Raw genomic sequence first — 114,858 nt, 5'->3', positions numbered from 1 at the left:
CCTCGAGGTGTGCCGGCGCCTGCGCCGGCTGCACCCGGACCTGCCGGTCGTCATGCTCACGGCGCGCGGCGAGGAGCACGACCGCATCGCCGGCCTCGAGCTCGGCGCGGACGACTACGTCACGAAACCGTTCAGCCCGCGTGAGCTCGTGCTGCGGGTGCAGTCCATCTTGCGCCGTGCCCGAGCGGCGGCGGGGCCTGCGGCCGGCGGGCCCGGAACCGACCCGGACGGCCTCGGCGGGCCGCCCCCAAGGGAGGTGCTCGTCGACGGCGACCTCGCCGTGGACGTGGCCGGGCGTCGCGTTCACCTCGGCGGCGTGGAGGCGGCCCTGACGACGAGGGAGTTCGACCTGCTGACGTGGTTCGTGGCACACCCGGGACGGGTGTTCACCCGCACCGACCTCATGCGGTCGGTCTGGGGCTGGGAGTTCGGCGACGAGTCCACGGTGACCGTCCACGTCCGACGCGTGCGCGAGAAGGTCGAAGCCGACCCGGGCGCGCCCCGCCGCCTCGTCACCGTCTTCGGCGTGGGCTACCGCTGGGACTCCACGTCGCCCGACGCGCCGGCGGCCTCGTGATGGACGGCGCCGGGGTCCAGGCCGTCCTCGTCTCCGCGGGCGTCGCGACGGTCGTCGGGGTCGTGGGGGTTCTCCTCGTCCGGTTCGCCACCCGCCGTCCGACGGTGCGCGCGGCGGTCGTGGCGGCGGTGGGCGCCCCGCTCGTCGTCGTCCTCGCGGTGGGTGCCGGCATCTACACGAGCTCCCGCGCGATGCTGCTCTCGGAGCACGACTCCTGGCTTGTGCTCATCAGCCTGCTCGCGACCGTCCCCGTCGCCGTCGCCGCCGGCTGGGCCATCGCCCGGCACGTGCAGCACCTCGGCCGGGCCGTGTCGCGGGCCGAGGAGGCCCGGCTGCGCGACCAGTCGGTCGAGGAGCGCCGGCGCGAGCTCGTCGCCTGGGTGTCGCATGACCTGCGCAGCCCGCTCGCCGCGATCCAGGCACTGACCGATGCCCTCGAGGACGGCGTCGCCCCCGACCCGGCCCGGGCCTTCGCCCAGCTGCGACGCGAGATCGGGCGGCTCGACGCGATGGTCGGTGACCTGCTCGACCTGTCACGCATCAGCGCCGGCGGCGTCGCCCGCGAACGCACCGTGGTCGACCTGTCCGACCTCGTGTCGGACGTCGTCGCGGCGGCACGCCCGGTGGCGGCACGCGTCGGGGTGTCGGTGGTGGGCGCCACGTCAGGCGCGCCGACGGCGACCCTCGACGCCCGAGACCTGACCCGGGTCGTCGACAACCTGGTCGCCAACGCCGTGCGGCACACCGCCCCCGGCACCACGGTGCGGGTCGACCTGTCGGTCGAGGGCACGGACGCCGTCCTCGCGGTGACGGACGCGTGCGGAGGCATCGCCGACGACGTGCTGCCACGCGTGTTCGAGGCCGGCTTCCGCGGGTCGCCGGCCCGGACCCCCACCGGGACCGCGGGCGCCGGGCTGGGGTTGGCGATCGTCAGCGCCGTCGTCGGCGCCTACGGCGGTAGCGTGGCCGTCGCGAACGTCGACTCCGGCGGCGGCGTCGTCGACGCGGCCGACGCGAGCAGGCCTGATGCCCGCCCCGGACCCGCGCCACCGGTGGGCTGCCGGTTCGAGGTGCGCCTGCCGGTGGACGTCCCGCACCAGACGCCGCGACCGACGAGGACCAGGGCCCGGGGCGTCGACATCTCCTCGCGCGATCTGACCCGCTGACGCCACCGCACGCGTCCCTGTGCGGGGTGACCCTCAGTCGGACCCGTGGCCGTCGTCGCCGCCCGAGCCGGGTTCGCCTGCGCCGTCGTCGGATCCGGCATCCGAGCCTTCGCCGGAGCCGGCGTCGGAGCCCGACCGGTCCCGCGTCGTCGACGGCTGGCTGCTCGACCCCGAGGCGTGCTCGGCCTCCGGCTCTTCGCCGTCCCCGACGCGGCCGCCCGAGTGCTCGGTGTCGGTGGGTCGTCCGGCGTCGGACGACTCCGACGCGTCGTGCCCAGCGGTGCTCCCGCTGGTGCCCCCGCCTGTCCGCGTCCGGCCGGCGTCCCCGGCGTCCGCGCCGTCGACGCGAGAGCCGGCACGCCTGCCGTCGCGCGAGCCCGGTCCCGACGTGCGTGGGCCGCCGGATGCGGCACTGCCGGTCACGCCCGCGGCACGAGCGGAGCCACGGACGGCCGCGACGGAGGCGGTCGTGGGGCCGGCGCCAGCACCCCCGAGAGGCTCCACGACACCGGCGGGCGCCTCGAGCCGGTGACGGGCAACGGCCAGGGCGTCGGCGACGCCCGCCATCCGGGCGCGGACGGCGTCGACGCCGAGCGTGCCGCCGACGGGGTCGCGCACCCCGTCGAGGACGCCGGCGGCCTCCGCGAGCAACGACTCGGCACGGTCCAGGCCCCCCGTCGTCGGTTCCGCGTCGGGCGGCGAGACGAGCCCTTGGGCCTCCGCGACGAGGGCCTGCGCCCGGACCAGCGCCACGGGCGCAGCAGGCAGAACGGACGACGGCAGCGGCGGCGGCGTGTCGTGCGCGGCGGGGACGATCCCGAGCGCGACCGATGCCGCGGCGGCGACGAGGAGGCGCGAGCCGATGACCGCATGACGCTGCCTCCGCGCCGTGGCAGAAGGGCCCGGCGCACCTCCCGCGAGCACCCTTGGGCCCGAGTCGGTTCCGGTCGACGGGCTGGACGTTGCGTCCGCGTTGCCCGCGGCGTCGTCGGCCGCCCTGGCCAGGCGCAGGAGCGCCTCAGCCGCACGGTCCTTCGATGCGGTCTCGGGGTCCCGCCGTGCGGCGAGGCTGTCGAGAAGGAGGTCGTCGGCGTGGACCGAGGCGAACGGCTCGGGAAAGGTCATGACGCGTCCTCCTCGAGCCGTCGGCGCAGGGCGCGCAGGGCGCGGTGCTGCGCCACCCGCACGGCGGTGGACGTCATCCCGAGAAGGCTCGCCACCTCGTCGGCGGACAGGCCGTCGACGACCCGGAGCAGGAGGATCTCGCGCTGGCGCTCGGGTAGTCCACCGAGCGGTGCCAGCGCCCGCGACAGGTCATCGCCCGTGACGGCGCGCTGCTCCGGCGTCGGCTCGGCCGAGGCGGCGTCGGGCACCACGCCGGCGAACTCCCGGGCCCGGGCCAGCGAGCGTCGGGCCATCGAGACCTTGTTCGCAGCGATGCCGAAGACGAAGCTGCTGAACGGGACCCCGCGCTCCTCGTAGCCGGGCAGTGCGTGCGCCAGTGCGAGACAGGTCTCCTGGGTGACGTCCTCGGCGAGCTCGTCACCGAGGCGCGTGACGCAGTAGCGGTGGATGCGCGGCCGGAACTCGGCCAGCACGGACTCCACCGCGTCGGGATCGCCCGACCGGCCTCGTCGCACGGCGTCGCGCAGCAGTGGCTCGTCCATGTCCTGTCCGCGTGGTGGGGTCCGCGTGGGTGGTGGAACCGGACATTACTCGCGCATCAGGCGTAACGCTCGATGTTCGGGCGGCAATGTACGGGCGCACCCGGCCCCGGTCGGGCCTCCACCCACGGAAGGACCGAAACCCATGAAGCAGCGGCTCGTCCAGCGCAAGATCGTCCTCGGCGTCGGCGGCATCGTCATCGCTGCGGCGATGACCGGAGGCGGCATCGCGGCCGCCTCCGACCACACCCCGGCACCCACTCCCGTGGTCGCGACCACCCCGGCCGCCGACGAGACGCCGGAGGCGACCGAGACGTCCGAGGCTCCCGAGCCGGCGAAGACGGAAACGAGCGAGCCGGCGGAGACGGAGACTCCCGAGGCCACGGAGACGCCGGAGGCCCCGAAGACCTCCGAGCCGAAGACCCTTCCCGAGGCTGCGGCCCACGGGCAGGCGACGGCTGCGGCTGCGAGGAAGAAGGGCGTCGAGAAGCGCACGGCGCACCGGTCGGCTCGGGCCGCTGCGGTCTCGCACGCCGGGGGCACCGGCACGTCTGCGGCGGAGCCGCCCCGCAGCCACGACACGTCCGACGACCAGGGCGAGGACGCGAACGACGAGACCTCGACCGGCGACTCCCACGACTCGGGCGACGACGCGACCGAGCACTCGGGCGACCACCAGGGCGACCACCAGGGCGGCCACGACTCCGGCCACGACTCCGGCGACGCGGGTGACCACGGTGGCGACGACGGCGGGTCCGGCGGCTCGGACGACTGACCGCGACGCTCCTCCAGACCCTCCCACGGGGGGTCGCGTGGCCGCCTCCCGGCCGGCTGCGCGACCGCCCGGCCTGCCTCCTCAGCCGCCCGAGAACCGACGCGGCCGCTGCAGGAGGTAGGCCGGGTGCTCGGGGACGCGGCCGGTGGCTGCGAGCCGGAGCCCGAGGGCGAGCGCGCCCTGCAGGGCCCCACCCCGGGCCGGCGTGCGGGTGAGTCCTCGCGCGGCGAGCTCGGCGTCGAGCGCGCCGGCCACCTCGGGTGCCGCGAGCAGCCCGCCCGAGGCGACGAGCGTCGGGTCGGCGAGCCCGGCCGCGGCGGCGACGAGCGACTCGGCGAGCGAGCGACCGGCGTCGACGCACACCCGCCCCGCCACGGCGTCGGACCCGGCGGCCGCCGTCACGAGCGGTGCCACGGACGCGAGCCGTTCTGGGGCATCGGCCCCGGTCATGAGGAGTCGCGGCCACCCGGCAGGGTCGCCGAGCAGCGTGGTGGCCGCGTCGAGCAGCGCGGGCGAGCCCCCGGGCAGCCCGTCGAGCGCGCGCAGGGCCGCGCGCAGGCCCTCGAGCCCCACCCATGCGGCCGAGCCGGCATCGCCGAGCACGTGGCCCCACCCGTCGACGCGGTTCCAGTGCGCAGCGAAGTCGGTGCCGAAGGCGACCGCTCCCGTGCCGGCGGCGACGACGGCACCCGGCCGGACCCCGCCGAGCGCCCCGACGAGGTTGGCGACGGCGTCGCTGACGACGACGGTGTGCCGGGCCCGCAGCCCGGTCGCGACGGCGTCGAGGACGGCCTCGCGGTCGGCGAGGAAGAGCAGGCCACGCATCGACCACACGACGACGGCGTCGGACAGGTCAGCCCCGGTCGCATCCGCATCCGCATCGGACAGCAGCCCACGCGCTGACGCCACGAGCGCCGGTACGTCGATCCCGTTGGCGCCGAGGCGAACTCCATCGGCGGTGCGGATGGTCGGCGACGCGTCGACGGAGGCTGACGCGTCGACACTCGTGAGCCTCAACCCCGACCCACCGACGTCGACAGCCACGACGCGCCTCAGCACGACACTGCCCGGACCCCCGCTCGCACGCGCCACGCAGGCGAGCCGATCACTTCGCCATGCCGGCGGTCAAGCCCGCCACGATCTGCTTCGTGGCCACGAGGAACAGCAGGATGAGCGGGATGGTCGTGATGACGAGCCCGGCGAAGACGGCGGAGTAGTTCGTCGCGTTCTCGCCGAAGAAGCTCGTGAGCCCCACCGGCAGCGTGTACTTGTCCTCACGGCGCAGGAGCACGAGCGGGAAGAGGAAGTCGTTCCAGATCGGTACGAAGCGAAAGACCGCCACGGTGGCGACGGCCGGGCGCACGAGCGGCACCATGATCCGCCAGAAGGTCTGCCACTGGTTGGCGCCGTCGAGGGACGCCGCCTCCTCGAGGTCGGCGGGCAGCTGCCGGAAGAACGTCGTGAGCACGAAGATCGAGAACGGGACGCCAGAGGCGGCGTACATGAGGGACAGGCCGAAGCGCGAGTCGATGAGGCCGAGACCGTCGAAGAGGTAGAAGATCGGCAGGATCGCCAGGTGGATCGGCAGCATGAGGCCGGACAGGAAGAGCGACTCGAACCAGCGGAACACCCGCGAGCGTCCGCGGGCCAGCGCGTAGGCCGCCATCGTCGACACGGCCGTCGAGATGGCGACGGCGCCCACCGTGACGGCGAGGGAGTTGCCGAAGTACGTCGCGAAGTTGCCTGTGGTCCAGGCCTCGACGTAGCTGGCCGTTGTGGGCGGCGAGGGCAGCCCGAGGGGGTCGGTGATGAGGTCGGAGTTGGAGCGGAACGAGTTGCTCACCATGAGCAGGAGCGGCACGAGAGCCAGGGCGGCATAGCCCCAGAGCAGGATGCTCGCCCCGGCCCCGCCGACGGCCCGGCCGGGGCCTGACGGGCGACGCGGACCGGGGCGCCCGGCCGAACGCGGGAGCGCCTCGCGGGCCGCGACCTCGGACGACTCGGGGGTGACGACGGCCGTGGTCATGCGGTGATCCTCCGCTCGTGCCGGCGGAGCACGGCCGTGGCCGCGTACGCCCCGCCGAAGATGATGACGAACAGCACCGTGGCCAGGGCGGAGGAGCTGCCGATCGCGTCGGTGGCGCCCGAGTCGAAGGCGGTGCGGTAGAAGAGCAGCGACACGAAGTCGGTGGCGCCGGCCGGGTTCCCGGTGGAGCCACCGAACGCATACGGCAGCGCGAACGCCTCCATCGCGAAGATGAACGTCAGCACCGACACCGTGCCGATGGCGGGCACGAGCAGCGGCAGCGTGATGCGGAAGAACGTCTGGCGGTGCGAGGCCCCGTCGACGCGGGCGGCCTCGGTCAGCTCCTCGGGGACGCCGCCGAGCGCCGCGCCGTAGAGCAGGACCGGGAAGCCGATCCACTGCCAGACGCTGACGAGGATGACGACCCACAGGGCGGTCTTCGGGTCGCCGAGCCAGGGCAGGGCCCACGACTCGAGCCCGATGTTGGTCAGCAGGGTGTTGACCGGCCCGAACGTCGGCGACAGGAGCAGCGTCCAGAGGTAGCCGATGACGATCGGGCTCACGAGGTAGGGCATCGCGTACAGCGTCTGGAGCATCCGACGCGTGCGCGGCCGCGTGTGCAGCAGGTAGGCGACGCTGAGGCCGATCGTGTTCTGGATGAGCATCGTGCCGACGAAGAAGAGCACGTTGTGCAGCAGCGCCCGAGGCAGGTCGGTGGTGAACGGCGCCCGCGTGAACAGGGTGACGAAGTTGTTCACACCGGCGAAGGTGCCGCGCGCCGTGCCCTCCCAGTCGAAGAAGGCGTACGAGAACGCCGTGAGCATCGGGTAGAGCACGAACACCGCGAAGAGCGCGAGCGCGGGGGTGAGGAACAGCAGTCCGGTGCGACGCCTCATGAGGACCTCCTCGTGGGGGTCGGGACGGGGTGTGGCAGAGGGAGCCGTCGCGAGGGCGGCGGGTGGTGCACGAGGTACCGTCCGGCCGGCGGGTGGGGTGCCGGCCGGACGGTGGTGCGTGGCTGGCTCGGGTGATGCCGCGAGCGGGCGCTCAGGCGCTCGGCTTGAACCAGGTCTTGACGCCCGAGTCGAGCTCGGAGCTGACGGCCGTGGCGTCCTTGGAGCCGAGGAGCAGCTCCTGCAGGCCCTTGCCGAGCAGGTCGGTGCCCGACGGGGAGCCGTAGCGGAAGTCGGTGAGCAGCAGGTACGGCGAGCCGGAACTCGTGTAGTTGTCGCTCATCTGCTTGAGCAGCGGGTCGGACGGGTCGACGCCCGGGACCGCGGAGATCTGCTTGATGTCGTCGGCGACCATCTGCCCGAACTCCTTGGAGGTCATCCACTTGACGAGCTCCGTGGCCTCGTTCGGGTGCTTCGACTTGGCCGAGACCGCGAAGTTGCCATCGGCCCATCCTGCCGTCGTCGCCGCGGACCCGCTCGGCGAGCCGGGGGGCGGCGGCACCTGGAAGACGCCGATCTTGACGTTCGGGTTGGCCTTCTCGAGGACGCCGAGGTCGAAGGACCCACCCGGGATCATCGCGGCCTTCTCGGCCGAGAAGAGGGTCTGGGCGTCGGTGGCGGCGACGCCGGTGACGTTCTTGGGCATGTACTTGGCGAGGTCGCCGACGACCTTGACCGAGGCCACCCAGTCGGGGTCGGTGAAGGACTTCTGGCCGCTCTGGACCTCCTGCTGGAAGGCCTTGCCGCCGAAGCGGGGAGCGGCGAGCACCTCGTGGACGATCGGCAGCGTCCAGTCGTCCTTGGCGCCGACGGCGATCGGGGTGACGCCGGCGGCTGCGAGCTTGTCGTTGGCGGCGATGAACTCGTCCCACGTGGTCGGCGCCTTGAGGCCGTTCTTGTCGAACAGGCCCTGGTTGTAGAACATCTGGACCGTCTGGCGGGCGAGCGGGACGGAGTAGGTCTTGCCGTCCGCCTTGCCCTTGGCGCTCGCGACGACGTTCTCGTCCCAACCGGTGAGGTCGACCTTGCCGTCGAGGGGCAGCAGCGACTTGCTCGCGACCGTGGTCTGGAGCTGGCCGTAGGAGCGGACCTGCGGCACGTCCGGGCCGTCCGACCCCGCGAGGCCGGTGGCGAGGATCTTGTTGTACTCGGTCGCCTTGAACGCCTTGAAGTCGACGGTGACCCCCGGGTGGGCCTTCTCGTAGGCCGCGAAGATCTTCTTGTAGGCGGCCTCGTCCTCGACGCGCCACGACCACACGGTCAGCGTCACCTTGCCGCCGTCACCGCCGGCGCCCGAGCCGCTGGACGAGGGCGAGCACGCCCCGACGAGAAGGGCGCCGGAGACGGCGGCGAGCGCCAGGACGGTGCGGCGGCGGGACCGCGACGGGCCGGTGCGGGGGAGGGCGGGGGTCATGACTGCTCCTGTCGGGATGTCCCTGCGGGGTCGGGCGTGGGGTGGGGCGTGGGGTGGGGCGTGGGGTGGGGCGTGGGGTGGGGAGGTGCGGGGCTGGTGAGGGCCATGAGGGCGCGGGCGACCGAACCCTCGTGGTCCTCGAGGGCGTCGCGTGCCGTGGTGGCGTCGACCTCCGCGAGCATCGACAGCAGCGCCGGCTTGAGCTCACCGCCGGCGGCGTCGAGGGCGTCGCGGGCGGCGTCCTCGCCGGCGCCGGTGGCCTCCTGGAGGATGCGCACGACGCGTCCGCGCAGCTTGGCGTTCGTCGCGACGACGTCGACCATGAGGTTGGACCACGTGCGGCCCAGGCGGATCATCAGCGCGGTCGAGAACGAGTTGAGGACGAGCTTCTGGGCGGTGCCGGCCTTGAGGCGCGTGGACCCGGTGAGCGCCTCCGGCCCGGTGTCTGCGGCGAGCAGGTGGTCGGCGAGGTCGGCGAGCTCGGCCTGCGGGTTGGCCGTGACGAGCGCGGTGGTGGCCCCGATCTCGCGGGCGCGCTCGAGCGCACCGCGCACGAACGGCGTCCGGCCCGAGGCAGTCAGGCCGATGGCGACGTCGCCGGGGCGCAGGACGCCGGCCCCGGCGCGGCCGAGCTCGGCGTCGTCCTCGACGTTCTCGACGGCCCGGAGCAGTGCGGCAGGGCCGCCTGCGTGGTGGGCGACGACGAGACCCTCGGGGGCGTTGAAGGTGGGGCGCAGCTCGGCGGCGTCGAGGACGGCGAGGCGGCCCGAGGTGCCGGCGCCGAAGTAGTGGACGGAGCCACCCGCGCGCAGCGAGTCGACGGCACGGTCGACGAGGAGGGCGAGCTCGGGCAGGATCGCGGCGACGGCGCCGGGCACCGTGGCGTCCTCGGCGTTGAGGGCGCGCAGGATGCCGAGCGACGTGTGCGTGTCGATGGACCTCGTCCCCGGATGGCGCTCCTCGGTGGGGGCGTGCACGGTCACCTCGCTGCTCACGGTGGCGAGGTTAGTTTCCTACGCCACGAGCGTCAATGGTGTAAATGAGTCACATTCAGGTCACGACGGACGGGTCCGCCGGACGCAGCCCTCGGACGCCGGGACGCGTCAGTCGGGGAGGTGGTGGCCCGCGACGGCCTCGCGGGTCTCGGCCACGGCCTTGCGGGCCCTGCGCAGGTTGCGCTGGGCCACGGCGATGTACAGGCAGTCGACGACCGTGAGCGCCGCGATGCGGCTGGCCGTCGCGCCCGAGCGCAGGCTCGTCTCGCGTGCCGCCGTGGCGAGGATGATGTCGGCACCCTCGGCGAGCCGCGACACCGGGAAGTTGGTGATCGCGATCGTCGTGGCCCCGTTCGAGCGGGCGGCCGCCAGCGCCTCGATCGTCTCCGCCGTCGTCCCGGAGTGCGAGATGCCGACGGCGACGTCGCCCTTGCGCAGCAACGTCGCGCTCGTCAGGGCGATGTGCGGGTCGTTCCAGGCGAACGCGACGACACCGATGCGGTGCAGCTTCTGCTGCAGGTCGGTGCCGACGATCGCCGACGCGCCGATGCCGTAGACGTCGACGCGTCCGGCGCGCGCGATGGCCGCGGCCGCTGACGTCAGGGCGTCACGGTCCAGGCCCTGGGCCGTCTCCTCGACGGCGCTCGCGTCGGTGAAGGCCACCTTGGCGATGATGTCGTCGATCGTGTCGCTCGCGCTGATGTCGGTGTCGCCGCGCGACAGGCTGCGCGGGTGCGCCGACTCCTCGGCGAGCGCGAGCCGCAGCTGCGGGTAGCCCGGCAGCCCGAGCCGCCGGCAGAAGCGCAGCACGGTCGTCTCCGACGTGCTCGCGGCGCTCGCGAGCTCGCTGATCGTCAGCCCCGCGGCCCGACGCGCGTCGGCGAGCACGATCTCGGCGACGCGGTCCTCGGCGGGCGACAGCGACGGGCGGATGCCGCGAAGGCGGATGAGCAGGGGAGCGCCGGCGGGCCTTCCGGGCTGTGCCGGGCCGTCCGCGGCTCGGTCCTCGGCGCGGTCGTCAGTCCTCGGCATGGGCCTACGCTACGGTCTCGCGACCCTGGAGCGCCCACCCGTCGGGGGTCAACGCGCCGGGCGTCTTCTCGCCGTCGAGCAGGATGCCGCCCGGTCCGGAGACCTCGATGTCGTCGACGGCGACGCCGCGCCCGAGGTAGCCGCCGTCGGTGACGTGCCGCCACCGCACGAGCTGGGTGCCCGCCGGCAGGTCGGCCCGGGCCTGGGCCCACCGCCGGGTGCCCGAGCCGGACACGACGCCGTCGGCCGTCTCGGTCGTGCCGCGGTCGCGCAGCTCGAAGGCCACCGGTGTCCACGTCGCGCCACCGTCGGTCGACCGCTCGAGGTGGAGCAGGTCGGTCTCCTCGGGGTCGAGGAACAGCTCGAAGCCGAGGCGGGCCCCGGCGGCCGGCACGGGCAGCGGCTGTGTCGTCAGCGTCGAGGTCGTCGCGTTCTGCCCGCCGGTGAACCAGGCGGTGTCGCCGTGCCGGGGCCGGATGCCCATCGACGCGGCGAGCCCGTGCGCCCACTCGCGCCGGGCGCCGTTGACCGAGCCCCAGCTGCGCGACGGGTGGACCCGGTTGGTGAGTAGGATCGCGAACGAGCGACTCGTGAAGTCGATGACGATCGAGGTGCCGGTGTAGCCGGTGTGACCCGCGGTGCGCGGACCCGAGAGGGCGTCCATGTACCAGCGCTGGTTCAGCTCGAAGCCGAGGCCGTGGTCGTCGCCCGGGAAGTCGCCGTTGACGTTCGTGATGAGCGACTCGACGCTCTTGCGCGACAGGATGCGGTGACCCTCGTAGGTGCCGCCGTTGAGCAGCGCCTGCGAGAGGCGGGCCAGGTCGTCGACGGTCGAGAAGACGCCGGCGTGGCCCGCGACGCCGCCGAGCGACCACGCGTTCTCGTCGTGCACCGAACCCCACACCAGTCCCCGCGGCGGCGCCGACTGGTACTCGGTGGCGGCGGTGCGTTCCCTGTCGGTGGGGTTGTAGCCGGTGTCGGTCATGCCCAGAGGTGCGGTGATGCGGTCGTGGACGACCCGGTCGAGCGACTCTCCGCGCAGCTTCTCGACCATGACGCCGAGCGTGATGAGGTTGAGGTCGCTGTAGAGGTAGGTGGTGCCCGGAGGGTTGGTCAGCGGCTGGTCCATGACGGCCTTGATCCGCGACGCCTTGTCGGGGTACCTGCTCCAGAGCGGCAGCCACGACGTGAAGCCCGACGTGTGTGTCAGCAGCTGGCGCACGGTCACCGACTGCTTGCCGTTCGCCGCGAACTCGGGAAGGTAGGTGGCGACAGGCGCCTCGAGGGCGACCTTGCCCTCCTCGACGAGCTGGACGACCGCGAGCGAGGTGAACAGCTTCGACACCGACGCGAGGTCGAAGATCGTGTCGGTGCGCATCGGCACCCACTGCTCGCGGGGCAGCTCGGTCGTCGCGTTCGCGTACCGGAGGGCCCAGCCCGACGCGTCGCGCTCGACGATCTTCCCCTCGTGGCCCATGATCCCGACGGCGCCGGCGAAGAGCGGGTGCCCCGACGCGTCGGGCTGCTCGTGGGCGCGGATCTGGGCGACGGACTCGTCGATGGGCGCCGGGTCGAGCCCCAGGCTCTGCGGGGTGGCGTCGGCCAGGACGGTGTTCGGTGGGGCGAACCCGCGGTCGGGCTTGCTGAAGTCGTCGGCCGTGGCCGGGCTCGCGGTCACGAGCGTGCTCGCGAGGGCGACGGCGCCGAGGGCGGCGACGAGGGTGCGCAGGCGCATGTCACTCCTTGATTGTCCGGGGTCGTGTCGGTCGGACGCGGGTCAGGCCGTTGGGCCGCCGTAGATGAGGTACTGGCGGCGTCGGGCGTCGAAGGCCGCAAGCTCCTCGCGCCACGCACCGATGACCTCGTCGGCCGGCGCGCCGGCGTCGACCTGCGTGCGCAGCCGCGGCGAGCCGGTCAGCTTGTCGACCCAGTACGGCCGCTGGGGGTCGTAGGAGTCGTAGCGCCACGCGAAGTCGGGGTAGAGGGCCTTGAGCGCGACGAGCAGCTCGACCGTCGTGCGGATCGGGTCGAAGGTCGACGCGTCGGTGACGTGCAGCTGGATGCCGCCGCAGACCCCGCCGGTGTGCTTGCTGAACGTCGGGGTGAAGTACGCCTCCCGGACCCCGACGCCGGGCAGCCCGCGAGCAGCGATGCGCTCGGCCCAGCGGTGGTCGACGAACGGTGCGCCGAGCAGCTCGAACGGGCGCGTGGTGCCGCGCCCCTCCGAGAGGTTGGTGCCCTCGAAGAGGCACGTGCCCGGGTAGACGAGCGCGGTGTCGGGCGTCGGCATGTTGGGGCTCGGCATGACCCAGGGCAGGCCCGTGGCGGCGAACGGCACGTCGCGCCGCCATCCCTTGAGCTCGACGACGGTGAGGTCGCGCAGGCGGCCACCGGCGTCGGCCGGCAGGAACTCGGCGTCGAAAAAGCGGGCCAGCTCGCCGACCGTCATGCCGTGCGCCTGGACGATCTCCTTGGCCCCGACGCCCGAGGTGTACGCCGTCGTCATCATCGGGCCGCGGGCCGTGCCGCCGACCGGGTTGGGCCGGTCGAGCACGACGAAGCGGGCGTCGACCGCGACGGCCGCGCGCATCGCCGTGTACATCGTCCAGATGTAGGTGTAGAACCGCGCGCCGACGTCCTGGATGTCGAAGACGACGGTCTCGACGCCGGCGGTGCGGAACATCGAGGTGAGCTTCGTGACCGTGGCGCCGTACGCGTCGTACACGGTGATGCCGGTGCGGGGGTCGGTGTGGGTGCCCTCGGAGCTGCCGGCCTGCGCGGTGCCGCGGAAGCCGTGCTCCGGCCCGAAGACCCCGACAACGTCGACGGCGCCGGACTCGTGCATCTCGTCGACGATGGTGCGCAGGTTGGTCAGGATGCCGGTGGGGTTGGTGATGACGCCGACCTTCTGGCCGTTCAGCACCGACCAGCCGGACGCGGCGGCCCGGTCGGCGCCCGGCGTGACGGGGTTGGCGGGGTACTTGGTCGAGGAGGGCTGGGCCGCAAGCGAACCCGCTGCGGTGGCCGGGACGGCGATGGCGCCGAGCGCTCCGGCGGTGAGCAGCTGGCGACGGTTGAGACGGGTCATCGTGAGTTCTCCGATCCTTGGGGCAGGCGCACCGTGGCGACGACGGCGCGGTGGTCGCTCGCGGGGACGAGCGTGGGGTCGTGCTGGGTCGACGCGTCGATCACCTCGACGCCGCCGGAGACCGACACGACGTCGATGCGCTTGGTCGGGCCGATCGCCGGGTAGCTGAGGCCGGGCTCGCCGTCGCGGACCGGGGCCACGGCCCAGGCGTCGCGCAGCCGGGTCCAGAGCGGCGCGAGCTCGGGGGCCGACGCCTCGGCGTTGAGGTCGCCGAGGAGCACCTGTGTGGCGCCTTCGGGGTCCTCGTCGAGGATGCGCAGGGTGTCGGCCACCTGAAGGCGGCGCACCGACGGGTCGCCGCGGTAGTCGAGGTGGGTGACGTACACGTGGGTGCGCGCGCCGGCGGCCTGCACGACGGCCTCGAGGAAGCCCGGCGCCGGGGCCGGCACGGGGTTCGGGTCCTGCGTGGAGAGCCGCGTCAGGTCATGGTTCTGCACGGACACGAGCGGGAACCGCGAGAGCAGCGCGACACCGAACTCGCGGCGCGGCTGCCCGGGCGCGGCCGGGTCGAGGCTGTAGATCGGGGCGAAGGCGGTGCGCATCCCGAGGCGCCGGCCGAGCTCGGCGACGGTGTCCTCCCAGTGCGAGCGGTCGCCCCAGTGGACGTCGGCCTCCTCGAGCCCGACGACGTCGGCGTCGAGCGCGCGGATCGCCGCGGCGGTGCGGTCGAGGTCGTAGACGTTGTCGGTGCCGGCGCCCGCGTGGATGTTGTACGTGGCGACGCGCGCCGTGACCGGGGGTGCGGAGGAGGTCCCGCCACCCGTGTCGGTCGCGGTCGTCGTGGCGGCGCTCGAGGGCCCAGCCGCGAGGGCGGTGGCGGCGAGGGCCGCCACCGCCAGCGCGGTGCCGAGGGTCCGGTGGGTCCGGCGAGCCCGGAGGGTCGTGACGGTCGGCAGGGTGCGCACGTCAGTAGGTGAGGCCGTGGCCGAACGGGTAGAGCGGCGTCGACGGGTCGCCCTTGACCGGGATGTCGACGGGCAGCTTCGCCGTCGGCGAGACCTCGCCGGTGATGACCCGCGCCGCGGCCTCGATGGCGACCGGGCTGTAGGAGTAGGTCGCGAGGTAGGTCTGGGCCTCGGTGACGTAGGCGATGTCGTACGGGTCGCGCACCGCCACGACGACGACCGGGACGCCCGAGGCGACGAGCTGCCGGACGAGCTTCTGCTGCCCGCCGCGGGTGTCGGTGGTCGCGGTGTCCCAGGCCTTCATCGTCGTGACGACGACGAGGTCCTTTCCGCGGGCGGCGGCGACCGCCGAGGCCACCTTGGCGTCGGTCGGGGAGGTGCCGGTCTCGAGCGTCTGCACCGCGGCCCCCTTGTCGGACAGGCCCGCTGCGAGGGTGGCGGTCGTGGAGACGCCGTAGCCGGTGACGAGCACCTTCTTGCCCGAGGCAGCCACCGGCAGGACGCCGGCGTCGTTCCTCACCAGCGTCGTCGTGCGGTCGGTGACCTCGTCGGCGGCGGCGAGGTGGGCCGGCGTGCCGACGACCCCGGCCACGCCCGCCGGGTCGGCGTAGGGCTGGGTGACGACGCCGCGCCGGTACTTCAGCCGCAGGACGCGTCGCACCTTGGCATCGAGGTCGGACGGGTGGATGCGGTGGCTGCGCACGGCCGCGATGACCGCCGCGTACGCGTCGTCCATGGCCGGGCTCATGAGCAGCTGGTCGGCACCGGCGAGCAGGGCCCGCACCGGAACCTCGGCGTCGCCGTACTTGTCGCGCACGCCCTGCATGCCGAGGGAGTCGGTGACGATGACGCCGTCGTAGCCGAGCTCGTCGCGCAGCACGCCCGTGAGGATGGGGTGGCTCAGCGTCGCCGGGTCGCCGGAGTCGTCGAGCGCCGGGAAGGCGAGGTGGGCCGTCATGATCATGTCGATGCCCTCGCGGATCGCGGCCTTGAACGGCGGGGCGTCGATGCTCTCCCACTGGGCGCGAGTGTGCGTGATGATCGGGAAGGCGACGTGGCTGTCGGTCGCGGTGTCGCCGTGGCCCGGGAAGTGCTTGGCCGAGGACGAGATCCCGGCGTCGCGCTGGTAGCCGGCGACCTGCGCGGCGACGAGCTCGGCGGCGAGGTCGGGGTGCGAGGAGAACGAGCGGGTGCCGATGACCGGGTTGAGGGCGTTGACGTTGACGTCGCAGACCGGCGCGAAGTTGGTGTTGACGCCCATGGCCAGCAGCTCCTGGCCGGTGATGGCCGCGGCGGTGCGGGCATCGGGGGCGCTGCGGCCGGCGCCGAGGGCCATCGAGCCGGGGAACTGCGTGGCCGGGGGCCCGATGCGGGTGACGACGCCCTGCTCCTGGTCGATGGCGACCTGCAGCGGAACCTTGGCCTTGACCGGCGCGGTGAGGGCGGCCTTCTGCAGCCCGTTGGAGAGCCCGACGATCTGGTCGGGGTTCTGCACGCTGTCGGTCCAGGCGAAGTAGATGACGCCGCCGAGGTGGTACTTGCGCACGACCTCGGCCGGGCTCGCGACGCCGTAGAGCGGCACGTTGCGCTGGTCGGGGGTCGTGGCGTCCTTGCCGTAGACGTTCTGGATGAACAGCTGGCCGACCTTCTCCTCGAGGGTCATCCGGCTCAGCGTCGAAGTGATCCAGCCCTCCTCGCCGGCGGTGGCCGCGCGGGCCGCGCCCGGGGCGGTGGCGGCTCGGGCCTGGCCGGCGACCGTGCCGGCCGCGGCCACGGCGAGGCCACCGGCGAGGACGGTGCGGCGGGACAGCTCTGACATGGACATGGCGCCTCCGAAGGAATGTGAACAATTCACGCGTTCTGCTGTCAGAGCGGAACTTACCTACGGACTGTGAGGTCGGCAACAGATAGGGCGACGCCGTCCGGATGCTGTCCGGTCGGCGCCGCCCAGGTCCGGGTCGGTGGCGGTTGCGGACCGCCGGAGACGGAGGCCTAGTGCAGGTAGCCCCGTACATCCACGACGACGTTCAGGGGGCCGCCCGAGTGGTTGGTCACGACGACGGTGCCGTTCGCCGCGAGCCGGGTCACGGTGAAGCCGGGCGCGCTACGCCCGGCTGCGAACCAGACCGAGGCGGTCCGGGCGCCGGCTGCGGCATCGACGGTGACGTAGCCCGCCTTCTGCGGGAGGCTGACCGTGACCCCGAGAAGAGCGGCGCTCGCGCCCGCGGGGACCGGCGACCCGTTGAGGCCGGCCACCCGCACGGTGAGGCTCGCGCCGGCGGCCAGCGGGCTCCGCGCCGAGTTCGTGGCCGTGCCGTAGCGCGTGTCGACGAGGCGGACCGGTGCTCCGGTGACCCACTGGTTCGTCGTTCCGGTCGCCGCGAGGTAGCCCTGCACGTCGACGATGACGTGGACCGTGCTGCCCGAGTGGTTGACGATCGTCGCGGTGCCGCTCGAGGACAGCCGGGAGACCGTGAGGTTCGCGACCGTCTGGCCCGAGCCGAAGCTCGTCGTCGGGAACGCGCTGGAGCCGGCGTCGACGCTGACGAAGCCCGCCGCCCGGGAACCGGTGACGGTGACGTTCAGCGCGGCGGCCGTGGCCCCCGCCGGCACCGGCGAGCCCGACACCCCGGCCACGCGGACCGTGATGGCGCGGTTCGCCGCGATGGCGGTGCGCACCGCGTTGCTCGTGGTGCCGTACCGCGTGTCGACGAGGCGTGCCGGAGCCGGAGCGGCCCACTGCCGCAGCGTCCCGGCCGAGGACACGTACGCCTGGACGTCGGCGACCAGGTGCACCGTGCCGCGGGAGTGGTTGACGACACGCATCGTGCCGTCCGCGCCGAGACGGCTCACCACGAGCGTCGAACGGGTCTGTCCCGCGACGAAGTCGGAGGTCCAGGTGCCCCCCGCGGCCGAGTCGGCGCTGAGCCACCCGGCGGCCTTCGGACCCACCACCGTGAGGTTGACCGTCGCCGAGGTCGCGCCGACCGGGACAGGCGATCCGCTCACCCCCGCGACGCGCACCGTCACCGTGGCGTTGGCGGCGATGGCGGTGCGCATCGTGTTGGTCTTCGTGCCGTACCGCGTGTCGAGCAGGCGCGTCGGGGCGACGGTGACGAGGTGGCCGTGCGGCAGTGGCGTCACCGCCAGCGAGCGCGACGAAGCCGGACCGGTGCCGACCGCGTTCGTCGCGGTCACGGTGAACGTGTACGCCGTGCCGTTGGCCAGGCCCGTCACGACTGCGGAGCGTGCGGATCCGTTCGTGGTGACCTGCGCGCCGCCCGGGGCTGCCGTGATCGTGTAGGCGGTGACCGAGTTGCCGTTGTCCGTGGCCGCGGCCCATCGGACCGTCGCGTTGACGTCACCGGGCACGGCGGAGACCGAGCCCGGCGCCGCGGGCACCGTGGCGACGAGCCGGAAGGTCATGGCGTCGACGGCGACGCTCGCGGTGGTGGGACTGGGGGTCGGGCTGGTGTCGTTGTCGCCGAGGTGCACGCTCACGGAACGGCCGGCCACGGCGGAGTACGTGCCCAGCGCCAGCGTGCCGCCGGCGGCCGGCTGCGCCAGCGTCTGCGTGCGGGTGCCGTTGGCGTCGGTGACGGTGTAGGTGGAGCGCGCCGGCGACGTCCCCGAGGGGGCGGCGGGGACCGAGGCGCTGACCGCGTAGAAGCCCTGGCGCAGCACGGGCGACCACGTGGCCCCGTTCGACTCCTTCGGCCCGTTGGCATACGTGTAGTAGGCGCGCCCCTCGACGCCCTTCGGGGCCATCGGGTGCCAGTAGTCCATCCGCCCGGTGAAGACGAAGGCCGCGCTGCCGGGCCCGTACGTTCCCGTGCCGTAGTCGACCGGGACGGGGGTGCCGACGACGTGGCCGCCGACCCAGTTGGCATCGATGGAGAGGTTGACCCCGCCCCAGGTCTCGGAGAGGTTCTGGTACTGGTGGATCCGCTGGCCTGAGGCCCACAGCGAGTCCTTGAAATCCGGGTACTTCGTGGAGTCGGACAGGGTCTGCAGGCCGTTCCAGTTCGCGAACCACACGTCGTCGGGAGGCGTGAACCCGCTGGTGCCGGTGGCCTTCGACAGGTCGACCATGAGCGAGGACGTGCTGCCGTACGCGCCGGAGCGGTAGCCGAGGCGCTTGAGCTCGGTGGTCCACGCCGAGAGGAAGGTCAGGACGGTCTGGCGACAGGACGCGGCCGTCGACGCGTTGCTGGAGCCGTAGGCCTCCATGTCGTAGTAGATCGGCGTGCCCGACCCGAGGCCGAACACCTGAGCCCGGGCGACGGCGTCGTCGGCGCTCGACTTCCCCTGTGCCGCCGCCGTGGTCGGGTCGATCTTCGCCAGGCCGGGCTGGTTGACGCACGGGGCCTGGTCGCCGACATAGATCGGCATGAGACCCCAGCCCATGCCGGTCACCTGGCTGACGTACGACGCGGAGAGGTTGCCGTCGGGGCAGGCTCGCATCGAGCCGCCGATGTAGATGCCCATGCTTCGGTAGGGCGAGGTGTCATACCACTGCTGCATCGTCGTCAGGGCCGGCGCCTCGCACGTGTCGAAACCCATGCCGCGGAAGCCGTTCGTGGTGCCGGTGCCCGCCGCCGTCGTGCTCGCAGAGGTGCTCATCGCGCTCGTGGCGGAAAGGGCCGGACGCGTGTGCGCGCGGCTGACGCCCGGCGGACGGTCCGTCGTCGTGCTCGTTGTGCTCGTCGCGCTTGCCGACGTGCCGGCGGTACCCGCGGTGGACAGGACGTCGTCGACCGTGGCCTCGTCGCCCGACCAGGCGGCCTCGGCGGTGACGCCGGGCGTCGCGAACCGCACGAGCTTCGTCCGGTCCTCCGGGTTGCGCGCCGTGTGCGCCGACAGGGCGCCCACACGGGTCGACCGGGAGGACGTGGACCGGGTGTCCTGTGCGGCCGCGGGTCGCAGCCAGATGGTGTCGGACCGCCCGACGAGGTGGGCCGGGCAGTCCTGCTGCGCGGCCGGCTCACCGACGTAGACGGCGCGGACGTCGAGCCGGACGCACCGGGTGGGGTCGGCGTCGAGGTCGATGACCTGCCAGTCGGCGGGCACCCGCAGGTGCACCCCGCGGTAGGACACCGCGCGCGTGGCCGATGTGGCGACCGGACCGCGGGGGACCGACGCCGGGACGCCGGCCGTCGCCGCCGAACCTCCTGCCCCTGCCGGGCCTGCCCCTGTCGGTGCGACCGCCGCGGTCGCCGCGTCGGCGGCTCCTGCGGCACTGGTCGGAGCGAGGCCGAGCGTCAAGGCCAGACCTGTCGCGAGCAGCACGGACGTCGTCGGCCGCAGGCGGCCCACCCCTGGAGAACGCATGCCGGACCCTTCGCCGCCACGGGTCGTCGTGGTCCTGCCGCGCGCGCCGTGGATCTGTCATGGATGCAGGAGGCCCCGACCGCCTGCGCGCCCGAGGCTACCCGGGCAAGCTGCGCGAAAGGTGACAAAAGCGGCCCGCGTTGCACAGACCTGCAGCATCACCACCCAGCGAGCGAGCGCACCGTCTGCACGGTGTCGACCTCGTCGGGAGGCTTGTCGTCGCGGTAGCGCAGCACCCGCGCGAAGCGCAGGGCCATCCCGCCCGGGTAGCGGCTCGAGCGCTGGACGCCGTCGAAGGCGATCTCGACCACCTGCTCGGGCCGCAGGTGCACGACCCACTCGCCCGCGTCGGGGTCGTCGACCGCGAGCTCACGGAAGCGTTCGGTCTGCCAGGCGAGCATCTCGTCGGTCATGCCCTTGAACGTCTTGCCGAGCATGACGAGCTCGCCCGAGTCGGCGTCACGGGCGCCGAGGTGGATGTTGGAGAGCCAGCCGCGGCGCCGGCCGCTGCCCCACTCGACGGCGAGGACGACGAGGTCGAGGGTGTGCCGCGGCTTGACCTTGACCCAACCGGGCCCGCGCCGGCCGGCGGCGTACGGCAGGGCGGGGTCCTTGACGACGACGCCCTCGTGCCCGGCCGCGACGAGGTCGGCGAAGAAGCCCGACGCCGCGTCGGTGTCGTCGGTCGCGAGGCGCGGGACGAGCCAGGCCGGCGGCACGGTGGCCGCGAGCGACGACCAGCGCTCGCGGGCCGGCGCATCGAGCAGGTCGCGGCCGTCGAGGTGGAGCAGGTCGAAGAAGAACGGCGTCAGCGGCACCTCGGCACGGAGGCGCTCGACGTCGGCGGTGCTCGCGGTGCGCGCCCCGGTGACCTGGAACGGCTGGGGTCGTCCGCCGTCGCCGAGCGCGATGACCTCGCCGTCGAGCACCGCGGTCTCGACGTCGAGCCCGGCCAGGGCCTCGGTGATCTCGGGCATCCGGTCGGTGACCTCCTCGAGGGTGCGGGTGAAGAGGCGGACGGTGCCCGGCTCGGAGCGTCGGTCGACGTGGGCCTGCAGCCGGATGCCGTCGAGCTTCGTCTCGACGACGACCTCGCCGCCGAGGGTGGACAGGGCTGCGGCGACGTCGGGGGCCGAGCCGGCGAGCATCGGCCGCATGGGGCGCCCGACCTCCAGCGTGATCGCCTCCAGGGCTGCGACGCCGCCGTCGAGGGCGGCCCGCGCAACCGGGCCGGTGAACCCGGCGAGCATGACCGCTCGGCGCACCGCGGCGTCGGGCACGTCGGCCGCCTTCGCGACCGCCTGCAGCATGACACCGTCGCCCGCGCCCTGACGCGTCTCACCGGTGATGAGGCCGCGTAGCCAGCGCTGCTCGTCGGCGGTGGCGCGGGCGAAGAGCTCCTTGACGGCGGCCGAACGGCTTGCGGCAGAACCGGATCCGGCGAGTCCGGCCATGACCGTGGCGGCGGCGTCGACATCGGCGACCGTGAGCGTCGGCTCGTCGGCCGGCTCGGGCAGCGACCGGAGGCCGCGCCAGCTGACGCCGATGCGCCGCTGGGGCAGCACTCCGGACAGGTGTGCGGCCACCACCTCGACGGTGTCGGGGCCGTCGAGCGCGGCACGGGACAGGCACGCGGCCAGAGCCTCGACCTTGGCGGTGCGCGACGACGTGGCCGCGACCGCGCGCGAGGTGTCGACGACATCGGTCAGGAGCATGCCCCGATCCTGCCCCGAGCCGCCGACACCGGCCAGCGGCGCGCGGGCATGCCGGCGTCGGGCAGGTGACGCGTCAGGCGGTGACGCGGCGCAGGAACGCGACCGCGCGTTCGAGGGCGAGGCGACCGGCGTCGCCGTCGAGGTCGAACTGGTACTCGTGCGCGAGGCGTGGCTCGTGGTCCTCGGGGAAGAAGAGGGCGTCGACGTCCAGCCCGAGCCCCTCGAGCGTCGCGACGAGGCCGAGGGAGTGGGGCAGGAGCGGGTCGGCGTTGCCCGCCGACACGAAGACGGGCGGGAAGCCCGCCCCGACGTGCTGCGGCACCGACCCGAGCATGAACGAGGAGTCGGTGCGGGCGTCGCGGCGCCCCGAGTACGCCCACAGGGCGGTCCGCGCCAGCCAGGAGCCGAGCGGCGTCGAGCCCCGGGCGAGGTCGAAGTCGAAGGCGCCGCAGAAGAGCAGCAGGCCACGCAGCTGCTCCGCGGGCAGGGAGGTCCGGATGCCGACCGCGTCGGCGTACTCGGCATCGGTCGTGAGGCAGGCGACCTGGGCCACCACCTGCGAGCCGGCCGAGTCGCCGGCGAGCACGATCCTGGACGGGTCGACGCCGAGACGGTCGGACTCGCGCAGCACGTGGTCCAGGGCGGCGGCCGTCTGCAGCACCGGCGTCGGATAGCGCGCCTCCGGGGCGATCGAGTAGTCGACGCCGACGACCGTGAAGCCGTGCGCGGCAAGGACCCTCAGGTAGCTCGCGATGAGGTCCTTGCTGCCGGAGACGAACGCACCGCCGTGCACCCACACGACGGTCGGGAGGGGGCCGGTCGCGTCGGCCGGGCGGTGGACGTCGAGCCGGGCGTCGGGGTCGGCGTGCCGGTAGGGCTCGTCCCGCACCTCGGTGACGCCGGTCGGCGTGTGCGCCGCGAGAGCGGCGTCGGCCTTGCGGGCGCCCGCGTCGAAGAGTGCGCGGATGACGAGCACCGACGGCCACGGCGAGAGCCGGGCCGCGACCGCCACCGACCCGGCGACCGCGGCGGCCGTGCCGGCGACGAGCCCGACCGTGCCTCCCCTGCGTCCCGCGCGTCCGGCCATGGCCCCGAACGTACCCCGGGACGCCCGGCCCCGACGGACACTTGACGCGGACCCCGTCCACTGGCCAAGGTAAGCAAGCGCTTAGTTCATCGCGAGGAGCCGTCATGCCCGACACCGCAGTCGTCACCGGGGCCGCCCGGGGGATCGGTCGTGCCGTCGCGCAGCGGCTCGTCGACGAGGGCTGGCACGTCGTCGTCTCCGACCGCGACGCCGACGCCCTCGAGGACGTGGCCCGCGAGGTCGGCGGGTGCCCCCTCGTCGCCGACGTGTCGACCGACGCCGGCAACACGGCGCTCCTCGACGCCGCGTTCGGGCACCTCGGACGCGTCGACGTGTTCGTCGCCAACGCCGGCATCGGGACCGGCCTCGGGCTCGAGGCCCCCGACGAGGTGTGGGCGCGCGCGCTCGATGTCAACGTGCTCGCCCACGTACGCGCGGCGCGCGCGCTCGTGCCGCGGTGGCTCGCCGCCGGCGTGCCCGGCCGCTTCGTCGTCACAGCCTCGGCGGCCGGACTGCTGACGATGCTCGGCGACGCGCCCTACTCGGTGACCAAGCACGCCGCCGTCGCCTTCGCCGAGTGGCTCGACGCCACCTACCGGCACCGCGGCATCACCGTGCACGCCATCTGCCCCCAGGGCGTCGACACGCGGATGCTCGCCGACGCGGGGCCGCTGCGCGAGCTGCTGACCCGGGAGCGCGTCGTCACCCCGGCGCAGGTGGCCGATGCGCTCTGGGACGCCATGGCCACGGGCACCTTCCTCGTCCTCCCGCATCCGGAGGTCGCCGAGTACCACGTCCAGCGCGCGAGCCACCCCGACGCGTGGCTCACCGGGATGAACCGGCTCCAGCAGAAGCTCGAACGCCCCTCCGGGGCAGACCCCGAGACCACCAGCAACACCACCCCGACGCAGGAGAACGCATGACCGAGCAGCCCACCACCACGCGCACCGCCATCGTCACGGGCGCCGCCCGCGGCATCGGCGCCGCCGTCGCCAAGCGCCTCGCCGCCGACGGGTTCGCCGTCGCGGTCCTCGACCTGGACGAGGCCGCCTGTGCCACAGTGGTGTCCGAGATCGAGGCGGCTGGCGGGCGGGGTCTCGCGGTCGGCGTCGACGTGTCCGACGAGGCGGCGGTCGCCGCGGCCGTCGAGCGCGTCGCCACCGACCTGGGCGCGCCGACCGTGCTCGTCAACAACGCCGGCATCATCCGCGACAACATGCTCTTCAAGATGACCAGCGACGACTGGGACGCCGTCATGAACGTCCACCTGCGCGGCTCCTTCCTCATGACGCGCGCGGCACAGAAGCACATGATCGACGCCAAGTGGGGACGCGTCGTCAACCTCAGCTCGACGTCCGCCCTCGGCAACCGTGGCCAGGCCAACTACTCGGCCGCCAAGGCCGGGCTCCAGGGGTTCACGAAGACCCTCGCCATCGAGCTCGGCAAGTTCGGCGTCACCGCCAACGCCATCGCCCCGGGCTTCATCGCCACCGACATGACGCGCCAGACCGCCGAGCGCATGGGCATCACGTTCGAGCAGTTCCTCGAGGGCGCGGCCAAGGAGATCCCGGTTGCCCGGGTCGGGCAGCCCGAGGACATCGCTGCGACGGCGTCGTTCCTCGTCAGCGAGGGCGCCGGGTTCGTCTCCGGCCAGGTCATCTACGTGGCCGGCGGCCCGAAGGACTGACTCGTGACCGACGCCGCCCGCGCTCCCGGCGACGACGCCGGCGCGGAGCTCACCGACCCGCCGGGCCTGCCGCTCGGCGCGCTGCAGTCGTTCCTCGACCGTGACGCGCCCGGGCTCCTCTCCGGCCCGCTCAGCGGACGCGTCGTCGCGGGCGGCAAGTCCAACCTCACCTACGTCGTCGGTGACGGCACCCGCACCGTCGTGGTGCGCCGCCCGCCGCTCGGGCACGTGCTCGCGACGGCCCACGACATGGTGCGCGAGCACCGGGTCATCAGCGCGCTGCGCGACACCCCGGTGCCCGTGCCGGACACGTACGCGGTGTGCGCCACCGACGACGTCGTGGGGGCGCCGTTCTACGTCATGGAGCACGTCGGCGGCACGCCGTACCGGATGGCATCCCAGCTGGAACCCCTTGGCGCACAACGCACCCGGGCTGTCGCCGAGCGGATGGTCGACACCCTCGTCGACCTGCACGGCGTCGACCCCGGCGCCGTCGGGCTCGGCGACTTCGGCCGCCCCGAGGGCTTCCTCGAGCGGCAGGTGCGGCGGTGGAAGCAGCAGCTCGACGCATCCCGCAGCCGCGACCTGCCGGGTATCGACGACCTCCACGCCCGGCTGTCCGCGTCGGTCCCGTCCTCGGGGCCCCCCTCCGTCGTCCACGGCGACTTCCGGCTCGACAACCTCCTCGTCGACGACCGCGACGTGGTCACGGCGGTGCTCGACTGGGAGATGGCCACGCTCGGTGACCCGCTCACCGACGTCGCCCTGCTCGAGGCGTACCAGAGCCTGCCCGAGATCGTCGGCGGCAACGCCGTCAGCGACGTCTCGCGTGCGCCCGGGTTCCCCTCCGGCGCAGAGCTGTTGGAACGGTACGGCGACCGGAGCGGCCGTGACCTGTCGAGCCTGTCGTTCCACCTCGGGCTCGCCTACTTCAAGCTCGCCGTCATCCTCGAGGGCATTCACTACCGCTTCACGAAAGGCCAGACCGTGGGCGAGGGTTTCTCGCGCATCGGCGAGGCCACCGCACCGCTCGTGGCCGCCGGGCTGCTGGCCCTCGACGACGCCTGACCACCACTGAACCGGCTTGAGCCGCAGGAGGACCCATGGACTTCGCCCACGACGGCCGCACCGAGCAGCTGCTCGGCGACCTCCGCACGTTCCTCGACGACCGCGTCGTGCTCGCGCTGCCGGAGTTCGACGCGCAGCTGGCGGGCAGTGACGACCGCTGGGCGTGGAGCCGTGTGCCGGTGCTCGGCCAGCTGCGTGAGGAGGCGCGCGAACGAGGCCTGTGGAACCTCTTCCTGCCCGGAGAGCACGGCGCCGGCCTGACCAACCTCCAGTACGCGCCCCTCGCCGAGCTCACGGGCCGCTGCATCCGCCTCGCCCCCGCGGTGCTCAACTGCGCGGCACCCGACACCGGGAACATGGAGGTGCTCGCCCAGTTCGGCACCGACGCCCAGAAGGAGCAGTGGCTCGAGCCCCTGCTGCGCGGCGAGATCCGTTCGGCGTTCGCCATGACCGAGCCCGACGTCGCGAGCAGCGACGCGACGAACATCGAGCTGTCGATCCGACGGGACGGCGACGAGTACGTCATCAACGGCCGCAAGTGGTGGATCACCGGGGCGATGAACCCCGACTGCGAGATCTTCATCGTCATGGGCAAGACCGACCCCGGCGCCGAGCGGCACCGGCAGCAGTCGATGGTGCTCGTGCCGCGAGGCGCCCGCGGCCTCGAGGTGGTCCGAGGCATGGAGGTGTTCGGCTACGACGACCACGACCACGGCGGACACGCCGAGCTGCGGTTCACCGATGTGCGCGTCCCGGCCACGAACCTCATCGCGGGGGAGGGCGACGGCTTCGCCATCGCGCAGGCCCGCCTCGGCCCCGGCCGGATCCACCACTGCATGCGGTCGATCGGGCTCGCCGAGGTTGCCGTCGAGGCGATGTGCCGACGCGTCTCGGAGCGCGTCGCCTTCGGCCGACCCCTTGCCGAGCAGGGGGTCGTCCGCGACTGGATCGCCGAGTCGCGGGTGCGCATCGAGCAGCTGCGCCTGCTCGTGCTCAAGACCGCCTGGCTCATGGACACCGTCGGCAACAAGGGCGCGCACACCGAGATCCAGGCCATCAAGATCGCCACCCCGACGACCGTCGAGTGGATCCTCGACAAGGCGATCCAAGCCCACGGCGCGTCCGGCCTGAGCCAGGACACCGAGCTCGCCGCTGCCTTCGCCGGCATCCGCACGCTCCGCTTCGCCGACGGCCCCGACGAGGTGCACAAGAACGCCCTCGCCAAGGCCGAGCTGCGCCGCCACACCCGCTGAGCCACCCGACTGGAAGGACGCGCCATGGACTTCGACCTCTCCGGCGAGGAGCGCGAGATCCGCGACTGGGTCCGCACCTTCGTGCGCAAGGAGATCCTGCCGCTCGAACCGGAGGTGCTCGAGCGTGAGCGTCGGCACGAGCGCGGCCTCCCCACCGACGCGCTGAAGAGCCTGCAGGACAAGGCGCGAGCCGCCGGGTTCTTCGGCATCCAGACGCCCGAGGAGCACGGCGGCATGGGCCTCGGCGCCGTCGTCGCGGCACTCGTCGAGATCGAGCTGGGGCGCTCGTTCGTGCCCTTCCGGTTCGCCGGCGAGGCCGACAACATCCTCTTCAGCGCCACGCCGGAGCAGCAGGACCGCTACCTGCGCCCGACCATCGAGGGCACGCTCCGGTCGTGCTTCGCCATCACCGAGCCGGGCGCCGGCTCCGACGCGCGCGCCATCCGCACGAGTGCCCGCCGCGAGGGCGACGACTGGCTCATCAGCGGGGAGAAGACCTTCATCACCGGTGGGCACGAGGCCGACTTCGTCATGGTCTTCGCCGTCACCGACAGGGCGTTGGGCGCCGACGGCGGCGTCACGTGCTTCCTCGTCGACCGCGACCGCGGGTGGGAGAGCCGCCCCATCGACACCATGGGCGAGTGGGGCCCGGCCGCGCTCGTCTTCGACGACGTCCGCGTGCCGCACTCGGCGATCCTCGGTGAGGAGGGCAAGGGCTTCGAGCTGGCGATGCACTGGATCGGCAAGGGCCGCTACATGCTGCCCGCCCGGGCGCTCGGGGCCTGCGAGCGGCTCGTCGAGATGGGCATGGAGCACGCTCGCAACCGGGTCACCTTCGGCGAGCCGATCGCGAACCGGCAGGCCATCCAGTGGATGGTCGCCGACTCCGCGGTGGAGATCGAGGCGCTGCGGTGGCTCGTGCTCACCGCGGCCTGGCAGGTCGACCGCGGCCTGGACTCGCGCCAGAGCCAGTCGATGGCCAAGCTCTTCGGCGGCGTCAAGGCCAACGAGATCGTCGACCGCGTCCTGCAGATGCACGGCGGCATGGGCTACACCCGCGAGCTGCCGGTCGAGCGCTGGTACCGCGAGCTGCGGCTGCTGCGCATCTACGAGGGCACCGACGAGATCCAGCGCCGCACCATCGCCCGCAACCTGCTGCGCGGGCACGCGTCGGTGCGCGGACACCTCGGCTGACCTCGCCGCAGACCGAGGGGCCGCGCCCTCCCACGACTGGGCAAACACGCGCATGCTGGACAGGTGCCCGAACCACGTGCCGGCGTCAGGACGTTCAACCGTTTCGCCGTGCGCGCCGCGGGACACCGCCTCTTCCCGCTGTGGGCGGTGCTCCGGCACCGGGGTCGCCGCAGCGGTGCCGAGTACGCGGTACCGGTCGCCGTCCTCTCGACGCCGGACGCGTTCGTCATCGCGCTGCCGTGGGGGCGCGGCACCGACTGGGTGCGCAACACCCGCGCCGCCGGCGGCTGCACGGTCCGCTGGAAGGGCCGTGACTGGGCCTGCACCGACCCCACCTTCGTCGGCAAGGACGTCGCGCTCGCGGCTGCCGGCCCGGTGCTGCGTCGGGTGCTGGCGCGCCAGCACCCCGAGGGCGGTTTCCTGCACCTGACGCGTCGTCCTGCCTGACGCTGCCACCAGCGGCGCGGGCACCCGGGCGACACGCGGCGGCTGGGTCCGTTTTGCCCCGGTATCGCGACCTCGTGCGCAAGGATGGGGCGTGGCCCGCGCGACGACCCGAGACCTCCGCGTACCACCGTCCCTCGGTCGAGCGTCCGCCGAGCACTCGGGCGGTGCGACGCGGTGGTGACCACCTTCCTGTCGAGCCGTCGTGGCTGGGTCGCGACGGCCTTGGCGGTCCTGCTCGGCGTCGTGGTGCTCGGCGCCACGGCGGTGAAGTTCGCCCCACCGGGATCGTCCGTCGCCGTGTGGTGGCCCGCGGCGGGGCTCGCCGTCGCCTTCCTGCTCGTCACCGGGCCCGACCGGCGACGCGCCGCGGTGTTCGTGGCGGGCGTCCTCGTCGCGAGCGGCCTCGCCAACTACTACGGCGGCCGACCGCCGCTCGTCGCGGCCGCCTTCGGCGTCGCCAACGCCCTCGAGGCCTTCGTCGTCCACCGTCTCATGACGCGCGGCGGGCGACGGCCGCGGCTGGCCTCGATGGACGACCTCTTCCGGCTCCTCGCGGCCGCGCTCGCCGGCGCGCTGACCTTCGGGGTCCTCGCGGGCCTCGTCGTCACGGTGGGGCTGCACAGCACGTTCTTCCCGACGGCGTACACGGTGACCGCGTCGCACGCCGCCGCGATCCTCGTCATCGGCCCGCTCGGCATCGCCGTCGTCACGCCGCGGGTGCGGGCCTTCGGCCTCGAGGACGTCGCCCAGATGCTCCTCGTCCTCGGCGTGACGCTGTGGGTGTTCCGCCAGGGACAGGGGCTGCCGCTCGCCTTCCTGCCGCTGCCCACCCTCGCGTGGGCCGCCACCCGGCACGGCCTGCGGGCCGTGGCCGCCCAGCTCATCGCCGTCGGGGTCCTCGCGGTCTACGGCACGAGCACCGGGGGCGGGCCGTTCGCCTTCGCCGGCGCGCGCGACGACGTCCGCCCCGAGACCGTCGGCGCCCTGACCCAGGCCTTCCTCGTCACGGCGGCCATCACGACGCTGTCGCTGGCCGTCGCCTCGACGCAGCGGCGTCGGGCCATCGCCGAGCTGCGCACCGAGGCGCAGTTCACCGCGGTCGTCCTCGACACCGCGGCCACGGCGATCGTCGTCGTCGACACCGACGGTCGCATCGGGCGGCTCAACCGCACCGCCGCGTCGTGGATCGGCCGCCACGAGGACGAGCTCGTCGGGCTCGAGGCGGCCCAGACCTTCCCCGTCGCCAAGGGCCGCGACGGGCTGGTGCGCCGGTTCGCCGGCCTGCGCGACCACGACTTCCCCGAGACCGACGAGCAGGAGTGGGTCACCCCCGAGGGGCGCCGCCGCAACATCGTCTGGTCCAACCGGTGGCTCACCGACGAGCTCGGCCGCCGCAGCCACCTCGTCAAGACCGGCGTCGACGTCACGGAGTCCCGCGCCGCGCTCGAGCGCGAGCGGCGCGTCGTCGAGGAGCTGACCGCCCTCGACCAGACGAAGAACGACTTCGTGTCCTCGGTCAGCCACGAGCTGCGCACCCCGCTCGCGAGCGTGCTCGGCTACACCGAGATGCTCGAGGACGGTGCCGCCGGTGAGCTGACGAGCCGCCAGGGCGAGCTCGTGGCGCGCATCGACCGCAACGGCCGGCGCCTCCTCGAGCTGATCGAGGACCTCCTCGTCAACTCGCGCATCGAGTCCGGGCAGCTCGACCTCGAGCTGCGTCGCTGCGACTTCGCCGGCATCGTCGCGCACGCGTGGGACGGTCTCCGGCCGCTGAGCGAGCGCCGCGAGCTCGACCTGTCGATCGACGTCCACCCCGCGCCGCTGTGGGTCAAGGGCGATGCGGCCGCCCTCGAGCGGGTCACGATGAACCTGCTGTCCAACGCCGTGAAGTTCACGCCCGACGGCGGGTCGGTCGAGGTGTCGCTCGGCGGCGCCGCACCGGCGGACCTCGACCGGCCGTGCGCCCGGCTCGTCGTGCGTGACTCCGGCATCGGCATCCCGTCGGGCGACCTCGAGAAGGTCTTCCGACGCTTCTACCGCTCCAAGACGGCCACCGACCAGGCGATCCAGGGCACCGGCCTCGGCCTGTCCATCGTCCGGGCCATCGTCGAGGGCCACGGCGGCACCATCGAGGTCGTGTCGGCGCCCGGCGCCGGCGCCACGTTCACGGTGACCATCCCGGCGCTGCCCGTGGGGGCGGCGTCATGACGCGCGACGGCCCAGGGCGGAGGCACTCCGCCGAGGTGCCGACACGGAAGCCAGCAGGAGCAGCAGCGGCAACGGGGCCGCTGGACAGGGGAGCGCGGGGAGCGCGCAGGGGGAGCGTGGAACGGGTGCAGGACGAGACGTGGGAGGTCAAGGCCCTCCGTCATCTCACGGAGCTGATGAACCGGGTCAGTGCGCAGGACGACCTGGACAGCCTCTTCGAGATGGTCGTCGAGGGCGCGGCCGACGTCGTCGGGTTCACCGTCGCGGCGATCAGCCTCGTCGACGACGCGACGGGTGACCTCGTCGTCGTCGCCGTCGCCGGCGACGACAGCGCGAAGACGCAGCTGCTGGGCCGGCACACGCCGCGCGCAGCGATCGACCGCGAGTTCGCGGTGGCCGAGCGCTGGGGGAGCCTGCGGTTCGTGCCGGCCGACCGGCTGCCCGCCGAGTCGCAGGACGGCTGGGTGGCCACCGACTGGAGCCGCGACACCGACGACCCCGACGCGTGGGACCCCGAGGACACGCTCCTCGCGCCACTGCTGGACGCCGTCGGTGACCTGCTCGGTCACCTGTCGGTCGACCTTCCGCTGAGCGGACGACGCCCCGACCCGACGCAGCGTGCGGTCCTCGAGCTGTTCGCCAACCAGACCGCCATCGCCATCCAGGCGGCGCGCCAGCGTCACGCGCTGACCGAGCGGGTGCGTCTCGGCGAGGCCGTGAAGTCGGTGGCCCGCATCGCCCAGGACGACCTCGAGCCGGCCCAGGTCGTCGACGTCGCCGCGCCGCGGATCGCCGCCGGCCTCGCCTCCGAGACGCTCTGGCTGCGGCTCTTCGGCGTCCAGGGCGACGACGAGCGCGAGAGCGTGGCGGCCCGCAGCGGTCTCGCTGTCGTCGCGCCCTCGCTCATCGACCTCGCGCACCGCCTCAGCGCTCGCCTCTGGGCCGAGGGCGAGGTGGCGGTGGCTCGCCCGGGCCGGTGCGAGCCGGCGCGCGAGTGGTCGCCGGCCGATGTCGCGCTCGCCTCGGAGTTCCTCGCGGCGGCGGCGGCCGGGTCGCTGCTGCTCGCCCCGATCGGGTCCGGCTCCGCGTGCTACGGCTACCTCGCCGCCGTGCGCAGCGCCGGCGACGCGTCGTGGACCGACGCCGAGACCCAGGCCGCCCTCGAGATGGCGCGCGACCTCGGGCGCGCCGTGCGCAACGCGCGGCTCTACTCGGCCGAGCGGCGCGTCGCGGAAGAGCTGCGCGAGGCCGACCGCAGCCGCACCCAGCTGTTCTCGACCGTCTCGCACGAGCTGAAGAACCCGCTCGCCTCGATCGTCGGCCACGTCGAGCTGCTGCGCGGCGAGCCGGACGACCTCGCGTGGTCGCTCGGGGTCATCGGCCGCAACACCGAGCGGCTCCAGCTGCTCGTGGACGACCTGCTCACCCTGTCGCGGGTCAGCGACCCCGACCGGGCCATGCCGTTCACCGACGTCGACCTCGGTGAGCTGACCCGTGACGTCGTCGACATGTTCCGGCCGCGCGCCGACGGGCAGGAGGTCGGCCTCACCTTCGACGAGCCGACGGGCTTCCCGGCGGTGCGGGGCAGCGCGGACGACCTCGAGCGCGTCGTGCAGAACCTCGTGAGCAACGCCGTGAAGTTCACGCCGGCCGGCGGCGCCGTCAGTGTGTCGCTCGAGCGGCGCAGCGAGGGCCTGGCCCTGACCTGCGCCGACGATGGCATCGGCATCTCGGCCGACGACCAGGAGCGGCTCTTCACCGAGTTCTTCCGCGGCACCAACCCCGAGGGCCTCAAGGTGCCCGGCACGGGCCTGGGCCTGTCGATCGCGCACCGCGTCGTGGAGCGGCACGGCGGCCGGCTCGAGGTGGAGTCCCAGCTCGGCCGCGGCACGAGCGTCACCCTGCTGCTGCCCGTGGGCTGACCTCCGGGCGGCCCACCGCGTCACGCGGCGCGACGCGGGAGCGCCGGACGCTGACGCGGGTGATGACGCGAGAGCGCCGGACGCGGGCGAGGGCGGCGCGCCACAGCGCGGTCAGCGGACGCGTCCACACCCACCAGTAGGCGAGGCCGAGTGCCATCGAGCCGACGAACGCCGGCACCGGGTGGCCCCAGAGCAGCTCGAGCGCCTGCCAGTGGACGACGTAGACGTAGAGCGAGGCCGAGGCGAGCACCTGCACGACGGGCACGAGCCACGCAGGCACGCGCGTGACCGGTCGCCACAGCAGCAGCAGGACGAACGCCGCGGTCAGGCCGTCGCGGGCCGGGTTGAACGAGAACGTGCCGACCATGGCGACCGCCACGACCGTGGCGAGGCGTCGCTGGGCCGGCGACGCGGCCCGGGCCAGGGCCCAGCCGAGCAGGAACAGGTGCAGCACCACGAGTGCCGACCCGTGCATCCGCGGCACCGGCAGGGGCAGCACCGGGAGGCGGAAGAGGACGAAGGCCGCGGCGGACAGGGCCAGCGGGAGCCCGAACGGGTACCGCTGGTCGAGCGCAGCGACCCGTCGCGAGGCGGTCAGCGCCGCGACGACGACGAGCGCCACGACCATGGCCTCGACGAACCAGAAGCGCCACGGCGGCCCGAGCCGCTCCAGGCCGAACACCCAGTTGGCGAGGAACAGGTTGCGCGTCTCGTAGTCGCCGACGAGCACGTGCGCCGTGACGATGACGACGAGCGTCGGCACGGCGATGCGCGCCGCCGCACCGAGCACCCGCCGGGCGCGGCGCCGGCGGTCGGCGTCGGCGAGCTGGAAGCGGGCCAGCTGGTAGCCGGCGACGACGAGCAGGGCGTTGGCGGTGCCCTGCAGCGCGAAGAGGTCGGCGTGCGTGCCGACGATGAGGACGATGGCGAGGGCGCGCAGCCACACCCCGGTCTCGATGGTGCGCCACCGGAGCCGCCCGGTGTCACCGCGGGTCGCTCTGTGCCACGGGGGAGTCGACGTGTGTGCTGCGGACAGCGCGCGGTCGTCGGCACCGGGCGCCGTCGAGGAGCCCGCGGTGCGGCGCATTCGCTCGAGGTCGACGACGGGCGTGACGTGCCAGCTCTCCGGCAGGTGGCCGAGCAGCTGCTCGAGGCGGATCGACACCTCGACGTAGGAGAGCGAGTCGCCGCCGAGCGACACGAAGGTCGAGTCGTCGGTGACCTCCCGCTGGAGCAGCCGGCCGTACAGCGCGGCGACCGCCCGCTCGTGCGCGGAAGCGTCGGGACGGGCGTCGTGGCCGGCGTCGATGATCGCGTCGGGTCGGGCCGGGCAGTCGTCGCACGCGAGCGCGAGCACGGTGGGGTAGTCCGGCTTGCCCGACGCGAGCACCGGCTGGTCGGCCACCGGGACGACGCGCAGTGCCTCCCGTGGCACACCGCACGCGCGGATCGCTTTGCGCCGCAGGGTCTCCCGTGCTGGAGCGGCCACGGCGCCACAGGCCGCGACGGCGACGAGGCCGTCGCGCCCGGCACACCGCACGTCGTGGCCCTCGTCGCGCAGCCGGCCCTCGAGGGCGTCGAGGTCGACGCGGTGGCCGAGCACCTTGACGAACCGCGCGCGGCGGCCCGTGACGCGCACGAGGCCCTCAGGCGTCACCTCGCCGAGGTCGCCGGTGCGCAGCGCGTCGACGGTGCGACCCAGCGCGAGGTCGGCCGGGCCGTGCGCGTAGCCGAGCATGACGTTCGGTCCGCGGAAGACGATCTCGCCGTCCTCGACCTCGACCGACGCGCCGGGCACCGGGCGGCCCACCGTGTCGGGGTGGTCGACGGCGAGGTCGGGCGGCAGGTAGGTCATCCGGGCCGTTGCCTCGCACTGGCCGTACATCACGACGAGGTCGAAGCCGCGCTGCTGACCGAGCTCGGCGACGCGTCGGACGCGAGCGGGGTCCATGCGACCGCCGGCCTGCGTGACGTACCGCAGCGTCGGGAGGTCGCGCTGGGCGAAGCCGCTGCGCTCGAGCAGCTCGAAGGTGTGCGGCACGCCGGGAAACGTCGTCGCGCCCACGGCTCGGAAGCGCGTCCAGAAGCACTCGTCGACGACCGAGCGGTCGGTGAGCAGCACGGCCGCGCCGCGTGCGAGGTGGGTCGTCAGCACGGACAGGCCGTAGCAGTAGGTCAGCGGCAGCGTCAGGGCAGCGCAGTCGTCGGCACGCACGCCGAGCGCGGCGTCGATCTGGGCCGTGTTGGCGGCGAGGTTGTCGTGCGAGAGCCGGACGAGCTTGGCCGAGCCCGTCGAGCCGCTCGTGCTGAGCAGCAGGGCGAGGTCGGGGTGCAGCTCGTGCGCCGACTCCTCACGGCGCTCGTCGAGCCCGCCGGCCGCGTCGAGGACGACGTCGGGGTCGTACGCGGCGGCCAGGCGCTCCGCCGCCTCGCCGGGGGCCGTGAGGAGCACGACGTGCCCGGCGCGCAGGGCGGCGAGGTGGGCCACGACCGTCTCGACGGTGCTGCGGCCCTCGACGAGGACGAGCCGGCGCGGTCCGGAGAGGCGGTGCGCAAGGTCGTCGACGCGTCGGGTGAGGTCGGCGTAGGTGAGCGGACCGGCGTCGGTGTGCAGGGCCGTGCGGGCCCCGTGCGCGGCGAGCCCGTGCAGCCACGACCGCCACGACGGCGCCGGGGCGTCGTCGGTCTGCTCCACGGGGAGGGCGGTCGCGGTCACGGCCCGTAGTCAATAAGGTTAGGCATACCTAATGCAAACGTGACCCCCGGTTTCGGGACGTGCCCGAATGTCGGTTAGCCTGCAACAGGTCCTGCTTTAGGTCAGAAGGTCGTTGCGTAATTCGTGCGGCGGCCGGCCCGGCCCGCCAGAGATCCCGCCAGACCCCTGCCCAGCACCGTCGACCGCCACCAGGAGCCCCGTCGTGACGCGCCGCCGCCCCGCCATCGCCCTCGCCGCGACCGTCGTCGCCGCCCTCGGCCTGACCGCGTGCGGCAGCAGCCTCGAGGCGACCGGCGACCTCGACTCCTCGAAGCTGACGGTCTACAGCGCGCAGCACAAGAACCTCACCGAGGAGTGGGGCAAGGAGTTCCAGGACAAGACCGGCATCCAGGTGCAGGTCCGCTACGGCAACGACTCCTCGATGGGGGCGCAGATCGTCCAGGAGGGCGCGAGCTCGCCCGCAGACGTCTTCCTCACCGAGAACTCCCCGGCCATGACGACCGTCCAGAAGGCCGGCCTGCTCGCTCCGGTCGAGGCCGCGACGCTCGGCCAGGTCGGCCCGCAGTACGTGCCGTCGTCGAAGGACTGGGTCGGCATCGCCGCCCGCTCGACCGTGCTCGTCTACAACCCGAGCAAGGTCACCGAGTCGCAGCTGCCGGCCTCGCTCATGGACCTCGCCAAGCCGGAGTTCAACGGGAAGTGGGGCGCGGCCGCCGGCGGCGCCGACTTCCAGGCCATCGTGTCGGCGGTCCTCGCCACGCAGGGTGAGGCCAAGACCTCCGAGTGGCTCGCCGGCCTCAAGTCGGGCGCGAAGGTCTACCAGAACAACATCGCGACGATGAAGGCCGTCAACTCCGGCCAGTCGGCCATGGGCGTCATCTACCACTACTACTGGTACCGCGACCAGGCCCTCGACAAGGAGAGCAGCGGCAACACCAAGCTGCACTACTTCAAGAACGAGGACCCCGGCGCCTTCGTCAGCCTCTCCGGCGGCGGTGTCCTCAAGAGCAGCAAGCACGCGGCGGACGCCCAGAAGTTCCTCGCGTTCGTCACGAGCAAGGAGGGCCAGAAGGTCCTCGGCACGACCGACGCGAAGGAGTACGCGGTCGGCACCGGCGTCGAGTCCGACCCCGCGCTCCCGCCGCTCGACTCGCTCCAGGCGCCGAAGATCGACCCGTTCACGCTCAACGGCCCGAAGGTCATCGAGCTGATGACGAAGGCGGGGCTCCTCTAGGTGACGACCGCGCCCACGAGCCCCACGAGCCCGCGGCCGGCCGCCACCGGCCCGGCCGCGGACCCCGCAGCCCCGAAGCCCCCCAAGCGGGGGCGTCGGGGCGCCGGTGCGTCGTCGGCGCGAGGCTCGTGGCCGCTGCGCTCGGCGGCGCTGCTCGTCGCGCTGCTGTGCGCGCTGCCACTCGTCGTCGTCGTGGTCAAGGCGTTCGAGGCCGGTGCGGGTGACGCGTTCGCGCTCGTGTGGCGCCCCCGCGTCAGTGAGCTGCTCGGCAACACCGTGTCGCTCGTCGCGCTGACCGGCGTCGCCTCGACGGTGCTCGGCGTCGCGGCGGCGTGGCTCGTCGAGCGCACGTCGCTGCCCGGCGCCTCGTTCTGGCGGATCGCCTTCGTCGCGCCGCTCGCCGTGCCGGCCTTCGTCAACAGCTTCGCGTGGTCGACCCTCGTGCCCGGGCTCGAGGGCCTGGCCGGCGCCGTCATCGTCACGACGCTGTCCTACTTCCCGTTCGTCTTCCTGCCGGTCGCGGCGCTGCTCCGCACCGGTGACCGGGGGCTGGAGGAGGCGGCCCGGGCGCTCGGCCTCGGCCCGTGGCGCACCTTCCTGCGGGTGGGCCTGGCCCAGATGCGCCCTGCCCTGCTCGGTGGCGTGCTCCTCGTCGCGCTGCACCTGCTCGCCGAGTACGGCGCGCTCGAGATGCTGCGCTTCCCGACGTTCACCACGGCGATCCTCGACCAGTTCGAGGTGGCGTTCGACAGCCGCTCGGGCAGCGTGCTCGCGGTCGTCCTCATCGCGCTAGCCGTCACCGTCCTCACCGTCGAGCTGCTCGCCCGCGGTCGTACGCGCCACGCCCGCGTCGGGTCGGGCGCTGCGCGCCGGGCCGCTCCCGCCTCGCTGGGCCGCTGGACGCCGCTCGCGCTCGTCTTCGCCGCCGCCCTCACCGCCCTCGCGGTCGGGGTCCCGGCGTGGAGCCTCGGCACGTGGCTGCTGCGCTCCGACGAGGCGCTGGAGCCGACCCACCTCGGCCCGACCCTGTGGTCGACGCTCGCCCTCGCCCTGGCGGCGGCACTGGTCACGACGGTCGCGACGGTTCCGGCGGCGTGGCTCATCGCCCGGCACCGCACGTGGTTCGCCGTCCTCGTCGAGCGCGTCACCTACCTCGCCGCGTCGCTGCCCGGCGTGGTCGTCGCGCTCGCGCTCATCACGCTGACCATCGGCTTCGCCCGCCCGCTCTACCAGACGACGACCGTGCTGGTCCTGGCGTACGTCGTGCTCTTCATCCCGCGGGCCATGGTCGGCACGCGCGCGGCGATCGCGGCCGTCCCGCCCGAGCTCGGCGATGCCGCCCGGGCCCTGGGCGACAACCCCCTCCGGGCGTTCCTGCGGGTCCAGCTGCCGCTCATGCTCCGCGGCACGATGGCGGGCTTCGCCCTCGTGTTCATCGCCGTCAGCACCGAGCTCACGGCCACCCTTCTTCTCGCACCCACCGGCACGCAGACGCTTGCCACGGCATTCTGGGATGCGAGCGCGTCGCTCGACTACGCCGCCGCCGCGCCCTACGCCGCCGCGCTCGTGCTCCTGTCGGCGCCCCTGACCTACCTGTTGCTCCACGGCAAGAACGAGGAACCCCAGACGTGAAGACGCTCCAGCTCTCGGGCATCACCGCCTCGCACGCGGGCACCCCGGTGCTCCACGGCATCGACCTCACCGTGCCCTCCGGCACGACGACCGCCGTCCTCGGCCCGTCCGGCTGCGGCAAGACCACCCTGCTGCGCGTCGTCGCAGGCTTCCTGCGCCCCGACGCCGGCCAGGTGCGCCTCGGCGACGAGGTCGTGGCAGGCCCCGGCGCGTGGGTCGCACCCGAGCGTCGTGGCTTCGGTTACGTCGCCCAGGAGGGCAACCTCTTCCCGCACCTCGACGTCGCGGCCAACATCGCCTACGGCCTGCCGCGCCGCGAGCGCCGAGCCAGGGCGCGGGTCGCCGAGCTGCTCGAGCTCGTCGGCCTGCCGGGCGAGTTCGCCGCGCGCCGTCCCGACCAGCTCTCCGGTGGGCAGCAGCAGCGCGTCGCTCTCGCTCGGGCGCTGGCCCGACGCCCCCGCATCGTCCTGCTCGACGAGCCGTTCTCGGCCCTCGACCCCGAGCTGCGCGTCGCGACGCGCGACGCGGTCGCGGCCGCGCTCGCGCACGAGCAGGCCACCGTCGTCCTCGTGACCCACGACCAGGCCGAGGCGCTGTCGTTCGCCGACCAGGTGGCGATCATGCATGACGGACGCTTCAGCCAGGTGGGGGCGCCCGCCGAGGTGTACCGCGCCCCGTCCGACCGACGCTCCGCCGTGTCGCTCGGAGAGGCGTGCTTCCTGGCCGGGCAGCTCGGCGACGGCGCCGTGACGTGCGCCCTCGGCACGCTGCCGATGGCGTCCGCGCGCGGCACGGGGCCCTGTGAGGTGCTGATCCGGCCCGAGCAGCTGCGCCTCGACGACGCCGGCGCCGGTGGCGCTGCCAGCGCCGGTGGCGCGGTCGCCGAGGTCACGCGGTGCGCCTTCTACGGCCACGACGCCCTCGTCGAGCTGCGCCTCGACGACGCCTCGGGCGCGTCCACCCTCCTGTCCGCCCGCACCTTCGGTGGCCGGACGCCGAGCGTGGGCTCCCGCGTGCGGGTCAGCGTCGAGGGCGAGCCGCACCTCATCCGCGTCGACGGCGGCCTCGTCGACGCCTGAGCCCGTCGCGTCGCGCTCAGGCGCGAGCCGTCGGGCGCGAGCGCGTCAGCCGAGCAGGGTGCCCTCGGCCGAGCTGGACGGCTTGGGGTCGGGCAGCCGCAGCATCCGGAACGAGGTGACCAGCCCGAGCAAGGCGGCGAGGATCGGCACGAGCATCGCCACCTGCAGGGCCCGGGGCCTCGCCTCGGTGTTGATCCGGATGATCTCGGCCTGGATCTCCGGCGGCTGGCCGGCGATCTGCTGCTGGAGCGCGGTGTTGCTCATGACCTCGGCGTCCTGCTCGAGGGTCGCGGCGATCTGTTGCTGGTGCTCGGGCGGCAGCACGGTGCTCGACTCCGCCAGGTTCGTGAACGTGAACGACAGGGTGGCGAGCATGATCGCCCCGGCGAAGGCGAGCCCGAAGGACAGGCCGAAGGACCCGCCCGCCGAGTTGACCCCGGCTGCCTCGCTGACCCGCTCCTCGGTGATCGGCGACAGCGTGTAGTTGTTCAGCTGCGACACGAGCAGCCCGAGCCCCGAACCGGCGACGAGGAGCGGGAGCGTCAGGGCCCACCCCGACGTCGCTCGCGGCACGATCGGCACCACCGCCAGCATCCCCAGCAGGAGCAGCACGAACCCGACGCGGATGATCCCGGCCGGTCGTCGGTCGGCGGCGCGCTTGCCGGCCAGCATGGCCACGGCGAACATGCTCAGGGACAGCGGCGCGATCGACAGCCCCGACTCCAGGGCGTTGTACTCGAGCACCATCTGCAGGTAGATCGGCAGGGCGATCATCGTGCCGCCGAGGGAGATCTGCTGCATCATCTGCCCCGAGATGCCGAGCCGGAACGGCTTCGAGCCGAAGAGGTCCGGGTCGAGGAGGGTCGCCTTTCCCTGGCCCTTGCGCCGTCGCAGCCAGAACGCGAGGCCCGCCAGCGCTGCCCCGCCGAGCAGCAGCAGGACCAGCACGAACTCGCCGCCCTCCTGCCACACGAGGATCCCCAGCACGAGGCCGCCCATCCCGACGACGGACATCGCCGAGCCGACGAGGTCGATCCTGCGCTCCCCGGTGTACGGGACGTCCTTGACCAGCCCGATCCCGGACAGCACGACGGCGATGATGACGGCCTCGAGCAGGAAGCCGACGCGCCAGGACAGGAACGTCGTGATGAACCCGCCGAGCAGTGGCCCGACGGCGGCCGCGATCGCCGCGGCGGCGCCGACGAGGGCGTAGACGCGCTTCTGCGCGGCGCCCTCGAAGTTCCCGTGGATCAGCGACTGCATCGCCGGCAGCAGCAGGGATGCGCCGATGCCGCCGATCAGGGCCCAGAACACGATGATGGCCGTCAGTCCCTGCGCGAGCGTCATCGCGACGGCGCCGACGGCGTATCCGAGCAGGCCGAGGACGTAGGCCCGCTTGCGCCCGAAGAGGTCCCCGATCTTGCTGCCGATGAGGATGAACGCCGCGGACACCAGCGCCTCGAGCGCGATGGCCGACTGCACCCCGCTCACCGTGGTGTCGAGGTCGCGCACGACGGCGGAGATCGACACGTTCATCAGCGAGGTGTCGACGACGAGCACGAACATCGCCATCGCGAGCAGGATCGCGAGCCTGCCGTTGAAGGGCACCTCGGCTGGAGTGCCGCTGCCGGTCTGCGTCGCTTCTGCGTCCACCCACATCACCGCCCACACGTCGGGAGGCCCGGTCGTGGAACCTGGACGCCGTGGTGCGGCCGTTCGTGCCGACCTCGAGCCCATCATGACCGACCGGCCGCACCCGCCGTGGGCGTATCGCTGCACTCGTGCCGAGCGTCCGCAGCGAGCACGACGAGCTGGTGGGCGAGGCCGCTCATCCGGTCGGGGTGATGCCAGACGCGGTGCGACGCGGCTGTCATGGATGCTGGACCCTCCCACCGGGTCCCCGAACGAAAGGCAGAACCATGACGGAATCCGCCACGGAGGCACCGGTCCTCGACCTTCTGGCCCGGATGACGGCCGACTCGGTCGACACCTCCAGCCTCGACCCCGGGACCTTGATGCTCGTCCGTATCGCGGCGCTGGTCGCCGTCGATGCACCGCCCTTCTCGTACCTGACGAACCTGGCCGCTGCAAGCGATGCAGGACTCGACGTCGATGACGTGCGCGGCGTCCTGTCGGCCATCGCGCCGATCGTCGGGACCACCCGCGTCGTCGCGGCCACGGGCCGGATCGTGGAGGCGCTCGGCATCGCGCTCGAGGTCGCCGAGAGCGATGCGGCACTCGAGGAGGAAGGCGGCGAGGGTTAGGCAGAACGCCTGCGCCCGGCACGTCTCGGCGACGGCCGACGACCGACAGGTTCCTCGATCGTCCGAGCCCGCGGCCGAGCGACGAAACCGCAGGTCAGATGGTGCTGGCCTGCGGTTTCGGGGTGGTGGCCAGGGGCGGGGTCGAACCGCCGACCTTCCGATTTTCAGTCGGACGCTCGTACCAACTGAGCTACCTGGCCGGATCTGCGCAAACAGATACCCGGATCGCTCCGGGCGACGCCAACTATAGCGCACGACGCGAGGCGTCTCCGAACCGGTCGGGGGTCCCTCTCGGCGCCGACCCGGGGAGTCCCGGCCAGGGCCGGATTGGATTTCGGGGCCGTGGTGCGTCATCGTCGGTAGCGGGTACGACACCCGACACGTGCTCTACGGGGGTGGGCACGCACGGCATCTGAGCGGTGCAACATTCAATGAGATGAGTCGTGAGACACTGCCGCGACTCACCCTTCACGCCTGCAGGAGACAACCATGGAGAACGGTTCCGCGCTGAACGGGGACTGGGACTTCGACCCGGCCCACACGCGCATCGGTTTCTCGGCACGGCATGCCATGGTCACAACGGTGCGTGGGTCCTTCAACGACGTGACCGGTCGCTTCTACGCCGACCTCGACGACATGACGAAGTCCTATGCCGAGGTCGTCCTCAAGACGGCGAGCGTCGACACCCGCAGCCAGCAGCGTGACGACCACCTGCGCAGCCCCGACTTCTTCGACATCGAGAAGTGGCCGGAGATCCGCTTCGAGAGCACGCAGATCGAGGAGGTCGAGGAGCGCGCCTACATGGTCTCGGGCAACCTCACCATCCGCGACATCACCAAGCCGGTGACGATCCCGCTGGAGCTGATGGGCGTCGAGACCGACGCGGCCGGCGCGCTGCGCGCCGGCTTCGAGGGCTCGCGCCGGATCAACCGCCGCGACTTCGGCCTCGAGTGGAACATGCCGCTCGACTCCGGCGGCATGCTCGTCTCGGAGAAGATCTCCCTCGAGTTCGAGATCTCGGCCATCAAGCGCGAGGGCGACGGCGAGAACGCCGAGAACGCCGAGGGCTGACCTCGGGTCGAGGTGTGGCGTCGCGCCGAGCCGCGACGGTTCACCTCGAACGACCTGTCGCCCTCGCGGTCGAGGTGATGCCTCGCGCCCGAGCGCGACGGACCACCTCGAACCGACGAGACCCCCCGAGGCCTGACCCGGGTTCCGCCTAGGCGGCGGGGCCCTTCGTACGGACGTCGGCCACGCGGGCCATCGCTTCGCGCAGCTCGTCGAGCCAGTCGCTCTCGTGCTGGCCGACGAGCTTGACGCACCAGGCGAGCGCCTCGGCGCGCGACCGGGCGACCCCGGCCTCGACGAGCGTGTCGAGCACCAGCCGCTCCGGCTGGCGCAGCCTGGTCATCGTGGGGGCGGCCACGTGGGTCCACAGCTCGGTGCGGTCGCCGACGCTCACGGCCCACGAGACCTTGCGCTCGAACCGGTGCTCGGCCTCGCGCGCGATCTCGATGCGGCGGCCGCGGGTGTCCTCGCGGAAGGCCTTGGCGCGCCCGGCCCGGGCCTCGGCGCGTTCGGCGTCGCTCGAGCCGTCGGGCAGGTCGACGTCGTCGATGGTGAGCCGGACCGTGATCTCCTCGCGGTCGACGGTCACCTCCGGCGCCTCGCGGCGCCACTCCTCGGGCAGGCGTCCGGCGAACCAGCCGCGCACCCGCTCCTGTGCTTCGTTCGTAATCATGTAATCAGGATTACTCCGCAACACGCGCAGGTCAACGGCCTACGCCCGCGGCAGAAACAGGCTCCTCCTCCGTCGCGGCGGACTCGGCGGCGTCGGCCGCTGCGGCGAGGCGTGCGTCGTCGCGGGCCAGGCGGCTCGGCCACCACATCCGGCCACCGATGTCGAGGTTGAGTGCGGTGACGAGCACCGAACGGACGATCAGCGTGTCGAGCAGCACGCCGAGCGCGACGGCGAAGCCGATCTCGGCGAACGCCACCACGGGCAGCGTCGCGAGCACCGCGAAGGTTCCGGCGAGCACGAGCCCGGCCGACGTGATGACGCCACCGGTTGCCGCCAGCCCGATGAGCGCGCCACGCCGCACACCGACCTGCTTGGACTCCTCGTGGACGCGCGTCATGAGGAAGATGTTGTAGTCGATCCCGAGTGCGACGAGGAAGACGAAGACGAACAGCGGTAGCGACGTGTCCGCCCCGGCGAAGTGGAAGACGTTGTGGAAGGCCAGCGCCGACAAGCCCATCGCCGCCCCGAACGACAGGATGACCGTGCCGATGAGCACGAGCGGCGCGATCAGCGCCCTCAGGAGCAGCACGAGGATCAGCAGCACGACGCCGAGGATGATCGGGATGATGCGGACGTTGTCGGCCGAGGACGCCTGGAGCGTGTCGACGCGTGTGGCGGTGTCCCCGCCGGCGATCGCATCCGCACTCGGCACGGTGGCGATCGCGTCGCGGACCCGGCCCACGGTCGCGGCCGCCGCGTCGGAGTCAGGGGCGTCCTTCAAGGTGGCCTGAATGAGCGAGCGGCCCTCTCGTGACACGGGATCGGCGACCTGGGAGACACCCTCGACCGACGTGACCGCGCTCTTGACCGCCGCGGCCTGAGGCGTGTTCGCGAGGATGAGCACCGGCGACCCGGCGCCGGCCGGGAAGTGCTTGGCGGCGATCTCCTCGCCGATGACCGACTGCGGCTTCGTGTAGTAGGAGTCCTTGTTCTGCAGGCCGACGGCATTGAGCTGGAGGATGCCGAGCGCGGCGACCGCGAGGAGCACCGACGTGAGGATCCAGGTCTGCCGCGGGGCGCGGGCGATCCGGGCGCCCACCTTGGACCAGAAGCCGTCGCGGGTGTGGTCGACGGAGCCGTACGACGGACGCACCGGCCAGAAGAACCAGCGCCCGAACACCACGAGGAGGGCGGGCAGGAACGTCAGCATGACGAGCAGGGCGACGGCGATGCCGATGGCTGCGACGGGACCGAGGCCCTTGGTCGAGCTCATCGTCGCGAAGAGCAGGCAGAGCATGCCGGCGATGACCGTCGAGCCCGACGCGAAGATGGCCGGCCCCGCACGGTGCAGGGCGAAGGCCATGGCCTCGTGCCGGTCCTCGTGGCGTCGCAGCTCCTCGCGGTAGCGCGCCACGAGGAGCAGGGCGTAGTCGGTCCCGGCGCCGAAGACGATGACGGTGAGGATGCCCGAGCTCTGCGCGTTGACGGTCAACGTGCCGCTGTCGGCGAGGAAGTAGATGACGCCCTGGGCGATGAACAGGGAGACGGCGGCCGAGGCGACGGGCACGATCCAGAGGATCGGGCTGCGGTAGGTGACGAGCAGGATGAGGATGACCACGGCAGCGGCGCTGTAGAGCAGCTTGCCGTCGATGCCGGAGAACGCCTCGGACGAGTCGGCGGCATACCCGACCGGGCCGGTGACGTGCATCGACAGGCCGGCCGGGGTGTCCTTGGCGATGTCCTTCATCTGGGTGACGGCCGTGCCGAGCGACTCCCAGCCGTCGGATCCGGCGGCGACCGGGACGATGACCTGCAGCGCCTGCTTGTCCTGCGACGGGATCGGCCCGACCGCATCCTTCCTGACGGAGGGGAGCGCGTTGAACTTCGCGACCTGCGCCGAGACCGCGGCGAGGTCCGCCTGGGTGACCCCGCTGGGACGCTCGTAGACCACGACCGCGGGGAACTCGTTCTTGTCCTGGAACGCCGCGATCTGGTTGACCACCTGCGTCGACTGGGCGTCCTCGGGCAGCCAGGAGGACGCCTCGTTGTTCAGGGCTCCCTGGAGCTTGCCGGCCGGACCTGCGAGCAGCCCGACGACGATGATCCAGAAGGCGACGACGAGCCACTTGGTGACGCGGGAGGAGGGTAGGCGGGCCAGGCGTCCGACCTGTCCGGTTGTGCTGTCTTTCATGGCGATTCCCCTTCTCTGGAGACGGTCGCGGAGGCGTCACCACCTCTGTCAACGCTAGGAGCCCGAGGCCGCCGGCGACAGGGAACCGGGCCAGAATCGTGGTCAGCTCAGGGGTCGATCCGGGAGGACCCTGACAGAGGCCGCGGATGGCGGGCCGGGGAATCCCACCTCAACGCCTACAGTGGTCTCTCGTGCAGTTCCTCAACGGCCTCCAGCCCCAGCTCGACCTCACCTACGACGACGTCTTCATGGTGCCGAGCCGCTCGTCGGTGACGAGCCGCCTCGACGTCGACCTGGGCAGCGTCGACGGCACGGGCACGACGATCCCGCTCGTCGTGGCGAACATGACGGCCATCGCCGGCCGTCGCATGGCCGAGACCGTGGCCCGGCGCGGCGGCATCACCGTCATCCCCCAGGACATCCCCACCGAGGTCGTGCGCGACGTCGTCGGCTGGGTCAAGCAGCGCCACCTCGTCCACGACACCGCCATCACGCTCGAGCGGCACATGACGGCCGGTGAGGCCCTCGTCCTGCTGAACAAGCGGGCCCACGGCGCGGCCGTCGTCGTCGACGGCCCCAAGCCCGTCGGGATCGTCACCGAGAAGGACCTGACGGGCGTCGACCGCTTCACGCAGGTGCAGGACGTCATGGGCGAGGGCATGGTCGTGCTGCCCGAGTCGATCGGGCCCCAGGACGCCTTCGAGCGCCTCGCCGAGGCGCGGCGCAAGGTCGCACCCGTCGTGTCCGACTCGGGCGAGCTCGTCGGCATCCTCACGCGCGGCGGCGCGCTGCGTGCCGGCCTCTACAGCCCTGCCGTCGACGCGTCGGGCCGGCTGCGGGTGGCGGCCGCGGTCGGGATCAACGGCGACGTCGCCGCCAAGGCGGCCGAGGTGCTCGACGCCGGCGCCGACGTGCTCGTCATCGACACCGCGCACGGCCACCAGGACAAGATGCTCGACGCGTTGCGCGCCGTCCGCGCGCTCCACCCCTCGGTGCCGGTCGTCGCGGGCAACGTCGTGTCGGCCGCCGGCACCCGCGAGCTCGTCGAGGCGGGCGCCGACATCGTCAAGGTCGGCGTCGGGCCGGGTGCCATGTGCACGACGCGGATGATGACCGCAGTGGGTCGCCCGCAGTTCTCAGCAGTGCTCGAATGCGCCACGGCTGCAAGAGATCTCGGCAAGCACGTGTGGGCCGACGGTGGAGTGCGCCATCCGCGCGACGTTGCGCTTGCCCTCGCGGCCGGCGCGTCGAACGTCATGATCGGCTCCTGGTTCGCGGGCACGCTGGAGTCGCCCGGCGACCTCTACACCGACAACGACGGCCGCATGTACAAGGAGTCGTTCGGCATGGCGAGCTCGCGCGCCGTGCGCAACCGCACGGCCGGCGACAGCGCCTACGACCGAGCGCGCAAGTCGCTGTTCGAGGAGGGCATCAGCAGCGCCCGGATGTACGTCGACCCGGCGCGCCCGTCGGTCGAGGACGTCATCGACGAGATCATCGCCGGCCTGCGCAGCAGCTGCACCTACGCCGGCGCCAGGACGCTCGAGGAGTTCCACGAGCGCGCCGTCGTCGGGCTGCAGAGCACCGCAGGGTTCGCCGAGGGCCGCCCGCTGCACACCTCCTGGTGACCGGACCGGCCGGGAACGGAACGCCCGTGGCCGCCCTCTCACCGCCGTGACCACGTCCTCGCCCGTGCCCGACGACCTCCCGACGCCGCTGCGGATCCTCGCCCGGGCCCGCGCCGACGTGCGTGAGCGCGCCGAGGTCGACGCCCGGCTCGTGGCCGCGTCGCGCGACCTCGCCGACGGCACCGCCCGGCTGCGCCAGCTGCGGGAGGCCTGTGCCCGGGAGCAGCGCGACGTCGAGCGTCTCGGGCAGGTGACGCCGACGCGTCTCTGGTCGACGCTGCGCGGCCACAGGGAGCAGGACCTGGCCCGCGAGAGCGACGAGGCCGACGCCGCCGCAGCCGCCCTCGAGGAGTGTGCCTCCGAGGTGGAGCGGCAGCGGGAGGAGCTGGCCCGCCTGCGCGGCCGTTCGGCGGCCCTGTCCGACGCCGAGACCCGCCTCGAGCTCGCCCTCGAGGTCGTGGCGCGGGGCGCCGACGGCCTCGACGCGTCGCACCCGGACGCCCCCGGCGCCGCCGTCCGCGAGCTCGCGGCCCGTCGTGAGGTGCGCGAGGTCGAGGAGGCCCACGCGGCCGGCAAGACCGCACACGCTGCGCTCATGGCCGCCTACGCGCTGGTGCAGTCGGCCGACGCGTGGTCGGGCTGGGACACCTTCGGTGGCGGCGGCATGCTCAGCTCGGCCATCAAGCACGACCGGCTCGACGAGGCTCGCGGCACGCTGCAGCTGGCGAGCGAGGCGCTCGACCGGTTCACCCGCGAGCTCGACGACCTGCACCTGCGCGGGGTGCGGCTGGCCCGGTTCGACGGCCTGACCCGCGGTGTCGACATCCTCTTCGACAACATCTTCACCGACCTCGCGGTGCGCAGCGAGATCAAGCGCTGCCGCGCCGCCGTCGAGGACGCCATCGGACGCGTCGAGGACGTCCTCTCGAGCCTCGAGGCCCGCCACCGCTCGCTCACCGGCCAGCGCTGAGCGGCCGGTCCTCCGGCCCTCGGTGACCGACCGACCGGCCGACCCTCCGGCCGTCAGTGCCGCTTGCGGCCGACCTCGACGACGCGCCAGCCGCGCTCGTGGGCGATCTCGCGCAGCTCGCGGTCAGGGTTGACCGCCACCGCCTGCCCGACGCGCTCCATCATCGGCAGGTCGCTGACCGAGTCGCTGTAGGCGGTGCACCGCGACAGGTCGTAGCCGCGCTCGGCGGCGAGCTTCTCGATCTCGATGACCTTGCCTGCGCCGTAGCAGAACTCGCCGGACAGGTGCCCGGTGTAGCGACCCTCGTCGTCGAGCTCGCTGCGGGTGGCGACGGCGCCCTCGAGGCCGAGCGCCGCCGCGATGCGGCTCACCAGCTCGATGGGCGAGGCCGACACGACGATGCGGTCGTGCCCGAGCGACTTGCACTCGGACAACAGCGTCATCGACGCCGGGATCGCCTTGCGGACGATGCCGGGCACGATGGCGTCGGTGAGGTGGATGATGTCGGTCTGCCGGATGCCGGCCACCGCGCGCAGGATCCGCTCGCGCAGCGCCTCCGACCCGGCGTCGGTCGAGCCCTTGCGGTGGAAGGAGACCGCGTTGACGGTGTCCTTGACGAGGTCGCGCCACGGCACGTGGCCGCCGCGGAAGGCCGCGATCGCGAGCGGGTAGTTGGCCGACCCGCGGATCAGCGTGCGGTCGAGGTCGAAGAACGCCGCGACCGGCCCACCGCCCCCGAGGGGCAGCGAGCCGGCGCTCGACGCGTCAGCCGACATGGGCCGCGATCGGCAGGCTCACGCGGCGCGGCGGGACCGGGCCGTTGACGGCCTTGGCCGCCTGCTTGGGCAGCGGGCGCGGACGGTTGGGCAGCGCGAGGCGGAAGACCTTGGCCCAGGCCTGGTACACCTGCTTCGGCAGCGGACCGGTCGTGTAGGGCAGGCCGTAGCGCTCGCAGATCTCGCGCAGCTCGACGGCGACCTCGGCGTACCGGTTGCTCGGCAGGTCGGGGAAGCAGTGGTGCTCGATCTGGTGGGACAGGTTGCCGGTCATGAGGTGCATGAGCTTCGACCCGGAGATGTTGGCCGAGCCGAGCATCTGGCGGATGTACCAGTCGCCGCGGGTCTCGCCCTCGATCTCCTCCTCGGAGAAGGTGTCGACGCCGTCGGGGAAGTGGCCGCAGAAGATGACCGAGTGGGCCCAGACGTTGCGGATCGCGTTGGCCGTGAAGGTGCCGATGAGGGCCTGCTTGCTCGAGCCGAAGGGCGCAGCGGCGAGCGGCGTCGCGACGTAGTCCTTGGTGAACTGGCGGGCCACCTTGCGCCCGACCGCCTTGAGGTCCTTCTTGAGGGCCCCCTTGGACTTCTCGCCTTCCTTGACCGCCTCGAGCTCGAGGTCGTAGATGGCGATGCCCCACTCGAAGAACGGGGCGAGCACCAGGTTGATCGCCGGGTTGAAGATGTTCACCGGACGCCACGGCTGGTCCTCGTCCATGCGCAGCACGGAGTAGCCCACGTCCTTGTCCTTGCCCAGCACGTTGGTCCACGTGTGGTGCAGGTCGTTGTGGGTGTGCTTCCAGGCCGAGGCCGGCGTGACGAAGTCCCACTCCCACGTCGTCGAGTGGATGTCGGGGTCGCGCATCCAGTCCCACTGGCCGTGCAGGACGTTGTGGCCGATCTCCATGTTCTCGAGGATCTTGGCCACCGAGAGCATCGCGGTGCCCGCGACGAACGCGGACTTCTTCTTCGACAGGAGCAGCGTGGCGCGGCCGGCGACCTCGAGGGTGCGCTGCACGCGGATGACGCGGCGGATGTAGGCCGCGTCCTTGGCGCCGCGGGAGGCGATGATGCGGTCGCGGAGCGCGTCGAGCTCCTGGCCGAGGCGCTCGACATCGGCGTCGGACAGGTGCGCGGCGGCGCTGGGGCGCTTCGCCGGGCCACCGGCGGCAGCGAGGATCGGCTTCCTGGGCTGGATCGCGGCGCCCTCCGCGGACGCGCCGGTGGGCGTCGTCGATGTGGGTCGGTTCACGGTGGTGGTCATGGGTTTCCCTTCTCAGATGTCCAGGTGGACAGGGCCGGCGGCGGCGTTGACGCAGGTCTGGATCAGCTCGCCCTCGTCCCCGTGCACCTCTCCGGTGCGCAGGTCGCGGACCTTGCCGGCCACGAGCGGTGTCAGGCAGCTGCGGCAGATGCCCATGCGGCACCCGCTCGGCATGACGACGCCGCAGCCCTCCCCGGCGTCGAGGAGCGGCACGTCGCCGCCGGCCTCGACCTCCTTGTCGGACTTCTCGAAGACAACGACCCCGCCCTCCCCGCCGGTTCCCGGCAGCAGGACGGGAGCGAAGCGCTCGATGGTGAGGTCGGCACCTGTGTCGTCGGTGCCGTCGATGCCCTCGCGCTCCCACAGGGCCTCGGCGTCGTCGAGCAGCTCGGCGGGCCCGCACGCGAAGGCCTTGCGGGTGCGCCAGTCGGGGCAGAGGGCGTCGAGGTCGGTGGTGGAGGACAGGTCGAGGCGGCGCCCGGCGTCCTCGGTCGACGGGCCGTGCTCGCGGGTGAACCAGTGCCGGACGGTGAGGCCCGGGAACTGGTCGGCGAGCTCGAGCAGCTCGTCGTGGAACAGGGCGTCCTCGCGCGTGCGGGCGCAGTGCACGAGGACGACGTCGGCGTCGGGCCGGCGCGGCACGAGCGTGCGGATCATCGACATGACGGGCGTCAGACCACTGCCGGCGGTGAGCATGAGCAGCGGACGCGGGTGGCCCGGCAGCACGAAGTCGCCCTGCGGGACGTCGAGGAACAGGACGTCGCCCGGGCGCGTGTCGCGGGCCAGGGCCGTGGAGACCGCGCCGATCGCGGTGACGGTGATGGCCGGGTCGTGCCCGGCGGCGGCCGACAGCGAGTAGCTGCGCCACTGGCGGACGCCGTCGATCTCGACCCCGATGCGGGCCCACTGGCCCGCCTCGTGGGCGTTCCAGCCGCGGCCGGGGCGGAAGTGGATCGTCGTCGAGTCCGCGGTCTCGCGCACGACGCGTGTGACGACGCCGCGCAGCTGCCGCGCGGACGAGAGCGGGTTGACGAGGGCGAAGAAGTCCTCGGGGTCGAGGGGGGTGGTCAGGACGGACGCCATGCGCCGAAGTGCTCGCAGCTGGCTCATACCTCCATGGTGGCAGCGAACAGGTCCCGGGATCTTGGGTCGAGGCGTACTCTTTGGGACAGGAATCTATTGCCTCGCGACAAAAAGCAGGAGGCCGAAGTGGCGCACGCCACGTCTGACCCGCCGTGGTTGTCTTTGCCCGCCGAAATCAGCCGCATCCTGCGCCCCGTCGTCCCCGACATCGTCGAGGCCATCATCGAGGGCATCCCGCAGGACGTCCCGGTCTACGCCATGCCGATGGAAGGACGCTTCGGGCAGGGGGTGCGCCAGGGCGTCCAGGTGGCGCTGCACCGCTTCCTCGACCTGCCCGGGACGCGACTGCCGGCCCTGAGCGAGGACGGCAAGTGGGTCTACGAGAACCTCGGCCGCGGTGAGGTGCGCTCCGGCCGCAGTCTCGAGGCGCTGCTCGCCGCCTACCGTTACGGCGCTCGCGTGACCTTCCGGGCCATCTCGCGCACCGTCGACGTGTCGCAGATGCCGCCCGATGCCCTCCTCTCGCTCGGCGAGTCGCTCTTCGCCTACATCGACGAGCTGTCCGCGGCGAGCGCGCAGGGCTATGCCCAGGAGCAGTCCGAGCGGGCGGGGGAGCTGCAGCGGCTGCGCGCCGAGCTGCTCGAGTCGATCCTGCGCGGCGACTCGAGCGACGGCGGCGTGGCCCGCCTCGCCGCGGCGGTCGGCTGGACCCTGCCCGAGCGGGTCGTCGTCGGCCTCGTGCCCTCGCCGCACGTGGAGGGCCTGCGGGCCGCCATCGGCCGTGACGGGCTCGTCGCCGAGCGCGGGACCGATGTCGTGGTCGTCTACCCGTTCGGCAACCGACGCGTCCGGCGCCGCGACCTCGACCGGGCCCTGCGCGGGCGGCGCGCCGTCGTCGGCCCCGCGCGGGCCTGGCAGGCGGCGGGTGAGTCACTGCACCTCGCGGCCTCGGCGGGCGCCCACGGCCTCGGCCCCTCCGCCGACCAGCCCCACGCCGGCAAGGACCCGCTCTGGGTCGAGGACCGGCTCGCCGAGCTCGTCGTGCGTTCCGAGCCCCTCGCCATCGACGACCTGGCCCTCGTGCGGCTGGCCCCGCTCGACGGGCTGCGTCCGGCCGTGCGGGCCCGGCTGGCCGAGACCCTCCTGGCCTGGCTCCGCCACCAGGGGCAGCGGGCCCCGATGGCCGAGGAGCTCTTCGTGCACCCCCAGACCGTCGGCTACCGCGTCGCCCAGCTCAAGCAGCTCTTCGGCGAGGCTCTCGAGGATCCCGAGGTGCGCTTCGAGCTCGAGCTCGTCCTGCGCTCCGGCCACCGCTGAGCGAGCGCGTCGGGTCGGGCGGCCGCCCCGCGGGGGAGTCCTCTACAGGACGCGGACCGGGCTGCCGTCGAGGTATGCCGTCACGGCCTCGACGACGCCGGAGAAGAACGTCGCGTAGGTGTCCTCGGTGACGTAGCCGACGTGCGGGGTCAGGAGCGTGCGCGGCGCCGTGCGGAGCGGGTGGTCGGCCGGTAGCGGTTCGACGTCGAACACGTCGAGCCCGGCGCCGCCGAGGTGCCCGGAGGCGAGCGCGCCGAGCAGGGCCGTCTCGTCGACGATCGGGCCGCGGGAGGTGTTGACGAGCAGGGCGCCCGGACGCATGAGGCGCAGCTCGCGCGCCCCGATGAGCCCGCGCGTGCCGCCCTCGCCCTCGACGAGCGGCAGGTGCACCGACACGACGTCGGAGCGTCGGAGCACGTCGTCGAGCGACGCGGCGGTGGCCCCCGACGCGTCGGCGCGCTCTGGCGTCAGGTGGGGGCTCCACGCGAGGACGTCCATGCCGAAGGCGCGGGCCACGGCGGCGACCCGCGTGCCGAGGCGGCCGAGCCCGAGGACGCCGATCGTGTGGCCGTCGAGATCGCGGCCCACGGTGGTCTGCCAGCCGCCGTCGTGCACCGTCGTGGCCTCGGTGACGAGCTGCCGGGAGAGGCCCAGGACCAGGGCCCACGTCAGCTCGGCCGGGGCGCTCGCGCGGCTCTCGGTGCCGCAGACGGTGATTCCCGACGCCGTGGCGGCGGCGACGTCGATGCTCGGGTTGCGCCGGCCGGTCGTGACGACGAGCCGCAGCCGCGGCAGGCGGGTCAGCACGCTGGCCGGAAGGGGCGTCCTCTCTCGCATGACGACGACGGCGTCGTAGTGCTCGAGGCGGCGCCTGAGGGCCTCGGGCTCGTCGAGGTGGTCGCGGAAGACGTCGACCCGGCAGGGACGCGTCGGGTGGGCCGTGACGGGCGTCCAGTCGGCGCTGGACAGGGCGACGCCCTGGTAGTCGTCGAGGACCGCGATGTGCACCCGGCCAACCCTAGGGCTGGAGCCTGCGGGCGTCGGGGCGGATCCCCCGGGAACGCCAGAGGCGCCACTCGCATGAGTGGCGCCTCTCGAAGGGGCGACCCCGACCGGGCTCGAACCGGCGACCTCCGCCGTGACAGGGCGGCGCGCTAACCAACTGCGCTACGGGGCCTTGCATATGAAGTTGTGGTCTTGCGTATCCCCAACGGGATTCGAACCCGTGCTGCCGCCGTGAAAGGGCGGAGTCCTAGGCCGCTAGACGATGGGGACTGGCCCGAACCATCCGCTTGGGACGTCGAGAACTATAGGGGAGTTCTGCGCACCCTCCAAATCGGCCCTCGAAGCCTGTGCGAGAGGTCGTTTCGGACACCCCGGATCAGCCCTTCGCCCACGCCCGGACGTCCTCGACGGGCCACGTGGTGACGATCCGCTCGGCCGGGATGCCGAGGCGTTCGGCGCGCTCGCAGCCGAGCGACTTCATGTCGAGCTGGCCCGGCGCGTGGGCGTCGGAGTCGATGCTGAAGAGGCAGCCGAGGTCGCGGGCCAGCTCGATGAGCTCGTCCGGCGGGTCGCACCGCTCGGGCCGGGAGTTGATCTCCACGGCGACGTCGTTCTCGAGGCAGGCGCGGAACACCTTCTCGGCGTCGAACTGCGACGGCGGACGCTTGCCGCGGCCCCCCGTGACGAGCTGCCCGGTGCAGTGCGCGAGGACGTTGGTGTGCGGGTTGCGCACGGCCGCCACCATCCGCGGCGTCATCTCGAAGGCCGGCTGGCGCAGCTTGGAGTGGATCGAGGCCGTGACGACGTCCAGCTGGTCGAGGAGGTCGTCGTCCTGGTCGAGCGAGCCGTCGAGGTGGATGTCGACCTCGATGCCCTTGAGCAGGGTGAAGCTGTCGCCGACGCTGCGGTTGATGGCGTCGACGCGCTTCAGCTGGTCGATGAGGCGCTCGCGGGAGAGGCCGTTGGCGACGGTGAGGCGCGGCGAGTGGTCGGTCAGGGCCATCCACTCCTGCCCCAGCTCGACGGCCGCGAGAACCATCTCCTCGATGGGGCTGCCGCCGTCGCTCCAGTTCGAGTGGGCGTGCAGGTCGCCGCGCAGGGCCGCGTAGAGCTCGGCACCTCCGCGGGTCAGCGGCTCGCCGTGCTTCTCCTCGGCCGAGACGAGGTAGGCGGGCACGACGCCGCGCACCGCCTGCCCGATGATCGCGGCGCTGGAGTCGCCGATCCCCTTGATCTGCTTGAGGGTTCCGGCCTCGGACCGCTCGCGCAGCTCATCGTCGGAGATGAGCGTGATGGCCTCGATGGTGCGCCGGAACGCGTCGATGCGGTAGCTGCTCTCGCGGCCGCGCTCGAGGAGGAAGCAGATGCGCCGCAGCGCCTCGAGCGGGCTCATCGGCGCCGTCGGCGGGGTCGGCTGCTGCATGCCGGCCAGCCTAGCCGCGCGTGTGGGACGCGGCCGGGGCGCGCGCGGGAGGGTTCGCGGCCCCGGCCGGTCCGTCCCGCGTCCGACCCCCGTCGGGACGCAGGACCCCCGAGGGTGGTCAGTGCTGCAGCGTCGGCAGCGTACCGCCGTTCGGCAGCTTTCCCGGCACGGACGCCGTCGTGGCGACGACGCGGACGACGTCGCCGTAGCGCTGCTCGAGGGTTCCCGGTGCGCTGCGCTCGTCGGCCGACACGACGACGCGGTCGCCTCGTGCGTCGATCCCGACGCCGTAGACGACGATGCCCTGCCCCTTGAGGACGAGGGAGTCGTCGCGGACCTGCTGGGCCACGCGGACCTTCTCGGCCCACGTGTGCGACGCGTCGACGAATCGCACCGAGCCGCTCGGCATCGCGCCGGTCACGAACGACTCGAGGGAGGGGTCGCGGCGCGTGACGGCGACGACGACCGACGTGCCGCCCGCGTCACCGGCGTACGCGCCGGAGAAGACGTCGGGCCAGCGCGTCGTGACGGTGGCTGACACGGCGTCGAAGGCGCGCGTGGCCGGGGTCTGGAGCGCCCCGAAGAACTCCGAGGTGTCGCGCGCGGGCGGCATCGGGCTGCCCTGGACGGAGGGGCCGCTGCCGTTGCCACTGCCGAGGGACCCGGTCGCGCCCGGCGCGATGCCCTGGGCTCCGGAGTCGGATCCCTTGTCGCTCATGCGTTCCGGCGCGTTGGCGGCCGAACCCGCGGACGACGACGACGCGGTACGGCCGCCCGACAGGGCCCACCCGGCGCCGACGACGCCGACGAGCACGACCGCCGCCGCGGTGCCGAGCACCGCGTTGCGGCGTCGGGCCGTGCGGGCCCGGCCGCGCATCAGGGCACGCTGGGCGAAGAGGTCGTCGCGCGGGGGTTCGAGGTCGTTCGTCATGGCCAGCGCCTTTCGCAGCTGCAGCTCGCCGGGCTCCGGCGTCGGGGCTGCATCCGGGGCTGCATCCGTGGCGGGGTCCCGGTCGGGGACTGGGCCGGGGCGGCGCGTCGGGTCGTCACTCATGTCACGGCTCCTGCCCCCGAGAGCGGTGGTTCGGCGAGCCGGTCGCGCAGCGCCGCGAGGGCCCGCGAGATCTGGCTCTTGATGGTGCCCTCGGCGACGCCGGTGCACTCGGCGATCTGGGGGACGGTGAGGTCCTCCCAGAAGCGCAGCACGAGAACGGCCCGTTGCTTCTCGGGCAGGCCCTTGAGCAGGTCGGTCAGCGTCATCGCGAGCTCGCGGTCGTGGTCGGCGCCGGACGGGTGCGACGGCAGCGGCTCGGGGGCCTCGTCGGTCAGCACCTCGCGCCGGCGCTTGCGCTGGTCGTTGAGGTAGAGGTTCATCATCGTGCGTCTCGTGTAGGCGGTCTGCGCACCGTCGGCGATCCTGGGCCAGGCCGCGTAGACGCGCGCGAGGGCCTCCTGGACGAGCTCGTCGCCGTCGGCCCAGTTGCCGCAGAGCAGGTAGGCGCGTCGGCGCAGCATGGTCTGCCGCTCCTCGACAAAGGCGCGGAAGGCCGCCTCGTCCCTGCGTCTCATGGGCTCCCGCCGGGTTCGCTCGTCAGGTTGGTCGTCAGGTCGTCGTCAGGTGGTGTGTCGGGTCCGTCTCCGGTGTCGTACACCCCAAGGACACGCCGGCCCGGCGAAGCGTTGCACGGTTCGGCGAGGAGTTCGACCGGAAGGTCAGCAGACGCGGCCGAGGTGGGCGAGGGCGAACATCAGGGCCGCGACCGTCTCGCCGTCGGTGATGCCGCCGTCGCGGACCAGGTCGAGCACCCGCGCCACCGGCACCCGTCGCACGGCCGAGATGCCCTCCTCGGCCCGGGCCCGGTCGCCGCTGCCGGCCACAGGCTCGAGGCCGGTGGCGAGGAAGACGACCTCAGGCGCCCGGCACACGCCGTTGAGCGCGTTCATGACGCCGACCCGACGCCACTCGCGCGCCGAGAGGCCGGTCTCCTCGGCCAGCTCGCGGCGGGCGGCGACGAGCGGGTCCTCGCCGTCGGTGCCGCCGGCGGGCACCTCGACGGACTGGCCGACGGTGTGCCGGTCGACGGTGACGAGGACGAGCTCGTCGGCGTCGGTCAGGGCGACGACGAACACGGCCGGCCGGCGCACCTCGACGACCCCGAAGATGCCCGGGCCGCCGTCGGGACGCGTGACCTCGTCCTCGTGGACGCGGATCCAGGCGTTCTCGTAGGCGACGCGGGTGCGCCGCACCGGCCAGCTCACGCCGCGTGCTCGAGGCGGAGCAGGGTCTCCTTGGCGGGCAGGCCGCCCAGGTAGCCGCCGAGGCTGCCGTCGGAGCGGACGACGCGGTGGCACGGAACGACGATCGGCAGGGGGTTGGTGGCGCACGCGGAGCCGACGGCGCGGACCGCGCGGGGGCTGCCGGCCGCCACCGCGACCTGGGCGTAGCTCTCCGTCGAGCCGTACGGGATGGCGGTGAGGTGGCGCAGCACGTCGAGCCTGAAGCCGTGCGCGAGGCGCAGGTCAAACGGCAGCTCGAAGGTGCGCCGCATGCCGGCGAAGTACTCGTCGAGCTGGCGGGCGGCATCGTCGAATCGCTTGCCGTCCTTCAGGATCCGCGAACCGACTCGTTCGCCGAGGGTGTCCAGGACGCGGTCGTGGTCCTCGACCGAGTACGCGACGCGCACGAGGCCGGCGTCGGTCGCGGCGAGGAGCAGCGTCCCCAGCGGGGAGTCGACGACGCGGTAGGTGGCGTCGAGGACGGAGGCCGACGAGGCGCGCTCGACGAGGGCGGCGTGGAGCGCCGCGAGGTGCGCGGCGTCGTCGGGGGCGGGACGCGTCAGCCCGGCGAGCGTCGGCTCAGACGTGGCGGGCGGGGTCGGGGGCGCTGGAGTCATGGGAGTCGTCGGGGTGATGGGGGACATGGAGCTCACCTCTTCGTGGTGGCGGGCAGGGGGGCCGGCGTCGTGGCGTACGCGGCCGCGTAGGTGGTGCGGAGGCGGGCGATGCCGTCGGCGGTGGCCCGGCGTGCGGCCGCCGGCGTGCCGCCGACGATGCGGGCGACCTCGGCGTGGGGCAGCCCGGCTACGTGGTGGTAGGCGACGCAGGCGCGCTGCTTGTCGGGCAGGGCGGCGAGGGCGGCCCAGAGGTCGTCGTCGGGGATGGCGGCGTCGGGCTCGTCGCCGCGTGGGGCGGTGGACTCGGGCACGTCGGCCACCGGGTGGGCTCGGCGGGCGCCCGCGCGGGCGACGTCGACGGCCTTGCGGTGGGCGATCGTGACGAGCCACGCCCGGACGTTCGCGTCGTCGGGCAGGTCGGGCCAGGCCCGCAGGGCCGCGAGGAACGTCTCGGACCACGCGTCGTCGGCCTCGGTCGGCCCGAGGACGGCGCGGCACACGCGCAGCACGACGGCCCCGTGCTCGGTCACGGCCTGCTCGAACGGTCGCTTCATGCCTTGTAGACGCTCCGGCCCCCGGAAGTGTGAGGTGCCCAGTGTGGCCGATGGGACGAGCTGCTCACTCGATGGAGAGGGGGAGCGACCGGACGGGGAGACGGTGGGGAGGTCAGAAGAGGCGGCCGGCGTCGTCGGCGGCGGGCTCCTCGAGCGCGAGGAGGAACCGCTTGCGCTCGAGCCCGCCCGCGTAGCCGACGAGCGAGCCGTCGGCCCCGATGACCCGGTGGCACGGCACGACGACGGCGATCGGGTTGCGGCCGTTGGCCGTGCCGACGGCCTGGGCGAGGTTGCGGTCGCCGAGGGCGCGGGCCAGGTCGCCGTAGCTGCGGGTCTGGCCGTAGGGGATCTCGCGCAGCAGAGCCCACACCTTCTGGTGGAAGGTGTCGCCCCGGGGCGCGAGCGGCAGGTCGAACTCGGTGAGCCCGCCGGTGAAGTACCCGGCGAGCTGGACGGCCGTCGACGCGAAGGGCTCGTCGGCCGGGTCGCCCGGTTCGCCGAGGACGTCGTCGCCGGGGCGGTACTTCGCGGCGTCCATGAGCAGGTGCGTCACGGCGCCGTCCTCCGCGACGACCGTGAGGTCGCCGATGGGCGAGGGGACGACGACGTGCGTGACGGTCACCGCGTCGAGCCCCCTGATGGGCCCGAGGCGCTCGACGTGCCCGGCGCGTCCGGTGCTCCCGAGGGCCGGCCGGGCTCGTGGGCGGCGAGGATGTCCTCGTGCGTCGGCACCGGGAACTCGGCAGAGTAGTCGCCGTAGGCGCGGGGGTCCTCGCGCGGCTCGAGGTGGCAGGTCAGGGCGATGTCGCCGAACTCGCGGTGCACTGCGGCCTCGACCTCCTCGACGAGGTCGTGGCCCCTCGTGACGGTCCAGGCGCCGGGGACGAGCACGTGCACCTCGGCGAACCGGTGGTGGCCGGACTCACGGGTGCGCAGCGCGTGGAAGTGCACCTCGGAGGTGACGAAGCGCGACAGGATCTCGGCGATGGCGGCGTTGTCCTCCTTCGACATCGAGATGTCCATGAGGCCCTCGGTGGACTCGCGGATCAGCTTCCACCCGGTCCAGACGATGTTGAGCCCGACGAGGAAGGCGACGACGGGGTCGAGGCGCTCGATGCCGGTGAGGGCGACGACGAGGACGCCGACGACCACACCGGCGGAGGTCCAGACGTCGGTCATGAGGTGCTTGCCGTCGGCCGTGAGGGTGAGTGAGCGGTAGCGACGGCCGGCCCGGAGCAGGACGATCGCGACGCCGCCGTTGACGGCCGAGGCGACGACGGAGATGGCCAGGCCGATACCGACGTTGTCGATGGGCTGCGGGTGCAGGAAGCGGTCGACGGCCGACCACATGATGACGACCGCGGCCACGAAGATCATGACGCCCTCGATGGCCGCCGAGAAGTACTCGGCCTTGGTGTGGCCGTAGTGGTGGTTCTTGTCGGCCGGCATGGCCGCGACCTTGAGGGCGATGAGGACGGCGACCGCGGCGACGAGGTTGACGACCGACTCGGCGGCGTCGGACAGCAGCCCGACCGAGCCGGTGAGCCGCCAGGCGATGACCTTGAGGGTGATGGTGACGACCGCAGCCACGATGGACAGGTAGGCGAACCGGCTGAGGTCGCGGGTCTGCAGGCCCCGCCGGGCATCGGCCGAGGCGGTGGCAGCCGACGGCACGGTGTCGGTGGGGGCGGTCTCGGGGCGATCGGGGTCGGCGGTGCTCACGGGTCCAGTGTCGCAAAGCACACCGACGCCGCGTCCCCGACGCCCCTCTGCGGACTCCGTCGGTGGTGCACGAATGGGCGATCCGGGTAGGGCACGGGTGACCGAACGGAGAAAGGAGCCCACATGGGTACCGAGGACAAGGCACGCAACATGGGTGAGGACCTCAAGGGCAAGGCCAAGGAGGCCACCGGCAAGGTCACCGACAACGAGCGGCTCGAGGCCGAGGGCAAGGGCGACCAGGCGGAGGCCGACCTCAAGCAGCGGGGCGAGCACCTCAAGGACGCCTTCAAGACGGACTGAGCACGCCTTCACCGTCGGCGTGGGCCGGCACCCCGGACGGGGGGCCGGCCCACTGCCGTGTCAGCAGCCGGTCCCGGGGTATTGCCCTCGTCGCGCCGGTCGGTGAGAGTCAGGGATGCCCGGACGGTGCCTTCTCCCGAGAGGTGACGCGATGAGCACGACCACCCTGCCCGCCCCGACCACCGACGAGATCGCCTCGATGGACGCGTGGTGGCGGGCCAGCAACTACCTGACCATCGGCCAGATCTACCTCCAGGCCAACGCGCTGCTCCAGGAGCCGCTGACGGCCGAGCACATCAAGCCGCGGCTGCTCGGGCACTGGGGCACGAGCCCGGGACTCTCGTTCGTCTACGCGCACGTGTCGCGGCTCGTGCGGCACACGGGTCAGCAGACGATCTACCTCACCGGTCCCGGACACGGCGGCCCGGCGCTCGTCGCGGCCGGCTACCTCGAGGGCACCTACAGCGAGATCTACCCCGAGGTGACCCAGGACGCCGAGGGGATGCGTCGCCTCTTCCGGCAGTTCTCGGCGCCCGGCGGCATCCCGAGCCACGTGTCGGTGACGACTCCCGGCTCGATCCACGAGGGCGGCGAGCTCGGCTACGTGCTCGTGCACGCGTTCGGCGCCGTCATGGACAACCCCGACCTGCTGGCGCTCGCCGTCGTCGGCGACGGCGAGGCCGAGACCGGCCCGCTCGAGGGCTCCTGGAAGGGCATCTCCTTCCTCGACCCCGCCCGCGACGGTGCGGTGCTGCCGGTGCTGCACCTCAACGGCGCCAAGATCGCGGGCCCGACGGTGCTCGGCCGCAAGGACCCCGCCGAGGTGCGCAGCCTCCTCGAGGGGCACGGCTACGAGGTGCTGGAGGTCGAGGGTGAGGACGTCCCCGGCATGCACGAGCGGTTCGCGGCGACCCTCGCGACGGCCTACGAGCGGATCACCGACATCCAAGCGGCCGCGCGCGGCGGGACCAGGGTTGGCACGCGTCCACGATGGCCGCTCATCGTGCTGCGCACGCCGAAGGGCTGGACCGGGCCCCGGGAGGTCGACGGCGTCCGCGTCGAGGGCACCTTCCGTGCGCACCAGGTGCCGCTGTCCGGTGTGCGCGAGAACGCCGACCACCTGCGCCTGCTCGAGGAGTGGATGCGCTCGTACCGACCCGAGGAGCTCTTCGACGCCGCCGGCTCGCCGGTCGCGCTCGTCCGCGCGGCCAACCCCGAGGGCGACCTGCGGATGAGCGCGTCTCCACACGCCAACGGCGGCCTGCTGACCAAGCCGCTCGACCTGCCGGACTTCCGCGACTTCGCCCGCGACGTGCCGGCCCCGGCCACGACGCGCGACGAGTCCACGCGCGCCCTCGGCGAGCTGCTCCGCGAGACCTACCGCCGCAACCCGACGACGTTCCGGCTGTTCTGCCCCGACGAGACGCACAGCAACCGCCTCGACGCCGTCTTCGAGGTCGAGAACCGGATGCTCGCCGAGCGCGTCGACGCCGATGACGACCACCTGAGCCACGACGGGCGGGTCATGGAGGTGCTCTCGGAGCACAACTGCCACGGCTGGCTCGAGGGCTACACGCTGACCGGTCGCCACGGCCTTTTCGCGACGTACGAGGCGTTCGCGATGGTGAGCGCCTCGATGACGGTGCAGCACAGCAAGTGGCTGCAGGAGGCGAACCGGCTCGACTGGCGCGCCGACGTGCCGAGCCTCAACGTGCTGCTCACCTCGACGGCGTGGCGCAACGACCACAACGGCTTCTCCCACCAGGGGCCCGGCCTCGTGCAGACCGTGCTCAACGCACGCGGCGAGGTGGCCCGCATCTACCTGCCGCCGGACGCGAACTGCCTTCTCTCCGTGGCGGACCACTGCCTGCGTTCGCGCAACTACGTCAACTGCATCGTCATCGACAAGCAGCCGCAGCCGCAGTGGCTCACCATCGACGAGGCCGTGGAACACTGCCGCGTCGGCGCGGGAACGTGGGACTGGGCCGGCACCGACGACGGCGACCGGGACCCTGACATCGTCCTCGCCTGCGCCGGCGACGTCGTGACCATGGAGGTCGTGGCGGCGGCACAGATCCTGCGGGACCGCTTGCCGCAGCTACGGGTCCGCGTCGTCAACGTCGTCGACCTCATGACGCTCTCACGGGCCCGCAGCCACCCGCACGGCATGGACGAGGTGCGGTTCGCCGAGTTGTTCACCGACCATGTCGACGTCGTCTTCGCCTTCCACGGCTACCACGGCGCCATCCACCAGCTCGTCCACGGCCGCCCCGACGCCGACCGGTTCCACGTGCGCGGCTTCAAGGAGGAGGGCACCACGACGACGCCCTTCGACATGGTCGTGCGCAACGAGGTGGACCGCTACCACCTGGTCATGGACGCCATCAACAACGCGGGTCGGCAGGTGCGCGGCTCGAGCGAGCTCAAGGCCTGGTGCGAGCGGCAGCTGGAGCGGCACGGCGAGTACATCGTCGAGCACCTCGAGGACCTGCCGCAGGTGCGCGACTGGGTCATCTCGCGCCCCGTCGGCGACTGACGCCGGCTCAGGACGGTGGGCGGCGCGAGACCCATCCGCGCTCAGACGCCTCCCAGCCCAGCTGCATGCGGGTCGTCGAGCCGGTGAAATCCATCAGCGTCTTGAGCCGCCGCTGCACGGTGCGGCCGCTCATCCGCAGCTGGCGACCCACGGCCTCGTCGGTGAGCCCGCTGAGCATGAGCGAGAGCAAGGCGGCGTCGAGACTGTCCGGGCCCGGGGTCGTGCCCTCGTCGACACCGCCCTCGGGGCCGAGCACGACGGGCACGCCTGCGGCCCAGACCGACTCGAACAGCGTCACGAGCGAGCGCACGAGGCTGGGGGCACGGATGACGACCGCGGCCGCCTCGTGGCCACGGACGGAGAGCGGGGCCATCGCCACCGCACGATCGATCACGAGCAGCTTGGTCGGCACCTTGTCGACGGTCCGGATCAGGGCGTTGGCGCCGAGAGCGTCTCGCGCCTCACCGGCCGTGGCCGCGTCCTCCAGGGCCCCCCGCTCGATGACGACGCGGAAGGTGACGCCTCGGTCGAGCGCCTGCTGCTCGGCCTGGTTGTCCTCCGGGTTGACGGCGACGGGCTGGGCGTCGACGAAGGACAGCACCTCGTCCCGAGCACCCAGCTCGAGCTGGAGGAACCGGCCCCGGACGGCCTCGGCGCCGAGGGCGACCTCCACGAGATCGCCGACGTCGGCGTGGTTGACGTCCTGACGGAAGATCTCGGTGAGCATCGCCACGGAGGTCTCGGCCCGGGACAGGTCGTGCCGGCGTGAGTTGAGCAGTCCTTGGAGGGCGACGTCGGGTGCCGTCGGGAACCACAGGGGAGGGTCGCCGCGAAAGGTCGAGACCTCGACGAGCCCCAGGTCGCGCAGCGAACGCAGTACCTCGTGCACCTCGTCGACCGGACGACCCCACCGCTCGGCGAGCGCCGGTTCGGTGCCCCCGCCGTCGACGACGAGCGACTGGTACTGGTGCTGCTGGGCTGCGCTGAGACCCAGCGCGGTGAGGTCGACGTGCGGCGTCACGGTCGGCTCCCTCGGGTGTCGCGCAGGGCCGTGACACCGAGGAGCTCGTCTGTCGAGAAGACGACATGTCGGGTCTGCGCCGGTCTGAAGGTCTTCCGCGCCCTGCTCGTCACTTGACACCCTCCTCTCGGTGCCGGCCCTCATACCCCCCGAAACCGGAGGGCCGGTGCCGGCAATGATGCCGGATCAGGTGTCGTGCCGCGCTCCCACCCGGGCCCGCACCCGGGCTCCATCTCCCACGGAGGTCCCTCCATGCGCCGACCAAGGCGTCGTCAAACCCTCGCGTCAGCCGGCATCATCGCCGTCGCCGCGGCCGCCCTGTCCCCGTCCGTCCTCGGAGCCGCCGCGGCTGCGGCCGCCGACTCCAAGCCCATCGTCGGCTCCGCCGGTCAGGCTGCCGCCCAGTCGGCGGCCACGGTCACCCTCATCTCGGGCGATCGCGTCCGCGTCTCGCGCACCGCCGACGGACAGCCCGTCGCCCAGCTGCTCCCCGGAGAGGACGGCACCGTCCCCGACTACGAGACGCTGCGTGACGGCGACAACCTCTACGTCTTCCCGACCACGGCCAGCAGCGCCATCGGGGCCGGCCTCGTCGACCGCGAGCTGTTCAACGTGACGGGTCTGGTCGCGGCCGGTTTCGACGACGCGCACGCCGACTCGATCCGCGTCATCGCGCAGTACGACGACGCGCGCACCGTGTCGGGGACGACGCCCGTGCCGACGGGCGCCACCGGCAGCACCGCGCTCTCCTCGGTCAACTCCCTCGCCTACTCGGTGGCCAAGACCGACATCCAGGCGGCCTGGTCCGAGCTGACCGACGCGAGCTCCGGCAGCGGCGGCAGCCTGGCCAAGATCTGGCTGGACCGCCCGGTCAAGGCGACCATGGCCGACTCGACGGCGCAGATCGGCGCCCCGGCGGCCTGGCAGGCGGGCATCGACGGTGCTGGTAGCACGGTCGCGATCCTCGACACCGGCGTCGACGCGGAGCACCCGGACCTCGCCGGCCGCATCTCGGCGACCAAGGACTTCACGGGTTCCAGCTACGGCACCAACGACATGGTGGGGCACGGCACCCACGTCGCCTCGACGATCGCCGGCACGGGCGCCGCGAGCGGCGGCAAGGAGCGCGGCGTCGCTCCGGGCGCGAAGCTTCTCATCGGCAAGGTGCTCGGCGACTCCGGCGGTGGCTACGACTCCGACATCATCCAGGGCATGCAGTGGGCCGTGGCCAGCCACGCCGACGTCGTCTCCATGAGCCTTGGCAGCACAGCCCCGGCCACGACCTGCGACGACCCGATCGCCCAGGCAGTCGACGAGCTGTCACGGTCGAGCCCGAGCCTGTTCGTCATCGCGGCGGGCAACATGGGCTCGCGGCAGAACACCGTCTCGAGCCCGGGCTGCGCCACCTCGGCCCTCACCGTCGGCGCCGTCGACTCGACGAACGCCACGGCCTACTTCTCCAGCCGCGGGCCCGTGGGCGGCAGTCACCTCGTCAAGCCGGAGATCGCGGCCCCCGGCGTCAACATCCTGGCTGCCGCCGCCGGCGGTCGCGGCCCCTACGCGTACCGGACGATGTCGGGCACCTCGATGGCCACCCCGCACGTCGCCGGTGCTGCGGCCCTCGCCAAGGAGTCGAACCCGTCGCTGACGGGTGCGCAGATCAAGACCCTGCTCACCTCCTCCGCCGACCCGACCGTCGCCGCACCCGCGCAAGAGGTCGGCGCCGGCACCCTGGACGTGCGGCGAATGCTGTCGCAGACGGTCGTCGGCCAATCCAGCGTCTACGGGGGTGCGTTCGACTACCCGCAGACCAAGGCGTACAACGCCAAGAGCCTCACGTACACCAACCGGGGCGGCGCGCCGGTCGACCTGCGCCTGAACGTCGAGAAGGTCACCGGTAACGACGGCAACCCGGTCAACACCCCGCTGGTGCGTCTCCCGCAGCACGTCGTCGTCCCGGCACGCGGCAGCGTCGAGGTGCCGGTGACCGTGCAGCTCGGGGCGAACATCCCGAGCAGCGCGCTCGGGGACATCACGGCCCGGATCGTCGCGACCGACGGCACCCAGCGCGTCTCCACCGCGTTCGGGCTCTACGCCAACGCCCCCACCGTCAAGGTCACCGTGAAGGTGGTCGACCGGAACGGCAACCCCGCCTCGGGTGCCTCGTCGGTCGACCTCGTCAACACCGACACGTCAACCGGTGAGCGCCGCCCGGTCGGCGGCAAGGACCAGACCTACCCCGTCCGCCCCGGCCGTTACTTCCTCACGTCCTTCGTCCAGACGCCCACCCCGGGTGCCTCCCCGCGGGCCCTGCCGGCATCAATGGCCTACCTCGCCCGCCCGGAGGTGACGATCGACAAGGACACCACCCTCGTCCTCGACGCGCGCCAGGCCAACCCGCTCACGGTCTCCACCCAGCAGCCCTCGGAGCTGCGCTCGACCACGCTGACCTTCGAGCGACTGTGGAACCCGTCCTTCGTGCACTCCGGTTCGATGTCGACCGGTCCGGGCACCCGTGAGGTCTACGCCCAGATCATCGGCAAGGTCGCCAAGGGCGACGGCTCCTTCGAGTTCGGCCACTGGACCCGCAAGATCGCGCCGCTCGTCTCGTCGATGGTGACGTCCGGGGGAGGGACGCTGCACCCGCTCTCGCCCAAGACCGGCATCGGCAACCTCGACGGGGACGGCACCGCGCCACTGGCGTCGGTCGGCGCAGGCTCCGCGACGGACTTCAAGGCCGCCGGGGACCTCACCGGCAAGGTCGTCGTGGCCCACGTCGCGGTCGGCGCCGACGACTACTCGGTGCAGTCACGAGCCGCGGCCGCCAAGGCCAAGGCCCTGCTGCTCTACCGTGACGACGCCGGTACGTGGATGCCCACGGTCGGGGCCAACGCCGTCCCGCTACCGGTGTACTCGCTGCCCGTCACGGAGGGTGTGGTTCTCGACGCCGAGATCGCGACCGGTGCCGCGACCGTGACCTGGTCGGCGCAGGCGAAGACGCCGTACGCCTACACGCTCGGCTTCTTCTCCGACGGCCAGCTCGTCACGGCGCAGAAGCACGAGGTGGCCGACTCCTCGCTCGGCGCCATCAAGGCCACCTACTCGAGCATGGGCGTCGCAACGGACTTCGGTGACATGACCGCGGCCCAGCGGCCGAGCACGATGGCTTACTCGATTGGCGGCATCGACTCGCTCATCGTGCCGAACGCGCGCACCGAGTACCTCACCGCCGACGGCACGAAGTGGGTCAAGTCGATCCTGTCGAGCTTCCCGTTCGGCGAGGTCATGAACGACCGCTTCCGGACCTTCACGCCCGGCCAGCGGGTGGCGGACTCCTGGTACGGCGGCTCGGTCGGCCCGAACGTCCGCGCGAACAGCGACGGGGTGCCGCAGCTCGTCGCCGAGCGCCAGGGCAACCTCCTCGGGGTGCAGACGACGATCTGGGGCGACAGCGCCGGCCACTGGGCCGACCAGGGCAGCTTCGGTGACCTCGGCAACCTGACGCTGAAGCGCAACGGGGTCCAGGTCGGCTACAGCTACGACCCGTCCGGCGTCTTCACCGTTCCGTCCGACGACGCGACCTACGACCTGAACATGCACATCGAGAAGGTCGGCAGCCCGGCCAGGTTCTGGAAGCGGTCACCGGTCACCGACACGACGTGGACCTTCACGTCGCACGAGGAGCCCGACGTCTACAGCCGCGCGCTGCCGCTGCTCCTGCCGCGTCTCGACCTCCCGGCTGACGGTCTCAAGACCGTGGGCGCAGGCTCGGTGACGATCCCGGCGCGCGTCGTGGCGAACCCCGGCTACGACGCCGGTGCGATCTCGGCCGCCCGGGTGTGGACCTCGGTGGACGGCGGAAGGACCTGGGTGGAGGGCACGACGTCGCTCACCAAGACTGGTGCGGACCTCGTGGTGGACCACTCCGCCGACACCGGCAAGCAGGTCAGCCTGCGGGTCGAGCTCACTGACGTCCACGGCGCGAAGGTGCTCCAGACCATCACGCGGGCCTACGACGTGCGCTGATCAGGCAGCGTCATGGCACGTGAGCCCCGGGCGGTGACGCCCGGGGCTCACCTGTGCCCCCGAGTCGGGGGCGGAGGCCGCGAACCGCTCACACGGCGACCTCTGCGGTAGGACGCTGGGGTGATGGACACCGTGGTCAGGACCCGCCACGGCGCGGTCCGCGGGCTGGTGGAGGACGGCGTGCACGTCTTCCGCGGGATCCCGTACGCCGCGCCCCCGTTCGGCCCGAACCGGCTCCGCCCGCCGGTGCCCCTCGTGGCCTGGGACGGGACGCGCGATGCCACCCGGCTGGGGCCCGAGCCGCCTCAGGTCGCGCCACCCGCCACGGGCGGCACGACCGAGGGAGCCCAGGAGGAGTGGCACGACGTCGACGCCGCGTTCGCGGCCGTGGAGCGGGCGAAGGCCACCGACGACTGCCTCAACCTCAACGTCTGGACCCCCGACCCGGGCACCTCCGGCCTGCCCGTCATGGTGTGGATCCAGGGCGGCATGTTCGAGCTCAGCTCGACCGCCGCCTACGACGGCAGCCGGTTCGCGCGCGACGGCGTCGTCTGCGTCGTCGTCAACTGGCGGCCGGGCGCCGAGGGCTTCCTCCACCTCGGCGACGGCGTCGCGAACGTCGGCCTCCTCGACCAGGTGGCGGCCCTCGAGTGGGTCCGCGACGGCATCGCCGCGTTCGGCGGCGACCCCGGCAACGTCACGGTCTTCGGGGAGTCCGCGGGCGCCATGAGCATCGGGTGCCTGCTCGGGATGCCGCGCGCCGAGGGACTGTTCCGGCGGGCCGTCCTGCAGAGCGGCGCCGCCCACCACGTGCTGTCCTCGGCCGACGCACGACGCGTCGCCGACCGGCTGGCCGCGGCGCTCGGCGTCGAGGCGACCCGCGACGCGATCGCGGCGACGGGTGTCGACCGACTGCTCGGCGCCCAGGCGGCGCTGAAGCAAGAGCTGCTCGCGCACCCCGATCCGCGCACCTGGGGGCAGGAGGTCGTCACCACCGTCATGCCCTGGCAGCCCGTGGTCGACGGCGCAGTGCTGCCGGGGCCGCCGATCGAGCGGATCGCCGCCGGGTCGGCTCGAGACGTCGACATCATGGTGGGCACGAACACCGACGACTGGAGGCTCTGGCTCCTCGTCAGCGGCGCCATGGGCCAGGTCACCGACGCCATGCTCGCCGGGCCCGTGGACCGGTTCGGGTACCTCAGCCTCGCGGCGTACGGGCTCGATGGCCCCGAGGACCTCACCGCCTACCGGGCGCGCTACCCCGACATCATGCCGGGCGAGCTGCTGGCCAGGGTGCAGACCGACTGGTGGATGCGGGTGCCCGCGCTGCGGCTCGCCGAGGCGCACCTCGCATCACGGGGAGACGCGTCGACGCGCACGTTCGCGTACGAGTTCGCCTGGGGAGCACCGGGCCTGGGCGCCGTGCACGCCCTCGAGGTGCCCTTCGTCTTCGACATCGCCCATCCCGACGCGCCGCTGTTCGGGCCCCTGCTCGGACCGGACCCGCCGCAGGACCTCGCCCGGACGGTGCACGAGGCCTGGGTCGGGTTCGCGCGTGACGGCGACCCCGGGTGGCCCGCGCACGACCTGATGCGCCGGGCGACCATGCGGTTCGACACGACGTGCAGCGTCGTCGACGACCCCTACGCCTGGGAGCGGGCCTTCTGGCAGGGCCGGAGGTGAGCGGCCCCGGCGGATTCGTCGTCCGGGGGATCCCGCCCGAGCGGCGGCCGGTGCTCGACCGCCTGGCCGGGGCCGCCCGACGGTTCCAGGTGCACGCCCTCGTCGAGCTCGACGTGGGCGAGGCGCAGCGGAGGATCGACGCCGCCGCCGAGCACGTGTCGTGGACCGGCTTCGTCACGGCGTCGGTCGCCGCGGCGGTGGCGCTCCACCCGGAGGTGAACGCCCGGAAGGCGGGCCGCCGCGTCCTCTACTTCGACCGCGTCGACGTCGGCGCCACGGTGGAACGCCCGGGAGAGGGCCGCCCGACGCTCGACATCGTCGTCCTGCCCGAGGCCGACCGGCTGTCGTGCGCCGAGGTCACGGCGGCGCTGCACCGGGCCAAGGTCGGTCCGGCGCAGCCGCACCCGCCCGGCCGGCTCCTCGGCCCCGTCCTCCGGTTGCCCGGGCCGCTGCGGCGGGCCGCGGTGCGAGGCGCCGCCACGATCCCGGCCGTGTCGGCCTCGTTCGGCCCCGCCGTCGGGGTCACCTCGATCGGGATGTTCTCCTCCACGTGGGGCTGGGCGGTGCCGCTCGCGCCGCTCACCGTCATCGTCACGGTCGGAGGGGTCGCCGAGCGTCCGGTGGTCCGCGACGGGCAGGTCGTCGTGCGGTCGATGCTCCCGCTGACGATCAGCCTCGACCACGCCGTCGTCGACGGAGCCCCGGCGGCCCGGTTCGTCGAGACGTTGCGGCGGCTCGTCGAGACGGCCGCGGCGCTCGACCCGGCACGTCCGGTGGCGTGACCGGCGCGTGGGCCCGTCAGCCCGACGGACCGTCCGGGGGCACCGCTGAGCCGGCGAGCTGCGCCTCGACGGCGCGGTGGACGCTGCCGTGGATCCGGTCCGCCCCGATCCGCTCGAGGACGCCCTCCCGGTCGAGGATGTCGCGGGCAGCGGGCTTGAGCTTGGCCAGCCGCAGGGTGATGCCCGACTGCTCGGTGAGGTCGAGGATGTCGGCGATCTTCGACGAGCCCTGGGAGTCCACGTAGGCGATCCCCGAGCAGTCCAGGACGATCCCGGTGAGCCCGTCGTCCGCGTTGATGACCTCCCTGATCCGGTCCTGGAGGGCGTCGGACGTCGCGAAGAACAGGCCCCCGTCGAGCCGGAGGGCAGCCACGCCCGGCACCTCCTCGTCCTCGGGGTGCTCGGAGAGCTCGCGGAAGACCTGCGTGCCGGCCTCGCGCGCCAGTGTCGGCATGGCCGGGTGGGTGGAGACCCAGACGAGCCAGAGCAGCGACAGCGCGATCCCGATGACGACGCCGGCGAACACGCCGAAGAGCAGCGTGCCCACGATGGCGGCCGTCGCGATCCAGAAGTCGAACCGCTGCACGCGGAAGAGCCGGCGCATCTCGGGCACGTCGATCATCCCGCTGACGACCGCCTCGATGATGAGGGCCGCGAGGACCGGCTTGGGCAGCTGGGAGAACAGGGGAGCCAGCACGACCAGGGTGAGCAGGACCGTCACACCGGAGGTGAGCGACGCCAGGCCGGTGCGGGCCCCGGTCCGGTCGTTGAGCGAGCTCGCGGACAGGCTGGTCGAGACCGGCATCCCCTGCAGCAGGCCGGCGCCGGTGTTGGCCATCCCCTGGGCGAACGACTCCTGGTCCATGTCGACCCGGTAGCGGTGCCTGGCCGCGAAGGTCCGGGCGTCGCCGGCCGTCTGGGAGAACCCGATGAGCACGAGGGCCGTCGCTGCCACTGCCACGACGGCGACGTGGTCCAGGGCGAGCCCGAGGTCGGGCACCTCGACCGAGGGCAGCCCGCGGGGCACCTCACCGACCAGCGCCACACCGCGCGCGCCGAGGTCGAGCAGCCACGATGCGAGCAGCCCACCGACGACGAGCACGAGCGCACCCGGGACCGAGGGCGCCAGCCACCGGAGGCCGAAGACGACCGCGAGGGCAGCGACACCGACGAGGACCGTCCACGCGTCGGACTGCCCCAGCGTCCCGAGCCACGACCACAGCTCCTGCACGGGGTTGGACCCGGTCGTCTCGGTCCCGGTCAGCTTGGGCAGCTCGCCGATGACGACGTCGAGCGCGGCTCCGAAGAGGAACCCCGTGACCACCGCCCGCGACAGGAACTGCGCGATCCAGCCGACGCGGAGGACGAACATCAGGAGGAACAGCACGCCCGACGCGAGGGTGATCCCGGCGACGAAGCTCGCGATCTCGTGCTGGGCGGTGAGCCCGGCCGCGAGCGTCGCGCCCGCCGCCACCGCCGCCAGCCCGGAGCTGGGCCCCACCGAGATCTGCCGGCTGGTGCCGAAGACCGCGTAGAGGATGGCGCCGGCGGCGGCGGCGTAGAGCCCGTTCTGCAGGGGGATGCCGGCGATCCCGGCGTACCCGAGGTTCTTCGGCACGATGAGCGCCGCGACGGTGACCCCGGCGATGAGGTCGGGCCGCAGCCAGCTCCGGTCGTACGAACGGATCCACCCGAGGATCGGCACGAGGCCCGACGGCCTCCGCGTCGACGTCATCGCCCGGAGGGCGTCAGCGTCCGTGTCCCCGTCACGCGGGAGGTGCCGGCATGGCGCACGTGGTGCATCGGTCGGCCGGGGACCGGCGCCGGCACGGTCTCGCCCACGAGCGGCACGACCATCGCGTCACAGGGCAGGGCGTCCAGGGCGCCGCGCAGCACCGAGCCGCGAACCATCTCGACGAGGGCACCACGACCCGGCCGGCGCACCGCGTCGTGACCTCCGACCACGACGAGGTCGTCGGGGTGGCAGCGCGTCGTGAGGGTGTCCACCCGGTGCTCGAGGACGACCACCTCCGCCCGGCACCGCAGCGCCGCGCTCTCGGGAACCGCATGGAGCGTCTCCCAGGCGGTGGCGAGCGCGGCCCGCCGCTCGGTCTCGCTCCCGAGCTCCCGGACGGTGCGAACCGCCGCGAGCGGGACCCGGCGCAGCCGGGCCTCCCGGACGGCACGCCGCATCACCTCGACGTCGTCGACGCGTCCGGCCAGCGCCACGCGGACGGTGGGGGACCAGTCGTGGTCGGCGGGGTGGGCGTGGTGCGCCCGACGCGTGACGTGCGGCATCATGACCGGGCACCCGGCGCGTCGGATGACCTCGTCCGCCGTCCGCCCGAGGAACAGCACCTGGTGCGCACCCAGCCCGCGGGCCGGGGCGACGAACAGGGCTGCGCGTGCGGCCAGGGCGCCCATCGCCGCGTCGTCCTCCCGGGCGATGGCGGCGATCTCGACGGGCACCGTCGGGTCGGTCGCCTCGGCCACGATCGCGGCCCGCCGCGCGGCGGTGTGCATCGCGTCCGCGGACAGCCGGCGGTGACCGGGCACGCTCAGGCTCGTGCTGGACTCGTCGACGACGAGCAGCACGAGGCCGTGTCCCCGGCGCGCGGCCTCCGCGGTGGCGGTGGCGATGGCTGCCTGGTCCGCGGCGGACCGTCCGCACCCCACGACGACTGTGTGGCAACGAGTTCGATCGAGCATGGTCCACCGCCATTCGCACAAACCCCTGCTCTGGCAGTGTCACGCCGCCGGCCCGTTTCCGGGCCGGATCCCGGGAATTCGACCCGGTCCCCGGTGTTGCCCAGTCCTGGAGCGCCACGGTCTGGGCCGCCTTGTGCAAGGGGCGAGGTCCGACCTCGCCGCCGCCAGTCTCGCGCCGCGCCATCGCGGCGGGATCACTCCTGCGGGATGAGGCTGACCGGGCCCGAGTCGACCACGCTGGTGCTGACGACCACTGGGGCGTCGAGCTGGCTCTTGGAGAGGACTGGCATGGACAACATCACGACCAACTTCTGGGACGTCCTGCTGTGGAGCTTCTGGTTCTTCGTCTGGTTCGCGGCGATCTTCGTCTGGGTGCGGTGCATCTTCGACGTGTTCCGGGACAGGGACCTCAGCGGGTGGGGCAAGGCCGGGTGGGCGGTGCTGCTCATCGTCGTGCCGTGGTTCGGTGCCCTGATCTACCTCATCGTCCGCGGCCGGAGCATGTCCGAGCGGCAGATGCGTGAGATGGCGCAGATGCAGGCGCAGCAGGAGGAGTACATCAAGAACGTGGCGGCCGGTTCCGGCGGCGGGAAGAACCCGGCGGACCAGATCGCCAGCGCCAAGTCGCTGCTCGACTCGGGCGCGATCACGCCGGAGGAGTTCGAGGGGCTCAAGGCGAAGGCCCTCGCCTGACCAAGGCCCTCGCCCGACCAAGGCGTCGCCCGACCCTGCGGGCGAGACGTCGTAAGGAGCACCCCGATGGCGAAGAGCACCGCGCCCGCACCGGAGACGGTCGCGGGCGCGGCCTCCGGGGCCATCCTCGTCACGCTGGCCTCCGGCCAGTTCCTCATGGCGCTGGACAGCTCGGTCATGAACGTGTCCATCGCGACGGTCGCCCACGACCTGGGCACCTCGGTCACGGGCATCCAGACGGCCATCACCCTCTACACGCTGGTGATGGCCTCGCTCATGATCACGGGCGGCAAGGTCGGCCAGATCCTCGGCCGCAAGCGCGCGTTCGCCCTCGGCTGTGTGATCTACGGCTGCGGTTCGCTGACCACCTCGCTGTCGCCGAACCTCACGGTCCTGCTCATCGGCTGGTCGATCCTCGAGGGCATCGGCGCCTCGCTCATCATGCCGGCCATCGTCGCGCTCATCGCCGCCAACTTCGACCGGTCCGAGCGCCCGCGCGCGTACGGGATGGTGGCCGCGGCGGGGGCCATCGCCGTGGCGGCGGGCCCGCTCATCGGTGGGCTCTTCACGACCTACTGGTCGTGGCGGTGGGTGTTCGCCGGGGAGGTCATCGTGGTGCTCGGCATCCTGGCGCTGACCCGCCGGATGGCCGACACCCCGCCGGAGCCCGGCGTCCGTCTCGACCTCATCGGCACCGCCCTGTCCGCCGGCGGGCTCGCCCTCGTCGTCTACGGGATCCTGCGCGCCGGGTCGTGGGGGCTGGTCGACCCCAAGTCCGATGCGCCGACGCTGCTCGGCCTGTCCGCGGTCATCTGGCTCATCCTGGCCGGCGGCCTGGTCCTGCTCGGGTTCCTGGCCTGGGAGCGGCGTCGGGTCGAGCGCGGCGAGGCGGCGCTCATCAACCCGGCGATGCTGCGCAACCCACTCCTGCGCGGCGGCCTGGTGGGCTTCTTCTTCCAGTACCTGCTGCTCGCGGGGATGTTCTTCGCCGTGCCGCTGTTCCTGTCGGTCTCGCTCGGGCTGTCGGCGATCGCCACGGGCGTGCGCATGCTGCCGCTCTCGGTCACCCTGCTCGTCGCCGCCGTCGGGGTGCCGAGGTTCTTCCCCGACGCCAACCCGCGCCGCGTCGTGCGGCTTGGGTTCCTCTCCCTCTTCCTCGGCCTCGTCACCCTCATGGCCGCGCTGGAGGGCGGCGCCGGCCCCGAGGTCGTCACGCTCCCGATGCTCCTCGCGGGGCTCGGGATCGGCGCCCTCGCCTCCCAGCTCGGCAGCGTCACCGTGTCGTCGGTCCCCGACGAGGAGACCGACGAGGTGGGTGGCCTGCAGAACACCGTGACGTTCCTCGGGTCGTCCTTCGGCACGGCCCTCAGCGGGGCCGTGCTCATCGCAGCGCTCACCTCGTCCTTCTTCAGCGGCATCCAGGACAACCCCGCGATCCCGGCGAGCCTCTCCTCGCAGGCGCAGGTCCAGCTGGCCTCCGGCGTGCCCTTCATCCCCGACTCGCAGCTGAGCGCCGCCCTCACCGCGGCCGGCGTGCACGGGGACACCGCGACCGCGGTGATGGAGGAGAACACCACCGCCCGCCTCGCCGGCCTGCGGGCGTCGCTCGCGGTGCTCGCGATCCTCGGGCTCATCGCCATCTACTCCGTGGGCGGCATCCCGACGCGTCAGCCGGGCGCGGCACCCGACGCGGTGTCCGACGCGGCGGCAGGGGCCGGTGCCGGACCGGATCCCGACGCCGGCGACGCGTCACCCTGATGACCCCGAAAGATAACGTTGCAGTTACATACCAGCATGGTTATATTGTTGGCATGGATGCGACGATGCGAACGCTCGATGGGACCCGCGGAGCAGTCCGGGTCGAGGACCTGTACGACACGGACGTCGCCGACCTGTGGCGGGCGTGCACGACGCCGGAGCGGCTGGCCCGCTGGATCGCCAGGGTCGAGGGCGACCTGAGGGTCGGCGGCACGGTCCATCCGGAGGGCTGGAGCTCCGAGGCCGGGGCTCCCGGCTGGAAGCGGCGGTGGGAACAGCTCACGCCCGCCTACCAGCAGATGGAGATCGGCTGATGTCCGACCTGATCAGGCTCAGCGGGACGACGGTCAATGCGCCCGACGCGATCGCACTGGCGCGGTTCTACGCCGAGATCACGGGTGGGGTCGCGAAGGGTGACCAGCGCTGGGCGCTCGTGGAAGGGCGGGGCGGTGACATCGGGTTCCAGCAGGTCGATGACTACCAGCCGCCCACCTGGCCGGACGGCGAGGTGGGGATGCAGCTGCACCTCGACTTCTTCGTCGATGACCTCGAGGCGACCGGAGCGCGCGTGCTGGCGGCCGGCGCAACCCGCTTCGAGCACCAGCCCAACGCCGACCACTGCGTGGTGTACGCGGACCCGGCCGGGCATCCGTTCTGCCTGTCGATGTGGGAGGCCCCGAAGGTCGCGGACTGACCCGTATGACGTCTGGTGGGCCCCGTCGGGCTCGAACCGACGACCAGCGGATTAAAAGTCCGACGCTCTACCAACTGAGCTAGAGGCCCGGGGCGTGGGAGTTGAAATGCAACGTCCCACGCAACTTCGCTCGGAACAACAAAGCTGTAAGCAGCTGCCCGGCATGGTTCCCAGCGCAAGTATGCCTCAGGCGGTCATCGGTCCAGGAACCGATCTGGTCGGGCGTGGGTTGTGAGCACCCCAGCCCATCGCGGCTCAGCCAACCGACAGGGGGCTTGTCCGCCGGTGCCGCGAGCTCGCAGTTCGCAGTTCGCAGTTCGCGACAGCGTGTCCGGCAGCACCGCGAGGAAGTAGCTGGAGTGGAACGGCAGGCCTGCGGCCTGCGGGCGTTCGTCGGGTGAGGGCGTCGATGACTTGCCGTCCTTGGAGCCGCGAGCCCAGCTCCCCGGGCTCCAGCCTGAAACGCACGACGGCGCGGCAGCGCCCGGGAATGATGGGAGGCAAGCGTGCGATGGGCGGCGAAGTCGCCGGAATTACCCAGGAGGCCCACTGCCACGGTGGGTGGCACCTTGCTGCCTCGCCTGGCTGAAGATCAGCTCGAGCGCTTGCGGGCCTCTGCCACGGGGAGCGCGGCCGCGGTGCGTGCTCTGCGCACTTCGCGTAGTGCGACGGTTGTGCGCTTTTCGTCGCAGATCGGGGATGTCGACACTTCTAGTGCAGCCCGGCCGACGCGCCGACGCCTGGATCGATCCGTTGCCCGGCGGGCGGCATGGTGGCGAGGGCGAGGGTCAGAACGACGCGGTGGTGGGCGACGTCGAGCCGGAGGCCGGTGAGCGCCTCGGCCCGGGCGATCCGGTTGCGCAGGGTGTGGCGGTGGATCCCGAGAGCGCGTGAGGCGGTTTCCCAGGAGCCGTTGTGGTCGAGGTATGCCGCGAGCGTGGGCACGAGCTCGCGGTCGTGGGGGTTGGGCGACTCGAGCAACGGTGCGAGCGACGCCGCTGCCAGCGCCCACACCCGATCGCGTACGACGTCGTCATCGAGGATCGCCTCGAGGGCCAGCGCGTCGAACCACACGACCTGTTCACGTTCCCGGCGGGCCGCCGCCGCGGCACTGCGCGCCTGCACGAGCGCGTGGGCCGCCCGATCCGGGGACAGGGGCCCGCTCACGCCGATCGCCGCGATCCGCACGCCGGCCTCGACGAGCACGTCCCTCGTTCGGGTCAGGGCGGACCGTGTCCGCGTATCGGGTACCAAGACGACGACCCCAGCAGTGGTGCGCAGCCCGCAGTGCGGGACGCCGGCGTCCGCGAGCGAGGTGGTCAGGGCGGCATACGCGGCGGTGGGCACCGCCCGCTGGGACTGGACGCACAACAGCCGCACGGGACCCTCGGGCGAGAAGCCGAGATGTCGCAGCTGGCCCACGACGCCCGGGTCGGCCGGCGCGCGCTCGAGCAGCAGTCCGAGCACCGTCGCGCCCACCTCGGCACGTGCCTCCTCGACCTCGCGGGGGCGGTCGAGCAGGAGTGTCGCGAGCGAGACCCCGTGGTTCACCACGAGCCGCAGCTGAGGCGTCGGAGCGTCGAGGGCGAGGACGAGCCAGCCGCGGTGCGAGTTGCGGCCCGCCAGAGCGTGGACGTCGACGCTGCGACCGCGCACGTCCAGTCGCCGGGCAGCTCCGAGTCTGCGGGACGGGGGGTGGCTCTTGCGCAACTCCTCCTTGACCTCGTCCATGAGCGGTCTTGCGTGCGAAGAGACTGCGAGCGGGCGCAGATGCTCGTCGAGCAGGGCCACGGCGACGCCGAGCTCGGTGGCGAGTCCGGCGACCAGCCCGGCTGAGCCTTCCCGCAGTGTCCTTCGGGTGAGCGACTGCTGGAAGGTCACGGTTCGCTGGAGGAGCTCCTGCTCGTCGTCGGCGAGACGGTTCGCGACCCGTTGGGTCACCGCGACGAACGGCGTCTCCAACGGGACCTCGAGCAGCGGCAGGCCGATCTCCGCACACCGTGTGACGATCCCGCGGGGCACCTCCGGAAAGCGCACGCCGGTGCCGAACGCGAGACCCGCCACCCCCGCCTCTCCAAGCCGGTCGACGTATGCCGTCTGTTCCGCGATCGCCCGCGGCATCCGCAGGCCGGTTGTCAGCACGAGCTCGCCGCCCGCGAGCCAGGGGGTCGGGTCGATGAGCTCGATGGCGTGTGCCCAGACGATCGAGACGTCGTGCGTGGGCCCCGAGATGGCGCGCAGGCCGAGGTCCTGCTGGGCAACCAACCAGGTGAGGGCGACGGGCACGGAGGGCTCCTGACGCAATGGACGGGTCGGCAACCCATGATCTCCGGCACTAGACGTTTCGTCCATACCTCTGCGATGCGCGGTGTTCCTAGCGTGGGGCATCCGCAGCGCCCCTCCGGGCACGCACAGAAAGGACCTGGTCAATGACGACCATGGAGCACGACGCCGAGCACGACGCCGAGCACGTCCACCTCGCATCGCTCGGCTACTCGTCCACGTACAAGCGAGACATGAGCATCTGGGGGAACTTCGCCCTCGGGTTCACCTACCTCTCACCCGTCGTCGGCGTGTACTCCCTCTTTGCCTTCGCGCTCGGCACGGGTGGTGCACCGATGATCTGGGCCGTCGTGCTGGCAGCCGTGGGCCAGCTCCTGGTCGCCCTCGTCTTCGGCGAGGTCGTCTCGCAGTTCCCGGTCTCGGGCGGGATCTACCCCTGGACCCGACGGCTGTGGGGCCGCAAGTGGGCCTGGATGGCCGGCTGGGTCTACATGATCGCCCTCATCGTGACGATCGCCAGCGTCTCCTACGGCGCCGGCCCGTTCGTGGCGATGCTCCTCGGCATCGAGCCGTCCACACAGGTGACCGTCCTGTGTGCGCTGGGCCTCATCGCCATCGTCACGGTGCTCAACCTCGGCGGCACGACGCTGCTGGCCCGGATGGCCTTCTTCGGCTTCGTCGCTGAGCTGGCCGGCGCGGTCGTCGTCGGGGGCTGGCTGTTGCTCACGGAGCGGCACCAGAGCCTCGGCGTCCTCTTCGACACGCACGGCGTCGTGACCTCCGGCTCCTACCTGCCGGCCTTCCTCGCCGCTTCCCTCATCGGCGTCTACCTCTACTACGGCTTCGAGGCCTGCGGTGACGTGGCCGAGGAGGTCAAGAACCCCCGGGTCCAGATCCCCAAGTCGATGCGGATGACGATCTACGTCGGTGGGGTCGCGTCCTTCTTCATCACCTTCGCCCTGCTGCTCAGCGTCCCCGACATCGGCGCGGTGATCTCCGGCGCCGACCCCGACCCCGTCACGACGGTGCTCCAGGACGCCTTCGGTCCGGTCGGCTTCCGCGTCGTCGTCGGCGTCGTGCTCATCTCGTTCCTGTCGTGCGCCCTGAGCCTCCAGGCCGCTGCGAGCCGACTCATCCACGCCTACGCCCGTGACCACATGATGCCCGCGAGCCACTTCTTCTCCCGCTTCTCGCAGAAGCGCGCCGTCCCGCCGTTCGCACTGGCGCTCGCCGCCACCGTGCCTTCGGTCATCATCATCGGCTCCATGGTCTCCGCCGATGCGCTGACCAAGATCGTGTCGTTCGCTGCCCTCGGCATCTACCTCGGCTTCATGATGGTCGTCCTCGCGGCCCTCCGCGCCCGGCTCAAGGGATGGAAGCCGTCCGGTGCCTTCACCCTCGGCCGCTGGGGCCTGTCCGTGACGATCGCGGCGTTCGCCTACCAGGTGCTCGCCGCACTCAACATGGCGTGGCCGCGCACGCCCGACGCGCCCTGGTACGACAACTACATCGTCATTCTCTCGGCGGTGGTCGTCATCGGACTCGGCCTCATCTACATGCTCATCGCCAAGCCGTACCTGCGCAAGGACACGCCGCACGGTGATGCCGTCCGTCAGACCGTCGAGGCCGTCGAGGCCGTCGAGGCCGTCGAGGCCGTCGAGGCCGTCGAGGCCGTCGAGGCCGTCGAGGCCGTCGAGCCCGCCGACGTGGCGTGAGGAGGGAAGCCATGACCCAGCGACTGGACAACATCATCGGCGGTGAGCGCACCGCACCGCAGGAGGGTCGGTACACCGACGTCGTCGACCCGTCGACCGGCGAGGTCTACGCGGAGGCGCCGCTGTCCGGTGCCGGGGACGTCGATGCTGCGTATGCCGCGGCGGACCGCGCGTTCGAGGAGTGGCGTGAGACCACGCCGTCGGAGCGGCAGTCCGCACTGCTTGCCCTCGCCGACGCGATCGAGGCCCGCTCCGCCGACCTCGTGGAGGCCGAGAGCCGCAACACCGGCAAGCTCGTGCCGCTGACGGAGTCGGAGGAGATCCCTCCGATGCTCGACCAGCTCCGGTTCTTCGCCGGCGCTGCCCGCGTGCTCGAGGGGCGCTCGGCCGGCGAGTACATGCGGGGCCACACGTCGTGGATCCGCCGCGAGCCGGTCGGTGTCGTCGGGCAGGTGGCCCCGTGGAACTACCCGATGATGATGGCGCTGTGGAAGTTCGGACCGGCCATCGCGGCCGGGAACACCGTCGTGCTGAAGCCGTCCGACACGACCCCGGTCTCTACGCTCCTGCTCGCTCAGATCGCGGCCGACGTCCTGCCGCCCGGCGTGCTCAACGTCGTCTGTGGCGACCGGTCGACCGGTGGCCTCGTCGTCGGGCACCGCACTCCGCAGATGGTTTCCATCACCGGCTCCGTGCGAGCCGGGATGGACGTTGCGGGGAGCGCCGCGCGCGACCTCAAGCGGGTCCACCTGGAGCTCGGCGGCAAGGCCCCGGTCGTCGTCTTCGAGGATGCCGACCTCAAGGCCGCCGCCGAGGGCATCGCCGTCGCGGGCTACTTCAATGCCGGCCAGGACTGCACCGCGGCGACGCGGGTGCTCGTGCACGAGTCCGTCCACGACGAGTTCGTGAGCCTGCTCGCCGAGCAGGCGGCGGCCACGCGGACGTCGTTCGAGGGCGGTCGCCACGATGCCGACGCGCTCGTGCCGCCGGTCAACAATGCGCAGCAGCTCGACCGGGTGCTGTCCTTCCTCGACGCCGTGCCGTCCCACGCGGAGGTCGTGGTCGGTGGCTCCCGGCAGGGGGACCGGGGCTTCTACGTCGAGCCCACGGTCGTGAGCGGGCTACGCCAGGAGGACGTCCTGATCCAGAACGAGGTCTTCGGTCCCGTCATCACGGTCCAGTCGTTCGCCGATGAACGCGAGGCCCTGGCGAAGGCCAACGGCGTGCAGTACGCCCTCGCGTCGTCGGTGTGGACCACCGACTTCGGCCGCGGCATGCGCATGTCGCGCGCGCTCGACTTCGGCTGCGTCTGGATCAACACCCACATCCCGCTCGTCGCCGAGATGCCCCACGGCGGTTTCAAGCACAGCGGCTACGGCAAGGACCTGTCGCTCTACGGTCTCGAGGACTACACGAGGATCAAGCACGTCATGGCGAACATCGAGGTCGGCCGATGACGACCACGCTCCCCAGCCGTCCCACCGGTGTGCCGTCGCGTGAGGTGGTCCAGCGGCGCCTCGTCCAGACCGCGATCCCGGGACCCCGGTCGCAGGCGCTGCATGCCGAGCGCGCCCGTGAGCTCCCGCGGGGCTTCGGGGTCACGTTGCCCGTCTTCGTCGAGACGGCGGCGGGAGGGATCATCGTCGACGTCGACGGCAACCAGCTCATCGACCTCGCGTCCGGGATCGCCGTGACGAGTGTCGGGGCCTCGCACCCGGAGGTCGCCCGCGCAGTGGCCGAGCAGGCGACGGCCTTCACCCACACCTGCTTCATGGTCACGGAGTACGCCGGTTTCGTCGAGGTCGCCAGAGCCCTCAATCGGCTCACGCCCGGCGACCATGACAAGCGGACGGCGCTCTTCACGACTGGGGCCGAGGCCGTCGAGAACGCCGTGAAGATCGCACGGGCGGCCACCGGCCGCCCGGCGGTCGTGGTGCTCGACCACGCCTACCACGGGCGCACGCTCATGACGATGTCCATGACGGCTCGCAATGTGCCCTACAAGGCGGGCTTCGGACCCTTCGCGCCGGAGGTCTACCGCGCTCCGGCGGCGTACGCCTACCGCTGGCCGGGCGGCCCGGAGCGGTGCGCCGACGAGGCGCTCGCTCGCCTCGAGGACCTCGTGCTGACCCAGATCGGCGCCGAGAACGTCGCCGCCATCGTCGTCGAGCCGATCCAGGGCGAGGGCGGGTTCATCGTTCCCGCAGAGGGATTCCTGCCAGGGGTGGCGGCGTTCGCCCGCGACCACGGGATCCTCCTCGTGGCCGATGAGATCCAGACCGGCTTCGGTCGGACCGGCGCGATGTTCGCCTGCGAGCACGAGGGGATCGTCCCTGACCTCATCACGTCCGCGAAGGCGCTCGGCGGCGGCCTTCCGCTCGCCGCCGTCACCGGTTCGGCTGATGTCATGGACGCAGTCCTTCCAGGCGGGCTCGGGGGCACGTATGCCGGCAACCCCGTGGCGTGTGCGGCTGCGCTCGCGTCGATCGACGTCATCGAGCGCGAGGACCTCGTCGGGCGCGCGCGTGCGATCGAGGCGCAGGTCGTTCCGCGTTTGCGGGCGCTCGCGGAGGTGTCGCCGGCAATCGGCGACGTCCGGGGGCGAGGTGCGATGCTCGGCATCGAGTTCGTGTGGCCCGGAAGCACCACGCCAGACCCGGCCGCGGCGCGCGCCGTCGCTGCCCACTGCCACGCCGAGGGAGTCCTCGTCCTCGTCTGCGGCACCTACGGCAATGTCATTCGGCTGCTGCCTCCGCTGGTCATCGAGTCGGCCCTGCTGGACGACGCGCTCGACGTCATCGAGCAGGCGGTGCGCGAGCTGCCATGACGACGACGAGCTACGACCCCCGTACTGGCACCGCCCACGAGGAGGTGCGCGAGAGCACGACCGACGAGGTGGAGCAGGCCCTTCGCCGTGCATCACTCGTCGCGCCGGACGTCGGCGGGTTGGCCCCGACCGAGCGCGGCCGATGGCTTCGCACCCTCGCGGACCGCCTGGACGACCCGTCCACCGCGGCAGAGCTCGCCGCTCTCGCTGACCGCGAGACCGCGCTCGGCACGTCACGGCTCACGGCCGAGGTGGCTCGCGTGGCGGCCCAGCTGCGGTTCTACGCTGAGGTCGCCGAGGAGGGGTCGTGGCTCGGCGTGACCCTCGCCGCGGCGACAGGGACGGCACCGGCCATCGCCCGCATGCGGGCACCCCTGGGACCGGTCGCCGTCTTCGGTGCGAGCAACTTCCCGTTCGCCTTCGGCGTCCTCGGCAACGACACCGCCGCCGCGCTGGCCGCGGGGTGCCCCGTCGTGGCCAAGGCTCACCCAGCCCACCCGGTGCTGTCCCGCCGTCTCGCAGAGATCGCGGTCGGCGCGCTCCAGGCGGCGGGGGCACCTCAGGGAACCTTCGGGCTGGTCGCGGGCTACGAGGCGGGCTCAGTGCTGGTCACCTCACCGCACACGGCCGCCGTGGCCTTCACGGGCTCGCAGCGTGGAGGTCTCGCGCTCTGGCGCCTGGCGAACGAGCGTGAGGTGGTCATCCCGGTCTTCGCGGAGATGGGCACGGTGAACCCCGTCATCGTGACACCCGAGGGCGCCCGCTCCATGGCGGACGTCGCGAGCGGCTTCGTCGCGTCATTCACCCTCGGTTCGGGGCAGTACTGCACGAAGCCGGGTCTCCTTCTCGCGCCGGCAGCTTCGGGCGTAGCCGCGGCCGTGGGGAAGGCGGTCGACGAGGCCCACCCCGCTGGCTGGCTGCTCACGGCAGACATGGCGCGAGCCGCAACCCAGGGCCTCGAGCAGCTCCAAGCCGCAGGGGGACACGTCGTGACCCAAGTCCCCGGGCCGGAGCGCGGGTGGGCGGTCCCGACGACGGTCCTCGCGGTTCCGGCCGCCCGACTGCGGCGAGGCAGCCGACTGCTCGAGGAGTGTTTCGGGCCCGTGGCCCTCGTGGCCGAGTACGCCACCCAGGAGGAGCTCGTCGAGGTCCTGTCGGCCCTCCAGGGCGCGCTTGCCGCCTCGGTGATGAGCGGTGGCGCTGAGGACCCCGACACGGGCCCCCTGGTCCGCGCGCTCGCGCCGCTCGTGGGCCGCGTCGTCGTCGACGGCTGGCCCACCGGCGTGACCGTGTCCTGGGCGCAGCAGCACGGGGGACCGTGGCCGGCCACCTCGGTCCCCGCCGCGACATCGGTCGGCGCCGCAGCGCTCGACCGCTTCACGAGGCCCATTGCGTACCAGGGGGTTCCGGATGCCGCACTTCCGCCCGCACTGCGGGCGGACAATCCCTGGCACCTGCCGCGCCGGGTCCGAGGACGCCTCGAGGCAAACTCGTGACCGCACCTCTCGAGGGCCTGCTGGTCGCAGACTTCAGCCGCGTCCTGGCCGGGCCGATGGCCACGATGACGCTCGCCGACCTGGGCGCGACAGTCGTCAAGGTCGAACGCCCCGGCCTCGGCGACGACACCAGGCACTGGGGCCCGCCGTGGACCACGACCTCATCGTCCTACTTCGAGTGCGTGAACCGGTCGAAGATGAGCGTCGAGCTCGACCTCAAGGACCCCACGGACCTCGCTCACGCGCGCGTGCTCGCCCGGCGTGCCGACATTCTCGTCGAGAACCATCTTTCCGGCGTCCTCGACAGAATCGGCCTCGGCTACGACGCGGTGAGCGCGGAGAACCCGGGCATCGTCTACTGCTCGGTGACCGGATTCGGTTCGGGGCCAGGGGCATCCATCCCCGGATATGACTTCCTCGTCCAGGCCCTCGGTGGCCTCATGAGTATCACAGGCGCCCCGGACGCGGAGCCGACGAAGGTGGGTGTCGCCCTCGTCGACGTCCTTGCCGGAAAGGACGCCGTCATCGGGATCCTGGCGGCTCTCGCGGACCGCGAGCGCACCGGACGCGGGCAGCGGGTCGAGGTCAACCTTCTGTCGAGCCTGCTCGGCTCGCTCGCCAACCAGGCCGGCGCCCTGCTCGCGACCGGCGAGAGCCCTTCACGACTCGGCAACGCGCACCCTTCGATCGCGCCGTACGAGACTCTGCGCTGCCGGGACGGCATCCTCGCGATCGCGTGCGGCAACGACGGGCAGTTCCGCCGGCTCGCGTCCTCGCTCGGCCACCCCGAGTGGGCGGAGGACGTGCGCTTCGCCACGAACGCCTCGCGGGTCGGGCACCGGGCCGAACTCGTCGCAGCCCTCGAGAGCGTGCTGGGCGGAGCCGACGTCGCGGCGTGGGTCGAGGTCCTCACCGCCGTGGGCGTGCCCGCGGGCCAAGTCGGCGACATCGGCTCGGGCCTGGCCCTCGCTGAGGCACTCGGACTCGAGCCGACGGTCGACGTCGGCGGCGGGTCGACGCGCCAGGTACGGCACCCCATCACCTACGGGCGCAGTGCACCCCGCCAGCCCGCCCGCCCTCCCCGCCTCGGGGAGCACAACGACCACATCCGAACCTGGCTCACCACTGAGGAGACCGCATGAGCGCCGCTACCAGCCACAGTCCCATCGACCCACTGGACCTCGCCGGTATCGACGACCTGCTCGACGCGGACGAGAAGGCGGTCCGGGCATCCGTCCGGGCGCTGTGCGAGCGCCGCATCGACCCCTACGTCGCGGACTGGTTCGAACGCGGCGCCATCGACGACCCGCGCGGCCTCGCCAAGGAGCTCGGCGCGCTCGGTCTGCTCGGCATGCACCTCGAGGGATACGGCTGCGCCGGGATGAGTGCGGTCAGCTACGGGCTCGCGTGCCTGGAGCTCGAAGCGTCCGACTCCGGCATCCGCTCGCTCGTCTCCGTGCAGGGCTCGCTCGCGATGTATGCGATCTGGCGCTGGGGCAGCGAGGAGCACAAGCGCGAATGGCTGCCGCGGATGGCGTCGGGAGAGGCCCTCGGCTGCTTCGGGCTGACCGAACCCGACCACGGCTCGGACCCTGGTTCGATGCGCACCCGGGCCCGGCGTGACGGAGACGACTGGGTGCTCGACGGCTCGAAGATGTGGATCACGAATGGCTCTATCGCCGACGTCGCCGTCGTCTGGGCCCAGACCGTCGGGGGCATCCGCGGGTTCGTCGTCCCGACGGATGCTCGCGGCTTCTCGGCGCCGGAGATCAAGCACAAGATGTCGCTTCGGGCCTCGGTCACGAGCGAGCTCGTCCTCGACGGCGTCCGGCTGCCGGCCGACGCGGTGCTGCCCGGGGTGACCGGGCTCAAAGGGCCCTTGTCATGCCTGTCCGAGGCGCGCTACGGCATCCTCTGGGGCAGCCTGGGGGCCGCGCGCTCGTCCTTCGACAGCGCCCGGCGGTATGCGATCGGGCGCGAGCAGTTCGGGCGGCCCATCGCAGGGTTTCAGCTGACGCAGCAGAAGCTCGCTGACATGGCCCTGGAGCTCGTCAAGGGGCAGCTGCTCGCTCTGCACCTGGGCCGACGCAAGGACGCCGGAACGCTTCGGCCCGAGCAGGTCAGCCTCGGCAAGCTGAACAACATCCGCGAGTCCCTCGAGATCTGCCGCACCGCCCGCACCATCCTCGGGGCCAACGGCATCAGCCTCGAGTACCCGGTGATCCGGCACATGAACAACCTCGAGTCGGTGCTGACCTACGAAGGCACCGTCGAGATGCACACCCTCGTCGTGGGACAGGCACTGACGGGCATCGCGGCCTTCCGCTGAGGGACCTTGGGGTCAGCGGGAGGACGGTCGCGGAGTCGCTCCCGTTGGGCGCGGGAGCGTTCCGAGCTGAGGGAGATGCGTTCCCGTCGACGTCAGTCACCACGCATGGAGTGTCCGATGGCTGCAGGTCAGCGTGAATGTTCTCACCCCCCAGAGGCCCGGGGCGTCGTGGTGTTCGTGCTGGAGGCTCCCGACGGACCGGCGGCGACGCGCGCCCAGTATGTCTGACCATGCGGCCTGCCTCTGCTGCGGAACCGCGCCGTTCGGGCCGGTTGCGCCTCGGCCGGGGCATCGGTCGGGTTGACTGACGCCCATGTCGCTGCCGCCGGTCGAGATCACCGACCTCCTGTGGTCGTTCGACGCGTCCGGGCGACGCCTCGCGATCGGTCGGACCGCGATCGTCGAGCGGCTCCGGGCCTCCGGCCAGGAAGGGGCGGCCCGGCTCGTGTCGCGGATGCCGGTCACCGACGGCGACGTCCTCGACGCCCGGCACGTCGACGCGCTCGGGATCCGGGTGCACGCCGAGCTGCAGCGCCTCGCCGAGGAGCTGCTCCTCTGGCGCCGGGTCCGCGCGACCCTGGCGCCGCTCGTCACCGACCTCCGCCACCGCGCGTCCGTCGCGTCCGCGTCCGGGGAGGCGGTGGCGCCGCGTCCCCTGCGCGTCGTCGACATCGGGTGCGGCCTCGGGTACGTCGTGCGCGCCCTCGCCGCCCGGGGCGACCTCGGGCCCGACGTCGAGCTCGTCGGCGTGGACCTCAACCCGGTCCTCGTCGGCGAGGCCCGTCGCCTCGCCGAGGTCGAGGGACTGGCCGCGCGGTTCGTCATCGGCGACGCCCTGGACCCGGGTGTCGCCGTCGACGACGGCGCCACGACGATCGTCATCTCGACCGGCCTGCTGCACCACCTGCCGCCCGACGCGCTGTCCGGGTTCTTCGCCGCGCACGCCCGGCTCGGCGTCGCGGCCTTCGCCCACTGGGACCTCGTGCCCGGACGCGTCGCGCGCGTCGGCTCGTGGGTGTTCCACCGCGCCCGGATGCGGGAGCCGCTCTCGCGGCACGACGGAAACCTCTCCGTCCGACGCGCGCACGACCCGGCGCTCCTGCGCGCTGCGGCAGCGGCAGGCGCTCCGGGGTACCGCCTCCCCGACCCGTCGGGAGGGCTGCTGCAGCTGCCTGCCGTCGAGGTGCTGCGTCCCACGGTCGGGGTCCGGGGATGAGCGCGCCCGCTGTCGTGTCCGGCATCCTGCCACCCGGACTGCCCCCTGCCGCAGCGCTGTCGACGCTCCTCGTGCTGGCCGCGCTCGATGCCGCCTTCTCCGGGTTCCGCGCGTCGGCGGGCCGGGACGGCCTCGTGAACCACCGGGGCCGCGACCTCGTCGGCTCGGGCTGTGGGCTGGCCGTCCTGGCCCAGTTCTCGTTGCCGCTACTTCCGCTCCTGCTCGTGAGCCGCAGCAACGGGGCGGCCCTCGAGGACTGGGCGGCCGCGGCGAACACGATGCTCGTCGTCTACCTCCCGTACGGGCTCGTCGTGCTCGGGGCGCTCGCGGCCCACGCCGTGCTGCCGTGGGAGGTCGGCTACCTGGCCACGGCCCTGTTGCTCGGACCGCTGACGCTCGCCCGTCCGGTGGTTGCTGTCGGGGGCGCGGCGCTGGCGTGGTTCGCGGAGGAACCGGTCATGGTGCGGGTCGGCATCGTCCTGTCGGTCGTCGCCGTCCTCGGCGTCGAGAAGGACGTCTCGCGACGCTGGTACGTGCCTGCCCGGTCGTGACCTGGCCCCTCACCACCTGCTCCGACCACGGGAGCAGGTGGTGAGAGAAGGGCGGGCCGACGTGGCCGGTCGCCCGGTCGCCCGGTCACAGGCTCGCGAGGATTCGGTCGGCGACCTCGTCGGGGCGCAGCCGCGTCGTGTCGAGCACGACTGCGTCGGGAGGGGCGGGCAGCTCGCGGATCGGCAGCAGCGTCCGGAGCACCTCGGGATCCATGAGCTTCGCGCGCTGCGTCCGCTCGGGCCGCACCACGCGCTGCGCGAGCTCCTCGGCGTCGGCGGTCAGCCACACGGGGACGAAGCGGGCGCCGCGTCGCTGCGCCAGCCCTCGCAGCCGCTCGACCAGGTCGCCGTTCTCGGGCTCGTCCGGCAGCCAGTTGGTGAAGACGTGGCTGAACGACGCCGGGGCCAGCTCGGCCGCCTCGTGGACCACCGACAACACCCGCCGGCGCAGCTCGTCGGTGGCATCGATGCCCTCGCCGCGGTGCACTCCCATCGGCACGAACACCGGGTCGTTGATGAGGTGGTTGTCGACGACGATCGCGCCGGTGCGCCTCTCCAGCTCGCGAGCGACGGTCAGCTTGCCGACGGCGGGAGGGCCGACGAGGTAGAAGAGGTGCGGCATGGGCGGTCAGTCTGCCGGACCCCGGCCGCGTGCGGCCCGCCTGAGCGCCCGGCGCCTGCATCTACCGTGCAAGCGGCCGTGCCGAGGACCCCCGGCAGACGCGTCGGACTCGAGTGCCGGGAGTGCGGCGCCCGCGTCGGCGAGGCGCGCTTTGCAGGCCGCTTGCAGCGGTCTTGCGGACATCTTGCGAAATCGCCACGAACCGGGCAGACATCTCCGACACTGGGTGTTTCCGCCACCTGCCGTCCGGAGCTCCGCATGTCGTTCTCGTCCCACCGCCGCCCGGCCCTCCCGACCCGCGTCACCCGCGGAGCCCGGATCGCCGTGACGACGGTCGCGCTCCTCGCCGCCGCGGCCGCAACGTTCGCCACCGCGCCGGCAGCCGCCGCCGCGACGACGACGGCGGGCCCCGACACGCGCGCCATGTGGGTCTGGGACACGAGCACCCCCGCGGCCACCGTCGACCTCGCGGTCAGCACCGGCATCGACCGGCTCTTCGTGGCCGTCCCACCCAACGTCACGACGTCGAGCCAGCTGCCCAGCATCAAGGACCTCGTCGGGCGTGCCCGTGCCGCCGGAATCCGCGTCGACGCCCTCGGTGGCGACCCCGGCTGGGTCGACAACCCGTCGTGGGTCGTCACGTACTGGCTCAAGCCCGCGAAGAACACCGGCCTGTTCACCGGCATCCACATCGACGTCGAGCCGTACTCGACGCCGGCCTGGACCACCGACCAGCACACCGTCGTCGCGAAGTACCTGACGCTGCTGGACAAGCTCAAGGCCAATGCGGGCACCTACCCCATCGAGGCCGACATCCCCTTCTGGTTCAACGAGATCCCGGCCACGGCCAGCGGCGGCTCGGTCTCGAGCCTCGACCGCGAGATCATGAAGCGCACCGCCGGCGTCACCGTCATGTCCTACCGCAACACGGCCGCCGGCCCGGACGGCACGCTCGACGTCGCGGCTGCGGCGCTCGCCGCCGGCGCATCCCTCGGCAAGCCCGTGCGACTCGGCCAGGAGACGAACTACCTCGGCAGCTCGGCCACCGACACGAAGCAGACGTTCTTCGGCTGGACGCGCACGGACATGGAGGTGCAGCTCGCGCAGGTCGTGTCCGGTGCCTCGGCCCAGCCGACCTTCGCCGGCCTGGCGATCCACGACGCGTCGGGCTACGCCGCCATGGCACCCTGAGCCGGCCCCGACCGACGCGTCTCAGTCGTCGAGCGTCGACACGTACCGCGCCAGCGCGGCGCGGTCGGTGCCGAGCTGCTTGACGTCGTGCCCGAGCGCCCGCGACGCGTCGGCCGCGGTCAGGGTCGACGTCGACCCGTTGGCCACCACCGTGACGCGGTCGAGGTTGCCGATGGTGCCGAGCAGGAGCGTCGCCTGAGTTGTCACGTCGATCGGGCCGCCCGCCTTCACCGGCGACGGGTACCGCACGGTCAGGCCGTAGGGCTCGGACCCGGTCTGCAGCGAGATCGTCCGAGGTCCGAGGTCGGCGAGGCCGCTGTCGCCGATGAGGGCGATGACCTTGCTGTTGTCGCCGACGTGGGCCGTGCGGTCGGCCCACAACGAGGCGACGAGCCGGCCCGACGCGTCGGTGGAGGCCTCGCTCGGGGTGGCGTCCCGGCCCGACGTCGCCGAACAGCCGGTGAGCAGCGCGGCGGCTGCCATGGTGGTCAGCGACGCGAGGGCGGAGATCCGCATGACGGACGAGCGCGGCGATGTGGTCTGGCAGGGCATCGGATCTCCTGTGATCAGCCGGGGCGCGCCGGGTCGGCGCACAGGATGGACGTCGGTGCGGGTCGATCGGATCCCTGCCTCTGCGGACGTGTCCGCCACGGAGCCCGGCCCACCTGCGAGGCTGGGCGCGTGTACGTGAAGGTGTGTGGCCTGAAGGACCCCGACATGGCCCGCGTGGCCGTCGCGGCAGGTGCCGACGCCGTCGGCGTGGTCATGAGCGAGGGCAGCCCGCGGCACGTGACACCGGAGGTCGCGGCCGGCGTCGTCGAGGCCGTCGGCGGCCGGGCCGACACGGTGCTCGTCGTGCGTGAGATGCCGGTGGCGGAGGCGGTCGAGGTCGCCGGCAGCATCAGGGCCACCGCGCTCCAGCTGCACGGTGGGTACTCGGCGGCCGAGTTCGCCACGGCACGAGCCGGTTTCGCGCGGATCTGGAGGGCGACGGCCCTCGACGACTCGACCGACCTCACGGTGGGAGCATGGGGCGAGGAGCTCCTCCTGCTCGACGCTCCGGTCGCCGGATCGGGCCACACATGGGACCTCGAAACACTCGAGCACCGGCGGCCGAGCGGGCGCTGGCTGCTCGCCGGCGGTCTGGACCCGGCCAACGTCGCCGGCGCCGTCGCCGCGGCGCGGCCCTGGGGCGTCGACGTCTCGAGCGGGGTCGAGTCGAGCCGTGGGGTCAAGGACCCCGACCTGGTGCGGGCCTTCGTCGCCGCGGCCAGGGCGGCGGACGCGGGCTGCCGCTGATCCGGTCCCCACCTTGCGGTGGGGTCCTGCCCTCACGGTGCCGGCACCGGGGTGCCGGTCAGCGACGGCGTCGTTCCTGAGGTGCTCGTCGTGGTGCCGCCCGAGGGTGCGGGTGTGCCGGGGGCGCTCGAGGTACCCGGAGCGCTCGTCGCGGTGGCCGACGTCGACGGTGTCGCCGGTGTCGACGGCGCTGCCGCGGTCGTCGGCGCGGTCCCGGTCGTCGAGGTCGTCGAGGGGGAGGGCGCCGCGGTGACGGTCGCCGTCACGGTCGCCGTCACGGTTGCGGTGACGGTCGCGGTGGCACCCGCGGCGGCGGTGGCCGTCACCGTCACGGTCGTGCGGGGCGGCGTCGGGCCCGGACGCGTCACCGAGGGGACGGCCGGGCGCGTAGTGCTCCCGGCGGGGACGACAGGAGCGCCGGTCGGCACCTCGGCGCGGGCCATCAGCCGGAGCACGGCCCCGAGGTAGGTGGTCGAGTGGTTGTACGACAGGACCGCGGCGCGCAGGTCCGCCGGGCGCGCGAGGTCACGGCCGGACGCACAGAGGTAGGCCGCCGCCGAAGTCGCGGCATCCTCGACGTCCTGCGGGTCGCGCGCGCCGTCGGCGTCGCCGTCCCGACCCCACCGGCGCCACGTGCCGGGCAGGAACTGCATCGGACCGACCGCTCGGTCCCACACCGGGTCGCCGTCGAGCACCCCGTGGTCGGTGTCGTGCACGGCGGCTGTCCTCGTCCCGTCCAGCCGCGGGCCGAGCACCGCCGGCACGACGACGTGACCTGGCGTCATGCCGCGTCCGCGGAGGGACCCCGACTCGACCTCGCCGATCCCGGCCAGCAGTGTCGCAGGCAGGTGGCACGAGGGGCGGGTCGACCGCACCGCATCGGCGTACGCCGCAGCGAGCACCGCCGGCACCTGCAGGGGAGGCCCGGCACCCATCGACCCGGCGTCCACCGTTGCCGTCCCGGCCGAGCCCGTCGACGCCGGTCCCGACCGCCAGGCGGTCGGCAGGGGCAGCCTCGTCACCGAGGCGGGGACCGGGTCGACCGGAGAGGGGCCGAATCCGCTGCCGAGGAGCGCGACCGCGGGCACCGCCCGCAGGCCGAAGGCAGCCACCACGGCCGCGGCGTCGGTGGCGGCCTCGGCGGCTGTCGGATGCAGCTGCTCCGCACCGGACCGGTCCCCGGCAGCGAGCGGCGCTCCTGCGGGGAGCGTGCGAGCCGACGGGTCGCCGCCCAGGCCGGCCAGCACCAGCAGGCCCGCACACAGCGACACCGTGATCCGCGGCCTGGAGCGCAGCGCGGCCGCCGGCGAGGATGCTGCCGCGAGGGGCCCTGAGACGGCGCGTGCCAGCCACCGACCCCGTACCTCGTCCACGCTGCACCCCCGTAGGGCTCTGAGGGCAGGCCCGCACTCGCCCGCTACCGACCGTCGCACCCCGACCGGACAGCGGCACCAGGACCGGGTCCGCCGCTCACGCATCGGTCATGTGCGGCCGAGGTTCGGATCACGCCGCGGTCAGGTCGCTCACACACCCCTGTCATGTTCTCGTCAGGAAAGGTCACCTTTTCGTCCGGGACCGTCCGGATTCGGCCCTTGGCGTCGGGGCGACATATCGGACATCGCCCCATCAGGAAGCTCACAGGTGCTGAACTGTTCTGACTTGTCAGTACGGGGGACGTCAAGGGGGGGGCCAAGATGGCCACAGTCATGGTCGTCGACGACGAAGAACGCATTCGGGGACTGCTGGCGAGATCACTCTCGTCGGAAGGGCATTCGGTCGTGACGGCGGCCACCGCCAATGCCGCGCTCGACCGCCTCCAAGGTGGGGGCGTCGACCTCGTGCTGCTCGATCTCGTCATGCCGGGCCCGAGCGGCCTGTCCATGCTCAAGGCGATGAGGGAACGCACCGACATGCCTCCGGTCATCGTGCTGTCCGGCGTCACCGACGTGGGCGCCCGGGTGCAGGCGCTCGACAACGGGGCCGTCGACGTCGTGGCCAAGCCGTTCAGCCTCACCGAGCTGCTCGCGCGGGTACGGCGCAACGTCGGCCAGGTACGTCCGACCCGCGATGACCAGGTGCTCGAAGCGGGCGGGGTCCGGCTCGACCTCGGTCGGCGTCGCGCCGGCTTCCACGACGTCGGCGTGACGCTGACCGAGAGGGAGTTCAGCCTGCTCGCCCACCTCATGCGTCGACGCGGTCAGGTGTGCCGCCGCGAGGAGCTGCTCCACGACGTGTGGGGGCTCGGGTTCGACCCCGGCAGCAACGTGGTCGAGGTGTGCGTCGGCCGGCTCCGGAGCAAGCTCGGCCAGGAGCTGCCGCTGGAGACCGTCCGTGGCGTCGGCTACTGCTTCTACGAGGACTGAGGCAGAGGCCGTGGTGGCGCGTCGGTCGTTCTGGGTCTGGGTCGTCGTCGGGCTCGTCTGCTCGGCGGTGATGTGGGCCGTCCCCGGCAGCGAGACCGTGCCGTACCACGTCGCATGGGCGACGTTCGCGCTGTGCTTCGGGCTCGAGGTGTGGACCGCGGCCGCGACGTGGATCAGCCTCGCGATCTTCACCGTCATCACGGGATCGATCCTCCTGCTGCGGGTGTTCGAGGACGTCCTCGACTGGCAGGAGGCCGCCGAGATCCCGCTCATGCTCCTGCTCATGGCGCTCATGGTCGTGCACGTGCGGCGTCGGCAGGACGCCATCGCAGCGCTCACCGCGCTGCACGAACGCGAGAGCCGTGAGGCCCACTCCCGTGAGCTGCTGACGCGCCGCACCTCGCACGAGATGCGCTCGCCGCTCACCATCACGCGTGGCTACATCGAGGTGCTCGAGGACCGGCATGTCGGCACCGAGTCGGCCATCGAGCTGGCCATCGTCAGCGACGAGCTCAAGCGGCTGACCCGTGTCTGCGAGCGGCTCGTCCGCAGCCTGCTCGCGCAGCAGGACTTCGAGCTCGAGGCCGTCGACCTCGACGAGCTCCTGGTGCGCACCCGCAACGCGTGGGCCGCCGTTGCCGAGCGCGAGTGGCTCGTCACGGCCAGCGCGGGCACGTCGCGATGCTCGCCGGAGCGGCTGAGGGCATGCCTGGACACCCTCGTGGAGAACGCGATCCGCTACACCCGCCCCGGTGACACGATCGAGCTCTTCGGGACCCGTGGGCTCGACGGCTGGATCACCCTCGGTGTCTCGGACGCCGGCCCGGGCTTCTCGGCGGGTACCCGCCAGGCGGTCCTCGCCGGCGCCCAGGCTCCGGTCGACGGGCCAGGCGGAGACGGCGTCAACGGGTTCGCGAAGATGGCGCCGGGTTACGTTGCCGCACAAGTGAGCCCGTCGGACGCGTTCGGTGACGAGCTGTCGCAGACGGGGCTCGGCCTCGGCATGGTCGAGGAGGCAGTGTCGCGGCGTGGTGGCCGGCTCGAGATCGGGTCGTCTCATTGGGGAGGCGCGCGGGTCGGGTTCTCCTGGCCGCCGCAGGTGGCCTGAGCGGACCCGGTCGGCACGACCGACCTGACCGAACGGGCGGCGACTGACCGATCGGTTTGACGCTGACCGATCGGTCAGTGCACCATCGTGACCATGAGCAGGCCACCTCGCGACGCGCTCCGGCGCGAGATCGTCGCCGTCGCGCAGCGGATGTTCGCCGGCATCGGTTTCCGCGGCACGTCGCTGCAGATGATCGCCGACGAGGTCGGGTGCTCGAAGGCCGCGCTCCTCTACCACTTCAAGACGAAGACAGCGATCCTCGAGGAGCTGCTCGACCCGCTCGTCGTCGACGTCGAGCGCATCCGCGCCGGCGCGCCCGAGCTCCCACCGACGGACGCCGTCGCCTTCGCCCTCGAGCACGCGGCCGCCCTCGTCGTGAAGCACCGCAGCGCCATCGCCATGCTCCGCGGTCTCGAGGACATGGCCGACGAGATCACCGTCGTCGGCCGAGGGCAGGAGTGGGCCGACGAGCTGACCGAGGTGGTCGTCGCCGACGAGGACACGCTCGACCGACGCGTCGCCGCCCACGCCTACGTCGCCGGCCTCCTCGCCGCGTGCCTCTCGCTGCCGGACGTCGACGACGAGGCCCTGTCCGGGTCCCTGCTGCGACTCGGGGCGCGGATGTTCGACCGCGACCCGGAGAGCCTGACCACCGTCCGCCTCTGACCCGACCTCCCTGACCGACCACACCGCACGAACCCCGACACTCGGGGCCCGCCACCGACGCCGGCGCCCCACCCGCAGAACGACCTCCTTGGAGACCCGCATGGCCACCCTGCTCTACCGTCTCGGGCGCCTCAGCTTCCGCCGGCGCGGCATCGTCGCGACGCTGTTCGCCCTCGTGCTCGCGGCGGTCGTCGGCGGGTTCGTCGCTGCCGGAACGCCGCCCACGTCGAACGTCACCATCCCGGGCACCGAGTCGCAGCGCGCCCTCGAGGCCCTGAGCACCGAGTTCCCGCAGGCGAGCGGTGCGGCCGGCACCGTCGTCGTCCGGGCGCCCGAGGGTCAGACGGTCACGACGCCCGCCGGCCAGGCCGCCGTCAAGGCGGTCGTGGCCAAGGCCAACCAGCTGCCCGGCGTCCTCGGTGCGATGAGCCCGTTCGACACCAAGGCGATCAGCCCCGACGGTCGGTACGCCCTCGTCACCGTCCAGTACAAGCAGAGCGCCGACAAGCTGACCCCCGACGAGCGCGCGGCGTACGAGCGCGTGGGCCACGGCGCCCCGGCCGGGTGGACCGTGGCCTCCGGTGGTGAGCCGCTGCTCGCCGAGCCCGAGGTCGGTTCGACCGAGGGCCTGGGAGTCGTCGTCGCGCTCGTCGTCCTGCTCATCACCTTCGGCTCGCTCGTCGCCGCGGGCATGACGATGCTCAACGCGCTCGTCGGCGTCGGCCTCGGCGTCGCCGGCCTCATGCTGCTCGGCCACGTCGTCGACCTCACGAGCACGACGCCGATCCTCGCCCTCATGCTCGGCCTGGCCGTCGGCATCGACTACTCCCTGTTCATCACCTCGCGCTACCGGCACGACATCGCCGTCGGCATGGACCGCGAGGAGGCCGCGGGCCACGCGGTCGGCACGGCCGGGTCGGCCGTCGTGTTCGCGGGCCTCACCGTGGTCATCGCGCTGGCCGGCCTGTCGGTCGTCGGCATCCCGTTCCTCACGGCGATGGGCCTGGCCGCCGCCGGCACCGTCGCGATCGCCGTCGTCGTCGCGGTGACGCTCCTGCCGGCCATCCTCGGCTTTGCCGGCGACCGCGTCCTGTCGCGGAGCCAGCGCAAGGCCCGCCGCGCCGGAGCCCCCGCGACGGACCCCGAGGACGCCGCGAGCAACCGCGGGTTCGCCTGGGGTCGAAGGGTGGTCAGGGGCCGCGGCCCCGTGCTGCTCATCGGCGTCGTGCTCCTCGGCGCGCTGGCGATCCCCGCCGCGAGCATGCGTCTGGCGCTGCCCGACGACGGCACCGCCCCGACCGGCTCGAGCAAGCGCGTCGCCTACGACCTCGTCGCCGAGGGCTTCGGCCCCGGCTTCAACGGCCGCCTCGTCATGGTCGTCCACGGCGACGACGCCGCCGGGGTCAGGGCCGCCGCGCAGCAGGCCGCCGGCATCGCCCAGAAGACGCCCGACGTCCTCGCCGTCGCGCCCGGCCAGACGAGCGCCGACGGCCGCACGACGCTCCTCGCCGTCATCCCGAAGTCCGGCCCGAGCGACGAGGCCACCTTCGACCTAGTCCGCGACCTGCGCTCCGGCGTCGCACCCGTCGCCACCTCGACCGGGGCGGAGATCTCGCTGACCGGCGTCACGGCCATCGGCGTCGACGTGTCCGACAAGCTGTCCGCGGCCCTGCCGGTCTACCTGCTCGTGGTCGTCGGGCTCAGCTTCGTGCTGCTCGCCCTCGTGTTCCGCTCGGTGCTCGTGCCGCTCAAGGCGACCGTCGGCTTCCTCCTGTCGGTCGGGGCGACGTTCGGTGCCACCGTGGCCGTGTTCCAGTGGGGCTGGCTCAAGGACGCCATCGGCCTCGACACCCCCGGCCCCCTCGTCAGCTTCCTGCCGATCCTGCTCATCGGCATCCTCTTCGGCCTGGCCATGGACTACGAGGTGTTCCTCGTGTCGCGGATGCGCGAGGACTTCGTCCACGGCGAGTCGGCGCCGGAGGCGATCGTCTCCGGCGTCGGTCATGGCGCGCGGGTCGTCGTCGCGGCGGCCCTCATCATGATCAGCGTCTTCGCCGGCTTCGTGTTCGTCGACGACGCGATCATCAAGTCGATGGGCTTCGCGCTCGCCTTCGGAGTCCTCGTCGACGCGTTCGTCGTGCGCCTCGCGCTGGTGCCTGCCGTCATGTCGTTCTTCGGCGACCGGGCCTGGTGGCTGCCGCGCTGGCTCGACCGGCTGCTGCCGAACGTCGACATCGAGGGCGAGAGCCTGCGCCGGCGCACCACCGCCTGAGGCGCAGCATGGGCCCCGGGGCGAGGGGAGGGCGACGCGGGCCGTGGTCAGGCCGGGCGGTGCAGCACCGCACCGCCAGGTGCCACGGTCAGCCTCCCCTCGCCCGTGCCGACGACCTCGCCGTCGACGATCAGTGAGCGGCCCGCCGGGTCGCGCGGCGGGAAGACGAGCGTCACGGTCGGCCGGTCGGCGACGATCCCCGTGGCGGTGCTCCCGACCCGGTCGACGACGAGTACCCCGACCTGCTCCGGGTCGGGCGTGACCCGCACCGCCAGCACGTGCGGACGCTCCCGGCCCTGCGCCACGAGGAACGCGTAGTCGTAGTCGCCGAGGGCCCGTGGCAGGTCCGCGGGCTCCACCCTGATGCTCATGGCCACCTCCGGTCCGGTCGGACGCCGCGCGCGTCGTCTTCGTCGGATCCTCCCGCTCCAACGACCGGGTGACCAGAGTGCGCCCCACTTGGGTAGGCACTGTGTAGGGCCCCTCGGCGACGCCGGCTCGGCCAATCGGCCCAGGCCCGGGTGGTTCTGACCGTGAGCCGCCCGGGCCGACCGGCCGGATCGTCCACCGCGCCGTCGGCGAGGAGGGTTAGCCTGCCGGGATGAGCGATGGCGAGCACCGCAGCAACCCGCGCCGCCCGGCCTTCTTCAGCCCCGCGGCGCTCGAGGCCCACGGACCGGCCTACGACCCGACCGAGGCGATCCTCGTCGCGCACGAGACCGCCCGCGCCCTCGTCCACGCCGGGCGCGCCGCCGCCGACCCTGCCGTCACCACCAAGCTCGTCGCGCTCGTCGACGACATCGGCCTGTCCACCCTCGCCGAGCTGTGGTCGCAGCGCCCGGCGCGCAGTCTCCCCGGGGCCCTGTGGCGGCTCTACGTGCTCCGCGAGTGGGTGCAACGCGCCCCCGACGACGCCAGCCGCGAGTACGCCGCCGGCATCCGCTTCACCGGCCCGAACCACGCCGTCGCCGGGGCCGCCGAACCGCCCGGCCCGCAGGAGATGAGCCGGCTCGTCGACGAGGTCCTCCGCGGCGTCTTCGAGGGCGACCTCGCGGTGGCCCTCGAGCGCGCTGCGGCGTTCTGCCGCGTCGTGGCCGCCGGGCGGGCCGACATCGGTACGGGCGACGAGAGCGCCGAGCAGGCGGCCAACGTCCTGGCGATGGGTGAGGACCTCGCCGCCGGGGCTCGGCTCTGGCGGGCCGACACCCTCGACTGAGCCGCCTCGCGTGGGCACCGAGAGGCGGGCCCGTCACTGGTCACGTCGCCGGTGACGTCGCAGCGCGATGCCGTCGCAGATGCGGTCGCGGTGTCCACGGATCGACGCGGTTTCTTTGGACTTCGCCGCGGACGCGCCTATCCTTGAACCGCGTCGGGCCGCGGTAGCCCCGGGTCCCAAAATCCGCCGCTACGAGCGGCCCAGTGCCGAGAGGCGCTCCCGGCCCGACGTCACACCCGCTCCGGCCGACCCGCCGGACGGGCACGGCCGCAGCGGGTGGCCGCCCCGGTACTCACACCGGTGGTCACGCTCGTCCTCCCGCTCGGGACCCCGATTTCGCGGCCCGCGGCCCCGGGGTGATGATGCTCGGTGTGGCTCCACCCGCACCCCTTGCATCTCGTCCCTGCCTTCCACGCCCCGCGCGCGCCGTCCGGTTCTACGCTGGGCGCATGACGCCCGAGGAGGAGCGGTCCTCAGACCTGCTCGATGTCGCCCTCAGGGACGAGATCGAGCTCGTCTCGGACCTCGTCGTGGCCGCCTCGGGCAGCCCGCGTCACTTCACCCCGGCTGAGGTCGACGAGCTTCTCGGCATCGGTGAGGACGCCTGCGTCGACGCCACCTCGGCGCCGGATCCCGCTGCGGCAGCAGGGGACTCGCTTCCCGGCATCCCCCAGGCGCCCGGTTCGGTCGTCGGCGACGCGGCCGCTCGGCAGGACGACTGACCCGTCCCCCGGGCGCTCGCGGTGCCTGTCCGGCCGGGCCACACGCCGCTACCCGCGGGTAGGGGAGCGTCGGGCGTCCGAACACAGGGTGAACGTCCGGTGGAGCCTCGATTGCGTCGCTTGTCGCCGTTGCCCGTAGCATCGTCCCCGGACCAGCCCCCGATTCGACCGGAGCACCCCCGTGGGTTTTCGCCTCACACCCCAGGACACGAGCTTTTTCTCCCTCTTCACCTCTTCGGCACAACTCCTCGTCGAGGCGACCCGGGAGCTGACCCGCTTCCTCGAGGTCGAACCGGCGAAGCGCCAGGAGGTCGCCGACCGGCTCAAGGAGCTCGAGCACTCCGCCGACGACGCGACGCACGAGCTCATCAACAAGGTGAACAGCTCGTTCATCACGCCCTTCGACCGCGAGGACATCCACAACCTCGCCGCGTCGCTCGACGACTGCATGGACCTCATCGAGGAGACCGCCGACCTCATCGTGCTCTACCGGGTCGGTGAGTTCCCCGAGGGCCTCGTGGACCAGTTCGAGATCCTCGCGCGGATGGCCGAGGTCACCGCCGAGGCGATGCCGCGCCTGCGCTCGCTGCAGGACCTCAAGAGCTACTGGATCGAGATCAACCGTCTCGAGAACCAGGCCGACTCGCTGCATCGCACCATGGTCGCGAACCTCTTCAACAACTCCGTCGACCCGGTCACCATCATCAAGGTCAAGGCCATCGTCGACGGCTTCGAGAACGCGGCCGACGCGTTCGAGAAGGTCGCGCACGTGGTCGAAGGCATCGCGGTCAAGGAGTCCTGACCCTCTGATGGACACCACCGTCCCCCTCTTCGGCGTGGTCGCGGTCATCGCGCTCGCCATGGGCTTCAACTACACCAACGGCTTCCACGACGCCGCCAACGCCATCGCGACGTCGGTCTCGACGCGCGCGCTGACCCCGCGCGTCGCGCTCGTCATGGCCGCGGTCGCCAACCTCTTCGGTGCGTTCTTCGGACAGAAGGTGGCCGCGACGATCGGTAGCGGCATCATCGCCCAGCCCACCGGTGTCAACGGTCTCTGGCTCGTGGCCGCGGCCCTCGTCGGCGCCACCGGCTGGAACCTGCTGACGTGGTGGTTCGGCCTGCCGTCGAGCTCCTCGCACGCCCTCATCGGCGGCCTCGCCGGGGCGGCTCTCGTCGCGGGCGTCGCGGTCCAGTGGTCCGTCATCTGGAGCAAGGTCGTCATCCCGATGGTCCTGTCGCCGATCATCGGCCTGGTCGTCGGCTACCTCGTCATGGCGGCGATCCTGTGGCTCTTCCGCCGGTCCAACCCCGGACGCGTCACCCGCGGCTTCCGCCTCGCCCAGACGGCCTCGGCCGCCGCGATGGCCTTCGGCCACGGCCTGCAGGACGCCGCGAAGACCGCCGGTGTCGTCGTGCTCGCCCTGACGATCGCGGGCTACCACACCGGCCCCACGGTCCCGCTGTGGGTGCTCGTGCTCTCGGCCATCGTCATCTCGCTCGGCACGTACGCCGGCGGCTGGCGCATCATGCGCACCCTCGGCCGTCGCATCATCGACCTCGGGCCCCCGCAGGGCTTCGCGGCCGAGACGACCGCCGCGTCCATCCTCTACGTGGCCGGCCTCGCGTTCGGGGCCCCCATCTCGACGACGCACACCATCACCTCGGCGATCATGGGCGTCGGCGCGACCAAGAGCGTGCGAGCCGTCCGCTGGAACGTCGCCGGCAACATCGTCGGGGCGTGGTTCCTCACCTTCCCCGGTGCCGGGCTCGCAGCCGTCCTCGTCTGGTACGCCACCGCGATCTTCCGCTGACCACCCCAACAGAGCAATCGAAAGAGCAGTCCGTCCCGGGCCGACGTGAGGTCACCTCACGGCGAGACGGGGACGGACTGCTCTTTCGATTGCAGGGGCACGAACCGCTCTGTCGATTTCCGGGGGAGGGCTCAGCCGAAGCGGCCGGAGATGTAGTCCTCGGTGGCCTGCTCGGTCGGGTTGTTGAAGATCCGGGTCGTGTCGTCGATCTCGATGAGTCGACCCGGCTCGCCCGTCGCCTTGAGGTTGAAGAAGGCCGTGCGGTCCGAGACGCGCGCCGCCTGCTGCATGTTGTGCGTGACGATGACGATCGTGTAGTCGCTCTTGAGGTCGTTGATGAGGTCCTCGATGGCGAGCGTCGAGATCGGGTCGAGCGCCGAGCACGGCTCGTCCATGAGCAGCACCTGCGGCTGCACGGCGATGGCGCGGGCGATGCAGAGACGCTGTTGCTGGCCGCCGGAGAGGCCCGCGCCGGGCTTGCCCAGACGGTCCTTGACCTCGTTCCAGAGGTTGGCGCCCTTGAGCGAGCTCTCGACGATGCCGTCGAGGGTCTTCTTGTTCCTCACGCCGTTGAGACGCAGGCCGGCCGCGACGTTGTCGTAGATCGACATCGTCGGGAACGGGTTGGGGCGCTGGAACACCATGCCGACGGTGCGACGCACCGCCACGGGGTCCATCGACGAGGCGTAGAGGTCCTGGTCGTCGAGCATGACCTTGCCCTCGACGCGTCCGCCGGGGATCACCTCGTGCATCCGGTTGAGGGTGCGCAGGAAGGTCGACTTGCCGCAGCCCGAGGGGCCGATGAACGCCGTGACGGACCGGGGCTCGACCGTCATCGAGACGCCCTCGACGGCCTTGAAGCCGCCGTAGTAGACGTTGAGGTCGCTGACGTCGATTCGCTTTGCCATGTCAGGGGATTCGCTTTCTCTTACTTCTTGACCGAGCCGAAGTGCGCGATGAGCCGGCCGATGACGTTGAGCATCAGGACGAGGAGGATCAGCGTCAGGGCCGTGCCCCACATCCGCTCAGCCGCGGGGGCGAGGGCGAGGTCGCCACGGTCCTGGTTGATCATCATGGGCAGGGTGGGGAAGTTGCCGTTGAACAGGTCGCGCTGGAAGTTCTTGGTGTACGGGGCGAGGATCAGCAGCGGGGCCGTCTCGCCCATGACACGGGCGACACCGAGCAGGACGCCGGTGACGATGCCGGAGAACGCGGTGCGGAGCACGACCCGCACGACCGTGACCCACTTGGGCACGCCCAGCGCGTACGACGCCTCGCGCAGCTCGTTCGGGACGAGCTTGAGCATCTCCTCGGTGGAGCGCACGATCACCGGGATCATGAGCAGCACCAGGGCGAGCGAGGCGGCGACGCCCGAGCGGTCGATCCCGAAGGTCGTGACCCAGACGGCGTAGATGAACAGGGCCGCGACGATCGAGGGGATGCCCGAGAGGATGTCGACGGTGAAGCTGATCATGCGCGCGAACCAGCCGCGGCCGTACTCGACGAGGTAGACGGCGGTGAGGATGCCGATCGGCACGGCGATGAGCGCGGTGAAGCCGACCATCTCCAGGGTGCCCTCGATGGCGTGACGCGCGCCGCCGCCGACGTCGTCGGAGTTGATGTTGCGCTGGTTGCCGGTCCACCACACCGACGTGGTGAGCATGTGCGCACCCTTGATGACGACCGTGCCGAGGATCCACACGAGCGGCACCATGGCGAGCAGGAAGGCGCCCCACATGACGACCCGGGCCACCCCGTCCTTGACGGCGCGGGCCCGGTGCGGGTTGCTCATCTCGCGCAGGGCCTCGCGGCCGCGCTTGCCCCCGGGCGGGGTGGTGTCGGTGTCGGCACCGTCGACGGGGCCGCGGTTCTCGGTCACCGTACTCATTCGCTGAAGGCCTTCCTGCGCTCGATGACGACGCGGGCGATGCTGTTGACGACGAAGGTCAGCACGAACAGCACGAGACCGGCCGCGATGTACGCGCCGGTCTTGCTCGGGTTGCTGAACTCGGCGGCGTTGTTGGCGATCTTCGAGGCGAACGTCTCGCCGCCGTTGAAGAGCGAGAAGGTCCAGTCGGTGCCGTCGGCCAGCGCCGACACGAGGAAGGTCACGGCGATGGTCTCGCCGAGCGCACGGCCCAGGGCGAGCATCGCGGCCGAGATGACGCCGGGGCGCCCGAAGGGCAGCACCGCGGTGCGGATCATCTCCCACTGGGTCGCGCCGAGGGCGAGCGCGCCCTCCTTGTGCGTGACCGGCGTCTGGGCGAAGACCTCGCGCGAGAGGGCCGTGACGATGGGCAGGACCATGATCGACAGGACGATGCCGATGAAGAAGATCGTGCCGCCGGAGATGCCGGTCGGCGAGAAGAGGGGGAACCAGCCGAGGGCGCTCTCGATCCACGTCTGCACGGGCTTCCACACCGGGAAGAACACGATGAGGCCCCAGAGGCCGTAGACGATCGAGGGCACCGCGGCCAGCAGGTCGACGAGCGTCGCCGCGGGCCGGCGCAGCCAGGCCGGCGAGTACTGCGTCAGGAACAGGGCCACGGCCACGCCGACGGGCACCGCGATGCACATCGCGATCGTCGAGGCGGCGACCGTGGTCCAGAGGAACTCGAGGATGCCGAAGGCGGGCTTGTCGCCGCCCGGCGCCCAGACGCGGCTCGTCAGGAAGCTCGCGTTGTTGTTGACCAGGGCCGGGACGGCCTGGACGACGAGGAACACCGCGATGAGGGTCACGATGGCGATGACGATGAAGCCGGACAGCGTCGCGGCGCCGCCGAAGACGCGGTCACCGAGGCGTCCGGTGGAGGCTCGGTCCGCCTCGAGGGGGGCTCGCCCGTCGGGGCCTGGCATCTCGTCTGTGGCGGATACGCCCGTCACGCTCGACATGTGGGGCCTTCCTGCTCGGGGTCTATCGGGTGGTGCCTGGTGCCGATGGTGGCACCGATGCTGGTAACCGGGTCAGGGGCGGACGCCGCGTGCGGCGTCCGCCCCTGTGCGGTCCGGTGGGTCAGGCGATGGCGTCGACAGCCGTCTTGACCTTGGCCGAGACCTCGGCGGGCAGCGGCGCGTAGCCCTTCGTCTCGAGGTCCTTCTGGACCGCGTCGGAGGCGAAGGTCTTGAGGAAGGCCTTGACCTTCTTGCCCGTCTCGGCGTCGGCGTACTTCGAGCAGACGACCTCGTAGGTGACGAGGACGATCGGGTAGGCCCCGGCCTCCTTCGTCGCGTAGTCGATCTTGAGCGCGAGGTTGTTGCCGGTGCCGGTCTGCTTGGCGGTGGCGATCGTCTTGCCGGCCGACTCGGCGGTCAGCTCGACCGGGCCGGAGCCGGTGTCGATCTGGGCCATCGGCAGCTGGTTCTGCTGGGCGTAGGACAGCTCGACGTAGGTGATGGCGCCGTCCTGGCCCTTCGTCGCGGTGGCGACGCCGGCCGACTTCTCCTTGCCCTCGCCCTTGCCGGTCCACTTCTTGCCCGGGTCGTAGCTCCAGGCCTCGGGCGCGGCGGCCTTGAGGTACTTGGTGAAGTTCTCGGTCGTGCCCGACTCGTCGGAGCGGAAGTAGACCTTGATCGGGGTCGACGGGAGCGTGACGCCCTTGTTGAGCGCGGCGATGGCCGGGTCGTTCCAGGCCGTGATCTTGCCGTCGAAGATCTTCGCGGCGACGTCGGCGTTGAGGACGAGCTTGTCGACGCCCTTGACGTTGTAGGCGATCGCGATCGGGCCGGTGACCATCGGCAGGTTCCAGGCCTCGGAGCCGCAGGCCTGCTTGGCCGCGTCGGCCTCGACGACGCCGTCCTTCGGCTCGGTCTTGAGCGACGAGTCGGAGCCGGCGAAGTCGACCTGCTTGGCGATGAACTGCTTGATGCCGGCACCGGAGCCGGTGGGCTGGTAGTCGATGTTGGCGTCGGCGCAGGCGCTCTGGTAGGCCTTGATCGCCTCGTCGATGGCGTTCTTCTGGGCCGAGGAGCCCTCCGCCTTGAGGTCGCCGCTGAAGCAGTCGCCGGAGGCGGTCGAGCCGCCGGCTGCACCGGTCGAACCGGCGCCGGGAGCGGCACCGTTGTTCTCGGACGCGCAGGCCGAGAGCGCAAGGGCCCCGGACAGGGCGATGGCGCCGAGGGCGCTGATACGCGAAACAGACACGAGTGTGATCCCTCTCGATGGGACGGTCTTGGTGGCCGGGCGGGCGCTGCCGTCCGACGGTGAATGACGTTTCATCCACCGCGAAGGTAGGTCTGCAGGGTGTCCGTTCCCCCACGTCCGGTTAACTCCGGGTGAACGAGGGGCGACGTCTTGGGGGCGGCGGTCGCCTCGGGATGCGGGACGGCCCGCGCCCGCCGACGATGGAGGGTTCGGCCGGGCGTCAGCAGCGATGGCGGTGCCCTGGGCGTGGCCCGCGGAGCCGACGTCAGGTGTCGATGCGCTCGACGTCGACGACCCGCGCGTCCGGTCCGGCTCCGGCGACATGGCACACGAGCACCTCGCCCTTGTGCATGGACTTGGCGCCGGCCTCGGCGAGGTGCTGACGCATGAGGTCGGCGTCGGGGCTCGTCGCGTCGACGGCCTCGGCGAGGCGCGCGAGGAGGGTGGGCAGCACGGGGCCGTGGCTGCAGAGCGCCGCCGGCCGGGCCTTGCGCAGCAGCTTGTCCAGCTCGTGGCAGGCCCCCGACGGGTCGTCCTCGAAACCCTCCTCCGAGAGCGAGTCGCGGGTGCGCAACCGCAGGCCGGCCCGAGCCGCGTACGGCTCGACGGTCTCGACGCAGCGCGCGCTCGAGGAGCTGACGACGCGGCGCACCCCGTAGGCGCCGAGGACGGCGGCGACGTCGAGGGCCTGGGCCCGCCCCACGGCGTCGAGCGGGCGGTCGCGGTCGTCGGAGGCCCACCGGCTGCGTGGTCGGGCCTTGGTGTGGCGCACGAGCGCGAGCGGCCACGTCGCGAGCTGCTCGGCGCGGTCGAGGCGCACGAGGGCGAGCAGCTGGTCGCGGTCGCGGGCGTAGTCGAGCCGGCTATGCGCTGTGGGCACGTCGACCCAGGCCACCTCGTCGATCTCGTGGAGCAGGTGCCCGTCACCGCCGGTGACCTCGGCCGCCCAGTAGTGCACCTGCTTGGTCGCGGGCCCGCCCGTCGGGTCGAGCACGGCGTACTCGGCCGTCGGCAGCGAGGGCCCGAGGCGCACCACGAGCCCGGTCTCCTCGAAGGTCTCGCGCACCGCCGCGACGCACGGGTGCTCGCCCGGGTCGAGCTTGCCCTTGGCCCAGCTCCAGTCGTCGTACTTCGGCCGGTGCACGAGCGCGACCTCGACCTGACCATCGGCGCGGCGCCACGGCAGGGTGCCGGCGGCGGGGATCACGGAGGCCACCCGCGTCAGCCTGCCAGACGCGTCGGGCCCACGGGGGCAGGCACGGCACGGACCCGCGGCGTCGTCAGCGTCGCCGCGCCTTGCGTCGACGCTTGTCGTGCCGCTCGATGAGGGTGGCCTGGAGGTCGTCGAGGGGTTCGCCCTCCTCGTTCTGGTGGTGGCGCACCCAGCGGCCGTCCGACCCGAGGTCCCAGCGCGAGGTCGTCTCGGCGAACGCGAGGTCGATGAGGTCGGCGAGCTCGATCACGTGGCCGGGGTCGGTGATGCGCACGATCGCCTCGACGCGTCGGTCGAGGTTGCGGTGCATCATGTCGGCGCTGCCGATGTAGACCTGCGGGTCGCCGCCGTGGTCGAACCAGAAGACGCGTGAGTGCTCGAGGAACCGACCGAGGATGGAGCGCACCCGGATCGTCTCCGAGAGCCCCTCGACCCCGGGGCGCAGGGCGCAGATGCCGCGGACCCACACGTCGACGCGGACCCCGGCCATGCTCGCCCGGTAGAGCGCGTCGATGAGGGCCTCGTCGACCATGGCGTTCGCCTTGATGACGATGCGGCCCGGCCGGGCGTCCTCGCCACGTGAGCGGTGGATCTCGATCTCCTGCTCGACGAGGTCGACGAGCCCGGAGCGCACGGTGCGCGGCGCGACGAGCAGGCGCTTGAACTTGCTGCGCGGCGCGAAGCCGGAGAGCAGGTTGAAGAGGCGCGAGAGGTCCTCGCCGACCTGCGGGTCGGTGGTGAAGAGGCCGAAGTCCTCGTAGACGCGGGCCGTCTTCGGGTTGTAGTTGCCGGTGCCGATGTGGCAGTAGCGCACGAGCCCCTCGGGCTCCTGGCGCACGACGAGGCACAGCTTGGCGTGGGTCTTGAGGCCGACGACGCCGTAGACGACGTGCACGCCCGCCTCCTCCAGCTTGCGGGCCCAGCTGATGTTGTTGACCTCGTCGAAGCGGGCCTTGATCTCGACGACGGCCAGCACCTGCTTGCCGGCCTCGGCGGCGTCGATGAGGGCGTCGATGATGGGGGAGTCGCCCGACGTGCGGTAGAGCGTCTGCTTGATCGCGAGGACCTTCGGGTCGTTCGCGGCCTGCTCGATGAAGGCCTGCACCGACGTCGAGAACGAGTGGTACGGGTGCTGGACGAGGACGTCCTTCTGGCGCACCGCCGCGAGCAGGTCGATGGCCTTGGCGCTCTCGGTCGGGGCGAAGTCCGGGTGGGTGCGCGGGAAGAACTTCGGGAACTCGAGGTCGCTGCGATCGACGTCGGCGATGGTGAACAGGCCGCGTAGGTCGAGCGGCGTCGGCAGCCGGTAGATCTCGCGGTCGCTGATCTGCAGCTCGCGACTGAGCATGTCGAGGACCTTGGGGTCGATGTCCTCCTCGACCTCGAGGCGGATCGGCGGCCCGAACCGTCGACGCGTCAGCTCCTTCTCGAGCGCGGTGAGGAGGTTCTCGGCGTCGTCCTCCTCGACCTCGAGGTCCTCGTTGCGGGTGACGCGGAAGGAGAAGTGCTCCTGCACGAGCATCCCGGGGAAGAGCTGGTCGAGGTGGCTGGCGATGACGTCCTCGAGCGGCACGAACCGCTTGCGCTCGACCTCGGAGTCGATGTCCTCCTCGACGAGGATGAACCGCGGCAGGCTCGGCGGCACCTTGACCCGCGCGAAGTGCTCGGACCCGGTCTTCGGGTTCTGCAGGAGGACAGCGAGGTTGAGCGACAGCCCGGAGATGTAGGGGAACGGGTGTGCGGGGTCGACGGCGAGCGGCGTCAGGACCGGGAAGACGCGGTCGGCGAAGAAGAAGTGCAGCGGCTCGCGCTCCTCCTCGTCGAGCTCGTCCCAGCGGACGATGGTGATGCCCTGCTCCTCGAGCTCGGGGCGCACCTCGTGCTGGAAGACGGCCGCGTGCTGGAGCATCAGCTCGTGCGCGAGGCGTGCGATCCGTTCGAGGAGCTCGCGCGGCTCGAGCCCGGCGGCCGTGCGCACGGCCAGGCCGGTGGCGATGCGGCGCTTGAGGCCGGCGACGCGCACCATGAAGTGCTCGTCGAGGTTGTTGGCGAAGATCGCGAGGAAGCGGGTGCGCTCGAGCAGCGGGACAGCCGGGTCCATCGCGAGCTGGAGCACGCGCTCGTTGAACTGCAGCCACGACAGCTCGCGCTCGAGGTAGCGGTCCGCGGGCAGCTCGTCCTGCGCCTCGTCGGTCGTGGGCACCCCGACGAAGCGACCGTTGGCGGCCCGGGCCGGGATGCGGCGGGCGTGGACGGTGCTGGTGAACGAGCTGACCTCGGCGCCCTCGACGAAGGTCTCCTGCCCCTCGCGAGCGACCTCCGCGACCTGCTCGTGGGCCTGCTCAGAGGCCTGCCCAGAGGCCTGCTCAGGGGCCTGCTCGGCGACGTCGGTGGGGGTGAGGCTGCCGGTGCTCATGCGTTCATCGTGGCACCGTTCGGCCACGCCCGGGTGAACTCGTCCCAGCCGTCGGGCACCCCACGCGTGCCGGGGCGGGGAACGCCCGTGGCCTCCTCCCGACGGTGCCGACGCGTCAGGGGCGCGCGAACTGTCGGTGCACCTCGACGTCCTCGAACCCGAGGCCACGGTAGGTGCGCACGGCCGCGGTGTTCTCCTCGTCGACGTAGAGGACGACGCGTGACAGGCCGAGCGAGCGCAGGTGGTCCAGGCCGAGGACGGTGACGGCCCGGCCGAGTCCCTCGCCCTGGTGCTCGGGGGACACGGCGACGACGTACACCTCGCCGACGTCGCCGTCCGGCGGGTCGACCTTGGTCCAGTGCGAGGCGACGAGTCGGTCGGGGTCGGCGGCCTCGACGACGAGCAGCAGCCCGTCGGGGTCCCACCACGGCTCGGCCGTGCGCTGGTCGAGGTCGACGCGGGTCAGGGAGCCCTGCTCGGGGTGGTGGGCGAAGGCGGCGGCGTTGAGGGCGAGCCACGCGTCCTCGTCGCGTCCGGGCTGGAAGCGTCGCACGGTGTACCGCTCGGGCACGACCGCCGCGGGCCAGCGGGGCCCCTCGGCGAGCGAGCGACCCATGACGTGCAGCGAGCGCACGGGGTGCAGGCCGCGGGCCGTCGCGAAAGCGACCGCGGCCTCGCCCGCCGGACCCGACGCGTGGCTCCACACCCGCACGTCGGGCGGGAGCGCGCTGAGCAGGAGGGTGCCGACGCCGTGGCGCCGGGCCGCCGGCGCGACGACGAGCTCGGCCGACGGCGGCTCGCCCGCCGCGCCGTCGCGCACCTGCGCGTAGCCGACGACGCGTCCGTCCTCGCGGGCCACGATGTGCCGGACGCCCACGGCGCCCGCCGAGGATCCCGCGCGCAGCGCGAGCCGGAACTGCTCCGACAGCGGCTCGAACCCGTCGGCGGACGCGGCGTCGACGGCGACGGCGAGGGACGCCGCGACGTCGGGAGCCTGCAGGGGGTCGGACGCGTCGTGGACGGTCACGTCGAGGTCGGCCGGGTCCGTCATGGGGCCGATTCCACCACACACCGGGCGGCCCGACGACGGAGCCGGGGACGAATGCCGCAGTTCCCAAAGCGTTGGGCGCCAACGGCCCCGAGGGCGGCTCCCGCGCACTACAGTCCGTCGCGTGCCCCCGGGCACGCCACGTCACAGCCAGACAAGGGGAGACGATGTCTCGTTCCACTCGCCGCGCCCTGGGTGTCGCCGTCGCAGGTGTCTGCGCCGCGGCCCTGGCGGCCCCGGCCCTCGCGTCGCCCGCCGGCAACCCCGGCAAGGGCAACCCGCAGGGTCCGCTGCTCAAGATCCAGATCCTGTCGTTCAACGACTTCCACGGCAACCTTGAGCCCCCGAGCGGCTCCAGCGGCCGGCTCCAGACCGGTCCCGCGTCGACGCAGACCACCGACGTCGGGGGCGTCGAGTACCTCGCGACGCACCTCAAGGCCGCCCGCGTGGGCCACGACAAGACCGTCACGGTCGCCGCCGGCGACATGGTCGGGGCCTCCCCGCTCCTGTCGGCAGCCTTCCACGACGAGCCGACCGTCGAGGCGCTCAACTCCCTCGGCCTCGAGGCCACCTCCGTCGGCAACCACGAGTTCGACGAGGGCTACAAGGAGCTCCAGCGCCTCCAGAACGGTGGCTGCATCGACGACGGCGCCGGCGCGAACAACCAGAACTCCTGCCCCGACCACACGTTCACGGGCGCGAAGTTCCAGTACCTCGCGGCCAACGTCGTCGAGAAGGCCACGGGCAAGACGATCCTGCCGCCGTACTGGGTCAAGAACTTCAACGGCGCCAAGATCGGCTTCATCGGCATGACCCTCAAGGACACGCCGACCATCGTCACCGCCTCCGGCGTCGCGGGCCTGCAGTTCAACGACGAGGTCGAGACCGCCAACGCGCTCGTGCCCGTCCTGAAGGCGCAGGGCGTCAACGCCATCGTCGTGCTCGTGCACCAGGGTGGCACCCCGCCGGCCAACACGCCCTACGACTACACCTGCAAGGGCGGCGGCAGCCTGTCGGCCGACTCGCCGATCATCCCGATCGTCAAGAACCTCGACCCGGCCATCGACATGGTCATCTCGGGTCACACGCACCAGCCGTACGTGTGCGCGATCCCGGACTCCAACGGCGTCCCGCGCCTCGTCACGTCGGCCTCCTCGTTCGGCCGTCTCTACAACGACACCGAGGTCACCTACGACCGTCGTACGTCCGACATCGTCCGCCCCACCGAGGCCGACTCCACGAACAACCTCGTGACGCGCACCGTCGCCGCCGACCCGGCCCAGACGAAGCTCATCGCGCACTACAAGGACCTCGTCAAGGCCATCGCGAGCAAGGTCATCGGCACGATCTCGGCCGACATCGTCCGGACCCAGAGCCCGGCCGGAGAGTCCCCGCTCGGTGACCTCATCGCCGACGCCCAGCTGGCCGACCCGTCGGTCGTCACGGGCGGCCAGACGCCGGTCGTCGCCTTCATGAACCCCGGCGGCATCCGCACCGACCTCACCTACGCCAGCTCGAAGTACGGCGAGGCCCCCGGCGCCATCACCTACGAGGAGGCGTTCAACGTCCAGCCGTTCAACAACTACCTCGTGTCGATGAACCTCACCGGCCAGCAGATCTACGACGTCCTCAACCAGCAGCGCACCGGCAAGAACGCGGGTACGTCCTCGGTGAAGATGCTCCAGATCAGCAAGGGCTTCACGTACACGTGGAGCACCGCGACCCAGCAGGTCGTCGACGGTACGGTCGCGATCAACGGCACGCCGGTCAGCAAGACGGCGTCCTACCGCATCGTCACGAACAACTTCCTGTCCGACGGCGGCGACAACTTCCCCGCCTTCCAGGGCGGCACGGCCAAGTTCTTCGGTGGGCTCGACATCGACGCCTTCGCGAACTACCTGTCCCTGCCGGCGAACGCGAACTACGCGCCCCTCCCGCCGACGCGCATCAGCGTGGCTCCCTGACGGCAGCAAGGCACGACGCACGACGCGTGGCCCGGACTCCCCAGCGGGGATCCGGGCCACGCCCGCGTCCGGGCCGGGCCAGGGAGCCGGACGCGCCAGAAGGAGCGGGACTCGTCGGGTAGTGCCAGGACGCGTCGAGAGCCCGACGCGCGGTGCGCTCAGGCGTCGGCGGTCTGCGAGGCCGGCGCCTCGGGGCGGTCGGGCACGAGGCGGTAGCCGACGTTGCGGACCGTGCCGATGAGGGCCTCGTGGTCGGGGCCGAGCTTGGCGCGCAGCCGGCGCACGTGGACGTCGACCGTGCGCGTGCCGCCGTAGTAGTCGTAGCCCCAGACCTCCTGGAGCAGCTGGGCGCGGGTGAACACGCGTCCGGGGTGCTGCGCGAGGTACTTGAGCAGCTCGAACTCCTTGTACGTGAGGTCGAGCGGCTGCCCGCGGAACCGGGCCGAGTAGCTGGACTCGTCGATGACGAGCTCGCCGGAGGTGATCGGCAGGTCGAGGTCGGCGTCGTCGTCCTGGCCCTTGGTCATCGCGAGCCTCAGGCGGGCGTCGACCTCGGCCGGGCCGGCGGAGTCGAGGATCACGTCGTCGAGGCCCCACTCGGCCGTGAGACCAGCAAGGCCGCCCTCGGTGAGGACGGCCAGGAGCGGGGTGCCGATGCCGGTGGTGCGGAGCACCCGGCACAGCGACCGGGCACTCGCCAGCTCCCGTCGGGCATCGACGAGCACGACGTCGCAGTCCGGTGCATCGACGAGGGCCGTGGCCTCGGCGGGCAGGATACGGACCGTGTGGCTGAGCAGCCCGAGCGCGGGCAGTACCTCGGCGCTCGGGGCGAGCGCGTTGGTGAGCAGCAGCAGGCGGGCCATCTCATGCAGGATAGGCGAGACTGGTCGGGCCCGGACCGAACGGCATGAACGATGAGACGGAGTCCGATGACCGCCAGCCACAGCTCCCAGGCGCCCGCCGACGCCCCCGGCGGGAGGCCTGCCAACGCGTCCGACACGTCCGGTGCGCAGGCGGCATCCGGGGTGACGGTGCGGTACTGGGCGGCAGCGCGCGCCGCCGCCGGCGCGGACTCCGACGTCCAGTCCGGCGACACGGTGGGTGCGGTGGTCGACGCCGCGGTCGCCGCGCACCCGGGCCTCGAGCGCGTCGCCCGTGTCGCGACCTTCCTGCTCGACGGGCGCAAGGTCGGCCGCGAGGTCCCCGTCGCGCCCGGAGCGACGGTCGAGGTGCTGCCCCCGTTCGCCGGCGGGTGATGCACAATGGCCCCCGTGCCCGACGACCCCACGGCCGCCAAGCCGGCCGACGGACCCACCTCCGCTGACCCCGGCGGCCGGTCCGAGGGCTCGCTGCACGTCCCGATCTCGCCGGTCGGCGCCGACCGGGTCCGCTGGGTCGCCGTCGGGGTGACGCTGGTCGGCTCGCTCGCGCTGCTCCCCGCGTTCGCCGCGGGCTACGGCCCCACCCTCGGCATCACCCTCGTGCTCGCGCTCGTCCTGGCGTGGGGCTGGCCGGTGCTGTCCGGCTCGGCGACCCCCGACGCCACCTCGGTGGTCCTCGCACTCTCGGCGGTGGCGGTGGTGCTGAGCGCCGTGCGCGACGACCTGCGATGGGTCGCCGCGGCCGTGGCGTTCGGCATCCTCCTGTCGTTCACGGCACAGCTGCTGCGACGCACCGGGCGTGAGGGCCTCGTCCTGACGCTCCTGTCCTCCTTCGGGGGCCTGGCGGTCATCGCCTCGGGCACGACGGCCGTCGTCGCGGCCGACGCCGGTCGTGGTCGTGCGGTCGCCGTGGTGGCGATGGCGGCGGTCGCCGCCGCCCTGCTCGCCGACGCCGTGACCTCCGTGCGGGCCGCCGCCCCGGCCCTGGGTCTCGTGGCGCTGGTGGCCGCCTCGGCCGTCGCGATGCTCGTGTCGACGCGCGTCGACGAGGTGGGTCTCGCCGGCGCGTTCGGCATCGGCGCGGCCGTGGGGACGGTGTCGTGGTCCTTCCGCCGCGTGCTCGCGCTCGAGCCGGCGATGATGACGCTGCGCGGGCAGGTGGGCGCGGGGGCCGGCTCGGTCCTCGCCGTCGGCGCGGTCGTGCACCTCTTCGCCGTCTTCTCCTGACGCCCCCAACCGTCGAGAG

Annotated in this window: 96 protein-coding genes and 4 tRNA genes (1 of these 100 only partly in view); 49 read left to right on the top strand and 51 right to left on the bottom strand. The window is 72.5% G+C overall.

Annotated elements, in window-relative coordinates:
• Positions 1-577: the 3' portion of a response regulator transcription factor gene (locus tag AC3A5R_RS07235; RefSeq protein WP_487620049.1), read on the top strand. The gene continues 179 nt to the left of window position 1, outside the view; 577 of the gene's 756 nt are visible here — the last part of the coding sequence; the start codon falls outside the window, past its left edge; the stop codon is at positions 575-577.
• The gene (locus tag AC3A5R_RS07230) at positions 577-1,743 is read left to right on the top strand and encodes a sensor histidine kinase (protein ID WP_487620048.1); all 1,167 of its coding nucleotides are present in this window, start codon (positions 577-579) and stop codon (positions 1,741-1,743) included. Before AC3A5R_RS07235 ends, AC3A5R_RS07230 begins: the two co-directional genes overlap by 1 nt.
• Positions 1,744-1,776: 33 nt before the next feature.
• On the opposite strand, the gene AC3A5R_RS07225 is transcribed toward AC3A5R_RS07230, so the two are convergent.
• Positions 1,777-2,868 carry a hypothetical protein gene (locus AC3A5R_RS07225; protein ID WP_487620047.1) on the bottom strand — a complete coding sequence of 364 codons (1,092 nt, stop codon included), beginning with the start codon at positions 2,866-2,868 and terminating at the stop codon, positions 1,777-1,779.
• Positions 2,865-3,410: a sigma-70 family RNA polymerase sigma factor gene (locus tag AC3A5R_RS07220; RefSeq protein WP_487620046.1), complete on the bottom strand. Its 546-nt coding sequence runs from the start codon at positions 3,408-3,410 to the stop codon at positions 2,865-2,867. Before AC3A5R_RS07220 ends, AC3A5R_RS07225 begins: the two co-directional genes overlap by 4 nt.
• Before the next feature lie 142 nt (positions 3,411-3,552).
• Here AC3A5R_RS07220 and AC3A5R_RS07215 point away from each other — a divergent pair, with 142 nt between their 5' ends.
• Positions 3,553-4,182 (top strand): hypothetical protein, encoded by a 630-nt coding sequence (locus AC3A5R_RS07215; RefSeq protein ID WP_487620045.1) that lies wholly within the window; start codon positions 3,553-3,555, stop codon positions 4,180-4,182.
• Positions 4,183-4,263: 81 nt separating this feature from the next.
• On the opposite strand, the gene AC3A5R_RS07210 is transcribed toward AC3A5R_RS07215, so the two are convergent.
• The 13 genes from AC3A5R_RS07210 to AC3A5R_RS07150 form a co-directional block, all read right to left on the bottom strand.
• Positions 4,264-5,199: a BadF/BadG/BcrA/BcrD ATPase family protein gene (locus tag AC3A5R_RS07210; protein WP_487620044.1), complete on the bottom strand. Its 936-nt coding sequence runs from the start codon at positions 5,197-5,199 to the stop codon at positions 4,264-4,266.
• Positions 5,200-5,287: 88 nt separating this feature from the next.
• A complete protein-coding gene (locus AC3A5R_RS07205) occupies positions 5,288-6,208 on the bottom strand; it encodes a carbohydrate ABC transporter permease (protein WP_487620043.1) in 921 nt (306 codons plus the stop codon).
• A complete protein-coding gene (locus AC3A5R_RS07200; RefSeq protein ID WP_487620042.1) occupies positions 6,205-7,104 on the bottom strand; it encodes a carbohydrate ABC transporter permease in 900 nt (299 codons plus the stop codon). The genes AC3A5R_RS07205 and AC3A5R_RS07200 overlap by 4 nt, the downstream gene beginning before the upstream one ends.
• 151 nt (positions 7,105-7,255) lie before the next feature.
• Positions 7,256-8,575 (bottom strand): ABC transporter substrate-binding protein, encoded by a 1,320-nt coding sequence (locus AC3A5R_RS07195; RefSeq protein WP_487620041.1) that lies wholly within the window; start codon positions 8,573-8,575, stop codon positions 7,256-7,258.
• Complete coding sequence (locus AC3A5R_RS07190) at positions 8,572-9,570, bottom strand: N-acetylmuramic acid 6-phosphate etherase (RefSeq protein ID WP_487620040.1); 999 nt, start codon at positions 9,568-9,570, stop codon at positions 8,572-8,574. The genes AC3A5R_RS07195 and AC3A5R_RS07190 overlap by 4 nt, the downstream gene beginning before the upstream one ends.
• Before the next feature lie 108 nt (positions 9,571-9,678).
• Complete coding sequence (locus AC3A5R_RS07185) at positions 9,679-10,602, bottom strand: MurR/RpiR family transcriptional regulator (RefSeq protein WP_487620039.1); 924 nt, start codon at positions 10,600-10,602, stop codon at positions 9,679-9,681.
• Positions 10,603-10,606: 4 nt separating this feature from the next.
• Positions 10,607-12,337, bottom strand: coding sequence for a serine hydrolase domain-containing protein (locus AC3A5R_RS07180; protein ID WP_487620038.1), 1,731 nt, complete (start codon positions 12,335-12,337; stop codon positions 10,607-10,609).
• A 42-nt stretch (positions 12,338-12,379) separates the two neighbouring features.
• Positions 12,380-13,690 carry an exo-beta-N-acetylmuramidase NamZ family protein gene (locus AC3A5R_RS07175; RefSeq protein ID WP_487620037.1) on the bottom strand — a complete coding sequence of 437 codons (1,311 nt, stop codon included), beginning with the start codon at positions 13,688-13,690 and terminating at the stop codon, positions 12,380-12,382.
• Entirely contained in the window at positions 13,687-14,655 is a 969-nt protein-coding gene (locus tag AC3A5R_RS07170; RefSeq protein WP_487620036.1) for an endonuclease/exonuclease/phosphatase family protein, read from the bottom strand. The genes AC3A5R_RS07175 and AC3A5R_RS07170 overlap by 4 nt, the downstream gene beginning before the upstream one ends.
• A 1-nt stretch (position 14,656) precedes the next feature.
• Positions 14,657-16,474, bottom strand: coding sequence for a glycoside hydrolase family 3 protein (locus AC3A5R_RS07165; protein WP_487620035.1), 1,818 nt, complete (start codon positions 16,472-16,474; stop codon positions 14,657-14,659).
• 173 nt (positions 16,475-16,647) lie between these two features.
• Positions 16,648-19,986, bottom strand: coding sequence for a glycoside hydrolase domain-containing protein (locus tag AC3A5R_RS07160; protein WP_487620034.1), 3,339 nt, complete (start codon positions 19,984-19,986; stop codon positions 16,648-16,650).
• A gap of 158 nt (positions 19,987-20,144) precedes the next feature.
• Positions 20,145-21,701 (bottom strand): ATP-dependent DNA ligase, encoded by a 1,557-nt coding sequence (locus AC3A5R_RS07155; RefSeq protein ID WP_487620033.1) that lies wholly within the window; start codon positions 21,699-21,701, stop codon positions 20,145-20,147.
• Positions 21,702-21,774: 73 nt separating this feature from the next.
• Positions 21,775-22,788 carry an alpha/beta hydrolase gene (locus AC3A5R_RS07150; protein ID WP_487620032.1) on the bottom strand — a complete coding sequence of 338 codons (1,014 nt, stop codon included), beginning with the start codon at positions 22,786-22,788 and terminating at the stop codon, positions 21,775-21,777.
• Positions 22,789-22,892: 104 nt separating this feature from the next.
• On the opposite strand from AC3A5R_RS07150, the gene AC3A5R_RS07145 reads away from it, so the two are divergent.
• The 8 genes from AC3A5R_RS07145 to AC3A5R_RS07110 all read left to right on the top strand — a co-directional run bounded on the left by AC3A5R_RS07145 (position 22,893) and on the right by AC3A5R_RS07110 (position 32,567).
• Complete coding sequence (locus AC3A5R_RS07145) at positions 22,893-23,711, top strand: SDR family oxidoreductase (RefSeq protein WP_487620031.1); 819 nt, start codon at positions 22,893-22,895, stop codon at positions 23,709-23,711.
• Positions 23,708-24,475 carry a 3-oxoacyl-ACP reductase FabG gene (gene fabG, locus AC3A5R_RS07140; RefSeq protein WP_487620030.1) on the top strand — a complete coding sequence of 256 codons (768 nt, stop codon included), beginning with the start codon at positions 23,708-23,710 and terminating at the stop codon, positions 24,473-24,475. Before AC3A5R_RS07145 ends, fabG begins: the two co-directional genes overlap by 4 nt.
• 3 nt (positions 24,476-24,478) lie before the next feature.
• On the top strand, positions 24,479-25,543 hold the full coding sequence (locus AC3A5R_RS07135; protein ID WP_487620029.1) for a phosphotransferase family protein: 1,065 nt from the start codon (positions 24,479-24,481) through the stop codon (positions 25,541-25,543).
• Between the two features lie 35 nt (positions 25,544-25,578).
• A complete protein-coding gene (locus AC3A5R_RS07130) occupies positions 25,579-26,796 on the top strand; it encodes an acyl-CoA dehydrogenase family protein (RefSeq protein WP_487620028.1) in 1,218 nt (405 codons plus the stop codon).
• Between the two features lie 24 nt (positions 26,797-26,820).
• A complete protein-coding gene (locus tag AC3A5R_RS07125; protein WP_487620027.1) occupies positions 26,821-27,990 on the top strand; it encodes an acyl-CoA dehydrogenase family protein in 1,170 nt (389 codons plus the stop codon).
• 63 nt (positions 27,991-28,053) lie between these two features.
• Entirely contained in the window at positions 28,054-28,437 is a 384-nt protein-coding gene (locus tag AC3A5R_RS07120; protein WP_487620026.1) for a nitroreductase family deazaflavin-dependent oxidoreductase, read from the top strand.
• 174 nt (positions 28,438-28,611) lie between these two features.
• Positions 28,612-30,645 (top strand): ATP-binding protein, encoded by a 2,034-nt coding sequence (locus AC3A5R_RS07115; protein WP_487620025.1) that lies wholly within the window; start codon positions 28,612-28,614, stop codon positions 30,643-30,645.
• Positions 30,646-30,770: 125 nt separating this feature from the next.
• Positions 30,771-32,567, top strand: a complete 1,797-nt coding sequence (locus tag AC3A5R_RS07110) for an ATP-binding protein (protein ID WP_487620024.1) — start codon at positions 30,771-30,773, stop codon at positions 32,565-32,567.
• Here AC3A5R_RS07110 and AC3A5R_RS07105 read toward each other — a convergent pair.
• Positions 32,542-35,283: a non-ribosomal peptide synthetase gene (locus tag AC3A5R_RS07105; RefSeq protein WP_487620023.1), complete on the bottom strand. Its 2,742-nt coding sequence runs from the start codon at positions 35,281-35,283 to the stop codon at positions 32,542-32,544. The genes AC3A5R_RS07110 and AC3A5R_RS07105 overlap by 26 nt on opposite strands.
• Before the next feature lie 202 nt (positions 35,284-35,485).
• On the opposite strand from AC3A5R_RS07105, the gene AC3A5R_RS07100 reads away from it, so the two are divergent.
• From AC3A5R_RS07100 to AC3A5R_RS07090, 3 genes are read left to right on the top strand one after another with little or no spacing between them, the layout of a single operon-like run.
• Positions 35,486-36,517 carry an iron ABC transporter substrate-binding protein gene (locus AC3A5R_RS07100; RefSeq protein ID WP_487620022.1) on the top strand — a complete coding sequence of 344 codons (1,032 nt, stop codon included), beginning with the start codon at positions 35,486-35,488 and terminating at the stop codon, positions 36,515-36,517.
• A complete protein-coding gene (locus AC3A5R_RS07095) occupies positions 36,518-38,149 on the top strand; it encodes an ABC transporter permease (RefSeq protein ID WP_487620021.1) in 1,632 nt (543 codons plus the stop codon).
• Positions 38,146-39,228 carry an ABC transporter ATP-binding protein gene (locus AC3A5R_RS07090; RefSeq protein ID WP_487620020.1) on the top strand — a complete coding sequence of 361 codons (1,083 nt, stop codon included), beginning with the start codon at positions 38,146-38,148 and terminating at the stop codon, positions 39,226-39,228. The genes AC3A5R_RS07095 and AC3A5R_RS07090 overlap by 4 nt, the downstream gene beginning before the upstream one ends.
• 45 nt (positions 39,229-39,273) lie before the next feature.
• Here AC3A5R_RS07090 and AC3A5R_RS07085 read toward each other — a convergent pair whose 3' ends face one another.
• Positions 39,274-40,800: an MFS transporter gene (locus tag AC3A5R_RS07085; protein ID WP_487620129.1), complete on the bottom strand. Its 1,527-nt coding sequence runs from the start codon at positions 40,798-40,800 to the stop codon at positions 39,274-39,276.
• A gap of 347 nt (positions 40,801-41,147) precedes the next feature.
• Here AC3A5R_RS07085 and AC3A5R_RS07080 point away from each other — a divergent pair, with 347 nt between their 5' ends.
• Positions 41,148-41,492 carry a carboxymuconolactone decarboxylase gene (locus tag AC3A5R_RS07080; protein ID WP_487620019.1) on the top strand — a complete coding sequence of 115 codons (345 nt, stop codon included), beginning with the start codon at positions 41,148-41,150 and terminating at the stop codon, positions 41,490-41,492.
• 123 nt (positions 41,493-41,615) lie between these two features.
• On the opposite strand, the gene AC3A5R_RS07075 is transcribed toward AC3A5R_RS07080, so the two are convergent.
• A tRNA-Phe gene (locus tag AC3A5R_RS07075) sits at positions 41,616-41,692 on the bottom strand.
• A gap of 289 nt (positions 41,693-41,981) precedes the next feature.
• On the opposite strand from AC3A5R_RS07075, the gene AC3A5R_RS07070 reads away from it, so the two are divergent.
• Positions 41,982-42,563, top strand: a complete 582-nt coding sequence (locus AC3A5R_RS07070) for a YceI family protein (protein WP_487620018.1) — start codon at positions 41,982-41,984, stop codon at positions 42,561-42,563.
• A 148-nt stretch (positions 42,564-42,711) separates the two neighbouring features.
• On the opposite strand, the gene AC3A5R_RS07065 is transcribed toward AC3A5R_RS07070, so the two are convergent.
• Positions 42,712-43,233: a hypothetical protein gene (locus AC3A5R_RS07065; RefSeq protein WP_487620017.1), complete on the bottom strand. Its 522-nt coding sequence runs from the start codon at positions 43,231-43,233 to the stop codon at positions 42,712-42,714.
• 31 nt (positions 43,234-43,264) lie between these two features.
• Complete coding sequence (locus tag AC3A5R_RS07060; RefSeq protein ID WP_487620016.1) at positions 43,265-45,424, bottom strand: MMPL family transporter; 2,160 nt, start codon at positions 45,422-45,424, stop codon at positions 43,265-43,267.
• Positions 45,425-45,615: 191 nt separating this feature from the next.
• Here AC3A5R_RS07060 and AC3A5R_RS07055 point away from each other — a divergent pair, with 191 nt between their 5' ends.
• Both AC3A5R_RS07055 and AC3A5R_RS07050 read left to right on the top strand, forming a co-directional pair.
• Entirely contained in the window at positions 45,616-47,052 is a 1,437-nt protein-coding gene (locus tag AC3A5R_RS07055; protein WP_487620015.1) for a GuaB1 family IMP dehydrogenase-related protein, read from the top strand.
• 46 nt (positions 47,053-47,098) lie between these two features.
• Entirely contained in the window at positions 47,099-48,022 is a 924-nt protein-coding gene (locus AC3A5R_RS07050) for a hypothetical protein (RefSeq protein ID WP_487620014.1), read from the top strand.
• Positions 48,023-48,075: 53 nt separating this feature from the next.
• Here the strand turns inward: AC3A5R_RS07050 and AC3A5R_RS07045 are convergent, their stop codons facing one another.
• Genes AC3A5R_RS07045 through AC3A5R_RS07035 form a run of 3 tightly spaced genes read right to left on the bottom strand, consistent with a single transcriptional unit; the run spans position 48,076 to position 51,169 of the window.
• The gene (locus tag AC3A5R_RS07045; RefSeq protein WP_487620013.1) at positions 48,076-48,798 is read right to left on the bottom strand and encodes an HAD family hydrolase; all 723 of its coding nucleotides are present in this window, start codon (positions 48,796-48,798) and stop codon (positions 48,076-48,078) included.
• Complete coding sequence (locus AC3A5R_RS07040; protein WP_487620012.1) at positions 48,788-50,059, bottom strand: fatty acid desaturase family protein; 1,272 nt, start codon at positions 50,057-50,059, stop codon at positions 48,788-48,790. The genes AC3A5R_RS07045 and AC3A5R_RS07040 overlap by 11 nt, the downstream gene beginning before the upstream one ends.
• A gap of 12 nt (positions 50,060-50,071) precedes the next feature.
• Positions 50,072-51,169, bottom strand: a complete 1,098-nt coding sequence (locus AC3A5R_RS07035) for a ferredoxin reductase (RefSeq protein ID WP_487620011.1) — start codon at positions 51,167-51,169, stop codon at positions 50,072-50,074.
• A 135-nt stretch (positions 51,170-51,304) separates the two neighbouring features.
• On the opposite strand from AC3A5R_RS07035, the gene AC3A5R_RS07030 reads away from it, so the two are divergent.
• Entirely contained in the window at positions 51,305-52,459 is a 1,155-nt protein-coding gene (locus AC3A5R_RS07030; protein ID WP_487620010.1) for a PucR family transcriptional regulator, read from the top strand.
• A gap of 42 nt (positions 52,460-52,501) precedes the next feature.
• Here the strand turns inward: AC3A5R_RS07030 and AC3A5R_RS07025 are convergent, their stop codons facing one another.
• The 11 genes from AC3A5R_RS07025 to AC3A5R_RS06975 form a co-directional block, all read right to left on the bottom strand.
• Complete coding sequence (locus AC3A5R_RS07025) at positions 52,502-53,467, bottom strand: D-2-hydroxyacid dehydrogenase family protein (protein WP_487620009.1); 966 nt, start codon at positions 53,465-53,467, stop codon at positions 52,502-52,504.
• A 95-nt stretch (positions 53,468-53,562) separates the two neighbouring features.
• Positions 53,563-53,636 (bottom strand) — tRNA-Asp (locus tag AC3A5R_RS07020).
• Positions 53,637-53,661: 25 nt separating this feature from the next.
• Positions 53,662-53,734: transfer RNA gene (locus AC3A5R_RS07015), tRNA-Glu, on the bottom strand.
• 106 nt (positions 53,735-53,840) lie between these two features.
• Positions 53,841-54,887 (bottom strand): PHP domain-containing protein, encoded by a 1,047-nt coding sequence (locus AC3A5R_RS07010; RefSeq protein WP_487620008.1) that lies wholly within the window; start codon positions 54,885-54,887, stop codon positions 53,841-53,843.
• 118 nt (positions 54,888-55,005) lie between these two features.
• Positions 55,006-55,941, bottom strand: coding sequence for a hypothetical protein (locus AC3A5R_RS07005; protein WP_487620007.1), 936 nt, complete (start codon positions 55,939-55,941; stop codon positions 55,006-55,008).
• Positions 55,938-56,456: an RNA polymerase sigma factor gene (locus AC3A5R_RS07000; protein ID WP_487620006.1), complete on the bottom strand. Its 519-nt coding sequence runs from the start codon at positions 56,454-56,456 to the stop codon at positions 55,938-55,940. Before AC3A5R_RS07000 ends, AC3A5R_RS07005 begins: the two co-directional genes overlap by 4 nt.
• A 144-nt stretch (positions 56,457-56,600) precedes the next feature.
• Positions 56,601-57,146, bottom strand: a complete 546-nt coding sequence (locus AC3A5R_RS06995) for an NUDIX domain-containing protein (RefSeq protein ID WP_487620005.1) — start codon at positions 57,144-57,146, stop codon at positions 56,601-56,603.
• Positions 57,143-57,808, bottom strand: a complete 666-nt coding sequence (locus AC3A5R_RS06990) for a methylated-DNA--[protein]-cysteine S-methyltransferase (protein ID WP_487620004.1) — start codon at positions 57,806-57,808, stop codon at positions 57,143-57,145. The genes AC3A5R_RS06995 and AC3A5R_RS06990 overlap by 4 nt, the downstream gene beginning before the upstream one ends.
• Positions 57,809-57,813: 5 nt before the next feature.
• A complete protein-coding gene (locus AC3A5R_RS06985; RefSeq protein ID WP_487620003.1) occupies positions 57,814-58,335 on the bottom strand; it encodes an RNA polymerase sigma factor in 522 nt (173 codons plus the stop codon).
• 112 nt (positions 58,336-58,447) lie between these two features.
• Positions 58,448-58,957 (bottom strand): methylated-DNA--[protein]-cysteine S-methyltransferase, encoded by a 510-nt coding sequence (locus tag AC3A5R_RS06980; RefSeq protein WP_487620002.1) that lies wholly within the window; start codon positions 58,955-58,957, stop codon positions 58,448-58,450.
• Entirely contained in the window at positions 58,954-60,009 is a 1,056-nt protein-coding gene (locus tag AC3A5R_RS06975) for a cation diffusion facilitator family transporter (RefSeq protein WP_487620128.1), read from the bottom strand. Before AC3A5R_RS06975 ends, AC3A5R_RS06980 begins: the two co-directional genes overlap by 4 nt.
• Before the next feature lie 171 nt (positions 60,010-60,180).
• Here AC3A5R_RS06975 and AC3A5R_RS06970 point away from each other — a divergent pair, with 171 nt between their 5' ends.
• Positions 60,181-60,357 (top strand): CsbD family protein, encoded by a 177-nt coding sequence (locus AC3A5R_RS06970; protein WP_487620001.1) that lies wholly within the window; start codon positions 60,181-60,183, stop codon positions 60,355-60,357.
• Between the two features lie 151 nt (positions 60,358-60,508).
• The gene (locus tag AC3A5R_RS06965; protein WP_487620000.1) at positions 60,509-62,893 is read left to right on the top strand and encodes a phosphoketolase family protein; all 2,385 of its coding nucleotides are present in this window, start codon (positions 60,509-60,511) and stop codon (positions 62,891-62,893) included.
• Positions 62,894-62,900: 7 nt separating this feature from the next.
• Here AC3A5R_RS06965 and AC3A5R_RS06960 read toward each other — a convergent pair whose 3' ends face one another.
• Positions 62,901-63,914, bottom strand: coding sequence for a helix-turn-helix domain-containing protein (locus tag AC3A5R_RS06960; protein ID WP_487619999.1), 1,014 nt, complete (start codon positions 63,912-63,914; stop codon positions 62,901-62,903).
• A gap of 252 nt (positions 63,915-64,166) precedes the next feature.
• Here AC3A5R_RS06960 and AC3A5R_RS06955 point away from each other — a divergent pair, with 252 nt between their 5' ends.
• The 3 genes from AC3A5R_RS06955 to AC3A5R_RS06945 all read left to right on the top strand — a co-directional run bounded on the left by AC3A5R_RS06955 (position 64,167) and on the right by AC3A5R_RS06945 (position 70,405).
• Positions 64,167-67,940: a S8 family peptidase gene (locus AC3A5R_RS06955; protein ID WP_487619998.1), complete on the top strand. Its 3,774-nt coding sequence runs from the start codon at positions 64,167-64,169 to the stop codon at positions 67,938-67,940.
• Between the two features lie 123 nt (positions 67,941-68,063).
• Complete coding sequence (locus tag AC3A5R_RS06950) at positions 68,064-69,623, top strand: carboxylesterase/lipase family protein (RefSeq protein ID WP_487619997.1); 1,560 nt, start codon at positions 68,064-68,066, stop codon at positions 69,621-69,623.
• Positions 69,620-70,405, top strand: a complete 786-nt coding sequence (locus AC3A5R_RS06945) for a 2-oxo acid dehydrogenase subunit E2 (protein WP_487619996.1) — start codon at positions 69,620-69,622, stop codon at positions 70,403-70,405. The genes AC3A5R_RS06950 and AC3A5R_RS06945 overlap by 4 nt, the downstream gene beginning before the upstream one ends.
• 16 nt (positions 70,406-70,421) lie before the next feature.
• Here AC3A5R_RS06945 and AC3A5R_RS06940 read toward each other — a convergent pair whose 3' ends face one another.
• Complete coding sequence (locus AC3A5R_RS06940; RefSeq protein WP_487619995.1) at positions 70,422-72,140, bottom strand: SulP family inorganic anion transporter; 1,719 nt, start codon at positions 72,138-72,140, stop codon at positions 70,422-70,424.
• The gene (locus AC3A5R_RS06935; protein WP_487619994.1) at positions 72,137-73,081 is read right to left on the bottom strand and encodes a universal stress protein; all 945 of its coding nucleotides are present in this window, start codon (positions 73,079-73,081) and stop codon (positions 72,137-72,139) included. The genes AC3A5R_RS06940 and AC3A5R_RS06935 overlap by 4 nt, the downstream gene beginning before the upstream one ends.
• Positions 73,082-73,402: 321 nt before the next feature.
• Between AC3A5R_RS06935 and AC3A5R_RS06930 the strand changes: the two genes are divergently transcribed.
• The 4 genes from AC3A5R_RS06930 (at position 73,403) to AC3A5R_RS06915 (ending at position 76,259) form a co-directional block, all read left to right on the top strand.
• Positions 73,403-73,807, top strand: coding sequence for an SHOCT domain-containing protein (locus tag AC3A5R_RS06930; RefSeq protein WP_487619993.1), 405 nt, complete (start codon positions 73,403-73,405; stop codon positions 73,805-73,807).
• A gap of 66 nt (positions 73,808-73,873) precedes the next feature.
• Positions 73,874-75,565 carry an MFS transporter gene (locus tag AC3A5R_RS06925; protein WP_487619992.1) on the top strand — a complete coding sequence of 564 codons (1,692 nt, stop codon included), beginning with the start codon at positions 73,874-73,876 and terminating at the stop codon, positions 75,563-75,565.
• A 53-nt stretch (positions 75,566-75,618) separates the two neighbouring features.
• Positions 75,619-75,879, top strand: a complete 261-nt coding sequence (locus tag AC3A5R_RS06920) for an SRPBCC domain-containing protein (RefSeq protein WP_487619991.1) — start codon at positions 75,619-75,621, stop codon at positions 75,877-75,879.
• Positions 75,879-76,259, top strand: coding sequence for a VOC family protein (locus AC3A5R_RS06915; RefSeq protein WP_487619990.1), 381 nt, complete (start codon positions 75,879-75,881; stop codon positions 76,257-76,259). The genes AC3A5R_RS06920 and AC3A5R_RS06915 overlap by 1 nt, the downstream gene beginning before the upstream one ends.
• 13 nt (positions 76,260-76,272) lie before the next feature.
• On the opposite strand, the gene AC3A5R_RS06910 is transcribed toward AC3A5R_RS06915, so the two are convergent.
• Together AC3A5R_RS06910 and AC3A5R_RS06905 are read right to left on the bottom strand one after the other, a co-directional pair.
• Positions 76,273-76,348 (bottom strand) — tRNA-Lys (locus AC3A5R_RS06910).
• A 622-nt stretch (positions 76,349-76,970) separates the two neighbouring features.
• Positions 76,971-78,545, bottom strand: coding sequence for a PucR family transcriptional regulator (locus tag AC3A5R_RS06905; RefSeq protein ID WP_487619989.1), 1,575 nt, complete (start codon positions 78,543-78,545; stop codon positions 76,971-76,973).
• Between the two features lie 143 nt (positions 78,546-78,688).
• On the opposite strand from AC3A5R_RS06905, the gene AC3A5R_RS06900 reads away from it, so the two are divergent.
• From AC3A5R_RS06900 to AC3A5R_RS06865, 8 genes are all read left to right on the top strand, one after another.
• Positions 78,689-80,257, top strand: a complete 1,569-nt coding sequence (locus tag AC3A5R_RS06900; RefSeq protein WP_487619988.1) for an APC family permease — start codon at positions 78,689-78,691, stop codon at positions 80,255-80,257.
• An 11-nt stretch (positions 80,258-80,268) separates the two neighbouring features.
• A complete protein-coding gene (locus AC3A5R_RS06895; RefSeq protein ID WP_487619987.1) occupies positions 80,269-81,714 on the top strand; it encodes a gamma-aminobutyraldehyde dehydrogenase in 1,446 nt (481 codons plus the stop codon).
• Positions 81,711-83,084, top strand: coding sequence for a 4-aminobutyrate--2-oxoglutarate transaminase (gene gabT / locus AC3A5R_RS06890; protein ID WP_487619986.1), 1,374 nt, complete (start codon positions 81,711-81,713; stop codon positions 83,082-83,084). The genes AC3A5R_RS06895 and gabT overlap by 4 nt, the downstream gene beginning before the upstream one ends.
• On the top strand, positions 83,081-84,580 hold the full coding sequence (locus AC3A5R_RS06885; RefSeq protein WP_487619985.1) for an aldehyde dehydrogenase family protein: 1,500 nt from the start codon (positions 83,081-83,083) through the stop codon (positions 84,578-84,580). Before gabT ends, AC3A5R_RS06885 begins: the two co-directional genes overlap by 4 nt.
• A complete protein-coding gene (locus tag AC3A5R_RS06880) occupies positions 84,577-85,722 on the top strand; it encodes a CaiB/BaiF CoA transferase family protein (protein ID WP_487619984.1) in 1,146 nt (381 codons plus the stop codon). Before AC3A5R_RS06885 ends, AC3A5R_RS06880 begins: the two co-directional genes overlap by 4 nt.
• Positions 85,719-86,909: an acyl-CoA dehydrogenase family protein gene (locus AC3A5R_RS06875; RefSeq protein ID WP_487619983.1), complete on the top strand. Its 1,191-nt coding sequence runs from the start codon at positions 85,719-85,721 to the stop codon at positions 86,907-86,909. The genes AC3A5R_RS06880 and AC3A5R_RS06875 overlap by 4 nt, the downstream gene beginning before the upstream one ends.
• Before the next feature lie 313 nt (positions 86,910-87,222).
• Positions 87,223-88,125 (top strand): methyltransferase domain-containing protein, encoded by a 903-nt coding sequence (locus AC3A5R_RS06870; RefSeq protein ID WP_487619982.1) that lies wholly within the window; start codon positions 87,223-87,225, stop codon positions 88,123-88,125.
• Positions 88,122-88,676, top strand: a complete 555-nt coding sequence (locus AC3A5R_RS06865) for a hypothetical protein (RefSeq protein WP_487619981.1) — start codon at positions 88,122-88,124, stop codon at positions 88,674-88,676. Before AC3A5R_RS06870 ends, AC3A5R_RS06865 begins: the two co-directional genes overlap by 4 nt.
• 85 nt (positions 88,677-88,761) lie before the next feature.
• Here the strand turns inward: AC3A5R_RS06865 and AC3A5R_RS06860 are convergent, their stop codons facing one another.
• Positions 88,762-89,298 carry a P-loop nucleotide/nucleoside kinase family protein gene (locus tag AC3A5R_RS06860; protein WP_487619980.1) on the bottom strand — a complete coding sequence of 179 codons (537 nt, stop codon included), beginning with the start codon at positions 89,296-89,298 and terminating at the stop codon, positions 88,762-88,764.
• Positions 89,299-89,556: 258 nt separating this feature from the next.
• On the opposite strand from AC3A5R_RS06860, the gene AC3A5R_RS06855 reads away from it, so the two are divergent.
• Positions 89,557-90,489: a hypothetical protein gene (locus AC3A5R_RS06855; protein WP_487619979.1), complete on the top strand. Its 933-nt coding sequence runs from the start codon at positions 89,557-89,559 to the stop codon at positions 90,487-90,489.
• Positions 90,490-90,510: 21 nt separating this feature from the next.
• Here AC3A5R_RS06855 and AC3A5R_RS06850 read toward each other — a convergent pair whose 3' ends face one another.
• On the bottom strand, positions 90,511-91,041 hold the full coding sequence (locus tag AC3A5R_RS06850; protein ID WP_487619978.1) for a DUF4825 domain-containing protein: 531 nt from the start codon (positions 91,039-91,041) through the stop codon (positions 90,511-90,513).
• A gap of 129 nt (positions 91,042-91,170) precedes the next feature.
• Here AC3A5R_RS06850 and AC3A5R_RS06845 point away from each other — a divergent pair, with 129 nt between their 5' ends.
• Complete coding sequence (locus tag AC3A5R_RS06845) at positions 91,171-91,788, top strand: phosphoribosylanthranilate isomerase (protein WP_487619977.1); 618 nt, start codon at positions 91,171-91,173, stop codon at positions 91,786-91,788.
• A 32-nt stretch (positions 91,789-91,820) separates the two neighbouring features.
• Here AC3A5R_RS06845 and AC3A5R_RS06840 read toward each other — a convergent pair whose 3' ends face one another.
• Entirely contained in the window at positions 91,821-93,161 is a 1,341-nt protein-coding gene (locus tag AC3A5R_RS06840) for a lytic transglycosylase domain-containing protein (RefSeq protein ID WP_487619976.1), read from the bottom strand.
• A 321-nt stretch (positions 93,162-93,482) separates the two neighbouring features.
• On the opposite strand from AC3A5R_RS06840, the gene AC3A5R_RS06835 reads away from it, so the two are divergent.
• From AC3A5R_RS06835 to AC3A5R_RS06820, 4 genes are all read left to right on the top strand, one after another.
• Positions 93,483-94,151, top strand: a complete 669-nt coding sequence (locus AC3A5R_RS06835) for a response regulator transcription factor (protein WP_487619975.1) — start codon at positions 93,483-93,485, stop codon at positions 94,149-94,151.
• A 10-nt stretch (positions 94,152-94,161) separates the two neighbouring features.
• The gene (locus AC3A5R_RS06830; RefSeq protein ID WP_487619974.1) at positions 94,162-95,259 is read left to right on the top strand and encodes a sensor histidine kinase; all 1,098 of its coding nucleotides are present in this window, start codon (positions 94,162-94,164) and stop codon (positions 95,257-95,259) included.
• 93 nt (positions 95,260-95,352) lie between these two features.
• Positions 95,353-95,925 carry a TetR/AcrR family transcriptional regulator gene (locus AC3A5R_RS06825; protein WP_487619973.1) on the top strand — a complete coding sequence of 191 codons (573 nt, stop codon included), beginning with the start codon at positions 95,353-95,355 and terminating at the stop codon, positions 95,923-95,925.
• Between the two features lie 100 nt (positions 95,926-96,025).
• On the top strand, positions 96,026-98,197 hold the full coding sequence (locus AC3A5R_RS06820) for an MMPL family transporter (protein ID WP_487619972.1): 2,172 nt from the start codon (positions 96,026-96,028) through the stop codon (positions 98,195-98,197).
• A gap of 47 nt (positions 98,198-98,244) precedes the next feature.
• Here the strand turns inward: AC3A5R_RS06820 and AC3A5R_RS06815 are convergent, their stop codons facing one another.
• Positions 98,245-98,568 (bottom strand): hypothetical protein, encoded by a 324-nt coding sequence (locus AC3A5R_RS06815; protein ID WP_487619971.1) that lies wholly within the window; start codon positions 98,566-98,568, stop codon positions 98,245-98,247.
• A gap of 230 nt (positions 98,569-98,798) precedes the next feature.
• On the opposite strand from AC3A5R_RS06815, the gene AC3A5R_RS06810 reads away from it, so the two are divergent.
• From AC3A5R_RS06810 to AC3A5R_RS06795, 4 genes are all read left to right on the top strand, one after another.
• Positions 98,799-99,413, top strand: coding sequence for a hypothetical protein (locus tag AC3A5R_RS06810; protein WP_487619970.1), 615 nt, complete (start codon positions 98,799-98,801; stop codon positions 99,411-99,413).
• Positions 99,414-99,862: 449 nt separating this feature from the next.
• On the top strand, positions 99,863-100,135 hold the full coding sequence (locus tag AC3A5R_RS06805; RefSeq protein ID WP_487619969.1) for a hypothetical protein: 273 nt from the start codon (positions 99,863-99,865) through the stop codon (positions 100,133-100,135).
• A gap of 181 nt (positions 100,136-100,316) precedes the next feature.
• Complete coding sequence (locus AC3A5R_RS06800; RefSeq protein WP_487619968.1) at positions 100,317-100,937, top strand: DUF47 domain-containing protein; 621 nt, start codon at positions 100,317-100,319, stop codon at positions 100,935-100,937.
• 7 nt (positions 100,938-100,944) lie between these two features.
• Positions 100,945-101,949 (top strand): anion permease, encoded by a 1,005-nt coding sequence (locus AC3A5R_RS06795; RefSeq protein ID WP_487619967.1) that lies wholly within the window; start codon positions 100,945-100,947, stop codon positions 101,947-101,949.
• A 131-nt stretch (positions 101,950-102,080) separates the two neighbouring features.
• Here AC3A5R_RS06795 and pstB read toward each other — a convergent pair whose 3' ends face one another.
• From pstB to mshD, 7 genes are all read right to left on the bottom strand, one after another.
• Positions 102,081-102,857: a phosphate ABC transporter ATP-binding protein PstB gene (pstB, locus tag AC3A5R_RS06790; RefSeq protein WP_487619966.1), complete on the bottom strand. Its 777-nt coding sequence runs from the start codon at positions 102,855-102,857 to the stop codon at positions 102,081-102,083.
• A gap of 20 nt (positions 102,858-102,877) precedes the next feature.
• On the bottom strand, positions 102,878-103,837 hold the full coding sequence (gene pstA / locus AC3A5R_RS06785) for a phosphate ABC transporter permease PstA (protein WP_487619965.1): 960 nt from the start codon (positions 103,835-103,837) through the stop codon (positions 102,878-102,880).
• Positions 103,834-104,841, bottom strand: coding sequence for a phosphate ABC transporter permease subunit PstC (gene pstC, locus AC3A5R_RS06780; protein WP_487619964.1), 1,008 nt, complete (start codon positions 104,839-104,841; stop codon positions 103,834-103,836). The genes pstA and pstC overlap by 4 nt, the downstream gene beginning before the upstream one ends.
• A 121-nt stretch (positions 104,842-104,962) precedes the next feature.
• Complete coding sequence (pstS, locus tag AC3A5R_RS06775) at positions 104,963-106,090, bottom strand: phosphate ABC transporter substrate-binding protein PstS (RefSeq protein ID WP_487619963.1); 1,128 nt, start codon at positions 106,088-106,090, stop codon at positions 104,963-104,965.
• A gap of 265 nt (positions 106,091-106,355) precedes the next feature.
• Positions 106,356-107,306 carry an NUDIX hydrolase gene (locus AC3A5R_RS06770; RefSeq protein ID WP_487619962.1) on the bottom strand — a complete coding sequence of 317 codons (951 nt, stop codon included), beginning with the start codon at positions 107,304-107,306 and terminating at the stop codon, positions 106,356-106,358.
• 64 nt (positions 107,307-107,370) lie between these two features.
• Positions 107,371-109,719 carry an RNA degradosome polyphosphate kinase gene (locus tag AC3A5R_RS06765; RefSeq protein WP_487619961.1) on the bottom strand — a complete coding sequence of 783 codons (2,349 nt, stop codon included), beginning with the start codon at positions 109,717-109,719 and terminating at the stop codon, positions 107,371-107,373.
• 115 nt (positions 109,720-109,834) lie between these two features.
• A complete protein-coding gene (gene mshD / locus AC3A5R_RS06760; protein ID WP_487619960.1) occupies positions 109,835-110,770 on the bottom strand; it encodes a mycothiol synthase in 936 nt (311 codons plus the stop codon).
• A 164-nt stretch (positions 110,771-110,934) separates the two neighbouring features.
• Here mshD and AC3A5R_RS06755 point away from each other — a divergent pair, with 164 nt between their 5' ends.
• Entirely contained in the window at positions 110,935-112,731 is a 1,797-nt protein-coding gene (locus AC3A5R_RS06755) for a bifunctional metallophosphatase/5'-nucleotidase (RefSeq protein ID WP_487619959.1), read from the top strand.
• A gap of 158 nt (positions 112,732-112,889) precedes the next feature.
• Here the strand turns inward: AC3A5R_RS06755 and AC3A5R_RS06750 are convergent, their stop codons facing one another.
• The gene (locus AC3A5R_RS06750) at positions 112,890-113,594 is read right to left on the bottom strand and encodes a response regulator transcription factor (protein ID WP_487619958.1); all 705 of its coding nucleotides are present in this window, start codon (positions 113,592-113,594) and stop codon (positions 112,890-112,892) included.
• Positions 113,595-113,660: 66 nt separating this feature from the next.
• Here AC3A5R_RS06750 and AC3A5R_RS06745 point away from each other — a divergent pair, with 66 nt between their 5' ends.
• Both AC3A5R_RS06745 and AC3A5R_RS06740 read left to right on the top strand, forming a co-directional pair.
• Complete coding sequence (locus AC3A5R_RS06745; RefSeq protein WP_487619957.1) at positions 113,661-113,987, top strand: MoaD/ThiS family protein; 327 nt, start codon at positions 113,661-113,663, stop codon at positions 113,985-113,987.
• Positions 113,988-113,993: 6 nt separating this feature from the next.
• The gene (locus tag AC3A5R_RS06740) at positions 113,994-114,839 is read left to right on the top strand and encodes a hypothetical protein (protein ID WP_487619956.1); all 846 of its coding nucleotides are present in this window, start codon (positions 113,994-113,996) and stop codon (positions 114,837-114,839) included.
• Positions 114,840-114,858 lie beyond the last annotated feature (19 nt).

This window comes from Intrasporangium sp. Soil_C_50 (assembly GCF_057656595.1).
This window is presented reverse-complemented; position numbering and strand designations above follow the sequence as displayed.

Bases quoted from the DNA above. Each gene is read 5' to 3' on its own strand.
- AC3A5R_RS07085 (WP_487620129.1), bottom strand. From the start codon at position 40,800: ATGGCGATGTTCGTGCTCGTCGTCGACACCTCGCTGATGAACGTGTCG.
- fabG (WP_487620030.1), top strand. From the start codon at position 23,708: ATGACCGAGCAGCCCACCACCACGCGCACCGCCATCGTCACGGGCGCC.
- AC3A5R_RS07230 (WP_487620048.1), top strand. From the start codon at position 577: ATGGACGGCGCCGGGGTCCAGGCCGTCCTCGTCTCCGCGGGCGTCGCG.
- AC3A5R_RS07225 (WP_487620047.1), bottom strand. From the start codon at position 2,868: ATGACCTTTCCCGAGCCGTTCGCCTCGGTCCACGCCGACGACCTCCTT.
- AC3A5R_RS07165 (WP_487620035.1), bottom strand. From the start codon at position 16,474: ATGTCAGAGCTGTCCCGCCGCACCGTCCTCGCCGGTGGCCTCGCCGTG.
- AC3A5R_RS07220 (WP_487620046.1), bottom strand. From the start codon at position 3,410: ATGGACGAGCCACTGCTGCGCGACGCCGTGCGACGAGGCCGGTCGGGC.
- AC3A5R_RS07145 (WP_487620031.1), top strand. From the start codon at position 22,893: ATGCCCGACACCGCAGTCGTCACCGGGGCCGCCCGGGGGATCGGTCGT.
- AC3A5R_RS06940 (WP_487619995.1), bottom strand. From the start codon at position 72,140: ATGACGTCGACGCGGAGGCCGTCGGGCCTCGTGCCGATCCTCGGGTGG.
- AC3A5R_RS07130 (WP_487620028.1), top strand. From the start codon at position 25,579: ATGGACTTCGCCCACGACGGCCGCACCGAGCAGCTGCTCGGCGACCTC.
- AC3A5R_RS06745 (WP_487619957.1), top strand. From the start codon at position 113,661: ATGACCGCCAGCCACAGCTCCCAGGCGCCCGCCGACGCCCCCGGCGGG.
- AC3A5R_RS07195 (WP_487620041.1), bottom strand. From the start codon at position 8,575: ATGACCCCCGCCCTCCCCCGCACCGGCCCGTCGCGGTCCCGCCGCCGC.
- AC3A5R_RS06870 (WP_487619982.1), top strand. From the start codon at position 87,223: ATGTCGCTGCCGCCGGTCGAGATCACCGACCTCCTGTGGTCGTTCGAC.
- AC3A5R_RS06850 (WP_487619978.1), bottom strand. From the start codon at position 91,041: ATGCCCTGCCAGACCACATCGCCGCGCTCGTCCGTCATGCGGATCTCC.
- AC3A5R_RS06750 (WP_487619958.1), bottom strand. From the start codon at position 113,594: ATGGCCCGCCTGCTGCTGCTCACCAACGCGCTCGCCCCGAGCGCCGAG.
- AC3A5R_RS06805 (WP_487619969.1), top strand. From the start codon at position 99,863: ATGACGCCCGAGGAGGAGCGGTCCTCAGACCTGCTCGATGTCGCCCTC.
- AC3A5R_RS06755 (WP_487619959.1), top strand. From the start codon at position 110,935: ATGTCTCGTTCCACTCGCCGCGCCCTGGGTGTCGCCGTCGCAGGTGTC.
- AC3A5R_RS06955 (WP_487619998.1), top strand. From the start codon at position 64,167: ATGCGCCGACCAAGGCGTCGTCAAACCCTCGCGTCAGCCGGCATCATC.
- AC3A5R_RS06915 (WP_487619990.1), top strand. From the start codon at position 75,879: ATGTCCGACCTGATCAGGCTCAGCGGGACGACGGTCAATGCGCCCGAC.
- AC3A5R_RS07010 (WP_487620008.1), bottom strand. From the start codon at position 54,887: ATGCAGCAGCCGACCCCGCCGACGGCGCCGATGAGCCCGCTCGAGGCG.
- AC3A5R_RS06925 (WP_487619992.1), top strand. From the start codon at position 73,874: ATGGCGAAGAGCACCGCGCCCGCACCGGAGACGGTCGCGGGCGCGGCC.
- AC3A5R_RS06810 (WP_487619970.1), top strand. From the start codon at position 98,799: ATGAGCGATGGCGAGCACCGCAGCAACCCGCGCCGCCCGGCCTTCTTC.
- AC3A5R_RS07000 (WP_487620006.1), bottom strand. From the start codon at position 56,456: ATGAGACGCAGGGACGAGGCGGCCTTCCGCGCCTTTGTCGAGGAGCGG.
- AC3A5R_RS06820 (WP_487619972.1), top strand. From the start codon at position 96,026: ATGGCCACCCTGCTCTACCGTCTCGGGCGCCTCAGCTTCCGCCGGCGC.
- AC3A5R_RS06930 (WP_487619993.1), top strand. From the start codon at position 73,403: ATGGACAACATCACGACCAACTTCTGGGACGTCCTGCTGTGGAGCTTC.
- AC3A5R_RS06970 (WP_487620001.1), top strand. From the start codon at position 60,181: ATGGGTACCGAGGACAAGGCACGCAACATGGGTGAGGACCTCAAGGGC.
- pstA (WP_487619965.1), bottom strand. From the start codon at position 103,837: ATGAGTACGGTGACCGAGAACCGCGGCCCCGTCGACGGTGCCGACACC.
- AC3A5R_RS06765 (WP_487619961.1), bottom strand. From the start codon at position 109,719: ATGAGCACCGGCAGCCTCACCCCCACCGACGTCGCCGAGCAGGCCCCT.
- AC3A5R_RS07035 (WP_487620011.1), bottom strand. From the start codon at position 51,169: ATGAGCCAGCTGCGAGCACTTCGGCGCATGGCGTCCGTCCTGACCACC.
- AC3A5R_RS07200 (WP_487620042.1), bottom strand. From the start codon at position 7,104: ATGAGGCGTCGCACCGGACTGCTGTTCCTCACCCCCGCGCTCGCGCTC.
- AC3A5R_RS06990 (WP_487620004.1), bottom strand. From the start codon at position 57,808: ATGTCCCCCATCACCCCGACGACTCCCATGACTCCAGCGCCCCCGACC.
- AC3A5R_RS06825 (WP_487619973.1), top strand. From the start codon at position 95,353: ATGAGCAGGCCACCTCGCGACGCGCTCCGGCGCGAGATCGTCGCCGTC.
- AC3A5R_RS07150 (WP_487620032.1), bottom strand. From the start codon at position 22,788: ATGGCCGGACGCGCGGGACGCAGGGGAGGCACGGTCGGGCTCGTCGCC.
- AC3A5R_RS07160 (WP_487620034.1), bottom strand. From the start codon at position 19,986: ATGCGTTCTCCAGGGGTGGGCCGCCTGCGGCCGACGACGTCCGTGCTG.
- AC3A5R_RS07125 (WP_487620027.1), top strand. From the start codon at position 26,821: ATGGACTTCGACCTCTCCGGCGAGGAGCGCGAGATCCGCGACTGGGTC.
- AC3A5R_RS07215 (WP_487620045.1), top strand. From the start codon at position 3,553: ATGAAGCAGCGGCTCGTCCAGCGCAAGATCGTCCTCGGCGTCGGCGGC.
- pstC (WP_487619964.1), bottom strand. From the start codon at position 104,841: ATGTCGAGCGTGACGGGCGTATCCGCCACAGACGAGATGCCAGGCCCC.
- AC3A5R_RS06895 (WP_487619987.1), top strand. From the start codon at position 80,269: ATGACCCAGCGACTGGACAACATCATCGGCGGTGAGCGCACCGCACCG.
- AC3A5R_RS06985 (WP_487620003.1), bottom strand. From the start codon at position 58,335: ATGAAGCGACCGTTCGAGCAGGCCGTGACCGAGCACGGGGCCGTCGTG.
- AC3A5R_RS07155 (WP_487620033.1), bottom strand. From the start codon at position 21,701: ATGCTCCTGACCGATGTCGTCGACACCTCGCGCGCGGTCGCGGCCACG.
- AC3A5R_RS06855 (WP_487619979.1), top strand. From the start codon at position 89,557: ATGTCGTTCTCGTCCCACCGCCGCCCGGCCCTCCCGACCCGCGTCACC.
- AC3A5R_RS07060 (WP_487620016.1), bottom strand. From the start codon at position 45,424: ATGAAAGACAGCACAACCGGACAGGTCGGACGCCTGGCCCGCCTACCC.
- mshD (WP_487619960.1), bottom strand. From the start codon at position 110,770: ATGACGGACCCGGCCGACCTCGACGTGACCGTCCACGACGCGTCCGAC.
- AC3A5R_RS06875 (WP_487619983.1), top strand. From the start codon at position 85,719: ATGAGCGCCGCTACCAGCCACAGTCCCATCGACCCACTGGACCTCGCC.
- AC3A5R_RS06885 (WP_487619985.1), top strand. From the start codon at position 83,081: ATGACGACGACGAGCTACGACCCCCGTACTGGCACCGCCCACGAGGAG.
- AC3A5R_RS07185 (WP_487620039.1), bottom strand. From the start codon at position 10,602: ATGCCGAGGACTGACGACCGCGCCGAGGACCGAGCCGCGGACGGCCCG.
- AC3A5R_RS06740 (WP_487619956.1), top strand. From the start codon at position 113,994: ATGGCCCCCGTGCCCGACGACCCCACGGCCGCCAAGCCGGCCGACGGA.
- AC3A5R_RS06795 (WP_487619967.1), top strand. From the start codon at position 100,945: ATGGACACCACCGTCCCCCTCTTCGGCGTGGTCGCGGTCATCGCGCTC.
- AC3A5R_RS07005 (WP_487620007.1), bottom strand. From the start codon at position 55,941: ATGAGTGACGACCCGACGCGCCGCCCCGGCCCAGTCCCCGACCGGGAC.
- AC3A5R_RS06965 (WP_487620000.1), top strand. From the start codon at position 60,509: ATGAGCACGACCACCCTGCCCGCCCCGACCACCGACGAGATCGCCTCG.
- AC3A5R_RS07065 (WP_487620017.1), bottom strand. From the start codon at position 43,233: ATGATTACGAACGAAGCACAGGAGCGGGTGCGCGGCTGGTTCGCCGGA.
- AC3A5R_RS06860 (WP_487619980.1), bottom strand. From the start codon at position 89,298: ATGCCGCACCTCTTCTACCTCGTCGGCCCTCCCGCCGTCGGCAAGCTG.
- AC3A5R_RS07180 (WP_487620038.1), bottom strand. From the start codon at position 12,337: ATGCGCCTGCGCACCCTCGTCGCCGCCCTCGGCGCCGTCGCCCTCGCG.
- AC3A5R_RS07045 (WP_487620013.1), bottom strand. From the start codon at position 48,798: ATGTCGGCTGACGCGTCGAGCGCCGGCTCGCTGCCCCTCGGGGGCGGT.
- AC3A5R_RS06920 (WP_487619991.1), top strand. From the start codon at position 75,619: ATGGATGCGACGATGCGAACGCTCGATGGGACCCGCGGAGCAGTCCGG.
- pstB (WP_487619966.1), bottom strand. From the start codon at position 102,857: ATGGCAAAGCGAATCGACGTCAGCGACCTCAACGTCTACTACGGCGGC.
- AC3A5R_RS06900 (WP_487619988.1), top strand. From the start codon at position 78,689: ATGACGACCATGGAGCACGACGCCGAGCACGACGCCGAGCACGTCCAC.
- AC3A5R_RS07070 (WP_487620018.1), top strand. From the start codon at position 41,982: ATGGAGAACGGTTCCGCGCTGAACGGGGACTGGGACTTCGACCCGGCC.
- AC3A5R_RS06865 (WP_487619981.1), top strand. From the start codon at position 88,122: ATGAGCGCGCCCGCTGTCGTGTCCGGCATCCTGCCACCCGGACTGCCC.
- AC3A5R_RS06950 (WP_487619997.1), top strand. From the start codon at position 68,064: ATGGACACCGTGGTCAGGACCCGCCACGGCGCGGTCCGCGGGCTGGTG.
- AC3A5R_RS07205 (WP_487620043.1), bottom strand. From the start codon at position 6,208: ATGACCACGGCCGTCGTCACCCCCGAGTCGTCCGAGGTCGCGGCCCGC.
- AC3A5R_RS07080 (WP_487620019.1), top strand. From the start codon at position 41,148: ATGACGGAATCCGCCACGGAGGCACCGGTCCTCGACCTTCTGGCCCGG.
- AC3A5R_RS07040 (WP_487620012.1), bottom strand. From the start codon at position 50,059: ATGACCACCACCGTGAACCGACCCACATCGACGACGCCCACCGGCGCG.
- AC3A5R_RS07175 (WP_487620037.1), bottom strand. From the start codon at position 13,690: ATGACCCGTCTCAACCGTCGCCAGCTGCTCACCGCCGGAGCGCTCGGC.
- AC3A5R_RS06835 (WP_487619975.1), top strand. From the start codon at position 93,483: ATGGCCACAGTCATGGTCGTCGACGACGAAGAACGCATTCGGGGACTG.
- AC3A5R_RS06815 (WP_487619971.1), bottom strand. From the start codon at position 98,568: ATGAGCATCAGGGTGGAGCCCGCGGACCTGCCACGGGCCCTCGGCGAC.
- gabT (WP_487619986.1), top strand. From the start codon at position 81,711: ATGACGACCACGCTCCCCAGCCGTCCCACCGGTGTGCCGTCGCGTGAG.